Raw genomic sequence first — 92,475 nt, 5'->3', positions numbered from 1 at the left:
TCACCAATATGATTGGAATTTAAATCAAGTAGAGTAAGGTTTGTAAGATTACCATCAGCTAAAGCTTTTGCTCCTTCGTCACCAATATGACAATTTTCGAGAGAAAGTTCTGTGATATTTTTATTCTCTTGCAAAAAACTTATCAGTTGATTGATATCTACCCTTACATTAGTTAAAAATAATTTATTTTCTTTAACATACTCACTAAAATTCATTTTTACCTTGCCAATATAATCTAATTAATATTTTAATGAAAATTGCAGCAATTGTCAACTTTATTAATATACTAACCAAGCTATATTATAGTTTGCAGAAAATACTAGGTGTTTTAGTACCACAATGAATTGAATTATTGACTCTTCCTAAAATTACAAAAAAGGTCATATATTTGTGAGAACACGTTGCGTAAAAATAAGGTTATAAAAATAGAAGATTTAAATTATTTCCATGAGCTTAGGTAACACAGTTCGTATGTAGATATGGATGAAATGGGCTAATGTAGCTAGTTTTAGCGTATAGTTAAATTGTTATATTAAAAAGTTCATATGGTACACATGGTAGACCATAAGATTCCAAAGAAACTATTTCTTACGTTCCTTGGTTTTGAGTGCTAGAAATGGTTAGATTATTTAATTTATTGATAATATATGTTGTTAAATTAATAATAATTCATCCAAGGATAGAAAGAAAATCTGAGGCAAATTTATAGTAAAAATAGATCTTTTTTTCTGTTAATAAAGAAATTCCTTTAATGTTCTATGTGTAATTTTTGTAGTCCCAATCTTTGAAATAAATAATTGTCTTGTTCAGGCACTGGATTTTGAGCTGTAAGTAGCTTTTCACCGTAAAAAATCGAATTAGCACCTGCAAGGAAACACAGTGCTTGCAATTCATCTGACATTTTTTCTCGTCCAGCTGATAAACGTACATAGGATTTTGGCATCATAATTCTGGCTATTGCGATAGTACGAACAAAATCAAACGGATCAACGTCAGCCACATTCTCAAGTGGAGTGCCAGGAATTTTTATCAGCATATTAATTGGTACTGATTCTGGAGGCTCATCCAAGTTAGCAAGAAGAACCAACATTTTTATTCGATCTTCATTAGTTTCACCCATTCCAAGGATACCACCACAACAGACCTTAATTCCAGATGCGCGTACGTGTTCTAATGTCTTTAAGCGATCTTGGAGAGTACGCGTAGTTATGATTTTATTATAATATTCTTCAGATGTATCAATATTATGGTTGTAAAAATCTAAGCCAGCTTCCTTTAGCATATTAGCTTGATAATCTTTTAATAACCCAAGAGTCACACACGTTTCAAGGCCCAACTTCTTCACTTCCCTAATCATCTCGCAAACAATTTTTAAATCTTGACCACGTGGACCACGCCAAGCTGCACCCATACAGAAACGAGTACTTCCAGCCTCTTTTGCACATTTTGCTGCTTCAATTACCTCAGCAATTTCTAACAAAGGCTTTTTCTGCAAACCAGTGTTATAGTGTGCTGACTGAGGACAGTAAGAACAATTTTCTGGGCAGCTACCTGTCTTAATACTTAAAAGCGTACTAATTTGCACTTCACTAGGATTAAACTGTTTCCTATGTTCTGTTTGTGCTGTATAAATTAGTTCAGAAAACGGAAGATTAAAGATTTTGTCTGCCTTGGCAAAAGTCCATTCTTCTGTCATGATTTAAACTCCTTCTTAAATAAGTAGATTGTGTACAAACTATATGATGAGTATTGTAATATATTACAAAATAAAGGAAAGTATCGAGAGCTTATATTAAACCCAAGCAAAAGTTTTATCGATTTCTCCACCAACGATTATCTTGGCCTAAGTCAATCAGAAGTACTGTTTGATGCAGCAAAGCTCTCTGGAGCGGAGTTTGGAGTAGGATCCACTGGTTCTCGGTTGCTTTCAGGTAATAAAAAAATATTTGAAGACCTTGAGGGGAGGATTGCCCAAGATAAAGGAACTGAGTCAGCTCTTATCTTTAATTCAGGTTTTCAGGCCAATATAACGGTTCTTGCAAGCTTATTAGATCAAGCAGTGTTGGGTAATAAACCTATTGTCTTTTTTGATAAATTAAATCATGCAAGTTTATATCAAGCTGTATTTTTAAGCCATGCTGAGCTTGTACGTTATCGACATAATGATATGGATCACTTAAGTAATTTACTTACAAAATTCAAAAATGACTTAAGGTCGAAGTTCATTGTTACTGAAACAATTTTCGGTATGGACGGAGATATTGTATCGATAGAGGAAATTTTTGCTCTGAGCAAAGAACATGAGGCTTTTCTATATTTGGATGAAGCACATGCAACAGGTATTATTGGTCATAATGGGTATGGCTTATCTACCAACATTGACCTTCAGGAAATTCCACATCTAGTCTTAGGTACTTTTAGTAAAGCTTTAGGGTGTTTTGGTGCGTATGTTGCTTGTTCCAATGTTATAAAGAATTATCTAATCAATAGATGCTCAGGGTTTATCTACTCGACCTCTCTTTCTCCAATGATAATTGGCGCAGCAGCCAGAAGTTGGGATTTAGTACAACATCTTACTGATCAACGTCAGGCTTTATTCTTTAAGGCTACAAATTTGAGAAACAATCTGCAAGATCTTGGATTTAACACAGGTGATTCAGTTACACACATTATGCCAATAATTCTAGGTGATGAGGATATTGTAATGAGTGCAAAAGAAAAGCTTTTGAAACAAGGGTTGGTTGTTTCTGCTATACGCCCACCTACTGTTCCTCCTGGAACATCAAGATTACGTATTGCACTCAATGTGAATCATACTGAAAGTAACCTAGACTGTTTAGTGCATGTTCTTCAGCAAATATGAACCTTGTATTTTGTCACGGTTGGGGATTTGATTATAAGTTTTTTCAACCTCTTATAAATAAATATTTCTCTAAAATTCCTTACTATTGTTTAGATCTTGGTTATTTTGGAAAAGAAAACCTAAACTTACCAGAAGATGGTGCACTTATTGGCATTGGACATTCTCTTGGACTAATAAAACTAGCTTCTTTAAATGTAAAGTTTAATGGACTTATCGGTGTACAAGCTTTTGTCAACTTTTTAGGATTTGATTTACAATTACAGAAAAAACGCGAGTTAGAGTTGAAAACGATGATACAGCATTTTCAAATAGATCCAATAAATACCCTGATATCCTTTTACAAAAGTTGTGGTGTTAATTTGATAGACTATAACTCTTTTAATTGTCTGAATAAAGCAAAATTAATGCAAGATTTAGAACTATTGACCATGGTACATCAGTTGCCGCATACACCACTATTAGTATTAGGTGCAATGAATGATATAGTTGTACCACAAAAACTTATCTATGATAATTTCAATAAAGATGTTAAAGTCGTTATGCACAACAAGGGTTGCCATAGTCTAGGTCTATGTGAATGTCATTTTGTATATGAACAAATTATAAGTTTTTTTTATGGAATTAAGAAAGAGGTGTATACAGGATAATTTTAGTAGAGCAAGCTCATTTTATGATAATGTGGCTTTTGTTCAAAAAGAATGTGCTACAAAACTGGTAAATCTATTAAAAAGTTGTTTTCCTGAATTTTATCCACAATCTATTTTAGATTTGGGTACAGGTACAGGCTACATTCCAGAAATTTTGTTTAGTTTTTTTCCACAAAGCAAATTTACTTTAAACGATATATCTCCTGATATGCTAGAAAAAACAAGAGAAAAATTAGCAGGGTATAAGGAGGTTGAATTCATTCTAGGTGATATGGAAATATTAGACTTCGGTTTTCAAGACCTTATCATTTCAAATCTAGCACTTCAATGGGTAAGAAATTTAAAAAAGATGATAAAGAATTCATACAATAATTCAGGTATTTTTGTTTTTTCATGTTTACTGGATGGTACGTTTAATGAATGGTCCAGGATTTTTACGAAATATTTACTACCTGTACCAACTTATCGTTACCCATCTAAGCAGGAATTGGAAAATTATCTACTTTACCTAAAACCAAAAAAATATTTTTTCAGTTCACAAGAATTTACACTGTGTTTTCCAAGTGCAAGTGAATTTATCAGGTATCTTAAAAATTTAGGAGCAAATCAAGGTAGCCAGAAAATTTTTCTACCTGATCTGAAGAGGATAGTTAAGAGCTATACAGACAAGATTGACATCACTTATGAAGTATTTTTTGGAGTTTTAAGTAGATGCAGATCTTTGTAACAGGAACAGATACTGATGTTGGCAAGACTATTATAAGCAGTTGGCTCTGCCTACACACTGGGTATTCGTATTTCAAACCCATCCAAACTGGAAGTATTCTAGGTACAGACAGTCATCAAGTAAGTAATTTGACTAACACAAATGTTTATAAAGAAAGTTTTGTTTATAAAGAACCTCTATCTCCTCACTTGGTGTCATCGCTGAAAAATGAAAGCATTGACATTAATGAGATTAATTTACCCAAGGCACATAATTTAATTATAGAAGGTGCCGGAGGAGTTTTAGTGCCAATCAATAAAACCACACTAATGATCGATTTAATCAAAAAACTCGCCATTCCAACAATTTTAGTTGCAAGGTCTACACTTGGCACAATTAATCACACATTGCTTAGTTTAGAAGCATTACGTGCCAGAAATATTCCTATTGTAGGAGTGATTTTAAATGGACTACCTAGTCAAGATAATCTGGAAGCAATAGAATTTTATGGTAGGTTACAGGTTTTAGCATCAGTACCGAAACTGCAAAAAGTTGATAGAGAATGTCTAATGCAAATACCACTCTCAAATCAATTAAAAGCTATCTTGGAACAATGAATTTAAGCGAACGTGACAGACAAATCATATGGCATCCTTTTACGCAAGAGAAAGTAGCCAAACTTCCAATTGCAATTAAGAAAGCTCATGGGTCATATCTTTATGATGAGAATAATAAACCATACCTAGATTTGATTTCCAGTTGGTGGGTAAATCTGCACGGTCACGCTCATCCCAAGATCGCTCAGGCTATATATGAGCAAAGCATGACTTTGGAACATGTAATTTTTGCAGGATTTACCCATGAACCTGCAGTAACGCTTTGCGAAAAGTTGCAAACTTTATTACCAGATAAATTATCCAGATTTTTCTTCTCAGACAATGGTTCTACTGCTGTTGAGGTAGCACTAAAAATGGCCTATCAGTACTGGTATAATCAGGGTGATTGTGAAAAAACTACTTTCCTGAGTTTTGAAGGTGGGTATCATGGAGATACATTTGGTGCGATGAGTGTAGGTGCTAAGTCTGGTTTTCACGATACATTTTCAAATCTATTATTTTCTGTTTTAACAATACCTTTCCCAGAAACCTGGGATGAAGATGAAGAAATAAAAAACAAAGAGAGACACTCTCTGGAAGTGTTGGAAGGTCACTTGTCTGCTAGTTCTCATAAAATTGCCGCATTAATTCTAGAGCCTTTAGTGCAAGGAGCAGGTGGAATGAGGATGTGCTGTCCAGAGTTTGTTAGAAAAGTTGTCAATTTAGTACGCCAGCATGGAATTTTGATAATTTGTGATGAAGTTATGACCGGCTTTGGACGCACTGGCACTTGTTTTGCTTTCGAACAAACTCAAATTATACCTGATTTTTTATGTATCTCCAAAGGATTAACAGGAGGTTTTCTCCCACTTGCTCTCACCGTTACTACCGAAGAAGTCTACTCAGCATTTTTAAATGAACATTTTACTAAAGCGTTCGCTCATGGTCACTCCTACACTGCCAATCCATTAGGTTGTGCAGCCGCAATTGCTTCTTTAGACTTATTAGTTAAGCCTGATACCATCGAGTCAATTAAGAGGATTCATAGTATACATAAAAAGGAATTAGTTGAAGCTTGTGAGAGTGTCAAGCATACACGTGTTACTGGTACAATAGCAGCTTTTGATGTTCATGATGCACAAACACTAAAGATAAAATTTTTAGAGCAAGGACTTTTAATTAGACCTCTTGGCAATTCAGTTTATTTATTACCACCCTATTCAATAAGTACTCCAGAGCTTGAAGAAGCTTATAACAAGATCAGAAATATTATTAGGATTTTTTCATAGTGACTTTACCAGACCATATATTTCGAAAGTAAAAGCTCCTTACGCTAACTAGATTTATTAATAAATAAAACTATGTTGCTTGCTTTTTTAGTAAAATATACTACTTAACTGATCATTATGTATAATCGCTCTATATTTTAAATAGAACAAAATGGTTCTGTCGCATCTATAAAGCGAAGTCAGTTTCATTTGTAGGAAAATAGAAAAGAAGTAATATAATCATCTTTAAAAAAGCAAAGATGTTGCGTATTAGTCCAAAATTATTGCCCTATTTCAAAGGATTTAGCTTTTCAGCAGATGTTATCAGTATACATGAAGTGTCGATTTTCTTTGAGCTATCGAGATTTGGAAGAAATGATGAGTATAAGAGGAGCGAAAATTGATCATGCTACGCTACAAAGGTGGATTTGTGCCACTGATAGATGAAGAGGTGAGGAAAAGGAAGAAGCAGGTTGGCAGTAGCTGGGGTTCTGTCGCATCTATAAATTGTAGTACAAGAAGATTGTAAAAACTGGAATTATGAGAGTTATAGAGCCATTAACATAGCAAAATTTTCAAAAGTAGAACCATTATCATTAGCTTTAATAATTTGTCTTTTTTGAATCATACGAATATTTTCTATGCCTGTGATGGTAATCTTTGCAGAATGGAAGCTTTTAAACCCAAGCATTAGTTTTATTAATTTTTTGATAAATCTATCAACAATATTATTTAGATATCTTACTTGAAAAACCGTGATTCTATAAGGTTCAGGAATTTCCGTATTCAAGTCATCAAGAGCAGCAATATTACTGCCGCTTTTATCAATTACTACTTTCTCAGGAAGATTATTCCTTCTAAAGGCTTTACGAAAGAATGCAAGTGCTGCAGACTTGTCTCTACGAGTACACAGCAGAAAGTCTACAGTATTGCCGAGACTATCTAGTGCTCTGTATAGATAAACCCATTTACCGTTTAATTTTATGTAGGTCTCGTCCATTCTCCAGCTACTGCCAACCTGCTTCTTCCTTTTCCTCACCTCTTCATCTATCAGTGGCACAAATCCACCTTTGTAGCGTAGCATGATCAATTTTCGCTCCTCTTATACTCATCATTTCTTCCAAATCTCGATAGCTCAAAGAAAATCGACACTTCATGTATACTGATAACATCTGCTGAAAAGCTAAATCCTTTGAAATAGGGCAATAATTTTGGACTAATACGCAACATCTTTGCTTTTTTAAAGATGATTATATTACTTCTTTTCTATTTTCCTACAAATGAAACTGACTTCGCTTTATAGATGCGACAGAACCAACAATTATCATTACTTCTCCCATACAACATTCAATGATCCATCAAAGTGCTGGTCTAAGGATTAATTGTTCTTGCTCTATACTAGTATCTTCAAGTTGAGAGGAAGTAATACCTATACCAGCCATAGAAAATGACATAAGAGCCATCACATAAGTAAATAATCCAAATGTAAATAGAAATGAAGTAAAATAAGCTCGATTAGGTTGTATAACACACTGTAGTAGAAAAATTGGGGCAGCAAGTATTGAAACTGTTAATCCAATATACATAACCGGGAACATACAAGTTCTGCTTGAAGATAAAGCTTTTGTACATAAACTTCTTATACGAGGAGAATCTTCTCTGAATAATAATTCTTTCTCCTTTTGATGTATCCGTCCAGTTATTATCCCCAGGGTTAAGTAAGCCACTAACCCAGCGATGGACATGAATAAAGAGGTACTATTATCACTCCCATATAAAGACTGTGCTACACAGATGGCGATACTAAATAACGATAATACTGCTAATGGCAACATTATAAAAATTAGTGATTTAAACAAAATAGCATTTTTACTGTAAAAATTATTCTTAAACTTTGCTTGAGAATTTTTAACAGCAGCTTCCAGTTTTACTAACATTTTATTATTTAGTCTTTTTTTTTCTTCACACCCTACACTATCAAGTCTGACAATCAATCCTAAAAATGTCATTAGACTTCCACTATACTCTACAGGTTGATGTATATAACCTTTTAATTCATCAATAATTACCAAAGCTTCCTTCATCATCTCCTCTTCTTCTTTTTCGTCAGCAATAGTAGGAGCAATGACAATTATCTCAACCAAACTATTTTGTAATTCATTTAATTTCATAACTCCAGATAAGAACATGTAACAACGTTGTATTGAGGACATTACATCACCCCTTACATTATACTAATTGAAATTATATATTCAAGTTACTTTTGTGAATATTTTATTATTTTAGTGTCCCCCTTCGGGGATTGTCTCGCCTTGAGGCGAAGGACAAGTTACAATAGTCGCGTATGCGACGTTATGGGTATAATGCACACCCTAAGTACGATATGAAAGTACACTTGGTATGGATTCCCAAATATCGCAAAAGGGTGCTAATAGGCCAAATTGCTATTAGAGTTAGGGAGCTGCTAAGGCAGGTTACTATGGAAAATGAGATCCAAATTATCTCAGGTAAAGTTGCAGTAGATCATATTCATATGTTCATATCATATAAACCACAGCAAAGTGTTAGTAAAATTGTACAACTTTTGAAAGGAACAAGTTAAAGGTTGCTGATGCAAGATTTTGCAAGTCTAAGGAAGCAATTTTGGGGTAGACACCTTTGGGCACGTGGATATTTAGCCGTAAGTTCTGGTACAATTACAGATGAGGTGATACAGGAGTACATATCTATCCAGGAAGGCGAGCCACTTCATGACAATGATCAATTTCAAATTGATTGAAATTTAACCCTTCACCTTGTAGGTGATGGTTGTTGAGTTTGTACGTTAGTGATAGCAAATCCGTTTCCGTTAACCCACTTCATTCCAGCAATCGGTACAACTCTTATTTCACTTGGTATTATGAGTAAGGATGGGCTTGTCTCGATACTTGGGGTGTTAGAGGTTGTCCGGAAACTAGTAAAAGGCTATGATATTTGAAATTTTAGTATGGGGTAAAGATGAGAAAAAAGTATCCAACAGATCTAAGTGAAAGGGAGTGGGCACAAATAGAGAAGTACTTCAGAGTATCATACAAAAAAGGAGGAAGACCGCCAAAATATAGTAAAAGAAAAATGTTAGAGGGAATTTTCTATGTATTGCGTACAGGGTGCCAATGGCGGTATTTACCAAATGATTTTCCGCTATGGAAGACTGTATATGAGCAGTTTAGGGTGTACCGTAGAGACACAAAGAATGCTTAAAAAAAATGAGCAAACTAAGTGCAAAGCTGCACAATAGATGAGGGTGGGCCCCTTGAAGTCGGTTTGCAAGAATAGGCTTCAAACAGCCATAAGCTGCTGTGGTAAAGAGCTATGGTAGTGAGCGTTATGGAAAAGGTGCAATTATGCATCATGTGTAAAATAGAGAGGCGAATGAAAATGAACCACTGATGAAGTGTCGAAATTCCAAAGACGACGTCAAAACCATGGGCTCCTGAATCTCTTGGGATAAACCTATCAGGAACTTGTTTACTGGATAGGTGGCGTCCGGCATAGAGGTGGCGTGAACCTATTTTAGGCTATTGTGTGGAACTGCGGGAACCTGTCGTTTCGATGATAAGGAAGAAGTCCAAAGAGCCGATCTCTGAGGATGAGAGTACCGATGCGAAAAACAGGGGCGGATTAGCTCATAGTAGTGAAGAAGTTTCTGTAATGGAAATGGAGCGAAGGAGCTGAGTTATTTAGTTTTAATTATTTTGTCAACCGTAATGGGAGGAATTAATGAATAAAACAAAGTCTTTTGATATACCGAAACAACTTATTTGGAGAGCTTATAAACAAGTATCGAAAAATAAAGGTGCTGCAGGTGTAGATGAGGTTTCGATAACAAAGTTTGAGGAAAATCTAAAAGATAATCTATACAAACTATGGAATCGGATGTCATCCGGAAGTTATTTTCCAGAGCCAGTAAAAGCTGTAGCAATACCGAAGGATACGGGAGAAGGACAAAGAATTTTAGGTGTTCCTTCAGTATTCGACAGGATAGGGCAAACGGCAGCTTCTATGTATCTTGAGCCGCTAGTAGAGCCAAAATTCCACGAGGATTCATATGGTTATAGACCGAATAAATCTGCACTGGATGCGGTAAATACAGCACGCAAGAGATGCTGGAGGTACGATTGGACGATAGATCTTGATATATCTGGATTTTTCGACAATCTGGATCACGAATTAGTTTTGCAAGCTATCAAGAAATATACAAACTGCAAATGGGTCATACTGTATGTTGAGAGGTGGATGAAAGCCCCTATTCAACAAGCAGATGGCACTAGGGAAGTGAGGAATAAGGGAGTTCCGCAAGGAGGTTCAGTTAGCCCAATCATCTCTAATATATTCATGCATCATGTGTTTGATATATGGATGAAAAAGAACTACCCGACAGTACCATTTGAGAGGTATGTGGATGATGCGATAGTGCACTGCAGAACTAAGAGACAGGCAGAATTTATGAAAGTAATGATCGAAGAAAGATTGGCTAAGTGTAAATTGAGGTTACATCCCGAAAAGACACAGATAGTGTACTGTAAGGATGGTAATAGGAGAGATGAGTTTCCTACACAAAACTTTGATTTCTTGGGCTATACCTTTAGAGCTAGAGGAGCAAAGAGCAAAATAGGAGAATATTTTGTTGGATTTCTACCTGCAATTAGCAATAAGGCCAAGAAAAAGATCACTCAAACCATAAGGTCATGGAAAATACATAGATTTACAGGAAAGAAGTTGGAGGAAATATCAAAGGAAGTAAATCCAATAGTCAGAGGCTGGTGTCAGTATTATGGCAGGGTTTACCAAACGGAGATGTATACATCTCTCAGAAATATAGAGAGATACCTCATAAGATGGGTCAGAACCAAATATAAGAAACTTCGAGATCATGGAAGACTAGCAAAGCAATTTCTAGGAAAAGTGAGAAAGAGGTCTCCAAATATTTTCTATCATTGGACACTTGGGTTAGGATCAAAGGGCTAAATAATGGGAGCTGTATAAACCGAGAGGTTTCCGTACAGTTCTGCGAGAGACTGGTGGGGAAGTTCCGCTGGTCTACTCTCCACAAGTAGTAAGCTAAACGTCCGTGTGGTTATTGGTATTATCAAGATATTCTCTAATCTTCTTTAAATCTTCCCAAGCTAAACGTTTTTGTGCTGGTTGACGAAGCAGATATGCTGGATGAAATATAGCAGCTGTAGTAATTGAATGAGATAAATATTGGTTAGTATACGTATGAAACCTGCCACGCAAGTTCGATATAGTTTTTGTGTTATCAAGAAGGCTATAACATGCAATTCCTCCGACAAAAATCAGAATTTGCGGTAAAACAAGAGCAATGTGCTTCTCAACAAATGGTCTGCACATATCAAGCTCTAGGTCAGTTGGTTTTCTATTACCTGGTGGACGCCAAAACACCGCGTTGCTTATATACACCTTAGTGCGGTCCAGACTAATTGCAGCGAGCATCTTATCGAGCAGTATTCCGCTTGCACCACAAAATGGTATGCCTTTAAGGTCTTCATTTGCTCCTGGTGCTTCACCAACAAGCATGATTTTTGCATTCGGATTACCATCAGAAAAAACAGTATTAGTTGCAGTTTTTTTTATTTCACAACCCTCAAATGACTTAACTGCACTTCTTAGTTCGTCTACACTACTACATTCACTTGCAAGCTTCCTTGCTTCAATTATCCAGTCACTTGGAAACATGGCTTTTTTCTGCTCGATGACAGAAGATTGTGCAGCTCTCTCATTTTCCATTTTTTTTTCCTCTTCACTTTCAGTTAGTGTGCAATCAACTCCCACTTCATGATAGAACTTCAACAATTCTAGATCTTCATTGCTCATAGTGCCTCTTAACCTTTTGTGCTTTTTTCATAGCCAAATCATACTTCGACCTAGATAAATGTCTAATGTATAATATACCATTTAAGTGATCCAATTCATGCTGGATACACCTTGCAAGCCAACCACTAGCTTTTAGCTTCTGTTCTTCGTTATTTAAGTTTTTATATTTTACAGTTAAATATTTTGGACGCTTGATTTCATGGCTTTGCTCTGGAATTGAAAGACATCCTTCACTCATAATCACTTGTTCATCAGATAATTCCTTAATTTCAGGGTTAATCATACAAAACTTGCCAACTGAGTCATACCCTGCTAGCTCATCTCCAGCCTTTTCTGTCTGAACGTCCATGACAAAAATTCTCTTCAGCACTCCAACTTGTACTGCAGCAAGACCAAGACCTTCTGCATCGTACATAGTTTCAAACATGTCGTTTACTAATTCTTTAATTTTATCGGTTATATCTGTTACTTCACTGGCGCGTGTAGTTAATCTTTCGTCAGGGGCAATTACAATTGGTAACTTAGACATAAAAATTGTAATTCTGTGTTTTATTTTTCTTTTTGTCTAGGTATATTAAAATGTTGCTACATTTATGATAGAAATATAAATTCATTCAGGGAAGCTACAATTTAAATGGAATCGCATCATAAGGTCAACCAATGTACTCTGCAGTAATAACAAAACCAAAGCAGAATGTTTTTGCTGTTTTAGACGTGGGTACAACAAAAATTATCTGTCTCATTGTTAAAATCAATAGCAATTTTAGCTATAAAATAATAGGAGTGGGTTATAAAAGTGCAGAAGGTATAAATGGTGGATCAATAACTGACGCAAAGCATGCAAGTTACTCTATTTCCTCAACTGTAGGTTTAGCTGAACAAGTATCAGAAGAGACTATAGACCAGATATATGTGAATGTGGCTGGATGTGGGATTTCGTCTTTTAACGTACATAACGAAATAATTGCAGCTAATCACGAAATTTTAGACCGAGATATAAAACGTGTAGTCTTTCAGACATTTGAGAAATATATCGAAGAAAATGTTATAATTCACAATATACCACTTAAATATCACTTAGATGATATGACTGACATAAAGGAGGTCAGTGGATTATATGGAAAAAGATTGTCTGCTGATGTTAATGTTGTCACTGCTTCGCGTCCAGCTCTTACCAACATTGAAAATTGCATAACTAATAATAGTGGGATAAGTATGGCTGGTTGTGTTGCTTCTGCATATTCTGCAGGTCTTGCTTGTCTAAGTGAAGATGAAAAAGAGCTAGGAACTGCCGTTGTTGACATAGGAGGTGGATGCACTGCAATTGGAATTTTTAAGAGAGGAAAGCTTGTGTACACAAGCAGCATTCCAATTGGTGGCATTCACATCACCCGAGATATAGCTTATGGACTATGCACAAGTATAGAGCATGCTGAACGCATAAAAATACTATACGGTAGCACTATTGTAACTTCAATAGATGAGAATGAATGTATTGCAGTGCAAAGTAATGAAAGCGATGAACCAACTCAAGTGTTTAAGTCTGAACTTGTTAACATCATAAGACCAAGGATTGAGGAAATACTTGAACTGATAAGAGAACAATTTCAAGAACAGAAAGATCCAATTAATAAAGTAGTGATCACAGGTGGAACCAGTCAACTCACAAGCATGAAAGAAATTGCAAGCTATATATTCAACAAACAAGTCCGTATCGGATGCCCTGAGTCTTGTAGCGGTCTTGATGGCGAATACGACAAAAATCCTGTATTTTCTGCTGCTTTAGGCTCTATAAAGCTAATAGTTGACACCTTTTATAGAAATAATTTTGGAATGCTCGGTCAAGATGGTAAAATAAGTAAATTGTACCATTGGGTTAAATCGAAAGTTACGGTTTAGATTTCTGTTTTACTTCTTGTAGCTCAAATGACTTGATCTAGGAGCTTATTTTTATAGTATTATTACACTGATGTATTCATAAGAGAAGCAGAAAATTACAATAAAACGTAAGAAACATGAACATAACTATACATTCACAGGAAGATTTTGACTTTATGCGTAAAGCTGGCAGGCTTGCAGCTGAAACCCTTGATTTTATTGCACCGTACGTCAAGGTAGGTGTTACAACCAATGAGATAAATGATTTATGTCACGATTTTATAATCAATGCAGGTGCAATTCCAGCACCACTGAATTATAAGGGATATCCTAAATCAATTTGCACTTCAAAAAATGCTGTTGTGTGTCATGGTATTCCTGATGATAAACCTCTTAAAGATGGAGATATTTTAAATATTGACGTTACAGTGATTTTAAATGGCTGGTATGGTGATACAAGTCGCATGTTTTGGACTGGTAAACCCTCAATAAAAGCAAAGCGTTTGTGTAATGCTGCCTACAATGCGCTAATGGAAGCGATAAAACAAGTTAAGCCCGGCAATAAGTTAAATGAAATAGGATTTGCTATAGAAAAATATATTGAAGATTTTGGATATTCTATCGTACGCAATTATTGTGGACATGGCATAGGAAAGGTTTTTCATGCTCCACCAAATGTTGTACATTTTTATGATGAAGGTGAGGATCTTATCTTAAAAGAAGGCATGTTTTTTACGGTAGAACCAATGATCAATGCTGGAAAACATGAAACTCTGCTCAGCAAGCTAGATGGCTGGACAGTGACAACACGTGATCTTTCACTTTCTGCACAGTTTGAGCATACGCTTGGAGTCACAAAAGATGGAGTTGAAATATTTACACTATCACCTAAAAATTGGCATTTTCCACCTTATGATTAGATTTTTTTAAACACTTGAAAAAATCTAACTCTTAACTTGTGATATAGCAACTAACCCAATTAGTGCACAGAAAATCATGTAAAAACTTGCTAAAGTTCCTTGTCCTGTAACTTTGATAATAGTTGTGCATATAAATGGTGCAAGACCACCAAAAAATCCCGAGGCTATATTTCTTGATAAACCAAATCCACTGTATCGTACCTTTGTTGGGAATAATTCGCACATAAACGCGCTAACAGGACCAAGAGAAGCAGCTATTGGGATTATAAAAAGAACGTGCGCCATTATGGTGAGACCACTTAGTATCATTGAAAAAACTGGATAACTTACTATTATAAAAGTCACAAATGCAAATTTCATAACTTTTTCTCTCCCTATCTTATCAGAAAGTATTGCAAATAGTATGGTCAATACTCCAAGCGCAATCTGATTCAATATTTCTACTGTGTGATTAAAGTGAGTGTTTATTGTTGATGCAAGTAGATTAAAAAACACTAAATATATGTAAAGAGATGCATTCTCAACTATGTCAACTCCAATTGATATTAGAAAAGGTTTTTTATAGCCATTTAACAGTTCTTTTAACGGTAGTTCATGTGGCTTTTCCTGCTTTTTATATTCTGGGCTTTCATCGAGTATATATCTCATATATATACTGATTAATCCTATTACAAAACTGAAAATAAAAGGCAATCTCCATCCCCAAGATTCAAAATCGGATACTTTTTTGCATATAAGCACCACTATAAGACTTAATATTGAGCCAAGAATTGCGCTCAATACTTCAATACTGCCAAAGAATCCTCTTTTATTTTTAGGAGCATGCTCTATTAAAAATGGGGCATTTCCTGCCTCTCCTCCAAGAGATATACCCTGCAGTAATCTTAAACATACTACCAGTACTGATGCGAGTACCCCAATGTTCTGATACCCTGGAACAAATGCAATCAGTACGGTTGATAGAGTCATCAATATGATAGAGAGAAATAGAGCAATCCTTCTTCCATATTTATCGCCAATGTGGCCAAATATAGCAGCACCAATTGGTCTTATTAAGAAACCCACTGCAAACACTCCAAAAGCTTTAAGTATGCTGACTAATTTGTCGTCTGATGGAAAAAACACATCTCCGATTATGCTTATTAGATGGCTGAAAAGCATGTGATCATACCACAACAAAGTGTTACAAATTAAACTTGATAGTATTACTTTTGTTATTTGTTGCACAAAATCTTCCGTAATTTGTTTGATATTATAGTAATATTACTTACTTTTTCAAACGTGAATTATGTAAATGTTATATTAATAATATTATCTTATTAAATTTTTATATCGTTGATTGTATTTAAATATTCTTATACTATACCTATATATTTCCATATATTTTTTGGCGAGAAAGTTATTTTAATTTAAGTGCACAAAGTCTCTTGATATGACACATATTCCAGTTTTGTTAAAAGAGATGCTACTGCAATTGTCACCACAAAGTGGTGGTATATATGTGGATGCCACGTTTGGAGCTGGAGGATATAGCAAAGCAATATTGGAATCCGCTGATTGCAAAGTGTATGCAATTGATAGGGATGAAACAGTTACCAAATTTTATGATGATCTGAACGTTAAATACCCTGATAGAATAAATCTATTTATTGAGAAATTTAGTAATATTAAAAGTATACTGAATAAATCCCCTGTCATCCCAGTACTTGATACTGGGATCCAGAAGAAAAATAACTGGATTCCAGCGTCACGCGCTGGAATGACATCAAATGGAGTGGACGGAATAGTTTTCGACGTTGGAGTTTCATCTATGCAGCTTGATAATGGAGATAGAGGATTCTCATTTCTACGTGATGGCCCACTTAACATGAGCATGGATAACTATTCTCATATGAATGCTTCGACATTTGTTAACGCTTTACGTGAAGAAGAGATTGCGAACACTATATATAATTATGGGGGTGAGCGTCATTCTCGTAAAATCGCAAGAGCGATAGTAAATGCGCGGAAGAAGAAAATTATCAAAACTACATTTGAACTTGCGGATATTGTACGTTCTGTGGTGTTTCGTGGAAAAAGCAAGATTGACCCTGCAACTAGAACATTTCAGGCAATCAGAATATGGGTAAATGATGAGCTAGGAGAGCTTGAAAAGGGTATTAAAGCTGCATCTGAGATTTTAAGTGAGAACGGCAAATTAATTGTAGTTACTTTTCATTCTTTAGAAGATCGTATAGTCAAAACTGTTTTTAAAGATTTATGTGAACCAGGATCTACTAAAACATTCTCCCTTTTAAATAAAAAAGTGATCAAAGCAAGTTCAGAAGAAATAAATGTAAATCCACGCGCGCGTTCAGCAAAACTCAGAGCTATACAGAGGTTGTCATGAGGACCTTTCGTGCCATTTCAATAATTATGCTTTTTTAGTATTGCTTTAATATAGTTATGCAAGAGGCCTAATTTTAAATAGCTAACGTAAAAAATTGCTTCCATATATTTTAAATCTGATTATAATTACAGTTAGAGATATTTTAAGAGCTCAAAATCTATCTTTGTCTGCAGACTTTTTCTATTAAACAATCAAATTCATTAAAAATGTAGTGTGTCTTCTTCAGTGTATACACATATACTTAATCTCTGTCGTATGTGCACTGCATTTTTTTCTAATCTTTTTTACACAGGAGGATTTTATGTCCAGAATTCCAGATACTTGACCTTTACTTTAGCTAAAAACCATAGGCGCCTATGGCTAATTAAAATAAAAATTTTTCTAATATATAGAAAAATTACTGTTTACTGAAAACGGGGCAAGAAAGCTGCTAATGTTACAGAATTTTAGGTAAATGTTGTTTGCTTGACGTATGAGCGTGCTCTCCTTACTTCAAGAACTCTTTAATATATGCTTAACCACTTAAGTCCTTTCAAGATATGTTCTTAGATTTAAGCTTTTAGGTAAACACACTACAATAAAATTTACTTTAGTATAAAATTATTTGCATAAGATTTTGGCACCCTTTTAAAATCTTTTGGCATTTCAATTATGTATTTTGTGTTATGTTTTTTTGCATAAGATACTGCTTTTCCAAGAGAATCAAACTTTAGTACAATCTGTTTTTTTGGGTCTTTTGAGCCAACCCAACCCATCAAAGGTTCAATATAGTAAGAACAAGGCTCAATTTTTAGGTGCCAGAATTTTGTATTACCTAAACCAGATTGTGTTGCAGTTTTTGTTGGCTTATAAATCTTAAAAACTACTTGATCGTTAATACTCATAGCTCTTACTAAGTAATCTTAAGTATATATCTAAATAAATTCTTTCACAAAGAATTAGTGTGAAAGAATGAAGTTTGAAATAAATATTTTTATGTTATATTATTTACATTAAAAGGATTAGCTGAATAGGAGTAATCGATGGCACAGCAAGACATGGTAACAATTAATGCAGAATTACGTGATGTAAAAAAAAAGAAAGAGATACAGGCTCTTAGGGAAAAGGGAAGTATACCTGCAGTTATATATGGTAAAGGGCATGATAACGTAAATTTGACACTATCTGCAAAGGAATTTACTAAGCAATATAAATCAGGTGCTCTTTCTGCACATTTAATAGAATTGAATATTTCAGAGAAAAAAGAATATGCTCTTGTTCGTGATATTCAATGGCATGTAGTAAAAGACACTGTGCAACATGTTGATTTTCAGTTTGTTGATAAAGGTAGTGAAATTAAAATAGATATACCTTTATCATTCATCAATGAAAGTAAATCACCAGGAATCAAATTAGGTGGAGTGCTTAATGTTTTGTGTCGTTCTATTACTGTCAAATGCTCTCCTGAGAAAATACCTCAAGTCATAGAAATTGATTTGTCTGGCAAAATGATTGGTCAGTCTATACATATCAATGATGTAAAATTGCCAGAAGGTGTTAAATTTGTAGCTCATGAGGAAACCATTGTAACAATCTCTGCTGCTGATAGTGATGTTGAAGAGCCTCAAACAAAAACAGAGGAGTAGTGCATTTAATAGCTGGGCTTGGTAATCCTGGTAGTAAATATGAATTAACTCACCATAATATTGGCTTCATAGTTATTGATGCAATTTGCAAGTATTGGAATTTTCAGTCATTTTCTAAGAAAGCCGATTACTTGATAACCTCCAGCATGATTAATAATAATAAAGTCATATTGATAAAACCTTATTCGTTTATGAATAATTCAGGTATTCCTATTGCAAAAATAAAAAATTTTTACAAATTATCGCTAGATAATATTATTGTCTTACATGATGATGCTGACTTGAAATTTGGAAGAATAAAAGTAAAAAAGGGCGGTAGCTCAGCCGGACATAATGGACTTAAGTCTATAGATAGCCTTATTGGTAATGATTATTGGCGTTTGAGATTTGGAGTAGGTAGGCCTGAAGATCAGAAAAGCTTAGCAGACTATGTATTATCAAAATTTTCAAATTTTGATAATGTTATCCTCTTAGTGGAAAAGATAGCAAAAAATATACACCTGATGCTACAAGGAGATAACACAGCTTTTATAAGCTCAGTTGGAAGTGTATAGCAAGCGAATACTGCCCAATACAAGCATCTATAGCTAACCGAAGTAAGATTTGCCCAAACACTGAAAGACAAAATCAATAGCCGAATTAATATTGGCTTGGCAGCACTTTTCTTATGACATGCTTAATGGCAAACCAGAACTTCTCAATCGGATTTAAATCTGGCGAGTATGGAGGCAAGAACAAAATTTTACACCCAATATTTTCTATCAAATTTTTCGTCCTTGCAGATTTATGAAAGCTTGCTTTATCGAGAACAATAGTCTGTCCAGGTTTTAATATAGGAACAAGTATATTTTCTACATAAGCATCAAAAATCTCGCTGTTGCAGTAGCCTTCAGGAAGCTTTAACTTTTCCTTCATTTAGTGCTCCAATTATTCTTACCCTCTTTCTTTTAAACCCTGGACAAATAACCTCTTACCTTTTTGAGACCACCCATATTCATAAAATCTGTTATCTTCTACTCCATACTCATCTATGAATATCAAGTTTTCTTTTTCTATTCCTTCTATTTTTTTATGAACTCCTTGGGTTTCTCTTCATTCCTTTCCTGATAAAGAAAAGTTTTTTTTATATGTATAGCTTACTTTTTTAAGATAATTGTAGACTGTATCTTTGCACATGTTGCCAAATTTTTCAATTATTTTTTCAACCGTAATATCTCGGTTTTCATTCAGAAATTTGACAAAGCTATCTAAGTCTTTAATTTTATGACTATGTCCCTTTTGATAGTCTGAAGACGGTTTTATACTTCCTCTTTCTTCTCTTCTTTTCCTCCACTAGTATATAGTTTTCTATCAATTTTTAACATCTTGCTTACTTCTTCCACAAGACCTACTGGGAAACAGTATGGAACTAAATTCAGCGTGAGTTAGGTCAATAGCAGGATCAATTAAAACTCGTGTTTGAGATTTACCAGATCAGCAATTATGTTAAATCTCATGTTGTATTTCTTCTGAAAATTGCGATAGGTATGTGACATGATTTTAAAAACCTTAATTTCATGAATTTTATGCTCCACTCTCATTCTAAATGATGTCAGCTTTCGATTGTGCTCTTTTTGATCATCGGTCAGCGATTTTTTTCGATACCTTTTATATGGAATTACAACGTTACTCTGCAATTTTTTCCACCCCTGATACCCATAATCAACATACTTGATATTCTCTTTTGACAACATTTTTTCCTGTTTTCGTATCTTAAAATCATGAATTCGACCTCTGTGTGACTTTGACACTGATAGAATTTGCCCATCTTCTTTTATAACAATTTCTGTTTTTATTGTATTTACTCTTTTCTTTCCGGAATAAGACAATTTTCTTTTCTTCCTATCTTTTGATCGTTGTATTGGTTGTTCTGTAACATCTGCTAATATTTTCAAAATTCTTTCTGGCGTCATAGTTCTATCCTTTTTTATTAAAGCTAATAGAGATGTTTAAAGGTCAAGCTTTTTCCTAGTAGCGGTCTGGAAAGCTCTAATACTGAACATACTTATTTAAATAGGTAAAGAGTTATTTAGAAAAAAATTGGAGAAATGTTCAAGGAAGTTCATTGGTAAAATGCAGAGGTTTAATTATAGCTTTGTAGTTTAGATTCTGGTTAAAGATTTTTATTTTAGCAGTTAAATCAAAGTCAGATCTAATTAGAGAGAGGATCTTCTTATCTCTTCTTTACCTTCATTTTCATTTCTAACAATTTTTTTTCCACTTAATATGTCTTTTATTTCATCTCCTGTTAAAGTTTCAAACTCCAGTAGATTTTCAGCAATGAGCTCCAAGTCTTTCCTACGCTTGGTTAAAATATCTTTTGCTTTTTCATAGCAAGAAAATACAACTTTCTTTATTTCCTCATCTATAAGTCTTAACGTATCTTCAGAAATTGTCTCAGAATCATGTGTGATTTGTTCACGATTGTGATATATTGGCCCTATTTTGTCGCTCATTCCCCATTTTGTCACCATAGCACGTGATAAATCTGATGCTAGTTTTATATCTGAAGATGCGCCGCTTGTGACTTTATCATAGCCAAAAATTAGCTCTTCTGCCACACGTCCACCCATTGCAACAGTTATATCTGCTAGCATCTTTTCTCTTGTGAGGGACACTCTATCTGTTTCTGGTAGTCTCATAACTAAACCAAGTGCTCTACCACGTGGAATAATTGTTGCTTTGTGTATAGGATCAGAAGCAGGCATATTAACTGCAACTACTGCATGACCAGCTTCATGGTAAGCAGTAAGCTTTTTTTCTTCTTCTGTAATGACTAAGGACCTTCTTTCCATGCCCATCATCACTTTATCACGTGCATACTCAAAATCATCCATGGTAACAATTTTCTTATTTCTTCTTGCAGCAATAAGCGCAGACTCATTCACTAAATTTGCTAGATCAGCCCCTGAAAAACCTGGCGTTCCCCTAGCAACTGTTTTTACGTTTACATCTGGTGCTATCGATATTTTCTTTATATGCGTATTTAATATTCTCTCACGCCCATTTATATCAGGTAAAGAAATAGTAATCTGTCGGTCAAAACGACCAGGTCTAAGTAGTGCTGGATCTAGGACGTCTGGACGGTTAGTTGCAGCAACTATTATCACACCTTCATTAGACTCGAAACCATCCATCTCAACCAGTAACTGGTTTAATGTTTGTTCCCTTTCGTCGTTACCGCCACCAAGACCGATGCCGCGATGCCTACCCACCGCATCTATTTCATCTATGAAAATTATACAAGGAGCATTTTTCTTGCCTTGATCAAACATATCCCGGACACGGCTTGCACCAACACCGACAAACATTTCAACGAAATCAGATCCAGAAATACTAAAAAAAGGTACATTAGCTTCACCTGCAATTGCACGAGCAAGTAGAGTTTTACCAGTTCCAGGGGAACCAATTAAAAGACATCCTTTTGGTATCTTCCCACCTAACACTTGAAATTTTTGCCTTTGTTTAAGAAAATCAACAATTTCAACCAATTCTTCTTTTGCTTCATCAATCCCAGCAACATCATCAAATGTCACTTTTTTTCCAGTAGTCATAAGCCTAGCTTTTGATTTGCCAAAGCTTATAGTTCTATTACCTCCTGCTTGCATTTGTTTAAAAAGGAAAAGCAATAAACCGATAAAGATAAGCGTCGGAACCCATTGAATAAGTAATCCACCAATTATACCTATTGCAGAGTCTCCAATTGAAAAGGAGAACTTCACTTTCCTATCATGCAAACTTTTTATTAAGTCACTATATATAACACCACTTGAGTTAAAGGCTGACCCATCCCTAAACTTCCCTTCGATGCTTTGGTTTCTTATTGTAATATTTTCTATATCATTATCTTCTAGTCTAGTTAAAAATTCTGAAAAAGGTATGGTTGTTTTACTCTTACCTATACTTCCGCTAAATTGAATATAAGCAACTGAAGTAAGAACAATAATCACTAACCAGATCAATAAGCCTTCTAAAAATTTTTTCATTTACATTTCTAATTAAATACTAATCAAGCTTACCAAATTTTGTTTTATCGTGCTATTAATAATGAATCGAACCTTATCATCATCGGTATTTTTTCCGTTATAATTTATATCAGGATAAGCAAACATCTTTCCATCTTTTAGGACTACAGGTAAAGAGTAAAAAACTTCAGGGCAGCAGTTGTAATCTTTTAGAAATTCAGGAATTTTTTGTGTTTTCTTTAGCGGAGCAATAGTTACTGAACACTTCTGATTGCTAAGTATTGTACAGCCAAATCTATTGTCCCATGTAATGGGTTCGCACATAGGCAAATTTACAGTAATTTCTTGTATCTTTGACGATTCTCTAATTATTAAGATATTTTCTCCATATTTTCTTATTTTGCACCCAGAAAGTGTACAGTTAACATTACTACCCTTTTGCAATATTTTATTAAATATTACGATAAGGCTGTTGTACCTTAGTTTATAATGTTTGCTGGCAATTGCCATTATAGAGTAAAGAAGAAGCCTCAAGGCTATTTCCTCTGGCAATTGATAAAATTCACTTAGTTTAATTTCAATATAACCAAAATCATGAACATTAACACAATCATCAAATGCAAGGCGTGTGTAATGCATTAACGCTTTTGCGGCTCTTTTCATATGAAGTGCTGTAAGGCATATTCGCTCTGTTAGAACATCTTGATTATCACTTGCTTTAAGCAAGTTACGGTATAGAGTTCGCCTGTATTTTAAGTCATAATTGCTTCTATCTTCGATCCATCTTAACTGATGAAGCTTAGCATACCTTTCTATTTCACTACGACTAAAATTTAACAACGGCCTAAATATATAAACACCATTTAAGAAAGATTTGTAATCCATTGATGATAATCCATCTACTCCACTACCCCGCTCTAATCTCAACAAGAACGTTTCTGCTTGATCATTTTTGTGGTGAGCAACAAATAAATATTTAACATTATTATTTTTACACCATTTTGTTAATAAGTTATACCGTGCTTTTCGTGCCTGCAACTGAATATTGCCTTTAATATTTTTCTTCTCCCAATTTAACATGAACGATTCCTTTGCCCCAAGTTCTTTTGCATAGCTTACAGCAAAATCAGCTTCTTTTTGAGACTCTGAACGTAACCCATGATTTACTGTTAATGCTATAGGAAGTGAAAGCTTGTTTTTTTTTGCCAAGTTAGTCATTAAGTGCAGTAAGACTATACTATCTACACCACCTGATACTGCAACTGCGATTTGATTATGGAAAGCAAAGCTATTAGCTATATTTTGAAATAATAACTCTAATTTCATTATGTTTCTTGATCGCCAGATAGTCTCTACGTCATACAGCGACTTATTTGTGGTATATCGCCGCTAACAAGCCAGAATTGCTCTCTCTTGTCATCCCAGTGCTTGACACTGGGACCCAGGTTTTAATGCAAGAAACTACTTCTTTATCCCAGAAAATGAAAATTCCACTCTACGATTTTTAGCATGGTCTTTTTCGTACTTAGAATTTTTAGAATCATCTTTTACGTCAACCAAAGGCTCAGTTTCACCTTTAGAAGCAGTTTTGATTCTATTTTCTAGATAAGGCGTACAGCTGACCATAAACTTTTTACCTGCATCTGCTCTTCTAGCACCTAATGCAAGATTATATTCATGAGAACCACGATTATCAGTATGACCAGTTAAAGTAACCTTTGCGTCAGGATTATTTTGTAACACTTCCATCACGTCAAGTAATACATCTGCACTCACTTCACCGATACTAGATTCATCATAACCAAAGAAAACTCTTTTATCACCTATCTGCTTAACAACAGCATTCATTTTATTTGTCGTATTTACTCCTTTTTTAGGGCAAGAACTTACACCAGTAAGAAGCAAACAAAAACAACACATTATAATCAGTCTACTCCACATTACTAAACCTCCATAAATTTAAAATACAGTGTGTAATTTTAATTCTAGTACTAATAATTCCTCTATACTAGAATAGAGTCAAGGAAAATAAAATACTAAATGTTTTTTTTACAATCTTACAATTAACTTTCTGATAAGATGCTCAGTTCTTAGCAATGAGGTACAATAAAACAATAAAATACAATTTTTTATTGTACTTTAAGCAAATATACTTTTAACTTTATTATTAATCTATTACGATATTAAGCAGATGTTTCAAAGCAATGATAAAAATGGAATCTTATAAGTTTTTAGAGGAAGTATTAGATAAGGTAAGGAATATCGAAAACATACTAGAACTAGTAAGTAAAAGCCAATTGAATGTAGAGGACAAAGTTGAACAAATGTGTCTTCTAAGGGAAATCAAACATGAAATTATCTCTCATAATGCAATAAAAGAATCATTAGCAAATGCTCTTAGCAACAAGAAGAGTGCGAACACTCAGCAGCTAAAGTTAATAGAGAAAATACATAAAAGCAATAGTGCTATTCCTGTTGATTTAGTAAAATCTTTGCTCAAAGCTAAGATTGAATGCCAAAACTTACGGAAGCTAGCTAATTCTGAAATCAGTAATTTAGAAAAGCTGAAAGAACGCTTTGCTGATCTAATCAAACTTGCTCGTGAAGTAGCTTCTATAAAATCGCAGCAATTAAAGTGCTCAAAATATGACTCACTGCTTGCTGATTATGACTCTAACATCACAGAAAAGAATATAAACGAAATATTTCCTAAATTAGGCAAATTTTTTAGTGAAAATGTAGAGAAAGTAATTCAAAAGCAGAAGAAGGATAAGGTTACTAATATACAAAAAGTTACGGTTCAGAGACAGATTGAACTTAGTTCCTTATTCTTACAGCAAATGAGTGTTACACCAAATGAGATTTCCATTTCTTATTACGATCCTATCGATTCAGATGAATCTGACCTTTGTTATGGTTTATTTTTACTTTTACGGCATACTGGTCATGCAATTCATCAAAAATGTTTAGCGCAAAATTCTATAAAGAGCTCAATTACTAAACATATTATGTATGAAACTCAAGGATTATTCATGGCAAGGATCATTGGAACATCCAGAGAATTTATTGAGTTCATTCAACCACACATAAAGGAGAAACTTTCTACAAAAGGCAAAATTAATAGTAGCGTTGAAAATTTGTATTTGATTTTCAATAAAGTAAACCTTTCATCTTTTTTGAAGAATGCAGATGAATTTAGTTTGTTGGCTCACATTATGCTAAGAACTAAATTAGAACAAGATTTAATAAATGGTACGTTAGAAGTTAAAGATCTACACGATAAATGGTTGGAAGGTATGAAGCATTACAAGATTTCAATAAAAGCTAAAAATGAGCTAGACACTTATTTTCAAGATGAGTATTGGATAAGTGGTGTTATAGGCTACTTTCCTATAAAAGTCATAGCGTTAATCGCTGCTGTGCAGTTTTTTTCTTTCATTAAGAAAAATCATTACGAATTTTTAGATTCTATAGTAAAAGGAGATTTCAGTTTACTTATCAATTGGTTCTCTAAAAATGTATATAGTGCAAAGTATGGCTTTTTGGAACAGCTAAAAAAGGTAACAGGTAGGGATTTAGATATTGAGTGCTACACTAATTACTTATCTGAAAAGTATAATTTGTCTCAATAAATGTTTTTCTTGAGTTGTGTATGAGTTTTGTTCAGAATTTAATCAGAAATTTTTTTACTTTCAAAGGTTTATTTGCTAGCGATATTGCTATAGATCTTGGTACTGCAAATACTTTAGTTTATCAGAAAAGTCAGGGGATAGTGCTTGATGAACCCTCAGTTGTAGCAAGAGTAAAAGAAAAAGGAAGTTACGTTCCTTATGCTTTTGGCAAAAAAGCTAAGATGATGCTCGGAAAAACACCTGGAGAAATAGAAGCGATAAGGCCCTTGAAAGACGGAGTTATTGCTGACTTTAAAAGCGCGGAAGAAATGTTAAAATATTTCATACGCAGCGCAAACACAAGATTCACTGTTAATAAACCTAGTATTATCATATGTGTTCCATCTGGATCTACCCCAGTTGAAAGGCGTGCTATACAAGATGCAGCAGAAAGTGCTGGTGCAAATGAAGTATTTTTGATTGAAGAACCAATGGCTGCAGCAATCGGAGCTGGGCTCCCGGTTACTGAACCTGAAGGTTCTATGATCGTTGATATAGGAGGCGGTACAACTGAAGTTGCAATTATTTCTTTAGGTGGAATTGTTTATTCACGTTCTGCCAGAGTAGGTGGTGATATTATGGATGAGGCAATAAAGTCATACATTCGTGAAAATCATAAGTTATTGATTGGCGAAACAACTGCTGAAAAAATTAAGAAAAACGTCGGTTCAGCCAGTCTGCCAGTTGAAAACAACAAAGAGGGAATGATAATTAAAGGCAGGGATTTAGTGAGTGGTATGCCAAAAGAAATGCTTTTATCAGAATATCAAGTTGCAGAGAGCCTAATAGAGCCTGTACATCAGATAATTTCTGCTATTAGAACTGCACTGGAGAGCACTCCACCTGAACTTTCTTCTGATATAGTTGATAGAGGAATAATTTTATCTGGTGGAGGTGGATTATTGCGCAACTTGAGTAAAGTTATTAGTGAAACAACAAAATTACCAGTTCGTGTTGCAGATGATCCACTTTGTTGTGTTGCCCTGGGTAGCGGAAAAGTACTTGAAAACATGGACTATTTTGGCCATGTTTTATTCAAGCAAGATTAAATTGTTTTTGAAGGCAGTTTATCGAATTGTTTTGATGGAATTATGTAATATAAATGAGATCCCAGTGTCACGCACCAAGTAATTTAAAGGCAGCAGGAAGGGGTGTCATCCCAGCGCTTGACACTGGAACTTGACTACAAATAAGTATGCTGTTTCGATGAAATTGTGTAATAGAAACTGGATTCCAGTGCTTGACACCAAGTTTGTGTTTATAAATTATATGCTAAAAGAATTTGAAATTGAACCTTTATTAAAAGATAAAGCTCCGCATCAAACTAAGGCTATTGTTGCAATGTCCGGGGGAGTTGATAGCTCCGTTGCTGCAGCACTGCTGTATAATCTTGGGTACGAAGTGATAGGTGTGACTCTTCAGCTATATGGCACTGATGGCAATGCTAATGCAAGAAAAGGTGCATGCTGCGCTGGACAAGATATTTATGACGCCAAACGCGTAGCTGAAAGTGTTGGCTTTCCTCATTATATTTTAAATTACGAAGAAACATTTAAAAAGGAAGTAATAGAAGATTTTGCGAATACTTACATGCGTGGGGAAACCCCCATACCATGTGTAAGATGTAACCAAACAGTAAAATTCCGTGATCTATTGCAAGTCACAAAAAATCTTGGTGCGGATGTGCTCGTAACAGGACATTACGTAAGAAGATTAGAAGAAAATGGTGAGGTAAAGTTGTGCAGAAGTATTGATAAAAGTAAAGATCAAAGTTATTTTTTGTTTGCTACAACTGAGGAGCAGTTAAAGCTTTTGCGATTTCCACTAGGTGGGTTTTATAAAAGTGATATAAGAAAATTAGCAAAGTATTTTGGCTTACAAATTTCTGAAAAGCCAGACAGTCAAGATATATGCTTTGTTTCTCAAAGCTATACTAAGACAATAGCTAAATTAGCTCCACAATCTGTACAGAAAGGTAAAATAGTAGATATTCATGGAAAAGTGTTAGGTGAACACAGTGGCATAGTAAATTTTACAGTAGGGCAAAGAAAAGGCCTCTGCATTGCACACAGTGAGCCTCTTTATGTAGTAAGAATTAATACAGAAAATAATGAGGTTATAGTAGGTCCGATCAATGCGCTAATGCAAAAAAGGATATTGGTCAAAGAGTTAAATTGGCTAGAGCAACCAAAAGAAGGGATGGAAGTCACTGTGAAGCTCAGGTCATCACATGCAGGAAGCTTAGCAACAATACATTCAACTGACGAAAAAAACAAAGCCTGTGTAATTTTAAACGACGATTACTTTGGCATCAGTCCAGGTCAAGCCTGTGTAGCGTATAAAGATGAGCAAGTAATTGGCGGTGGATGGATATGCTCTTAACTAAAGGGCTTAATTCTTTGATACAGAGTGTAAACGTACAATAATATTTATTGCTATTTTGCCATGTATCCCTTATACTATAAAGTAGAACATTATAGGTTTTAGCAATGGTTAAGGAAGTTGAAGAACTAATAAAAATTGTTGGTAAAGGCAATTTATTAGAGGCCTTGTTTATTTTTTTAGGCAATTTTCAACATGCTAACTCAACTGGTGAAATAGACCATAGAAACCATATTGGTTTGTCTTCATTCGTTAGAAAAAAAGAGGAATCATTAGATAAATATTTTAACTTACAATTTAGTCTACAAGGGTTGTTCTTAATTTATACTCAAGCTTATAAAATTTTAAGCGGAAGTAATAATCTGAGCACTCAAGATATCATAGATGAAATATATAAAGTTATTAAGGAGTCTGAGTTAGGTAAAGACATACACGAAATAGTAGATGGAAGAAAATTAGATTTACTTAACGTTTTGGCAAATCCAAAGAGAGAATCAATATTTAAAACAGCAGAAGATTTTGAAAATAAGGTGCTTATTGATGTTAGAAGGTTGTTAAGTGAAGAAAATGCATTAAACGAATATGATAGAGAATTTACCTTAAATAAATGCATTATTAACTTCTATTATTCTATTCACAACATAAAAGTAGATAAAGATATAGCATTGTTCTTTTCTTTAGGTAGTCATTATAAAAAACTTTCGTCATCTAACAAAACAGTAAAAAGAGAAGTATTAGAGATATGTGAAGATCCATTAATAGAGGGCTATATAATGCTCTTAGCTGACTCACTACACAAGATCGAGCTATCAAGTAGAGATAAATATACAGTCGACTATGAGAATGTGGATTGGCAAGAGAAGAAACAATCGAAAGTGAATGGATTAATATATCCTATAAATAAAAAAAACACCCTAGAGCGATTGTTAAACAACCAAAATAGTGATGAATTTGAACAATTAGTAACAAGCTCTGAGAATATACACTACTTAGTGCCACAAAAAGAAAAAGATCGTAAAAACACGTCCTATAAATTAGCTTTAGGCATGTTTATATTGTCTGTTGGATTATATACTGCTGATTATTTCTTTATGGAGCAAAAGTTATTCAACTCAATAACAAATATTTTGCCACAAAATAATCTCATCAATTTCATAGTTGCTGCAGTACTTACTATCGTAATAGTATATGCTTTATTTCAACTACTAAAATCACCTCAAGAACCGCCACATTCAGCAGTCAATGGTGCAATTATTAATGATCTTACAAATGGTCCTACACAGTCCAGGCGTTCATGAATCTCTACTTATAAATGATAAATGTAGTACTCTTAAAGCGTATGCTATATAATATCTTCTCTTGAATAACGAGGTAATCCATGGATTTAAGTAAAATAACAGCGGGACCAAATGCGGTGAATGTGGTAATTGAAATAGGCGCAAATGCTGAACCCGTAAAGTATGAATTTAATAAAGAGCTTGGGTTGTTACAAGTTGACAGATTTTTGTCTACCTCAATGACTTATCCTTGCAATTATGGGTTTATACCAAATACCTGCGCAGGTGATGGTGACCCTGCGGATGTTTTGGTGCTAACTCAATTTCCTTTAGCGTCTGGAGTTTTGATATCAGTGCGTCCAGTAGGTGCATTACTTACCAAAGACGAGAAAGGAGAGGATGAAAAAATATTAGCCGTACCTATCTCTAGTGTTGATAGCTATTATGACAATATAAACAACTATTCTGACCTACCTAAAAGCTTACTAGATAAAATAGCTCATTTCTTTTCTCATTATAAAGATTTAGAAAAGGGAAAAACGGTGACAGTTGGAGAATGGGCTGATGTAGAAGAAGCAAAAAAAATCATTGAAAAAAGTAGAAATTAGTTTGCGTTGATTTAGCCTTAAATTATAGTTATTCGGAAAAATATTGTTGTTTTTAATGGGTAAATATTGGTATCCGTTCAGGATAGCGGTAAGGTAGTATAACCATAGAGTAAAAGTGAGTTTACAACAAATGGTGTCATCCCAGTGCTTGACACTGGGATCCAGTCCTTTCGCACAAAAAACGTTGTAAAGTAACTTAGTTGGATCCCAGTGTCAGCTACTCTGATGACAAGAAAGGGAGTACAGGTTTCAATATTTGCATGCATCTGAACAGATACAAATATTGCAATTAAAAGCATTAGACAGGCAGTAAAGGTCTTGATATTATAGTAATAATTTGGAAGGGTGGCCGAGCGGCTGAAGGCGGCGGTTTGCTAAACCGTTATACGATTGAAAAGTCGTATCGAGGGTTCGAATCCCTCTCCTTCCGTATATTATTGTTTAGGTATTCATTACAGTAATTTTACCCTCTTTTTAAATTATTAAAAAGTTAGCTAGCGTTTATTCAGTATTTATTATAGAATTAGTTATTAGCTAAATAATTTTATATGCATAAAATACTAATTTTGATATTAATAATGCTGCCGCTTAGGTTACTTGCAACTGAGATTGAAATTGTTGCAGATGTAAATGGTGAGCCAATTTCAAATTTAGATATCGAAAGACGTATAAACTTCATAAATTCATTGCTTGGCACTCAGAAGATTAATCAAAAAGAGGTAAAATCTCAAATTCTAAGACAGTTAATAGACGAAATTATCATTGTCAGCGAAGCACAGAAGATGAATATAGAATTGAGTAACGAGGAGTTAAATAATGCTGTCACGTTATTCTTAACTCAAAGTTTAAAACTTAAGGCTGATGAAGTTGATCAATACGTAAAAAAGCATAATATAGATCTCAATACCCTAAAAAAACAAGTAAAGTGTCAGCTACTGTGGAACAAGATTATTGAAGTAGGAGTTGTACCGCTTATTAATATCAGCGATCAAGAAGTGGATGATGCAAGAAAGCAAAAAGAGAAGTCTGATTACCTTATTACGTTTCAGGAGTTCATAATTCCCGATCAGAAGATAGCTGAAGACTTAGTAAAAAAATTACGTACCAGTAATAATCCAGAATCTTCAATAAAGATGCGCAAAGCAACAGTTAATTTAAGTCAGCTAAAAGGTACTCTCAAGGACGTTTTGGAAAGATTAGAAATCAGTGATGTAGCAGGTCCGGTTAGTTTAAGCGAAGGTTACTCTGTTATAAAAGTCATAGATAAGGTACAGCTCGATCATACACTGCTGAAAAGTACTTTAAAACTGAAACAGGTTGTAGTTGAAGGTTCAGAAAGTTTACTCTCTAATTTTAAGGAGCAAAAGGTCAGTTGTTTAAATTTTGAAAAGTTAGCAGATGATTTCAAGTTGCCAAGCGTAAAAGAGTTTGAAATAAAAATGCGAAATTTAAATCCTGATTTACAGATTTTATTTAGTAAAACAAATATGAATGAAATAGTAGAATTAAGAGAAAATAGCACTGCAAAGTTGATGATGTTATGTGATATCAAAAATAATGCAATGGATATAGAAGCAATCAAACAGGAAATGTATCAACAAAAGATTATGATACAAAGCAACCTGTTATTGGATAATATGCGTAAAAATGCAGCTGTTAGTTATCAGTTTAATTGAAGTTAGAGAGGTTTTCTACTCCATAAAAAGTTTATGAAGAATATAATGCTCATTGGCGGTGGAGTTGGAAATGCAGTGTTATTTTCGATAGGCAAAGCTTGTCTTGAAAACAATCATAAGGTTTTATATTTCGCTGGCTATAAGAAATTAAGTGATGTATTTAAACGAGCACTGATAGAACGTGCATCAAACGTGACAGTTTGGGCATGTGAAGAAAGATTGATAGAAACAAGCAGAGAACAGGATAAATCCTTTCATGGTAATATAGTTGATGCAATAATCTCATATCAGCAAGGAAAGTTAGGTAAAATTACTATTAGTTTAAACACTATAGATAAAATCATCACTATTGGTTCTGATAAAATGATGAAAGCTATAAATGAAGCTAGAAAAACAATTTTAAAACCATACCTAAAACCAAATCACGTAGCAATATCATCTGTTAACTCTCCTATGCAGTGCATGATGAAAGAAATCTGCGCTCAATGTATTCAGCAACACATAAATAAGGAAACAGGAGAAATAAGTTTTGTTTATAGTTGCAGTAATCAAGACCAGGATATGGAGCTTGTTGACTTTGATTTTTTAAGTGAGCGCTTGAAGCAAAATAGTTTACAAGAAAAGCTCACTGCAAAATGGATAGAACATGTTCAAAGACACTAAACAGCACAAAGAGGAACTAAGGAAGCAATATAGAACCATAAGAAAAGATATTGATGAAAGTTATTCTAATTATGCAGCAAATTCTCTTATTAATCTTTTTAGTCAAAACTTAAGTTGCGTTAAAGGTAAAACAATAGCAGCGTACATTCCAACAGACGGAGAAATTAATGTTGTGCCTTTGATGCATCGTTTGCTTGATTTAGACTATAAAATAGCAATTCCTAATAAAAATAAGTTATTAAAATTTGAGGAATGGAATAAAGCAGATGAAGATATAATCCCCGATACAATCATTACTCCTGTTATTGCTTTTGATGATCATTTTAATAGGTTAGGTTTTGGCGGTGGTTGGTATGATACAATGATAAAAAAATTACGGCCACTTGGAAAAATATTTATAGGTGTAGCCTATGAGAAGCAATATTGTAAAAATTTACCTGTGGAAAAACACGATCAAAAATTGGATATTATAATTACTGAGATGTGTGTTAGATTAAAAATGGAAAAGTAGGGATCTATTCGGGAACGTTTAAAAAAGGATAGGCATCAAGTTAAGGAAATAAAGGTATGAAGAAGATAGGATAAGAAGATATAAAATTCTCTCGGGTATATTTTAGTGAGAGAACTAATGATGAATAAAATAACTTGCTTATCAAATCACCTCAACAAATTTTTCAATGAAATGGCAAATAATTGAAACAGAAAAGGAAAAGAAAATTGAGTAATTGATGATTCATAAAAGCTATAATTTTGGGTAATATAGGGGTTACAAACTGAATCATAGATACAATGTGCCAATTATTAAATGAAGAATCTGTGATAATAACGAAACAGGGTTTAGATTTCAGGTTTACTAAAGAAGCAGTAGAATTTATGAAAAGAATGTACAATGGCTTTATTTTAAAATACCCTGCAAATTGATTGTAGAATCTTGCAGCAATTTAAAAGCATTGGATAGTAGCTTTGCCTAAGAACCTGTTAAGAATCTTGGAGAGATGAGGTAAAATAGGCATAGATTTAAGAAAGAGGTATATCTATGCAAAACAAGTGATATAAGTCGAAAGCAATTTGAAAAAATCAGAGCAATTTTAGAAAATAGCAGAAAAAGAACAAAACCAAGAAAACTTGACTTATATCATGTGTTTTATGGACTGCTATACGTCCTAAAAAGTGGCTGCCAGTAGACCAAAGAACTTTCCAAGGTATATATTACTATTTTCAAGCTTGGAATAAAAAGAATGGAGAGGAATCAAGTTTACTAGTTAAAAAAAATTAGTTGGAGAGCAACAATGGTCGAAAAGAGAAAACCAGTTTCTGTATAATTGATGCCCAAAGTGTTAAAAATACAGATACCGCTGAAAGTAAAGGCTATGATGCTGGTAAAAAGATTTCAGGCATAAAACGCCATATTGCAGTTGATACGCAGGGTTTACCACATGCAATTTATGTAACAACAGCAGACACAACTGATCGCAGCAGTGCTATGAAAATGGTTGAAAGTGCGCAAGAAAATCTCTCTGAGGTCAAAAATGTACTTGTTGATGCAGGTTACACCGGAGAAAAATTTGCAACTCAAATAAAAGATATTATCGGTGCAACTGTTGAGGTTATAAAGCGCAGTGAGTTATATTCTTTTGTTGTGCTTCCAAAGAGATGGGTTGTCGAACGCTCTTTCGCTTGGTTAGAAAAATGTAGACGATTGTGGAAAAATTGTGAGCGTAAACTTAATACTAGCCTACAGATGATTGTTCTCTCCTTCGTTTCTCTCCTAATTACGAAGATTTTAAACAGGTTCTTATAGCGCTTTAGTCCCACCTATAGTAGTAAGATTATCTACTTATTATTGTATGGGAATTTACCAATTATTAAGATAATCAGTGTAGTAAAAACATATTCTAATAGTATGGAAAAATAAAATGATACCTGAACAATCTATAAAAAATGGCGTTATAAATTTACATAATTTTCGTAACAACACAATAGGTGAGCTTATCGATTGTTTAAAAACAAGAGACGATATCAAAGAATTTGCTTTTGAAGATGATGATACTGATCATAGTATACAATCTATACAATATAGAAAAGGTAGAAATATTAGTAATAATATGAAACTTAGGTGTATAGGTGTAGGAATTGGTTTAGTTGCTGGTCTAGTTGCAGGATGTTGTTTAGGGCAAGAAACTTTAGCTCTTATTGGCGGTTCTGGTGTAGTGTTGATTGCATTTGCTATAGTTGGTGCATTGATTGGAGCTGGAGCGGGCTATGTCGTAGGTAAATGCCTTGACAAAATTAAGGTTACAAATATGCAAGGAGAAAGAAGTTGTTAAAGGTTCGTGTTATATTCTGAATTTCTTTCAATACTTAAAGATTTACAATCAGAGCAAACTACCTGGCCACGTGGAACTGATTTCAGCTCATCAGTTGAAACTTTACTTGAGCAGAATATGCATTTTATTTTATCACTTGGGGCGAGTGAGTGATCAACAGCAATTCTATCATCAAAAACAAAACACTCGCCTTCCCAATTACCACTTTTATTACCAGTTTTTTCAAGGTAGGAAAGAATACCGCCTTTAAGATGGTAAACATCTTTAAATCCAAGGCTTTTCATATATGCTGTAGATTTCTCACATCTGATTCCACCAGTACAGTACATACCTACTTTCAGGTCTTTACTCTCAGAAAATGACTCTGCCCACTGAGGAAAATCGCGAAAACGCTGAGTGTGTGGATTAATTGCATTTTTAAACTTGCCTAGTTTTACTTCGTATTCATTTCGTGTGTCTATCACTAAAACATCAGGTTGAGAGATAAAATCATCCCAATAATCTGGATCAATGTACTGACCTCTAATGGAAGTATCGAGATTACTTACACCAAGATTCACAATTTCTCTTTTTAATCTTACTTTCATCTTACTAAATGGTTGATATTCTGCTGCACTCTCTTTCCATGTAAGGTCCCTTAGTCTATAATCAGAACGTAAAAAATCAAATATTTTATCAATCGCGGTTCTTTTACCAGATACAGTTGCATTAATACCCTCTTCTGCAAGGAGTATAGTACCCTTTAATTCGACATTATCGCATGCAACTTTTATTTCATCTTTCATGTCATAATAATTAGAGAGTTTTACAAAATGATAGAAAGTTGCAATGACAAAACTCATAATTAATTAGTTTATCGATTTAAAACATAATATATAAAATTATGAAGATATTCAATAGGACGGCTGTTAATTACTGGATATCTTTAGTTTTTGCATATAACATTTTAATATCAAATATAGATTCAAGTTAATGTTTCTGAGAGTATTTAAAAATATATTCTTGTTTTTAGTAAGTGTATTATTTGTCTGCCCTATACTATCGTTAATATCGATTCTATTTACAGAATCAGCAAACTCTGGATGGGTAATTAGTAGACTTTTTCCTGAATATATACTCAATACGTTAATTTTGATGGTAGGAGTAGGGTTAATATCCTTTATATTTGGAGTAATTCCAGCTTGGCTTACTACATTTTTTTCGTTTCCCGGAAGTAGAATTTTTGAGATTGCCTTATTCTTTCCGATATCAATTCCTGGATATATAGTATCGTTTGTTTATGTAAATACGCTAGAGTTTTCAGGTCCGATTCAGAGCTTGTTAAGAGATACTTTTCAATTGGGCAAAGGTGACTATTGGTTTCCCGAGATCAAATCCCTAGGTGGTGGAATATTAGTAATGGGATTTAGTCTATATCCATACGTTTATATGTTGGTCCGCTCAAGTCTAAAGAGCGTTAGTAACTCAGTCACTATTGCATCAACACTTGGGTTCTCCTCATTACAGAGTCTGTTTTCTGTCATCATACCCTCCATACGTCCATCAATTATAGCTGGGTTATCCTTGGTACTAATGGAAGTAATTACAGATTTCGGCACACCACAGTTTCTTGCTATCGATACTTTCACGACGGGAATATACCGTACTTGGTTTTTACTGCATGACAAATATTCAACTACTGTTTTGGCAGTTGCAGAACTGATTTTCGTTGCAACACTAATAGTTATCGAAAAAAAACTACAAAAAAGAGAAATATCTTACTCTTCAATCAATACTAATGCAGATTATCACAATAAACGTAGTATAAACGGTTCTATATCGTTGATCTTTTCTTATCTTATGTGTTTATTGCCGATATTAATAGGCTTTATTTTACCAATGATTCCACTTATATATTGGAGCATAGAGAAAGGCTTTTTCATATACGAAGCAAGATTTTATAATATAATAACAAACAGTATTAGTTTATCGTTTATTACCGCGCTAATCTCGATCAGCATTGCAATAATTATTGGATATACAGCACGTAAAAATAAAGTAATAAGCAATATAGTACGTCTCATTTCTCTTGGATATGCAATTCCAAATGCAATTATTGCAATTAGCATAATAATGTTTTTAAGCAGAATATCTTCTTTCATTACTCAATATATTGTAGAAATTAGCTTGGTAGGAACTATTGGCGCATTAGTTTACTCATATTTATTTCGTTTTTTTGCTATATCTTTCAAAGCAATAGAGTCGGGACTCAAAAAAACACCAAATGAAATTGAATGGACTTCATATACTATGGGTCATGGGCCTATTTCCACGTGCCTGAATATTCATATTCCCCTTATCAAGAAAAGCATACTATCGGGATTTCTGCTCGTGTTTATGGATACGGTAAAAGAACTCACGGCAACACTAATTATCAGACCATTTAATTTTGAAACTATATCAACTAGAGTATATGAACTTGTCAGCGATGAGCGTTACAGAGAAGCTGCCCCATTTTCGTTAATGATAGTTATTATAGGTTTAACCTCTACAATAATCTTATTCACACTTGATGATAAGAATCAAAAATAAACTATTTTGCATCTGTTCAGCAGAGTAACAAAATAAGATAGACGAAAAAAGACAACTATAGAAGCAAATGGTCAGTGCTTTCGTGTTTATCAACTTAGTTGGATCTCAGTATCAGCTACTCGGATGACATTATGGAAGCTCAAATGACAAAGCAAGAAGCACTGGTTTCAGATGCACTTAAACAAATACACTATCTTGATGATCAATGAGGTCTAGTGTTAACGTATGGACTATCTAAGGAAAAGGGTGGTACCATAACATCAAAGGTTTTTATGCTCTCTTCGTTCAGAAATTCATATTTACCCTGCATTATTCCTGATGGTGTATTTAAGTATGTTCCACTTGTATATTTGAATACCTCTCCAGATTTTATTACAGGTTGTTCTCCAATAACACCAACTCCGGCAATTTCATTTATTTTTCCCTTATGATCTATTATTTGCCAATAGCGACTTAATAATTGAATGGTTGATGAGCTTTTGTTTTTTATCTTAACATTATACATCCATACGTAACAATTTTCATAAGGAATGGATTGCTCTTCAATGTAAATTGGCAAAACTGTAACTTCGACAGAATTAGTAATAAGTGTGTATTTCATGGTCATCGTAAAGTGTTCATGATAAAAGTTTAACACACTTCAATTATACACTTTTTTCATAGATTTTCCAAGCATATTATCGTACTCTAACTAGGAAATATTAATCTACATGATGAACAAAACAGATCCACTGGATAAAAAAGTGATAGGAATAATAGGAAGTGGGCAATTAGGTAAAATGACTGCTATCGCTGCAATAAAACTTGGGCACAAAACGCATATTTTTGCCAGTACTAAAAACGATCCAGCTTGTTCTGTTGCTGATGATTTAACAATAGCAGACTTCTGTGATAAGAGGGCACTTGAATCTTTTGCACAGAGTGTGGATTTAGTCACTATTGAGTCTGAAAATATTCCATGTAGTGCAATTGATATTGTGTCGCAGCATACAGATTTTTATCCAGGTAAAAAGGCGTTACACATTTCGCAAAATAGGCTGAGAGAGAAAGATTTTATTAGAGATTTAAGCATAAAAACTGCTGATTACAAAAGTATACAAAATTATAATCAGCTACTAGAAAGTAGTGAAACTTTTAGCTATCCAGTGAGGCTAAAAACAACAGAAATGGGTTATGATGGAAAAGGACAATATGTGATTGAAAATGATTCTGAACTGAAGCAATTTGCTTCCTTCGATTGGAATAAAGAGTACATTCTTGAAGCAAGTGTTGATTTACTGAAAGAGGTTTCAATAGTCGTTGCAAGAGATAAAAACGGTAAAGTAGCTTTTTTTACTATAGCAGAGAATCACCACGTTGACGGAATACTTAATACTTCAATAGCACCAGCTAAAATAGATAATAAATTAGCCCAAGAGGTACAAAAAACTGCAGAGAAAATAGCAACTGCACTTGATGTAGTAGGAATTCTAGCTATTGAATTTTTCATCACTCAAAATCATGAATTACTAGTTAATGAACTGGCCCCAAGACCCCACAATTCTTGCCACTGGAGCTTGGATGCATGCAACGTTAGTCAATTCGAGCAGCTAGTTAGGATAATATGCGGTCTATCTGTGCAGGAAGTAGTATTACGCTTTCCTTGCATGACAAAAAATATAATAGGTAATGATATATATAATTCTCACAAATATTTGAGCAACGAAAAAGCTAGTTTAACCATATATGGGAAAAAAGAGGTTAGGGACAAGCGTAAAATGGGACATGTCAATATAGATTTAAGTTATTGAGCTATAAATGCTCTTTGATCAAGATCTCCAAGATCTGCACTATATTTAGTGCTGCACCTTTGCGTAGATTATCAGCTACTATCCACATATTTAATCCGTGTTTAACGGTATCGTCTTGTCTAATACGCGATATGTATACGGCATCCTCTTGCACAACATCAACCTGAGTCATATATCCACCATCTTCGCGCTTATCTTGCACTAAAACTCCATCGTCTTCACTGAGCATTTCACGAGCTTCTTCTTCAGTTATATGCTGATCAAATTCTACATTTACTGCTATAGCATGACCAACAAGAACAGGTACTCGGACACAAGTTGCAGTTACTTTTATATCCTCTTCTAAAATTTTTTTTGCCTCCTCTTGCATTTTCCACTCCTCTTTTGTAGAACCATCTTCCATGAACTCTCCTATATGAGGAATGCAATTAAATGCTATTTGCTTAGGAAATATTTCAGGTTTTTTAGCTTCATTCATAAAGATTTTTTTTGTCTGATTGTAAAGCTCATCCATTGCTGCTTTACCTACACCAGAAGTTGATTGATAAGTTGAAGCAACGATTCTCTTTATTTTTGCTTTTTGGTGTAATAAATGTAATGCCAGCAACATTTGTATTGTAGTACAATTTGGATTAGATATTATGTTATGGTTTTTATACTCCGTAATTTTATCTTTGTTGATCTCTGGAATAACTAGTGGCACGCCTTCTTTCATCCTAAAATGAGAGGTATTATCTACGACAATACATCCAGCTTCAGTTGCAATCGGTACGTATCTCTCGGAAACATGAGACCCAGCACAGAAAATTGCTATATTAATTCCAACAAAATCGTAGTTCTCAAGGTCTAAGACAGTTAATTCTTCATCGCCGAAACTTACCTTTTTTCCCTCTGATTTTTTTGATGCAAAAGCAACAACAGAATCTATTGAAATTTTTCCTTCGTCTTGAAACTCGGCAAGCGCGCTTAATACCTCACGCCCTACTCTTCCTGTTGCTCCAATAACTGCAATCTTACATCCCATATAAATAAACCTTTGATTTTAAAGCTATATTATATTTTTACTGATAAAATTTACAATTACTTTAATATTTTTACCTTGCAATTAACCATAATTTAGTTATAATTATAAGATACTAGTAATATTGCATGGTAGAATGAAATGAGTAAAAAACATGATGACACTAAGGTCAAATCTGTAGTATCTGCATTTCAAAAGCCTGAAAAAGTCAATAGATTAGAGATTCAAGATGTTCTTTCGAAAAAAAGCAAGCCAGCGATAAATTTTGATGATAAAAAGTATGGTGTAAAAATTCCTAAGACAGATCAGTATCTATCAAATAAAAAGCAAGAACCTTTCAGACTAAAGGATTTTTTAAGTTCAATACCAATAATAGGAAGATTTTTAGTGAAAATTTTCACGCCTGAAAAAGAAGAGTATAAAAAACTGCAATCGCAAATAGGTCTTTCTAATAAAGCAAAAAATGAGATCTACATAGATAATAAACGAACAGAAGAAGTAGGTAGCAAACTTGAGAATGGTAATATTGAACAAGTAGATAAAGAGAAAAAAAACCTTGGCCCATAAATATTAACCATTTAAAGTGCATCTCTCACTACTCAATTTGTTGCACAGAAGTCTTGCAGTACCACAATAAATAAATGGGTATGCCACTTGCAGTAAACAGGCTCGAAATCAGCAGAGTACCTACAGGGGTTTGTAATATCACCCAACAACAAAAGGTTGTTGCTATGCTACCAATTAAAAGCTTATAACAACTCCTCTCCTTTATAATAACCTTTAGAAAGGCAAAACAGCACGCAAGATAAACGAACAAAAATGAAATTACAGAAAAGTCAATAATCGACGTAATCTGCTGGGCAAAATTGTTGTTTGAAGTGAGAATTAGTAAAATTGCAGTTCCAATTGAACTAACTGTTATTCCCCAAAAAGGAGAGCCATGCTTGTTCCTTTTAGCAAAGAATTTTGGCATTAGTCTATCTTCTGCAAGACCAAAAGCAACTTGTCCACTAGATAAAACCCAAGCGTTTAGACTGCCAACACAAAAAATGAATGCAACTATAGAAACAATTAAATGCCAATTACCAGAAAACATAATTTTTATCGCATCAACATATGGTGCTCTTGAACTTGCTAAATTGTTGCCATTGATCAATCCCATAATCGCAAAATTGTTGATAAAATATATAACAGCAACACAAACTGTGCCAAGCACCACAGCTTTTGGTATAGTTTTAGCTGGATTATCAACAGACCCTGCAGGTGCTGTTGCCAATTCAAGTCCAATAAAACACCATAAAGTAAGGAGTGTAGAGCGGGCAAGAATTTGCGATGTTGTAAGACTTAATATTTCTTCACTTATGATAAAATTATTTCTATCGAAAAAAAACAACGCTGCTACAGGTATTGCAAGCAATACAGCAACCTTCACAACCGTGAGCAGAAACTCAACGTGCCCTGCAGTAGCTATTCCCCTTAAATTTATTAATGTAATGATTGTAAATAACAACAGCTCTAAAAATAAACGCATACTTTTGATATCTTCATGGAAAAATGGTGTAAGATAGCCAACACCCACAACTATTAAAGCTGTTGTACTAACCCATGAGATTACCCAATATGTCCAACCAACAAAGAACGCTGCAGCAGGACCAAAAGTATGTTTCACATAAACGTGAGGACCTCCTGTTTCTGGAAACTTTGCACATAGCGTAGCAAAAACTAGCGCAAGAGACACAGCACCAGCTCCTGATATCATCCAGCTTATAAGGCTATAAGCGCCATATGGAGCAAGGCTAATTGGAAGCATGAAAACCCCAGAGCCGATCTGACTGCTGATTACTAAAGCAAAAATAGCCCAAAACCCTATTTTATTTGACACAATACCTCTTAATTCTATTAATGTAAGCCAGTAGTATAGCTTAAGAATTTTAGCAAATAAAAAATTTAAGTTAAGTTTTTAGTTTATGATACCAAAGTAGATAAATAAGCGTGCCGCTTAAAGGGAATAGGCTTGATATTAACAATGTTTTTATAGAAGTCTCGTATACTATCCAGCAGCAAAAAAGTACAGCCACGCCTCCAATTAAAGATTTGCAGTATTTTTTTTCTTGAATGATAACCTTAAGAAAAGCAAGGCTACATGATAAGTAGATAAACAAAAATGACACTACAGAGATATCAATTATTGAAGTTACTTGCTCAGCAAAACTTTTGTTTGACGTTAGGATAAGTAAAACTAACACCCCCAAAGTACTTAGTATTATTCCCCATAATGGAGCATCATGCTTATTTTTTTTGCCAAAAAATTGCGGCATTAACTTGTCTTTTGCAAGGCCTAAGGTGACCTGTCCATCAGCTAAAAACCAAGCATTTAAATTACTTACAGAAACGATAAAGGCAACAACAGAAATAATTAAATGCCAATTACCTAGAAACATAATTTTTATCGCATCAACATATGGTGCTTTTGAACTAGCTAGGTCATTACCACTTATCAATCCCATAATTGAAAGACTATTGATGAAATATATCACAGCAACACAGACTGTTCCAAGCACTATAGCCCTTGGTATTGTTTTAGAGGGATTATTGACAGATCCTGCAGGTGCCGTTGCTGATTCAAGCCCAATAAAACACCATAAAGTAAGGAGCGTAGAACGAGCAAGAGTTTGCGATATTGTAAAGTTTGATACTTCCTCACTTACAATAAAATTATTTCTATCAAAGAAAAATAGCCCTGCTATGGGTATTGCAAGAAGTGCGATAATTTTAACAATGGTCAGAAGAAGCTCAACATACCCAGCAGTAGTTACCCCTCTTAAGTTTATTAGCATGATAGCTAAAATTAATGTTATTTCTAAAAGCAAACGTATATCTTGTATATCATTATGAAAAAGCGGAGCTAAATAACCGATACTTGCAATTGTCACAGCTGTTGAACTAACCCATGAGCTTAGCCAATAAGTCCAGCCAACAAAAAAAGCTGCTGTAGAGCCAAAGGCATGTTTCACATAAATATGAGGACCACCCGTTTCTGGAAATTTTGCACACAATGCAGCAAAAACTAAAGCAAGAGATATAGCGCCAAATCCTGATATCACCCAGCTTATGAGGCTATAAGCGCCATAAGGTGCAAGGCTAATTGGGAGCATAAAAATTCCAGAGCCAATTTGGCTACTAATCACCAAGGCAAAAATAGCAAAAAAGCCTATTTTATTTGACACGAAAATGTTTAATTTTTATCTGAATAATTAACAATATAGTTGAAGCTCAGAAATTTCAATTGATCTTTTTAATTTGCATTTTTTTAATTTAAGCATATAATTAAAAGTATATTAATAAATTATTTAAGAGTTAGCATGAAGTTAGCATGAATCCAAGGTTAAAAGTTTTTTTGATTAATTGTAGTTTTATTTTATTCTTATGTTTTATTTGTTATTATTTAAGTCTTTTCATTAACTATATCCTTGATCCAATTTTAGTTCGTCCTTGTAGTGAATTAATTGGTAATCTTTATACCTACTTATCTACAAGTACCTCTAGTCCTACATTAGCGTTCTTTGCTACAGGTTTTATTGTTATCGCTGCACTTATTTGCCTGAAGAAAATGCTCCTGCCTTTGCAAGAGAAAATCACAAACAACTATAACTCATTTAAATATGACAACATTGATAGTAATAACATGTTATTTGAGATTTATAATGATCCGACAATAAAACTAAAGGACAAAATCTTATTTTTCAATATACAGTTAATATATTATCTACAGCTTCCATTTTTGTACGTTGCATCAAAAATATCAGCTCTACGTAGAGTTTTTATATTCAATTTTGGTTTATTATTGTTAAATTATACACTGCTAATTCCAGTAGCATTTCTTGAGTTAATAAAGTATCCATTGATAAAGCTCTTCTCGCCTCTGGGTTTAAGTGTAAAGCAAATGAGCTTTTTGTTTAATATAAGTGATGTGGGTGCTGATAGACAGAGTGTCCATACGAGTAGTTTTCAGCATAGCATTCTACAATGCGCTCAAGATTTAAAGCAGAAATTTGGGAATCAATCAAATGTACTCAATAAAGACTTTGAAGATTACATAAATAATTCAGATGAGTTGACAGGGAATCAAAAAGAACAATTAAAACTTTATCTTAACTTTAATGGTTCCAATGGAGCAACTTATAGAGAATCAAGAACTGAATTAACGCTAACACAAGCTGCAAACTTAGTTTTAGCTGCAGGCAAGAATCAAAAGTTAGATGTAGATTTACTAAAATGCATGTTACTCATGCGTTTACAAGAAGGAAATGGTGCATGTTATCTTGGAATGTTTAATCGTATTATTTATTCGCTTAGTTACCTTGAAGTAAAAAATAACTTTAAAGTTGAGGTAAATGCTCAAGTATACGAAAGAATGCCAAGCATCACGGAAGAGTTTCTCAACCATTGTGAAAGTAAAAAGATGAAGATTTTAAAGGATAATTTTGACAATTTCTACTCTGAGAATGATATGGATCTTGAAGTAAAAGATAGTATGGGTAAGTTGATGGAAGAGGCAAAGCAATTTGTCTTTAATAAGCTGTATGTTGATTACTATAACAGATATGGCCAAGAGGTTGGAAGAGCTCCTATAAAGCAGAAATTGAAAGAACTAATTACAGATGAGGATATCAAGGAAGCAGTAAGTGCTGTAATAGATAATATAGAAATCCCTGAAAAACCATCTACTTATCTTGAAAAGATGAAAGCATTTTTTGCAGGGCATACAAGATTCTCTGCTGCTTAGAGCTCTGAGACTTACCTAAGCTTTGGTTGTGAGTTAGGCGTGAAGCTAAGGGTGTTTATGGTTAACTCACAGCAAGCCAAGCAGCAGTAACCTGGCAGCACTTCTAATTTTTCCTTATTGATTTGTAGCAGATTCTTTGTTAAAGTCCATGATTATGAAAAGAAACTTAAAATCTCATCAGTATACTTTGATGGATGAGTATTGAATATGATAATACTGATAACAAATGATGACGGCTTTGAAAGTGAAGGAATAAGATTACTAAAAGAGATTGCACATAGTTTTGCATCAGAAATATGGATAGTGGCACCAGATACTGATAGGAGTGGAGCTGCAAGATCTCTTGATTATCCAGTGAAGCAATCTATTAAAATAAATCGGCATAGTGAAAGAGAGTTTAGTGTATCTGGTACTCCCGCAGATTGTGTCATTATCGCGTTAAATAAAATTATGAATAAAAAACCAGACTTAATATTATCCGGAGTAAATATTGGATCAAATGTCGGAGATGATATTTGTTATTCAGGAACAATTGGTGCTGCAATGGAAGGCGCTGCAAGATCTATACCTTCTATTGCACTAAGCCAAGCTTATCATAATGAAATAAACTGGCACAATACAAAGATTTTTGCACCAAAGATTATCGAAAAGCTAGTTAAAGTTAGTTGGCCTAAAAATATAGTAATGAGTATAAATTTTCCTGCTACAGAAAAAGTGAAAGGGGTCGAATTTGCTGAACAAGGTGAATATAACATTGATGGTGATTTAACTTTTACTGAAAACTTGAGTGGATTTTTGAACTTAAATTGGTCTCGAGAACACTCAGGTAGTGGTAGTATAAATAAAATTAAAGAAGGATTTATTACTATTACACCAATAAAGTTAGATTTTACAGATTATGATACATTGAACGATATGAAAAATTCTTGTGCAGACGAATTTTCTTCTATAGCTAACACTCCTATTGCTCTTGATTAGATATTTTCTACTATTTTATCACGAGTGATTACTTTTTCTTCACCCGTATCCATGTTTTTAATTTTTAAAGTTTTACTGCTTAGCTCTTCATCACCAAAGATTAATACAACTTTTGCATTTGCTTGATTTGCTTTTTTCATTCGGGTTTTAAGCGTTCCACTATGTTCATGAATTACATACAAGCCATTTCTGCGCAACTCATTTGCAAGTGTGAGAGCATATTCTTCAGCCTCTCTACCAATTGGAATTAGGTAAATGGGTCTCTCTTTTTTTGCAGAATAATCAATTAATTCCATTATACGCTCAATACCTCCTGCAAATCCTATTGCTGGAGTGTGTTTTCCACCTACTGAAGATACTAGATTATCGTATCTTCCACCGGCAAAAACTGCTCCTTGTGCACCTAAATCTTCTGTGACAAATTCAAATACTGTGTGACAATAATAGTCTAGACCTCGAACTAATTTGCTATTTACAGTGTAAGGTATGCCAAGAGCTTGCAGTCCATTTAACACCTGGTCAAAGAAATATGAAGATTCTTTTGTATAATAATCACTGATTTTTGGTGCGTCAGAGATTATTTCTTTATCTGTCTTATCCTTAGAGTCTAATATTCTGAGTGGGTTTTTAATCAATCTATTTTGACTATCTTCTGATAGGTCATTTTGAAACTTTTTTAAATACGATATCAAAGCTTCTCTATACTTACTTGTTGTTTCACTCTCACCCAAAGAGTTGATTTCCAGTCTTACATTCTCATTGATGCCAAATTCAGTTAACAAATGCTGAGCGAGTGATATCAATTCAATATCAGCTTTTGGATTTTCTATACCAAAAACCTCAAAATTTATCTGATGAAATTGTCTTTGTCGTCCTTTTTGTGGTCTTTCATAGCGAAATGCAGGTCCTGTTGAGAATAATTTTACTGGTGTTTGCAGTTTTTTTTCAATAAGTAGCCTGACAATCGCTGCTGTGAATTCAGGACGTAGAGTTATGCTCTTTCCTCCTTTATCAATAAAAGTATACATCTCTTTATTTATGATATCTGAACTATTACCTAAAGTCTTTGTAAAGACTTCTGTGTATTCAAATATCGGAGTTTGAACAGGTAAAAAGCCGTATAAACTTGAGATTCTATTTGCTGTTTGCTCTATGTATTTAAATTTATACCATTCATCAAACAGAAGATCTTTCGTTCCTTTAACTGTTTGATTAGTCATAGCATAGTCTCTATACCTGAAACTTCTGGTATGTGATAGCTTAGCATATTCTGCACTCCTTGTTTTAAGGTAATTACAGCACTTGGGCACCCAGAGCAAGCTCCTTGCAGTTCAACGTAAACTATTCCGTCTTTATAGCCACGGAACTTGATATCACCACCATCTTGAGCAACTGCAGGTTTAATATAACTTTCCATCAATTCTTTTATTCTATTTACAATTTCTATATCATTTTCATTAAAGAATTCTTCCTCTAGCATTTTATTATCACTTACTCCTTCTTTATCAAATGCTTTTCCACCAGAAGTAAAGTGATCCATAATTGTAGTTAAAATTTCCACCTTTACTATATCCCAATTCATTCTATCTGATTTTGTTACTGAAATAAAATCATGACCAAAAAATACTCTTACAACATGTTCTATTTGAAAAAGATTTACTGCTAGTTTGGAGTTCTTTATTTCATCTGCATTTGAAAAATCAGCTGTTTCTCCTTCGCTCAGAATTTCAAAACCAGGAAGAAATTTCAGCGTGTTTGGGTTTGGTGTTTCTTCAATCTGGATAAACATGTTATTTACCATGACAATTATAATTGTTACTATTTAATCATAAAATGATAAAAAAATATACATGTCATTCATCTTCTTCCTTTTTTTGATATTCACAATAATCACGTTTGTTTTACCTAGCGTTGTTGTATTTTTTCTCTTTTTGGCAAAGAGAAATAACATAAGTTTTATGATGAACTCTATATTAAGTAAGTTTTTGAACGAATTTAACAGCAGTAAAAGTTACACCAAAAATTACACTGGTGATAATATGTCCAAAGATGAAGCATTAAAAATACTGGGGCTGAATTCCGAGGCAAGCCAAAATGAAATCAATAAGGCATACCAAAATTTAATGAAACTGGTCCATCCAGACAAGGGAGGATCGGAATATTTTGCACAAAAGTTAAACGCAGCACGTGATAGATTGCTGAAGACCTAATTTTTAACTATTGAAATTTTTCTCTGTAAATTTTGCTTGCACATATTAAGTTGCATGATACAAAGCCGGAAACATTATTCTTTAGGAGGTATTTGATGAAAAAACTTGAGAGATTGAGAAAGAATTTATTTGCGGCTATAGATGAGCTTAATATTAAGAAAGTTAAAAGATATGTTAAAAAGGCAAGATATATAAATAAAGAAAAAGAGATTATTAATGGTAAAAAAGATGGTATGGCATCTATACATCTTGCTGTTTATAGAGATAGCTTAGAGATAGTGAAGTTTTTGCTTAAAAATAATGCTAATATTAATATTGTTAGTGATGGATGTCTTGTTCCTTACTCGCACGTTACTGCCATGAATAGCAAAAAAAAATAAAAGAAATGATATATCATTGTACTAGTAGTACCAATTCCCAAGTAATGCAAGGTTTTACGGCTTTACACTTAGCCTTTTTTTATTGTCGATTAGATATCGCTAATTTTCTGCTCAATAATAAAGCTATTGATCTTAATATTAGCAGTGCAAATGGCAAAATAGCATTTGAGGTTATTCCAGGTTATGAAAGTCTTTGCAGTGATGGCTGTGACATAAAAAAAATATTCTTAGCTGTATTAAGATTTCATAAAAATAATTGTACAGAACTATTACTTTCTGCTAGAACAAATACTAAGGTAGAACTAAAAGCTGGTGATGCCACAGATGCAGCAAGTAGTACAGCGAATCCTTTTTTAGCCTCCACCAGAGCAAATACTAAGATAGGATTGGAAGCTGGTGATACTCCAGATCTAACAAACAGCGCAGTAAAACCTTCTTTTTTTATCAATAGTATATTTAGTTGGGTAACCACTACCACCATCAGTGGCTTATTCAGCAGTGCTCCTGCTTTACCTTCTGCACAGCAATCTGTTGACCACTTAGATGGTAGCCCAATTGGTTCTTCACAAGTTGATTTTAATGGAACAGTTCTACTAACTGATGTAATGATCAGAAAGTTCACAGGGAAAAAATAAGCCCACTAGAAGATTCACTTCTCACAATAGAAGAAATTAGAGAAAGAAAGCTTAACACTATAGAAAAAAACTTCGAGACAGCACTGAGTAAGTGTGAAAAACTTTATCAATGTCCTGAAAGTTCATTAAGTAATTTAACGATATCTAAAGGTATGCATCAAAAGTCCCTCTAAATCAGTTAAAATAAGCACTCTAATTAGAGTGCTTATTATCCCTTATTTCCTTTTCTAAAGCATATTGCTTTTTATCAAGAACCAAAAATTTTGAATAAAGAAGCTCAGCATGTCTTGTACGAAAATTAAAATGATAGATTGTTGGAAGACCTAATTTTTAATTATTGAAATTTTTCTGTAAATTTCACTTGCACATACTAAATTGTGTGATACAAAGTCGGGAGCATTCTCTTTTAGGAGGTACTTAATGAACGAGATACAAGAACATATACAGATTGAGATCTTTATAGATGAGTTATTTGTTGCTATAGAGGAGCATAGTCTTCTAAAAGCTAACATATGTATCAAAGGTGCAGTGAACATGAATTTAAAAAGTAGGGTTTTTACTGGTGAAAGATACGGTATGAAACCTATAAGTTTTGCTGTGAAAGAAAATAGCTTCAATATATTGAGGTTTTTGCTTAATAACGGTGCCAATGTTAATGCTGCTAGTAGTGAAAGTTTGAGAGTTGCATTGCACGTCGCTGCTGAATATGGCAGAGAAGATGCAGGACAGCTTCTACTTAGTCGTTATGCTCAGATCAATTTGCAAGATATAACTGGTAAGGTGCCTTTGTACTTAGCGTCTTTCCATTGCCAAGTGGCAATGGTGGAACTTCTTATCAAGCATGATGCTAATGTTTATATAAGAGATGCAGGTGGTAGAATACCACTAGATGTTGTTGGAGATGATCCAAAATCTATATGTACTAGTAATACAAGGCAAAAAATAATATCTACATTAAAATGTGCTGATAAAGAAGTTAATTGTCAGACATTAGCTTCTAGAGCAAATCCTAAGGTAATAGAAGCTAGTAATCACTCTAGCTATCATAATAGTACAAGTGTGTTAAGCGGTGCAGTAAAACCTTCTTCTTTTATTAATAGTATATTTAATTGGGTAACCACTGCTACATTCAGTAGCTTATTCAGGAGTGTTCCTGCTTCACCTCCTGCACAGCAATCTGTTGACCACCTAGATGGTGGCCCTATTGGTTCTTCACGAGTTGATTGTAATGGAACAATTCTGCTAATTGCTGTAGCAATAAGTAAGTTTACAGGAAAAAAATACTCAAGCCCACTAGAAGATTCACTTCTCACAATAGAAGAAATTAGAGAAAGAAAGCTTAACACTATAGAAAAAAACTTCGAGACAGCACTGAGTAAGTGTGAAAAACTTTATCAATGTCCTGGAAATTCACTAAGCAACTTAACAATATCTAAAAGCATGCATCAAAAATTTCTTTAAAATAGGCACTCAAATTTCAGTGCTTATTTTCGTATACTCCTCTTTAAGTTTAAGCTCTTATATGTTGGGAATAAGCTGCTACGAAATTTAAGTAAATTAAGGAGGCTTATGGTATTTTGTACAAAAACTAAATGTAGCACGTGATGAAATAACAATCTTTTACGTTGTAAATTTTTTTTAATTTTACATATAAACTTTACTAGCATATGCCCAAATTATGTGGTATAAAGGTAAAAATTTTATCCTTTAGGAGGGGTTATGGTTACAAAAACAGAAGTTGAAAAATGGAGAGATGGGCTACGTTCTGCAGTAAAGGAACGTGATTTTCAAAAAGCTGAGGAGTATATTAGAGAAGGAAAGACACATACTACTAACGTTATTAACTCTAAAGATAGAAATGGTAACTCACCCTTATCGATTGCTGTTAGTAAACAAGATTTAGAAATGATGGGTTTTTTAATTGAGAATGGCGCAGATGTTAATATTGAGGACTTTTTTCGTGTGCCTCCTATATACTATGCTGTTACAAAGGGCACCACAGAAATGATAGAGCTTCTAATCGATAAAAAGGCTAGCATTAGTGGTTATTTTTCATATGCTGGTGAAAAACGCACTCTTGTAGGCTGGGCTATAGATGAAAATAGTCCGGAAAAAGTTGAGGTCTTACTTAAACATGGTGCTAGCCCAAATGGCAAATTTGATCTTCTTGCTTATTCACAAAATTCATGCCTACATGCTGCTATTGAAAAAAACTACTCAAGAATAGTTGAGCTTCTTATTGAATATCGTGCTGATGTCAATGTTAAAAACGAACAGGGGCAAACACCTATATATTTAGCTATTAGATCAAAACGCCCTGAAATGATAAAATTGTTATACGGTAATGGTGCTGATATTGATAATGTTAAAGATATAAGGAACGAGACACCATCAGATTATGTTAAGTTATTTTATCCAGGTAAAACGATAAAAGAAATTGCTGCAGAGGCAGAGAGTGCCAATGTAAACTCAGAAGATATTACTCCTGCACCAAGTAGTGCAGTAAAACCTTCCTCTTTTATTAATAGTATATTTAGTGGGATAACTACTACCATCAGTAGCTTGTTCAGCAGTGCTCCTGCCTTACCTCCTGCACAGCAATCTGTTGATCACTTGGCTGTTAGCCCTATTGGTTCTTCACAAATTGACTGTAATGGAACAGTTCTCCTAACTGCTATAGCAATAAGTAAATTCACAGGGGAAAGATATTCAATGCCACTGGATGATTCACTTTTAACGATAAGACAGGTTAAAGAAAGAAAACTTAATTCTCTAGAAAGAGATGTCAAGATGGCACTTAGCAAGTGTGACAAACTTTATCAGTATCCTGAAAGCTCACTGAGCAACTTCACAATATCTAAAGGTGTATGTCATCAAAAGTCCCTCTAAATCAGTTAAAACAAGCACTCAAGTCTGAGTGCTTGTTTTCGTGAAATCTATTATTTAAATTAAACTTTTTATTGTGCGTTGTAGGTAAGTTGTTACAATAAAATGAGTTAAGATGAAAAAACTTTAAGTTATGGAAGATGATAGCAAGAAAGAAATAACAGAAGAAAAAGGTATATTAGGTTGGATAGAGTATAGACTGCCTATATTTTCTTTTCTAAAACATACTGCTTCTTATCAAGTACCAAAAAATTTAAATTATGCTTGGAACTTTGGTTCTTTAGCTGGTATAGCGCTGATTTTACAAATAATAACAGGTATATTTCTTGCCATGCACTACACTCCGCATGTTGATCATGCATTTAATAGTGTGGAGCGTATAATGCGTGACGTAAGTTATGGATGGCTGATACGTTATACTCATGCTGTTGGGGCGTCACTCTTCTTTATGGTGGTCTATGTTCATATCATGCGTGGATTATATTACGGATCTTATAAGAGACCGCGAGAAATGGTATGGTTTATTGGCATATTTATATTTTTTGCAATGATGGCAACTGCCTTTATGGGATATGTTCTTCCATGGGGACAAATGAGCTTTTGGGGTGCAACAGTTATAACTAACTTATTTTCAGCCATACCTTTAATTGGCAATAAAATAGTTATATGGTTGTGGGGTGGTTTTTCCGTTGATAACCCAACGCTCAATCGTTTTTTTGCACTTCATTATCTTCTTCCTTTCATTATTATTGCTTTAGCTATGTTGCATGTTGTTGCTCTGCATAGATTTGGCTCTAATAACCCAAGTGGAATAGAAGTCAGGTCAGGTAAGGACACTATTCCTTTTTACCCTTATTATATAGCAAAGGACTGCATAACTTTTGGTTTATTTTTTATAATTTTGTTTGGATTTGTTTTTTATGCCCCTAATTATCTTGGGCATCCTGATAATTATATAGAAGCTGATCCTATGGTAACTCCAGTACACATAGTACCAGAGTGGTATTTCCTACCTTTTTATGCAATGTTGCGCTCAATTCCAAATAAGCTTATTGGTGTACTTACCATGTTTGGATCTATTTTAGTTTGGTTTCTTTTGCCTTGGCTTGATAAATCAAAAGTTAAAAGTGGTGCTTATCGCCCATTATTTAAGAAATTTTTTTTGGTTTTTGCAATAAATTTTGCATTTCTTGCTTGGCTTGGGGGGCAGGAAGTTAAAGAGCCTTACATTACTTTAAGTAGACTTTCAACTCTTTATTATTTTTCATATTTTATGATAATTTTACCTTTACTTAGTAAGTATGAGAAACCAAAAAGATTACCAAAAACAATAAGCGATTCCGTTCCGGAGATGAAGTGATGCTGTTGGTTAAAGTTGCTGTATTTTGTATATTATTTCTCACTAATTCTTTATCTGCAGAGGAGTTTAAACCTTTACCAAATAAGAAAATCGACTGGAGTTTTGATGGAATTACTGGATCTTTCGATAGAGAGTCAATTCAGCGTGGCTATAAAGTATACAAGGAAGTCTGTGCTGCTTGCCATTCAATGAATAGAATAGCGTTTCGTAATTTGCAAGATGTTGGTTTTTCTGAAGAGGATGTAAAACAAATTGCAGCCTCTTATCAAGTGAAAGATGGTCCAAATGATTTGGGTGAAATGTTTGATAGGCCGGGAGTGTCTTCGGATTATTTTATTGCACCTTTTGATACAAAAGAAGCAGCTGCAGCAAGTAATAATGGTGCAATTCCACCAGACTTATCATTAATTGTCAAAGCGAGACATGATGGTGCAAATTATGTCTATTCACTACTAATTGGTTATCAAAATGGTGAACATGATGAGAACGGTTTATATTTTAATCCATATTTTTCAACAGGTAGGTTAGCTATGGCCCCACCGCTTTCTGAAGGAATGGTAGAATATGATGGTGCAAGGCAAGCCACAGTTGAAAATATGGCATATGATGTGGTAAATTTCTTACAATGGGCAGCAGAGCCAGAACTGGAGCGCCGACATAAACTTGGGCTAAAAATAGTGACATATTTTATAATTTTGACGGTGTTTTTTGTTCTTACTAACAATAGAGTTTGGAGTAAACTCTATAAAAAGGGAAAATAGAATTTCATTTACGCTCGTTTTTATACCTTACTCAGAATATCATGTGTATTATGTAATGATAAATATATTATGAAAGTATAGGGATTATGGCATTTCAAATAGTTACAAATTTTCAGCCAGCTGGGGATCAACCACAAGCAATAGATAGTTTAGTTGAAGGACTAAATAACAAAAAAAGAGATCAGGTTTTGCTTGGAGTTACTGGCTCTGGAAAAACTTTCACTATGGCAAATGTTATTGCAAGAACAAACAGGCCTGCGTTAATTATGGCGCATAATAAAACTTTAGCGGCACAGCTTTACGAGGAGATGAGAGGATTTTTCCCCCACAATGCTGTTGGATACTTCATTTCTTATTATGATTATTATCAGCCTGAGGCTTATTCACCACAAACTGACACTTATATTGAAAAAGACTCTTTAATAAATGAAAGAATTGATATGCTACGCTATTCTGCTATATGCTCTCTTTTGGAGCGTAGGGACACGATTGTAGTTGCAAGTGTTTCTTGTATATATGGTCTTGGTTCGCCTGAGAGCTATCTCAGCATGACCTTGACTTTAAGTGCTGGAGATAAGATTCATGTTAATGACTTTCTGAATAATTTAGTTAATCTCCAATATAAACGTTCTGATGTCAGATTTGAGCGAGGATATTTCAGAGTGCGCGGCGATATTATTGATATATTTCCTGCCTATTATGAAAATAAAGCTTGGCGTTTATCATTGTTTGGTGATGAAATAGAAGAAATTTCTGAGATTGATGCCATGAACGGCAATATTATCAGACGCATAGATAAAGTCACCATTTTTCCAAATAGCTATTACGCTACATCACGTGAGACTCTTTTGCAAGCAGTTCAACTGATTAAAAAAGAACTACATGAACGCCTGGATTATTACTATTCACAGAACAAAATTGTTGAAGCAAAACGCCTTGAGCAGCGTACTAATTTTGATATTGAAATGATGATGGCAACGGGAGTGTGTAAAGGTATTGAAAATTATTCGCGTTATCTTTATGGAATGAAAGCCGGAGATCCACCGCCTACATTGTTTGAGTATTTACCTAAAGATGTAATTTTATTTGTTGATGAAAGCCATGTAACCGTTCCCCAGATAGGTGCAATGTATAGCGGTAATGAAGCACGTAAAAAGAAATTGATAGATTATGGGTTTAGGCTACCTTCTGCTTTTGATAACCGTCCATTAAAATTGGAAGAGTGGGAGGCAATACGGCCCCAGACTATTTACGTTTCGGCTACTCCAGGAAAATATGAGTTAGAAAAGACTAACCACGCATTCATAGAGCAAGTTATCCGCCCAACAGGACTGACAGATCCCATCTGCACCATAAAACCAACAGAGAGTCAGGTTGATGATGTGATTCACGAGGCGCAAGTAACAATAAAAAAAGGATTTTGTATTCTAATTACCACATTGACAAAAAAAATGGCTGAAAAGCTAGCTGAGCATATGAGTGAGCTCAGTATGAAAGTAACTTACCTACACTCAGATATTGGTGCACTGGAAAGAATTGAAATTATATGCAAATTAAGATCTAAAGAAATAGATGTTCTTGTTGGCGTTAACTTGTTGCGGGAAGGTCTTGATATTCCCGAGTGTGGGCTGGTTGCAATTTTAGATGCTGACAAAGAAGGGTTTTTACGATCAGAGACTTCGCTCATTCAAACGATAGGTCGTGCTGCACGCAATGTTGAAGGCAGAGTAATTTTATATGCAGACAAAATTACTAATTCTATGGATCGTGCACTGAAAGAAACTGAAAGGAGAAGAAAGAAACAGACAGAGCATAATACACTGAATAATATTGTACCAAAAACTATAATAAAGCCTATATCAAATACTTTACAGGAAAAAGTGGTAGTTGAGAATTTTAGTAAGAATGATCTAAATAGTTTGAAAAAGCAAATGTTGAAGCATGCTGAAAATTTAGAGTTTGAAGAGGCGGCAAAAATAAAAGGTATTATTGAAAAATTTAATAACAGACCCGTTACATAACTAGAAAAAAGATAAATGATTAATAGTTAAGCTGACTTTGATTTACCAAAGATTTGAAAAACTATTATCTCAGAACATATCTTGAAAGGACTTAAGTGGTTAAATATTAAAGAGTTCTTGAAGTAAGGAGAGCACACTATACGTCAAGTTTACCTAAAATTCTGTAACATTAGCAGCTTTCTTGCCCCGTTTTCAGTAAACAGTGATTTTGTAATTCTTCTATATATTAGAAAAGTTTTTATTTTAATTAGCGTTAAACTATAGGCGCCTATTGTTTTTTAGCTAAAGTAAAGATCAAGTATCTGGAATTCTGGACATAAAATCCCCCTGTGTAAAAAAGATTAGAAAAAAGTGCAGCACACATACAACAGATATGCACTAAAGAAGATACGCTACGCTTTTTGATTAAAAATTTGACTGAACAGTCTGCAGACAAAGATAGATTTTGAGCTCTTAAAATATCTCTAACTGTGATTATAATCAGATTTAAAATATATGGAAGCAATTTTTTACGTTAATATTTTAAATTAGGCCTCTTGCATAACTATATTAAAGGTTAGCACCAGCAATTACTCCTCATTATATATTTTATCGCATTAATAATTGTTATGTTTTTGCTCTCCCTATTGCTCCTTGTGCAACATTTAGCCTTGTAACTTATATCACTTGTTACCCTCCTATTTCTTGCTTTATTCTTTTTTTTCCTTTCAAAACAGGTTCTGAGTGGCAAAACATAGGTCCACTTTAATGTGTATTAAACAAGATTTTATAACTCTAATTGTCTTTGCTTGTGCTGTTCAACTGTGATATCAACCATTACATTCAATGGAAGATGATCTGAAGGGTATCTCTCTTGTTGGAATTATATCATCTTTACCCATGCCTTTCACCGTACGCTGTATACTCCTTTATAACAGGGGATAAAAAGCAAAAATCTATTCTTTTTTTGAGATCATATACAGATTCTAACAATTAAAATCTCACAACAAATTTGTTGTTTCATAGCTTTTATATAATCTATAATTGCAACTGTTTTAACAGTAATCAGCGCCTAAAAAGGGGGTGATTCTCAATGAATTACTTATAAAATAAACTTATGAAAAGTAGAGCTTGGTTCATTTGGCTGATCAGCAACTTAATTGTTATATTCAGCAATATGCAAATAATCTACACCTTTATAAGTGTGGATCTTGAAAAAGAACTTGGGATCACGATTGCGCAAGTTGCACTGGTTAATTCAGCATATACTTGGACTTTTGCTATCTCACAATTTTTTAGTGGGGCAATGTTTAATGTTTTTTCCAGCAAAAAAATTTATTTTCTCTCATTATCGATTATGATCTTTGGGTTTTTTATCCTTATTAGTAGTGACAGTTTTGTCCATCTAATTTTATCTCAATTCTTGATTGCAATTGGAGCATCATTTGGTTTTGTTGGAGCTGCTCATATAAGTAGCACATATTTTCCCATTACCCAATTTGGACTGATGTTCTCACTAGTGCAGACAATTTCAAGTCTTTCAGCTTTGATGATTCAAATGTTGTTCTCTAGCTTCCTTGCTGAAGGTATGGATTGGAAGAATTTGATTGTATACGTAATATTATTTGGCGTATCGATATTTGTACTTATGTTTTTTTATCCGAAAGGACTTTCAAAAAAAAGTTTGGAAAAATGCACAATAAAAAGCTCTATAAAAACAGTAATATGTTCTATACTAACGGTGCTAAAATTAAGAGATATCTGGATAACTTCAGTAGTAGGTGCTATTACTTTTGGAACATTTTTAGCGCTTAATATGCTGTGGGCACCAAGGTTACTAAGCAACTTAGAACTAAATACAATGGAGTTAGGTGTGGCAACTGCAATATTGTGGCTTGGTCTTGCAGTTGGTGCTCCAATTGCAGATTTAATCTCAAATCTATTTAAAAATAGAAGGCACGTAATCTCTGCTTTTGCCATATTGCAAGGTATTTCAGTTATTATTTTACTATACGGCAATTTAACAGTTCATATTATATACTTTTGTATGTTAATGTTTGGTTTTTTTGCAGGCGGACATATGCTTAATTTTACTGTTGGCAGTGAGATTGTTGAGCAGAAGTATATTAGCACATCATCATCCATTATCAATGGATTTATGTTTGTTATGAGTGGAATTTTAGTGTCAATTTTAGCACTTTTTTCAGATCATCAAATGGCGATTTTCACAATATTTGCAATGTTAACATTTGCTAGTATTTTTAATTATGCTACAAAAGAAACATACTATAAAAATAAAGTAGCTGAATCTTGAGTCGACTGTTATATTATATTAACATACTATAATAAATTATGACAACAAAAGACACAACAGTAACTAAGGCAACAATAGCTGAATGTATAAACCAGAAAATTGGATTATCGAAAGAAGACTCTATTGCAATAATAGATGATATATTGGATGAGATAAAAACGAGCTTAGCAAAGGATGGGATAGTAAAAATATCTTCATTTGGAACATTTTTGGTTAAAAACAAGAAAGAAAGACCAGGAAATATACCAAAGACATTGGAAAGGGTAGTAATTCAAGCGAGAAAATCAATTTCTTTTAGACCTTCAAAAATGATGAAGAAATTAATAAATAACCGATGAATAAGGAAAAATTATTTTACACAATTGGAGAAGTAGCTGAAGAACTACATTTGGAGCAGCATGTTTTAAGATTCTGGGAAAGTCAATTCCATCAAATTAAACCCATAAAACGGAAGGGAAGAAGACTATATGATCATAAGTGTATAGAGGCAATAAAGAAAATAAAATATATGCTATATGAAAAAGGATATACAATAAAAGGAGTACAAAAGGAATTTGGTAACGATGTAGGAATTGACCATTATTCAAGAAATTTGTTGCAAGAACTTACCGATTTAAGAGACTATTTGACTGATAAAATAAATGAAGAAAGTAATAAATAGACGGAAAACACTATAAAGTTTCGTGAAAGTTGATATATCTAGAGATAAGTTTATGTGTCGTATAGCCTTGTTCTTTATATTATCAGCAATACTGATAAGCTGTGGCCTGCAAAAGCCTGCACCTGTACTACTTAAAGGCGAAGAATTTTATGGAAAAAGAGACCTAGAGTACACAAGGGAGTATCATTTGATTAAAGAAAATGTTGATTCTTCGCTGCAAAAAAAAAGTAGAAAAGCCTTCGTAGATAAGGTATATAACAATAATGCACAAAGCATGTGTAAATTTGTAATACCGGTTAAAGGTGCAGTTATCTCTTCTGATAAAATATGTCAAGATGGCATAAAAATTACTGCTCAAAGTGGAACAAAGGTTATTGCTTCTGCACCTGGCAAAGTAATATACGTAGGCAAAGGCCTGAGGTGGTACGGAAATTTAATTATAGTGGAACATAAAGATAATTACATGACTATGTACTCCTACTTAAAAAACATACAAGTTGAAATTGGTGATAAAGTAAAACAAGGTCAAGTAATTGGATCTGCAGGTAAATCAAGCACACAAGATAAAGATCCGCAGATGTGTTTCACAATACGGCATAATGGTCAAGTAGTCGATCCTTTAATACATATAAACTGTGATTGAATTTATGAAATATGATTTTAAAAACGTTGAAAAATTCTACCAAAATAAGTGGGATTTTTCTGTAAGCAAAAATAGTAAAAAGAAGAAATGTTACGTGTTGGAAATGTTTCCATATCCATCTGGTAAGATTCATATGGGGCACCTGCGTAACTATGCAATAGGAGATGTTATAGCACGTTACAAGAGAGCTCGTGGATTTGAGGTTTTGCATCCAATTGGCTGGGATGCGTTTGGATTACCAGCTGAAAATGCAGCAAGGGACAATAACATTAACCCTGCAGCATGGACACAAGATAATATAGATAATATGCGCGCGCAGCTAAAATCTATAGGTCTTTCATACAATTGGGATCGTGAGCTCTCCACATGCGCGCCTGATTATTACAAACACGAACAGAAATTTTTTCTGGATTTTTTAAAGCATGGTCTTGCCTATCGAAAAGAGTCGTGGGTTAATTGGGATCCAGTGGACCAAACAGTGCTTGCAAATGAGCAGGTAGTTGATGGAAAAGGGTGGCGATCAGGTGCAGTTGTTGAAAAACGTAAGTTATCTCAGTGGTTTTTAAAGATTACTGATTTTGCTGAAGATTTGCTTCATTGTTTGCAAAGTTTAAAAAATTGGCCAGAAAAAGTCAAAACTATGCAAGAGCGCTGGATAGGAAAATCTGAAGGGGCAACTATAGATTTTGAAATAGTTGGCCTGAATAAGAAATTAAAGATTTTTACAACTTCTCCTCATACTTTATTTGGAGCTTCTTTTCTTGCAGTAGCAGCAGAGCACCCTATTGTACAAGACCTTAAGGACGAAGACATACAAGGCTTTATCAACAGTGTGAAGGCAAAGGGGGAGAATGATGAAAAAATCGGGATTTACACAAGATTAAATGTCAAACATCCATTTCTTGATAAAGAGTTGCCACTGTACATAGCGAATTTTGTGTTGATGGAGTATGGAGAAGGTGCGATTTTTGGTTGCCCTGCACATGATCAGCGTGATTTTGAATTTGCACAGAAGTATGGTTTACCGATTATTCCTGTAGTTTGTGAAGAGACCAAAGAGATCTTAAAAGAACCGTACTTCGGTGATGGAGTGATGTTCAATTCTGAATTCTTAAACGGACTAATGATTAATGAGGCAAAGGAAGTAATCATTAAAAAGCTTGAAGAAAAAGGAATAAGCAAAAAAACAGTAAACTACCGTTTGCATGATTGGGGAATTTCAAGGCAACGTTATTGGGGATGTCCTATACCTGTTATATATTGTAAAGATTGTGGAATTGTTCCAGTTCCAGAAAAAGACCTCCCTGTTGTTCTACCAACGGATGTAGAATTTACAAGTGGTGGTAATCCCCTGGACAAGCACCCAACCTGGAAATTTGTTGATTGTCCAAAGTGCGGAAAGCAAGCAGAACGTGAAACTGATACATTTGACACTTTTTTTGAATCTTCTTGGTATTTTGCTGCATTTTGCAGTGAAAATAAATCGATTAATAAAGATACTTGTAATCGTTTTATGCCTGTTGATTATTACATAGGTGGAATAGAACATGCAATTCTACATTTGCTTTACTCAAGGTTTTTCTGCCGTGCTTTAACTAAATGTGGCTATTTTGACATTAAAGAGCCTTTCTCTACTTTAATCACTCAAGGAATGGTCTGTCATGTAACTTATAAAGATGAGAATGGCAAATGGCTCTTTCCCGAAGAAGCAAAAGAGTTGATTGCGAAGGGTACTAAGATCCAAGTTGGAAAAGTCGAAAAGATGAGCAAGTCGAAAAAGAACACAGTTGACCCAAACTTTATCATAGAAAAATACGGTGCTGATACTGCTCGTTTGTTTGTATTATCTGACACTCCTCCGGAAAAAGATATGGAATGGTCTGATGATGGAGTGGAAGGTTGTTTTCGCTACATAAATAAATTGTGGCGTATGGTAGTGCAACTTAGGCCCGTAAACATACACTATGATAATGAAAACATTGTAGGTAAACTCCTAGAGTACAGAAAAAAAATCCATAAACTATTGCAAGGACTTACAGATGACTTGGAAAACTGCAGATTAAACTGTGTGGTAGCAAAGTTTCGTGAAATGACAAATTTAATAGCTGAAATAGACGTAAAAACTGGAAAATCTCTTATTGATGAAGGTATATGCATACTAATCAGAGTAATTGAGCCATTCATGCCACACCTGGCTGAAAATTTATGGCAAGAAATAGGAGGCGAAGGTATGCTATATCTAAAGCCTTGGCCAAAAGCTGATGAATCACTACTAATTGATAATATGGTGACTGTAGCAGTGCAGATCAATGGAAAGTTACGTGCGACCATTGAAGTGGCAACTGATTTACCTCAAGAAAAATTGAAGAAAATAGCAACAGATTCTGTATCTAACAAAATCGATCAAAGCAAAATTCGCACTATATATGCTGTACCAAATAAGATAGTAAACATAGTTATATAAAAATTTTGAGTAGCATGTCGCTAATTTCGTAGGTATTCTTTTTTTAATATGAAATTATATCTTTTTTAATATAAATGATATATACTTGTGCATTATATATTTTTTTGTATGGGTAGTTATATGAAAATAAAAGGATTGTGTGTTTTAGCTGTTTTGCTCACTTCATCTCTAGCAGGTGCAGCTAGTAATAAAGTAGCTAGTAATAGTGCAAAAGAGCAGTATTACGCAGGTTTAAACTTTGGTGGTGGATGGGGTACCGGATTAAAAATAAAACCTGGCTTAGTTTTTGGTTATAATTATGATAAAAGCTCTAAGTTTGAACTTGAGATTCTCACCGACGTAAGTGATATGTTTGGAGGTAAAGTTGTAGGTGAAGGTGGAAGATTAACACAAGAAGATAAAGTAAAGAAAATGGGAGCTAGTTTATTAGCAAATTACCGTTATTATCCTGACGTTGACATTGATCCTGTGAAACTATATGTCAGTGGAGGTTTAGGAGGACATCTACAAGTATATCCTTTTGAGATTGTTGGCGCTGAAACACTAGATAAAATACTGGGTGCTATTTCGTACAAACTGAAGGTTGGTGTTGATTATGAAATTGCTCCACAGATAGTTGGTACAGCTGCTTTAACCGTAGGCGGGCAACTGAGTGGTCTAAAAGCAAAACAAATGCCAGATGCAATGCTGGAAGTAGGAGTACGCTATAATTTTTAATGCTGGATAACATTGAGTACATTTTTAATGTTTAGGTGTAACCACAAGCAATGCTCAAAACTTGCTGCTAGCATGTTTGAACACTTATTCCAGTCTGTTTTAAGGAAGTAATGTGTATGAATTATATGAGAACGATGAAAGTGTTCGCTGTGTTGATTGCTTTAGCAAGTACAGCTAGTAATGGTACAAGTGAGTTAGAGGATCAGTACAAAGATCGGTATGAAGACCAGTACAAAGATCATTATGAAGATCAACATAAAGATCATTATGAAGATCAATACGAAGATCGATATGAAGACCAGTACGAAGATCATTACTATGTAGGTTTAAACTTTGGGACTCGATGGGGTGAAAGCTTTAAATTGAACCCTAACGTTGTCTTTGGTTATCATCATAACAAAAATTCTAAGTTTGAACTTGAGGTTCTTGCTGACATAAGTGATATAACTGATAAAGCAAAAAGAAAAGTAGGAGCTAGTTTATTGGCAAATTACCTTTACTATCCTGATCTTGAAATTGATCCTATTAAATTATATGTTAGTATAGGAATGGGTGGATATATTCGAATATTACCATCTTTTGGTCTTGGTAATGCAGATACATCTCAAAATGAAACACTAGATAAAATACTGAGTGCTATTTCCTATAAAGTAAAGTTAGGTGTTGATTGTGAAATTATTCCGCAGATAGTTGGCACAGTTGCTATTGCTGCAAGTGGTCAATTAAGTGGCTTTAAACCACCGATGAAAAAACCAGATGCAATCATAGAAATAGGTATACGTTATAATTTTTAAGCTATGAACACTTTGAATCCTTATACACAGTTGTATGCTCGGTGCTATATATGTGCTATTTGCAAAGGTATTCTGTTTATGCTAACATTAAGCTAAACCTTAAGCAATAAAATCAGAAGGATCAACTTCCCGCTGTAAGCAAGCAGCAACTACAGTGTTTATCATAAGAAATGCTATTGTCATCGGGCCAACTCCACCAGGCACTGGAGTAATAGCTTTGACTTTTTCTTTTACTCCCTCAAAGTCAACATCACCCACAAGCTTACTTTGACTTCCTATGTTAATGCTATTTATGCCAACATCAATCACTATTGCACCTTTTTTTATCCAATCTGGTTGAACAAAATTTGGCTTTCCAACTGCTGCAACTACTATATCCGCCTTAGAGCAATAATCAGCTAAATCCCTACTTTGTGAATGCAAGATGGTAACAGTGCAATTTTCTTGCAACAATAGGTGAAACATTGGCTTACCCACAATATTTGATCTGCCAATGATTACCGCATTTTTACCGGACAGATTATTTTCAACTGACTTAATTAAATGCAAAGAACCTTTGGGAGTACAAGGTATCAGACAATTTTTTTCACGTTTAACTAACCTGCCAACATTTTCATCATGAAAGCCATCTACATCTTTTTCAACACTTACTGTATTAATTATTCTGCTTGCACTGATGTGCTTTGGTAAAGGTAACTGCACTAAAATTCCATGCACAGATGAATCTTCATTTAATGTATTAACTTTTTCAATCAATTCGTCTTCTGAGATACTATCAGGCAAAACAATAGTTTCAGAACTTATGCCTATTGATTCTGCTTTTTTTTGTTTATTACGAACATAGACCTGACTTGCTGGATTGCTACCTACGAGGATTACTTTTAAGCAAGGAAAAACATTATACTCTTTCTTTAAAATATCAATTTTTTTTGATAGCTCCTCACAGAGATCATTTGCTATTTTTTTACCGTTAATAATAATTGACATTTCCTTGCCACTCCTTGAAGTCAGGTAATGCAATATCAAATAAATTCAATGCTTTACCAACAGAATGATTTACAATATCATCCAAAGATTTTGGTTTAATGTAAAAAGCAGGCATCGACGGAGCAATAATTGCTCCCATCTCCGTTAGTTTTAACATATTTCGGAGATGTCCAAGATGTAGTGGAGATTCTCGCACCATAAGAACTAATTTTCTTCTTTCTTTTAGAGTTACATCTGCAGCCCTTGTTAATAGATTGGAGGTTACTCCCGATGCTATTTCAGACATTGTTTTCATAGAACATGGAGCAATAACCATCCCTGAGGTTTTAAATGAGCCGCTTGCTATTTTTTCTCCTATTTTTTCTTCAGAATAGTAAAAGTCTGCAAGTGATGTAATATCTTCAAGTTTTTCTTTAATCTCATGAGCTATAGTTATTTTTCCAGCACTGCTGATCACTAAATGAGTTTCATGATTGGTATTTTTTAGTGCCTCTAGAATCCGTACACCGTAAATAGAACCAGATGCTCCACTTATTCCAATTACAATCCTACTATTCACCTTCGTAATTCATTCCCAATGCACGTTTGTAGGTATCAAGTAATATTTCCTGTTCCTCCCTGTCATCATCATCCATCTTTCTTAGCCTAATAATCTGTTTCATCACTTTTATATCCCAGCCTTCATCTGCAGCTTTTACATATACATCACGAATGTGATCTTGCACATCCCTCTTTTCTTGTTCAAGTTTTTCGATTCTCTCTATATAGCTCTTCAAATCTTTAGCTGTTATTTTTACTGTATCTTCCATAGAACCCAACTAATTAATTGCTACTACAGTATTATCAGTTTTTACTTGTACTTCAATCATAGTAATAATATTTTTATCTTTTTTTAAAATCTTAAAGTAAAAACCGTACATGGAAAACTCTTCATTTTCTTCAGGAATGCGCTCTATCTCGTTTACAATCATACCTGCTAGAGTTGTAGCTTCTTCATCAGGAAGATCCCAATGTAACTGTCTATTAATATCCCTAATAGTAGATTTTCCTTCTATGTGATACATATTATCGGATATCTTTTTTATAAAATTGTCTGTGATCAAATCATGTTCATCCGCAATTTCTCCAACTATTTCTTCCAGTATATCCTCAAGAGTTACAATTCCCTGCAACGCTCCATACTCATCAATAACAAATGCAAGGTGTTTCCTATTTTTACGAAAGTTGTGAAGTTGCACACTAAGCGGTGTACTTTCTGGTATAAACCAAGGCTTTGACATAACTTGGGTAATATCTATTTTATCACCCTTTTCACGTAAGGCATTTATTAGATTTTTTACGTGAACCACTCCGACAACGTTATCTGGTTCTTTTTGCCATAAAGGTACCCTACTATGACTACTAGTCAAAATCTCTTTTATTAACTCTTCTTTGTTTCGATCTATATCAAGAGAAAATAAGTTTCTCCTGTGGGTAATAATTTGCGATATCTCCGTCTCAGCCAAATCAAGTATACTACTTAGCATATCTAAATCCTGTTGTAACATAGTTCCTTCACTGCGATGAAGAGTAATCATATTACGCATCGCATCTGCTGCAGATATTACCTCCCTATTCTTATGAAGCCCACATAACTTCAGAATGAGATTGACAATAAACTGAATACCTAATGTCAATGGAGAAAGAATCTTGACAAAAAACAGCATAAAATAAGCAGAAAGTAATGTAAATTTTTCAGGATTTTGCATGGCGTAAGTTTTTGGCAAAACTTCACAAAATAGCAAAATACAAAACGTCATCATGAATGTTGAAAGAAAGATGCCTTCACTTTCAAAAAAATGTATAAATATTGCTGTAAATAAAGCGGAACAAGTAATGTTAATAATTGTATTGCATAGTAATATTGTTCCTATTGTCAATTCTTTTGTATTTAACAAGCGGTCTATTATCTTGGCTTTTTTGTTACCTTCTAGCTTTAGTTTATTCACTCGGGATCGGCTAATTGAGGTTAACCCTATTTCTGCTCCTGAGAATAAAAACGATAAAATCAACAAGAAGAAAATTGCTGACAATACTGAAATCAATAACCAATCCATTAAAGTATGACGTTATTGCGATATAGAAACAGAGTTGATTTTATATGTTGTAAGAAGCATTTGCAAGTCTATATATCTTTAATATAAAAAAATAAATCATGAAATATATCACACACTGCATTCACATGCATATTCTCAACAACAAGTGGAGGAGTTATTCTTATTACCCTATTATTTAAAATTTTAGTCATTATTAAGCCTTTGTCAAGAGATTGTTTAACAATTTTATCAGCCAAAGGTACTCTAAGCTCTATCCCTATCAATAAACCCTCCCCACGAACTTCTGAAACGATCTTCGGAAATTCTTCAGTCAAAGGCAACAACTTTTCTTTTAGATATTTACTGACCTTCTTAACATGGTCAAAAAAGCCTTCCTTTAGCATTACGTCGAGTACTGCATTACCAACAGTCATAGCAAGTGGATTACCTCCATAAGTTGACCCATGAGTTCCTGGAGTGATTGCTTCTGCTATATAACCTTTTACTAAACATGCAGCCAGAGGAAATCCATTACCCATAGCCTTCGCACAAGTGAGCATATCAGGTTCAACTCCTATATTTTGATAGTAAAATAGAGAGCCAATCCTTCCATATCCGCATTGCACTTCATCAAAGCACAAAATTATTCCTTGAGCTTTTGTTATCTCTCTTACTTTTTTAAGATACTCTACGTCCAATGGATGTACTCCTCCTTCACTTTGTATGGGCTCTAAAAATATGGCAGCTGTTTCGCTATTGATTTTCTTTTCTAATGCTTCAATGTTATTTCTTGGAACTTTATCAAAACCAGAAAGGAGTGGAGCAAAACCTTCGCGTGATTTTTCATTTCCCCCAGCGGAAATTGCAGCAATACTGCGGCCATGAAACCCTCCTTCAATTGTAATGATGTGACTGCGCTTTTCTTGTCCATTTAAGTAGAAATAGCGGCGAATAAATTTAATTGCAGCTTCTGTTGCTTCAAGTCCACTTGAGCAGAAAAAAACTTTATCGGCAAAGGTAAGTTCTGTTAAACGCTGAGCAAGCCTTTCCTGCTGGGGAATAGTAAAAATATTAGAGCAGTGCCACAATGAATCGAGTTGCTCCTTCAGTTTATCTGTAATGTATGGATGACAATGCCCTAGAGAGATTGTAGAAATTCCTGCAGCAAAGTCTAAATATTTTTTACCATCCTTGTCGAAGAGATATACTCCTTCTCCTCTAACTATAGAAGCTTCAGATCTATTATAAGCGTTAACAACATGATCCATTTTAAATATTATCTATAGTGCATGAAAAAGCTTTCCCTTAATATTGCGTAAACTAAAAATTGGGCTAATATTCCACAGCTCAACATAAAATTCAGAAATTTAATATGTAAAAAAGTAAAACTACACCAATTCACATTCAGCAAAAAAGAAAGCTATTTCTCTATGAGCATTCTCTAGACTATCAGAACCATGCACTCTATTTTCACTAATATCATTAGCAAAATCACCCCTAATTGTGCCTTTATCTGCCTGTTTTGGATCTGTAGCACCCATGATTTGTCTGTATTTACTGACTGCATTTTCACCAATTAAAACTTGAACTATCACAGACCCAGAAGTCATAAATTCCACCAACTCTTCAAAAAAAGGCCTATCCTTATGAATTTCATAAAACAGCTCTGCTTGTTTTTTTGTCAACAGCATCATTCTTTGTGCTATAATTTTTAGTCCAGATTTTTCAATGTAAGAATTTACATTACCTGTAATATTATTTTTTACTGCATCAGGTTTTAATATCGAAAGTGTCCTCTCAATTGCCATATCATTTCCTTATATTAAGATCGTATATTTACTTTATTGAGAATTTTTGTTCCATCAAAGAGATTTTTTATTTATAGTCAAAAATAAATCATTAAGAAGGTATTGTATGGGTGCGTGTTATCATAACAAAAATAATAGATACATTGATCCTGCTATTAAACAACCAGTTAAATTTGCATCTACTACTGAAAAATTGATCAACAACTTAAAGTCATCAATTTTTTGCGGAACAAAAGGGTTTTTAACTTTCAGCTTGGCTCTTTTGAGTTATTTGGAGCATAGCTCACACCATAATACAAAATTAAAAGAAGGTGCTGCCTTTGCAATGAAAAGGAACATCATTCCATTTGGTGAAATGATTGCCATACCGCTGTTTATTTGTTTCGTGTTACCAGCTATGGTAGGTAATACAAGTCTTGTGGAGTGTGCACTTACATGTGCTGCATTGATGGTTGCAACATGTTTTATTGTAAGAACCTTTCACTTGCGTGAAAAGTTATTGAAAAAAATGACTAATAATGAAAATTATACCGAGAAACAAATAGAGCAGGAATTTAAGAAAGACATTATAAAATTTCCTATCTTTGATAAAAACAGACAGCATATTGAGTATAATTCTCCTAATCCAGGACAACTAATGAATGAAAGTCCTCCCTCTCTCTTTGTTAGGGTTTTACTTTTTCCCCTTCCCCTTACGATTTTTCTGAAGGCTCTACAAAGCTGCATAATGATATCTTTGGCTGCTGTTGAACTTTTTGAAGCAGTGCCAAGTTTTTGTGTTGATGTGGTTTTTGATAGAAACTTTGTATCTACACAGAGTAACGTGAAGAGATCTGGCCATCTATTGTATGCTAGTGTGAGAAATTTAGTGCCTGTAACTAAACTTGATGAGTGTGTAGCTGATTTTATAGGCAAACCTGAAGCAAGGTGTTGTCAGTGAAGAAGGCAGTAATCTTATTTAACCTAGGCGGACCTGATTCACTGAGTGCAGTACGTCCTTTCTTGTTTAATCTATTTTATGATAGAAGAATAGTCAATCTACCCAATCCTTTCCGCTTTCTTTTAGCAAAGTTTATCTCCAAAAGGCGAGAAAGTACTGCACAAGGAATATATGAGTACATTGGAGGTAAATCGCCAATTTTAAGTAATACAAAAGCACAAGCTGATGCTTTAGAACTAAAATTAAATGAAGATGGAAATCATGTGTATAAAGTATTCATCTGTATGCGTTATTGGCATCCATTTGTTGATGAAGTTGTTAAAAGCGTAAAGCAATTCGACCCTGACGAAATCATTCTGTTACCACTATATCCGCAATATTCAACCACCACAACTCTATCATCCATCGAAAATTGGCAGAAAAATGCTAAAAGGTATGGCTTAAAATGCAATACAAAAATAATTAACCATTATTATGACAATCAAGACTTTATTGAAGCTCATGTTAATCTGACGTCTAAATATTATAAATTAGCTAGCAAAATCAGTAAGCCAAGGGTCTTATTCTCAGCCCACAGCTTACCTGTACGCGTAATCAAAAAAGGTGACCCTTACGCTTTACAGATAGAAAAAACAGTAAAATTAATAATAAAAAAATTGAATATTAAAGACCTTGATTGGGTAATATGTTATCAGAGTAAGGTTGGCCCTGTAAAATGGTTGGAGCCTAGCACTGAAAGTGAGCTATCACGCGCAAGAACCGACAATATACCTGTAGTTTTATCACCTATATCTTTTGTTTCTGAGCATTCTGAAACACTGGTTGAACTTGATATAGAGTATAAAGCAATTATCAAAGACGGATATTACTTTCGCGTACCAACTCTCAGTACTGATCTCTTATTTATCAAGTGCTTGGCCGATTTATGTTTAGATCACCCTCAAAGTACTGATTTATAGCACTTTTCTTTTTAGATTTTTATAGTATAATATTAAAAATTTATTATCTACTTATGCCAAAAGGTAAACCAAATACATTTATACAAACTATACATGATGTTCATAATCATGATATTAGAAAGATGTATTGTATTGCAATAGGTTTAACAGGCATATTGTGTAAAATTTCATTGCAATTTTGTTGCGATTTTATTGACAACAACAGATCAAATATTTGCACTGTATTAGATATTTCTAAGTTCATAAAACTACCAACATCAATAATACTTACTCTTCATTTTGGTCTCAATTTAGCTGGATATAAATCTAAAAAACTTCAGAATGGTAAAGAGGAAAATGAACCTGAAAAACCAATACAGGTGATAGGTAACTCAGCCTTCTTGGCAAACTGTGTCATAGGAATATTGATGCAGACGAAAATCATTCATTTCCTAGCTGGGAACAATAAAGATATAATAAGTTATATTAGCTTAACATCAGCAGTTCTATTTCTATTTTCAGAATGCATAAACTGTTATTATACATGGAAGAAGTATCTAAATAATAAGGATTCTGAAAAGTCTGCTCAATATGGTAAAGACGTTATTTTTAGCACATTCGCTGTGTCATTGGGCTTGTTAAGCTTCATCTTAAAAAGAATGGAAATTTCAACCATACCAATAGATTTGGGTGGTGGTATAATCTATAATTTCAACTTAACTGTTACGGTTAGCTTGATACTAAGTATAGCATATCTAGTATCAAACATCGATAAGTTTGTCAATCAACCTAATAATGGTACTGATCCTTCTACTGGACTTGATGAAGCTCACCATGCTCATCACAATAGCACTACTGTGGAAGTAGATTAGAGATGAAAAGACCTGATTTCCACTGCCAATGCTAGCACTGCTAATTTACTAACAATATTCCAAAGTGGCAGAGTTTTATTCCCTTGGCTGATGTCATAAAATTCACAGTCAGTGGAATTCAAGCTAGAATATGTATCTTTTCTGCTATTGCATCGATATAAGTAGCACGCAGGCGTATTTCCTATATAGTATATCAGAGGTTCTGCAGGACTGCACTTAAATACATCGATGGTTGGTACGCCTTCTTGTATAATAACGCTACTTACTTCTATACCTTCCTTTACCTTTTTCATCTTACTGCGCTTTTTCTTGTTGAGGTTTAATATTTCTTCACCACTTGTCACTGTTATGATACCCATTCCGTATGTGCCATTGCTTGCTTTGATAAAAACGTAAGGTTGTGTTTTTATTTTATATTCCTGATATTTACTTTGTATTAGAGACAATACTTGATCAACTTTAACCGCTATTGTTTTTAGTGATGAATCATCATTAAAATCTACTCTATTGCAGCTTTCTGTAAGTGCAGAAATAAGCCATGGGTCTATTTTAAATTCGCCACAAAATTCGAATGCTAATTCTTGGTAAATCTTAAAATATTGAAATTTTTGTCTACTATGCCAACCATATAACGGGCTTGGTATTATCTCTTGTTTTACATTTTTGAGAATATCAGGAATGTGGCTTGTCATGTCTCGATTCAGTATAATAACATCGGGTACAAATCCTGAAGCTGTCTTTAGTAAAGAATTTTCCTTCACAATAGTCTCGTATAATTCTATTAAATTATATGCTTCATTGTGAAAGAGACCGATTTTAGTTTCAAAATCTGCAAGTTGCAGTATTTTTTCTATGGCAAATACATTTTCTATATACATTTTATTTCGTGTATAATTCTCTGGTATTATAAGAGCCTTCTTATATTGTTTTGTTTCGAAGTAGCTTTTTATCAACTTTGCTGCTGTTACTCTCGATAAATCGCTCAGATTATTGAAACCTGCAGGAAATAAATTAGCGTCTACTGGAGCGATTTTGCATCCTGAATTCCTAAGATCTATGGAGCTATAAAATGGCAATGTAAAACTATTAAATTTTGTTTCGAACCAATTATTTATATCTTTTTCCAAATTTGGATGAATTATGTTTTGCATCTACACTTTAAATGTTATAAGAAAAGTACTATATTATAAGTTATAATCTTAATATAATATAAGGAATTAAAATAACAAAAAAATGATTCATCATGACAGCAGTAAAATGTATGGTACTACTATACTGTCAATTAGAAGAGACAAAAATGTAGTAGTAATAGGTGATGGGCAAGTCTCGCTAGGCCATACCGTTATAAAATCTGGAGCAAAAAAAGTTAGGCGTCTTTCTGGTGATTCCGTAATTGCTGGTTTTGCTGGAGCAACCGCTGATGCATTTACTCTCTTCGAAAGGCTAGAATCTAAACTTGATAAGCATCCAGGACAGTTAATGAGGGCATGTGTTGAACTTGCAAAAGATTGGAGAATGGATAAATACCTGAGAAAATTGGAAGCTATGATGATTGTGGCAGACAAATCCATTTCATTAGTCATCACAGGAACGGGTGATGTTCTTGAACCTGAAGATGGCATTGCAGCCATTGGTTCTGGAGGAAATTTTGCTTTATCTGCAGCAAAGGCTTTGATTGACGTCAAAGGGATATCAATAGAGGAGATTGCAAAAAAAGCTATGAAAATAGCCGCTGATATATGTGTTTATACAAACCACAATGTAATTATTGAAAAAATAGAGGAGTAATATGTCAAGAACTTTGTGTACCAATTCTTCTGGTCAACCTTTAGTGGGTCAGTCTGATAATAATGATGACTGCAATAAAAAAAATGGCCTCTATGAAAATGAAGGTACAGAAAGTAGCAGCATCCAAAACTCACAAGCTTTATTGGATGATCTACCACCACAGAAGATAGTTAAAGAATTGGATAGATTTATAATTGGGCAGGATGACGCAAAGCGCGCTGTTGCTATTGCGCTCAGAAACCGTTGGCGTCGAAATAAAGTCCCACTTCCACTACGTGAAGAAATTATACCTAAGAATATACTCATGATAGGCCATACTGGAGTTGGTAAAACTGAAATAGCTCGCCGTTTAGCAAAGCTTGCTGGTGCACCTTTTATAAAAATTGAAGCAACGAAATTTACCGAAATAGGATATGTTGGGCGTGATGTTGACTCGATAATACGTGATTTAGTTGATGCAGCAATAGTTTTAGTTAAGGAAAAAGCACGTAAAGCCTTAACTAAAAAAGCTTTAGGTTTGGCTGAAAAGATAATAGTCAACTCCATGGTTGGTGAAGATGCAACCGAGGAAAGCAAAAAAGTTTTCAGAGAAAGACTGAGAAATAAGGAATTTGAAGATGGAGAAGTTTCTATTAACGTCAGGGAGAGCAAGGGTATGCTACCCACTTTTGATATACCTGGCATGCCAGGTGGGCAAATTGGTGTGATGAACGTAACAGAAATCGTGGGCAAGATGTTTAATGGGAGCAAAAAAACAAAAACTATTACAGTTAAAGTGAAAGAAGCACGTGAAATATTGATTAATGAAGAAAGCGAAAGGTTAATGGATGAAGACAAGATAATCAAAGAAGCGATTGATCTTGTTAGCAATGAAGGCATAGTGTTTTTAGATGAAATAGATAAAATTGCAGCACGTACAGAAATAAAAGGTGAAGTCAACAGAGAAGGAGTGCAGCGCGATCTGTTACCATTACTTGAGGGAACAACTGTTTCAACTAAGTATGGACCCGTAAAAACAGACTATATATTATTTATTGCATCTGGTGCTTTTCATTTATCTAAGCCATCTGATCTTTTACCAGAATTACAGGGTAGATTGCCAATTAGAGTGGAACTTAAGGCGCTTACTCAAGAGGATCTAATAAAAATATTAAAGGAACCAGAATCTAGTTTGTTAAAACAGTATATAGCGTTAATGAAAACGGAAAATGTAACACTTGAGTTTACTGATGATGGTATAGAGACTATAGCTGAAATAGCATTTACAGTTAATAGAGAAGTGGAAAATATAGGTGCAAGAAGACTTCATACTGTCATGGAGAAGCTTTTGGATGAAATAAGTTTTATCGCTTCTGAAAAAAATAGTGAAAAATTTGTTATAGATAGCAAATATGTAAGAGATAAACTAGAGTCAATTTCAAAACAGCTTGATTTATCTAAATTTATACTTTAGAGGAAGCCTGCTTTAAGTAATATAGAGCATTCAAGAGGTTTTATTTTTTCTTACTTCGTAATTCTTTAAGCTATTTTTCAATAGTAGAATTCAAGCTTAAATCAATTATTGAGATATTTTCTTCATCAAAATCTATTTCTTTTATTAATATACCAGTTAAAAGATCAGGTGGAGAAAGAACTGTTCTTTTATTACCAGCCCTCATTCCCACAACTCCAAGTTCTATAGCAAGTGGTATTTTTTTGTCACCAACCTTAAACTGCACTATTTGATCTTTGATTATATACTCACCATTATGTCTCTTTATGCTATATTGAACTGATATCTCATCGCCACATTTTACTCGCTTTCCAGTTTTGTTAATTAAGTCATTAAAAATCATCAGGTTATTTACTGAATCGGGATATTTATCTTTTACTTCAATCAGTTTGATGTAATAAGAGTTAAAACTCATTTTGTTGTCATCAGCAGCAATAGTAACTACACGCTCTCCGCCTTCTTTCATACCTATTACCCCTAAACTCACTTCTTTTAAGTAATCCTGACCTATTTTCAAATTGACATCAGTCGGAAGTAGCGTTGCTAGGTTGTTGGAGACTTTGTACATTTGTAGCAGAACTTCTTGGCCACAGAAAACTTTACTGCCACTACCTTCAGTAATTTCATAAAAGTTTATCATCTCTTCTTCTTTTTGCTGTGTTATTTCTTCTAAATATTCTGCTAACCCATGCTTTTCAATATAACGATCAAGAGCTGATTCAAGTATCGGCCTGACCAAATAACTTGCTATCATCTGTGTCAAACCACCATGTGTAGAATTTATTTCGTAAAGCTTTTCCCTTTTCTCTGGTTTATCTTTGTTTATATAAACAATCGTAATTATAAAAGCAGAAGCTAAAGTGAGAATCATTACTACAGAGATAAACATTTGTAATATAATTTTTCTAACCATCTTTTTTTACTTGATTCAATAAATCATATAAGTCACTAGTATTCCCTGAAAGCGTGCTTAAATTATCTGAGGCCTGTTTAAAGAGACTATCTATATAGTTTTCCATTTCATTTTTTCCAAGCACGGACATTAAATTGTTTGTTTTATCTTGCTCATAATCTTCGATATCATCCTTGGCTTGAAAAATAAGCCCTAGATTTATTCCATATTTATATAATGCTTCCCGCTCCTTGTCTGTAGCGCCTCCTATTATAGCCCCTATTTCACATGAAGCTGCAAATAGTTTTGCAGTTTTCATCAAATGAATTTCTTTTATTTTGTCAAAATCTGCACCTATATCTAAAATCTGCCCTCCCACCATTCCCTTCATTCCTATTGCTTGAGAGAGCACTTTTATGATCTCACAATTTAACAAAGATAATACCTCAAAAGCCAGGGTAAGTAATGCATCTCCGGCCAGTACTGCTGTTGCTTCACCAAATTTTTTGTGGCAGCTTGGCTGGCCTCTGCGGGTGTCACTGTTATCCATACATGGCAGATCATCGTGAATGAGAGAGTAAGCATGAATAAATTCAATTGCTGCTGCTGCTGTTATTGCTTTTTCAACCTTTATGTTGAATATCGCCGAAGATGCTATAACTAAAAAAGAACGTATATGTTTTCCAGGAGCAAGAAGCACATAACGCATAGCTGATATAAGTCTATTCTCGCTATTTTCAGGTAAGAGCTTATTCACTTCTACAACAAGCAAATTTTTTGTTGTTTCGTCTAGCATTTTTAAATTTATTAACTATCGAGTGCTAAGAGATAGGAAGTTTTTAATAGTTTATATAATCATAAAAGCTATTGCAAACATCAAAATTTCTTATAACATCAGAGAATAGGTTATTTTTTAGTAAGAAATGAGCGAATTGGCAAAAACCACTAGGGAAGATATAGAAGGAAAAGTAAAGAAGATTATACTAGAGCACATCAGTAAGGATGTAGAGAAATTTGGTAATTCTTCAAAGCTGTCAGATCATGGCACAGATAGTTTAGATGCAGTTGAAATAATCATGGCAGTTGAAGAAGAGTTTGGTATAGAGATTCCTGATGAAGATGCGCAAAAAATGGAAACTATGGAACAGATAGTTGAATATATAGTAAACAAAGTAAACAATTGATATTGAATGAGCAGAAGAGTAGTAGTTACCGGTGTTGGCTTAATTACTCCACTAGCAGCAGATGTTAATAACACCTGGTCAAAGCTGAAAGAAGGTAAATCTGGCATCAAAGCAATCAATACAGATAGGTTCGATTCTTCTGATCTTGCTTGCAGAGTTGCAGGGCAAGTTCCAATTCAATCTGATGATATTGAGAACTATTTCAATCCATTAGATTATATTTCTGAGAAAGATCTAAAAAGAACAGATCGCTTTATTCACTACGGCTTTGCAGCTGCTGTTCAGGCAGTAGAAGATTCACTAATTTTGGAAAATAAAAATATTAATAAAGAGCGAATAGGTGTAGCTATTGGTTCTGGTATAGGTGGTCTTCCGTCAATTCAGGAAAATGTAATTACCATGCAGGAGAAGGGTCCTAGACGTGTTAGCCCATTTTTTGTTCCTGCAAGTCTAATAAATTTGATATCTGGTCATATTTCTATTAAATACGAATTTATAGGTCCAAATGACTCAGCGGTAACTGCATGTGCAACAGGTGCGCATGCGATTATAAATTCAGCAAGAGCTATAAAACTCGGTGAAGCTGACATTATGATTGCAGGCGGAGCAGAAAGTGCGTTATGCAGAGTTGGAATTGCAGGTTTTGCATCGATGAAGGCGCTATCAACTAAATTCAATGATAAGCCTGAAGAGGCCTCAAGGCCATGGGACGAAGAACGCGATGGATTTGTCATGGGCGAAGGGGCAGGTATATTAGTTCTGGAAGAATATGAACATGCAAAAAAAAGGGAAGCAAAAATATATGCAGAACTCACTGGATATGGACTCACAGGAGATGCGCACCACATCACAGCACCACATCCAGAAGGAAGAGGCGCACTTAAGGCAATGGAACTTGCTTTAAGGAGTGCACAAGTAAGCCCAAGTCAAATTGGGTATATCAATGCACATGGAACTTCAACAACACTTGGGGATAAAGTTGAAGTAATAGCAATGAAGCAGTTATTCGGTGACTATGCCTATAAAATACCTGTTTCCTCGACTAAATCTTCTATAGGACATTTACTTGGTGCCGCAGGAAGTGTTGAAGCAATATTTAGTATCCTTGCATTAAACAATGGAATTGTTCCACCAACTTTAAACCTACACAAACCTTCAGAAGGGTGTGATTTAAATTTTGTACCACTTAAAGCTCAAGAGCATAAAATTCAATATGCGCTTTCTAATTCATTTGGTTTTGGTGGTACCAATGCGTCTCTCATCTTTGGAAAGGTGTAGTTAATTATGCTATTTTGAATCGACTACGAAAATGTTATTCGAGTAGCTGAAACTGGAATCCAGTTAAATTGGTCAGCATAAAAGTAATGTTGAAATATAATATTTTGATGATGAAGAAATGGATCCCAGTGTCAGCTACTTGAATGACAGAAGAAGAAAAAGCAAAATTTTGCCTTTTACCGCTAACCTATTATACTTACTTGATAAGTTCTATCGCTTGATTAAATGCATAAAATATTAGTAAGAAGTAACCATAAGCCCTTGATTGGAAAAATCAAGATTAATGGTTCAAAGAATGCCGTCTTGCCAATAATGGCGGCAAGCTTGTTTAGTAATTCTTCAATAACTTTGCATAACGTACCTGATTTAATTGACGTGCATTTGATGTCTGAGCTGCTTAAGAGTCTTGGTGCAGAAGTAAATTTTATATGCAATAAAGACTATAAAGCAAATCATACTTTGGAAATTGACTGTAGCAATATCAATAACCATTTAATATCACATGAAATTGCAAGCAGACTGCGAGCATCTCTTTTAATGCTAGGTCCAATGCTCAGCAGATTTGGTAGAGTTTCAACAGTATTTCCTGGTGGATGTAATATTGGAAAACGTCCTGTTGACATTCATATCAAGGCACTTGAAGCAATGGGAGCTAAAATTGAAATTGATAGCTGTAATATAACTGCAACAACAAAGGGGAAATTGCAAGGCAAAGAAATAACATTTGAAAAAGTGAGTGTTGGTGCAACAGAAAATATAATAATGGCAGCAACACTTGCAGAGGGAGTAACAATAATAAACAATGCTGCAATCGAGCCGGAAGTTCTTGATTTAATAGAGTTTCTGAAGAGTATGGGTGCCAATATTGAAGTTAATAACACAAAAATCACAATAGAAGGTGTTGAAGCATTAAATGGGTGTGAGCATAAAATAATACCAGATCGCATAGAGGCCGGTACTTATGCTTTGGCTGCTGTCATTACCGGCGGCGAGCTAAAGTTAGAAGGAGTAAATTTGTCTGATATGGAATGTATTGCAAATGAATTGAAGACTATAGGAGCCGGAGTTGAGTTATGTGACGATGGTATTATTATTTCTAGAAAAAATGGCTCTATTAAATCTACTCACGTTACAACAAATCCATATCCCGACTTTCCCAGCGATATGCAACCACAACTAATGTCTGCTATATGCATTGCAGATGGAATATCAATCATTAAAGAGAACGTTTTTGAAAGTAGATTTGCACATGCAAATGAGCTAAGAAAATTAGGTGCTAATATCAGCATCGAAAAAAATAAAGCTACTATAAGTGGAATAAAGAGCTTATCTGGAGCTAATCTATATGCTAATGACTTAAGATCAACGGCAGCTTTGGTGCTTGCTTCTTTGTTGGCTAAAGGAGAAACTACAATAAATAACTCACATCATTTATGGAGAGGATATGAGGCCATGGATGAAAAACTCAATTCATGTGGGGCTGATATCTCTGTTTCATCTTGAGAATATATTATGAATGAGACAACTAAGCGAACTACAGTAAAAGAGATAGATGAAATTCTATACGAAGAACATAAGGTGTTAGATCATGGATTTATTCGAGTGATTGATTATATGGGCTCTGATAGCGCCATAGTTCAAGCTGCTCGCGTTTCTTATGGAAAAGGAACGAAAAAGATAAATCAAGATGAAGCGCTTATAAAATATTTGATGAGAAATCATCATACAACTCCATTTGAAATGTGTGAAATTAAGTTTCACGTGAAACTTCCAATTTTTATTGCAAGACAGTGGATAAGACATAGAACTGCAAATGTGAATGAATATTCCGGAAGGTATTCGATACTTGATAATGAATTTTATATACCAGAACAGGTTGCAAAACAATCTGATAATAATAAACAAGGCAGCGGTGAAGCTTTTGACTCAAGTACTTCAAAAGAAATAATAGATTCTCTAACAAAGGATTCTAATTTAGTATATTCTCATTATGAGAAATTTATTGAGCAGGGCCTTGCAAGAGAAATTGCCCGAACTAATCTAACACTTAATTACTATACCCAATTTTATTGGAAAATAGATTTACACAACCTTTTTCACTTTTTAAGGCTTAGAGCTGATAAGCACGCCCAATATGAAATTAGAGTCTATGCAGAAATTATGTTGGACATAGTGAAGAAATGGGTTCCGCTGGCCTATAATGCTTTTGTTGAATATTCCCTAAAATCAGCCTGCATTTCAAAAACTGGTCTTGAAATAATTCGCAAGCTAATTAAAGGAGAAAATATTACTAGAGAAGAAAGTGGCATTGGTAAAAGAGAATGGGATGAGCTGATGTCTATACTTTGTACATAACCAAAAAGATCAAGTTATGTCCGTTCACAGACTTGCAGGTGTGAGCAACAATTTATTCATACCTTTATCAACTAATATATCAATTATTTTTGAATTTGTTCTTTCTGTTGTTTCATAAAGCTTTTCGGCTTTCTTTAACATTAGTGTTGCATTTCTAAGCATAATATAAACTTGGCAATAATCTGCAAAATTTTCAATATACATATCATATGAATAACGGTTTACAGCAAGTTCCATTACCCTACAAACTTCCTCTAATGTAAAATTGGCAGCTCCTGTATCAGGACAAAAGCCAACCACTCCTTTATTAGAATCAAAAAATATGTATTTATCATTCTCTGCTTTATACACCAACATAGAATGTCCAGCACCCTTGACATCTGCTCTATTATAAGTAAAACAAAAAGAACTAAATTCTAAGTAGCATCCTATTTCCACATTATTTAAGACATGTTTGATTTGTTCTTGGTTAGTATCTATCCATACTTTTGTTGAAAATAAATCATCATATGACTGCTCATATATTGTCTCATCAGAATAAAATGGATCTCCTTCTCGCTTTTTAATGCTCTGAACATCAAGAATAGGTAAGAATTGCGATAAAAACTGCATCATCAATAACTTAATCGTTTGTTCTTTTCTTCCATCAATATAATTCATAAAATCTTGTTCAGATATAATATTATCAGACTCGAGGAATTGAACAAAATCTTGCCTGTTCTCTAATTTTAGAAAAGTAATAAAGTAATTTAGTGAGTGACATAACCCTCTTTCGAGAGAAAAACCTAAAATTTCTTCAAATCTATCTTTTAATTGTACAATTTTAGATATACTATCTGACATAAAAGTATTCAAATTAAATTGAATGGCTTTTTCACTTTCAAATAATTTATTATATTGTTCTTCAGCGGATAAATCTGGTGCTTTATATACATATCTAGCATTTTCTCTACGTATACCTTCTATATCTTCAACGATACCGCGTTCTATATTTTTACTGATAGCAATTTCGTGATTCCTTGTATTAGTAAATAGGTTTAAAAATTCTACAATTTGCTGCTTTGAAAGTGTTTTTTCAATTTCTCCATCTTTAGTTTTAGAAAATACTCTAATTTTAGCGTTTTTCTTGTCAGTATAGACTTTTAATACAATAGATTCAGCAATGCGATTAACATATTTTGGCATATTGATTATTAAGATATTAACTATATATCTTAATAATAGAATAATTTATACCATCAGTCAATTAATATATTAATAATAATACTTATTATACAAATTCATCATTTTTGTAGAACATCTCATTAAAATCATTCAAAATCTTGATCTTCAATGAGATGTCATGCCAGCAGAAGGAAACGCTGGAACGTTTATTTTTGAAAGTAAATTGCATAGCAGATGATGTTATTCCAGTGCTTGACACTGGAATCCAACCTTTCTATATCTCATTGAAGACGTTGTTTCCAGTATAATGTTTCCTATGATTAATTTGCGCTCGTGAACAATCTGGATGCCAGTGTCTGGGCACTGGCATGACATCTTCCTTTTAAAACTCTAGTGGTCAAGCGCACAACTGTTGCAATTTGTAGGCAATTTTAGTAGTAGATGGTCAGCACTTGATGCTGGAATCTAGTAAAAAAAAGCCAGTGTCAAGCACTGGGATGACAGGAGAAGATTTCATTCCTTATATCAATTAATTCTCATCCACCTTTTATGTTACATAAACTCATCACTTTTATAGAACATCTCATTAAAATCATTCAAAATTCCAAAATCTTGATTTTTAATAAATAGATGCCCATCTGCAATATAGGACTCAGCAAGAGTAAATGGTTCATCATGATGCTGTGATGCTGGCCTAACAATTTCATTGTACAAAACCATTACTTGCTCATAATTGTATCCACTACCATCATGATATTTACCACGTATAGTGTCATAAAAATTTCTTACATCATCATACGTAACTTGCAGTTCTACCTTATATTTCCCTATTTCAACAGCCTCACCCACTTTGATTTTTAAAGGATGTTGTGATTCTTCTTTCACATTATCTATAACAATTGTTTCCTCTTGCTTCTCTTCGTCTCCTATTAGCGACCTTTTATTCCTTTCTTCACTTGCAGGTTGATCTGCTGGCATTTGGTCTATATCGTTAGATTCTTCCTCTTGCGTAGTAATTTTTTTGAGATAGCTAAGCATATCCTTTCCAGCTTTTTCCCAAGTTGCAGCTTCTTTTGAAAGCTCACGATAATAAGAATCATTATCGCCTTTGCTATCTATTACATCTCTTGCTAGTCCTTTCTCTTCTGCCCATAACTCAGCATGTTCAACAAGTGTCCTGCCATCTTTGCCTACAACGTCAACGTCAGCTTTGTTTTTTATTAGATATTCTATTGTATCTAACTTTCCATGCCTCACTGCATGAACTAAAGGTGTCCAACCATCATTATCCTGAGCATTAATATTCGCACCTTTTTCAACTAACTGCTCTATCATCTTCTTATTCCCAAGATCAACAGCAAGATGCAAAGGTGTTAAGCCGTAGCTATCCTGAATATCAATATCCGCATTATGCTCTATGAGATATTTAACTACTTCCATATTTTTCATGTACATGGCAAAATGTAGTGGAGATTTACCAGAGCTAATATCACGGGTATCAACATCTATACCACGATCTATTAAGTATTTAGCAATTTCCGTATGTTTTAGCTCAATTGCATAGTGCAGCAGTGTTTGAGCTGACGTGTTTTTGATACCAAGATCTGCGCCATGCTCAATTAAACTCTTAACTATTTCCGCATTCCCTAGCTTAATAGCAGCAAGTAACGGAAAAGTATAATAACTTTTACTATTAGGATCTGCGTTATGATCTAATAGATACTTCACTATTTCTGTATTACCTGAATAAATAGCACTGTATAATGGCGTTTTGGAATAAGCATCTTGAATATTAGGATTTGCACCACGATCTATTAAGTATTTAGCTATCTCTATATTTCCAGACTCAATAGCATAGTGTAAAGGTGTCTTATAATACACATATTTAGTATTAGTTTTCTGATAATAATTGTCATGAACATTAAGATTTGCTCCATGATCAATAAGATATTTTGCTACTTCCGTATTTCCTGACTGAATGGCATAATGTAGTGGCGTTTGTCCATTATGGTCTCTTGTATCAGTATATGAATTGTGTTTTAGTAGCATTGCTACTTTGCTTAAATCTCCCAATGAAGCAGCAAAATGTAAACTCGTCGCACCTGTTACCTTATTTATCTCGTTTACTTTTCCTATAGTGTTTTCTACATTATTGTCATCAATATTCACCTTTAAGAAAGGCTGTTTATTATACTTCATAACTTTTGTTGTAACAGCTTTTCCTTGTTCGTCTTCACTCACTTTTTTAGCAGGTTGCATAGAATCTTCTCTACTGACACTTGATTTAGATTCTATCTTGGTTTTATCACCACTTACATTATGTACTGGACTATAACCATACAGACCCTTGCCAGCACTTTGTTGGCTTGTTGAATTTTCAACACTGTTAGATTTAACAACATTATATTCCATATGTTGTTCACCATTCAGCTCAGCCTTGACCCACTGTTTAAACTCCTGAGTATAACCTTTTAGCTCAGCCAAAAAATCTTCAAATAATTTATTACCTTTAGACCCATTCGTACCAGATTTAGAAAGGCTCTTGAGCAAATTATCAATCATATCTGGGTATTTATCTTCAAGAAATTTGATCACTTGTTCAGCATCTGAGTGATAATGTTCACCTTTATTGCTTATAATATTATTGCGCAGTATCTCATCTGGTTTGAGATCTTTATTTCTTATTGCAATCAAGGCCTCTTTATCTCCATGGTCATTGACATGCTGACCATCTTCCAAACTTGCCATATAGTTAGCAATTCCTTCATGCATAGCCTTAGACAAAACTTCACCTGTACCATAATAGGAATTAATGATAGTTAAGGCGTGCCCCAATTCGTGTTTTAAAGTTTTACACGAGTCATCAAATTGGTCTTGTAGATAAAAATAAACATGAACTTCTGAGCCACGCCCTTGAACTGTTAAGCCAGAAGCACCTTTATAGTTAACGTTCAACTCCTTAAGATAATTTTCGTAGTCACTCTTTGTATTAAATACGAAAACATTAACTTTATTTGGTATGTTGTGCCAAGGCTGAGAATTATTAATGCCAAATGCTGAATCAAAATCTTTTATAGTACTCTCGATGGCATTTTTTACACTACTCAATTTGCTCTGAGTTAATTCATCATCATCATGTTTTATGTTTATTTGAAGCTTGTGTTCGCCGAAAGTCATAACTTCACTATCTGGCACAAGATCTGCTACAATTTTATTGCCACTTTTTACATCCATCCACTGCTTAAATTCTTTTTCAACTTCTGAGTTATTCAAAAGATGCTTGAATTTTGATATCGCTTCTACTCTATTGAAGGACATCTCAGTAAGTAATTGCTTTATGAATTGAGGATGTTTTTCTTGTAGGAATGTCACTAAGCAATCTGACATTCTATAGTCATTAGACATACTTGCTATTTTATACGGTGTATCATGACCAGATTCCTGCATTTTATTGTATGCTTCTTTTGTATAATGCATATCGCGAGTGCTTTCTTTTTTAGCTGCATCATAGCTCCACATGAAAAGCTTCATACCGGTACGTAAAACTTCAGGTACTGTATCCATATTACCGGTAGAGTACTCAAGAAATGCATCGCTCATTTTTTCCATTAAAATTTTAGATTTTGCACAAAGTAAGCCATTTACATCTCCAACAATAAAAGTCTTTGCTATCGTGCCGTCAGCTTCGTGTGCTCTTACTGTTCCACCATCCCATAATTCTCTATGGTCCTTACCATCTGAAAGTTCCTTGATGTGAGCTTTGTAATCATCGTAATTTTTCAGCACATAAAGCTGCAATTTTACTGGACCAGAATGAACGCTTTTTTGTGAATAGAAATTATCAGACCAGGCTCCGTAAGCATCTTTTACAGTTTGTTTTATATACTCAGGGGTATAACTAGCTAATCCCCCATATTTTACTTCTATTGTAAGCTGATCGTTTATTACTATACTTTCTTTATTTGGAAATAATTTTTTAATCAAAGTTTGTGATTTATCATATTCAGAATTTGTTTTAAATTTCATATCCACCTCTTAAAAATTTTCACTATAAATAAGTCTTGAGAAAAATGCGTTAACTGTAGATTCAGCCTTTACCTTGTTTTTACACAACTGCTTAGATAGTTGATCATCGCGAAAAAGCAGATTCTTAGTATCGAGATATTTAGCATAGTTGCCAGAAGGTATTGAGTAGAAACCGCTTTCAAGTTCAAGATAAGAGCTGCTATTCAGAACAAAAAATAAATCGCTCTGGTCAAGCAGTATGTCATAACCAGAGCTCGTGCAATGTAAGTATTCATTGCCTTCATACTCTGCTATGTAGTACTTACTTGCATCAAGATCACCATTAAGCTGTAAAATTGCCGCTGAACGTCCATTCCCAATACTATGGCCTTTTATTACTTTAAGTACTTTAATCTCATCATTTCCTATGAGTTCTCTTAACTTTTCATTCTTTTGATTTAATTCTTCCTCTGCTTTTCTTCTGTCTTCTTCTAATTTTGTTTCTTTTTCGACAAGCTCATTTCGTATTTGCAAAAACATATCTTGAATGGTTAAGCCATTTAGAAAGTAATCCAATACAATTGACACAAACGGCTGCAATTCACCGTTATCTTCGAAGCTCTTTTCCTGCTTTTTATCATATTGATTAGGGTTATAGATTGCATAGAGAGGATAAAAACCATAATTCACCTCATCGAATGATAACTCTATCGAAAATCCGCTCTGATCAAGTGGAAGTTTAGTAGCTAAATATCTACCATTATTATCTCTGACATACAGCTCATTTATACCATAGTGCCCACTATATTTGTTGTAATAAATATAAAAATTCTCAGGATTAAGATTAAAGTAATCATCTAATTTGTTAAGTTTACCGAGCTTTTCACATAGAAGACACTTGCTCTTATCTGTAAGTTTGATGCGTGTAGAGAAGTAACACCGATCTATTCGGTCACCTTTTTCTATTTCAAAATCTAGGACTATTTTATCGCTAAACATACAGAATTTCCTCACATTTCCAGTATTTATGATTATAAATTGTGTACTATGAAAAAAGCATTAAGGCTTCTTTATGTATCTAAAAACAGCGCTAACTTATGACAAGAATAGTTGACGTATTACTACCACTTCCAATTGATCAGCTATTTTCATATGCAGTTGAGGAAGATACTGAAGTTTCAATTGGAGATTACGTAGTGGTGCCGTTTGGCAGAAAGCGTTTGATTGGAATAGTTTGGAGAGAAAGTAGCAAAAGCGATCGAGAATTAAAATTTATTGAGCAAAAGATCGATTTGCCGAGGATCAGACCAAAACTGATCGAATTTGCAGAGTGGGTTGCACAGTATAATGTAATACCTATCGGTATGCTTGCCAAAGTAATAATGGGAGGAGTATTAAAGGTAAATCAAATAGATAAGTTAGTTTGCACTAAGCAAAAGCAAGAAATAAGTGAAATAGATTACCAATTAAGCCCTGAGCAGCAGGTAGCTCGAGATAAAATAATAAGTAATTTGAATGAGTATTCAGTAACTTTACTTGACGGTGAAACCGGGTCTGGAAAAACGGAAGTTTATCTCTCTGTAATTTCACAGTTGATTAAGAATCATAGTATTTACGAACATTGTGATTTGGGTCTACGAGTAAGGTGTCATCCCAGTCTGGGATCCAGTTTTTCATATAATCTCATCACAAATGTTTATTTTAATTTAAGACCAATACCCAACTTAGAATCAAAATTCCTGGATTCCAGTGTCAAGCACTGGAATGACACCTTTGCATTTAAGGCAAAACCCTCTGTAACATTTAGCATACTGCTTTTGCCATGTACTGGAATGACACCATTTGCTATGCAATTTACTTTCAAAAATAAACGTTATGTCATTCCAGCGTTCAATACACAACTAGACGAATGTTACAATATAAGAGTAATTTTTACCAAAAAGGATGTCATCCCAGTGCCTCGACACTGGGATCCAGAAAACTTAATTTCAAATCAGTACACTAAGCAGTTGTACGATAAAGACTGGATTCCAGTGTCAAGCACTGGAATGACATCATCTACTACTAAAACTACCTGCAAATGTTCAAACACCAAAAGGTTACACACTGGAATGACACCAGAAGAGGGTAATGCACAAGTGCTAATCCTCTTGCCTGAAATTGTCCTAACTTCACAATTGGTAAATCGCGTTCGCAGTCAGACATCTGGAAATATAGCTGAGTGGCATTCAGGACTTACTCCTAAAGCTCGCCGAAATAATTGGCTCAATATAGCAAATGGAAGTGCACAGATCATTATTGGAGCACGGTCAGCACTTTTTTTACCTTATAAAAACCTAAAATTAATCATCATTGATGAAGAGCATGACTCATCCTTTAAACAAGAACAGGGGATTATATATAATGCTCGAGATATGGCCATTATCTTAGCCAAGCTCGAAAATATTTCGATTATTTTATCATCCGCTACTCCGCTGCTTGAAACAATTTATCATGTTAAAAAAGGGAATTACAACCATGTAAAGCTAACCGAACGATTCGGTGGTGCAGAGTTGCCGCACATAAAAGTAGTGAATAATAAACAATGGATTTCAAATGAGCTTTTCGAAGGGATAAAACAAACCATAGAGAAAAAACAGCAAGTTATGCTCTTTCTAAACCGCAGGGGGTATGCGCAACTTGCAGTTTGTAAAAAATGTGGATATAAAATTTCCTGCTCAAATTGCACTGTATGGCTTACGTACCACAAGAAAAAGAATGTCCTTTTATGCCATCACTGTTCTTATCAATTAAAACTTCCAGAAAAGTGTTCTAATTGTCAAAGTCAGCAGTCATTATCCCTTTGTGGTATAGGAATTGAGAGGTTACTTGAAGAAATAGTAAAATTAATACCAAACGCAAAGACTGCGATTATTAGCAGCGACCAGAAGTCGCTTGGTAGCGTAATTGACTCAGTGCTCAAAGAAGAAGTGAATATTATAATCGGTACACAAGTGATTGCTAAAGGGCATAATTTCCCTAAGTTAACTTTGGTTGGAGTGATAAACGCAGATTTAGGCCTTGAAAATTCTGACCTCAGGGCAGCAGAAAAGACGTATCAATTATTGCATCAAGTTGCGGGTAGATCTGGGAGGTTCAACGAAAAAGGAACGGTAATAGTGCAAACTAATAATCCTGAAAGTTTGATAATAAAAGCATTGCAGCAGCAAAAAAGGGATTTGTTTTATGAAATTGAACTTGAGTCAAGACGCAAAGCTAAAATGCCCCCATTTAGTAGGCTAATAGCGCTTATAGTTTGTGGTAAGGATCAATTTGCAACGCAGAAAGCAGCAAATGAGATAACAAACTTTTTGCATAATCAATTTTCAACTACCTCTCAGCACTTGACATTGAAAGAATTTGAAATTTTTGGCCCATCACCAGCAGCAATAAATTTTTTAAACAATAAATATCGTTATAGAGTGTTACTAAAAATATACAATAACCATAGTCTATTCATAAAGAAAAAGCTGAAACATTGCTGTAACTTGAGTTCAAATATTGAAGTAACAATAGATGTTGACCCTGTGAGTTTTTTTTGATGTTATTTGAATTTATTTGACACTTGTAGGAATTGCTAATAAGTTGTATTAATTTTTTAATTAAAAATTTGACTTTTATTAGAATTTATTATATTATTAGTATAATAATAGGTAGATAATATGACTGCTTTACTTCAAATCATTAATAATCCAGACAAGAATTATGATAAAAAAGTTATAGAATTGCAAAACTATCTTAAGGATAATAGCGAAATTGTGATTAACAAGGAGTTATTCACACTGACTCTTTTAGATAGAGCCCCTATAAATGGAGATTTTATCAATAAGGAAGGAGGAAAGATAGTATACCCTATATTGCACCACTGTATTGAACACGGTAGTGCAATATCTGAGAAAAAAGAGAAATTATCATTTCAAGACGTGATGAAGATTTTAGATGAAACTGTGAATAGGTTTATTACTCCTCAGTATTTCTACAAATTGATAAATTTTCAAGATCAAAGTAGTAAAAATACATTATTACACCAAGCTGTTATAAGTAATAACACTGAGGCAATAGAAGCCCTTTTAAAATATGGTGCAAATCCTTTGATAAAGAATGAAGAAGACAAAATTCCATTAGATTTAGCTCATGGAGATACAAAAAAAGTACTCATCGAATGTATGAAAGACCAAGCTCAATCGAAAAAAGAAAGTGCTAGATGTAATAGTTTGATTGGTATCATACCTGGTGTTTTTCTTGGTGTTGGTGGTGCTTTAATACCTTCAATGACTATTATATTATGCGCACTCGCAGTATCTGCTCTTGTTGCTGGAATAGCAGTTGGAGTAGCTATATATTTCTTGAGTCAGGACTATAAGCAGGCTAAAGCTATAGAAGAAACTGTTAACCCTCAGTCGTCTCTTGTCAATCATGCAGAAGCTTCTGAAATCGTAGGTAATACCAGAAGTTAAATAATAACTGTGTGTTTTTTACATTAGATCTGTTGCACAATCAGGTGTCATCCCAGTGCTTGACACTGGGATCCAATAAGAAAATCTAGATTCCAGCGTCATGCGCTGGAATGACATCAACTTTCGAATTCCAGTTATGCAAGCATCGAACAGACAAAATCTGTCAAATCAGAAAGAAACACACAAATTAAGTTTTTAGTAATTTTCAAGTATAGTTATAGAGGGAGCGCCTCTGCAGTTATGATCGACATTTTCAATGGTGCCTAAGTGCCCGTATGCAAGCATGGTCTTGGAAGGAACGGTCAAATCATTGATGGAGTCATTTAGACTACCTCGGTTAGGAGATTGTACTATCAACCGTTCCAAGCTGAAGCGTTTCCCTGTAACAAATTATATGTAGGAGTTACCATGAAAAAAGCAAAAAGTAAATTAGAAATAGTGAATCCTAATGCAGCAGGAATAGACATTGGTTCAGCTGTACACTATGTGTGTGTACCTGAAGGAGGAGATGAACAACGCGTTCAGAAATTTGGCTGCTTTACTGAAGACCTTCATAACTTAGCACAGTGGTTGAAAAAGTGTAAAGTTACAACAGTAGCTATGGAATCAACAGGAGTATACTGGATTCCTTTATTTCAAATACTTGAGTCATATAAATTCGAGGTAAGATTGGTAAATGCACGGCATGTAAAGAATGTACCTGGTAGGAAGTCTGACGTTCAAGATTGCCAATGGCTCCAACAACTGCATAGCTACGGACTGCTTCATGGATCGTTTAGGGTGTACCGTAGAGACACAAAGAATGCTTAAAAAAAATGAGCAAACTAAGTGCAAAGCTGCACAATAGATGAGGGTGGGCCCCTTGAAGTCGGTTTGCAAGAATAGGCTTCAAACAGCCATAAGCTGCTGTGGTAAAGAGCTATGGTAGTGAGCGTTATGGAAAAGGTGCAATTATGCATCATGTGTAAAATAGAGAGGCGAATGAAAATGAACCACTGATGAAGTGTCGAAATTCCAAAGACGACGTCAAAACCATGGGCTCCTGAATCTCTTGGGATAAACCTATCAGGAACTTGTTTACTGGATAGGTGGCGTCCGGCATAGAGGTGGCGTGAACCTATTTTAGGCTATTGTGTGGAACTGCGGGAACCTGTCGTTTCGATGATAAGGAAGAAGTCCAAAGAGCCGATCTCTGAGGATGAGAGTACCGATGCGAAAAACAGGGGCGGATTAGCTCATAGTAGTGAAGAAGTTTCTGTAATGGAAATGGAGCGAAGGAGCTGAGTTATTTAGTTTTAATTATTTTGTCAACCGTAATGGGAGGAATTAATGAATAAAACAAAGTCTTTTGATATACCGAAACAACTTATTTGGAGAGCTTATAAACAAGTATCGAAAAATAAAGGTGCTGCAGGTGTAGATGAGGTTTCGATAACAAAGTTTGAGGAAAATCTAAAAGATAATCTATACAAACTATGGAATCGGATGTCATCCGGAAGTTATTTTCCAGAGCCAGTAAAAGCTGTAGCAATACCGAAGGATACGGGAGAAGGACAAAGAATTTTAGGTGTTCCTTCAGTATTCGACAGGATAGGGCAAACGGCAGCTTCTATGTATCTTGAGCCGCTAGTAGAGCCAAAATTCCACGAGGATTCATATGGTTATAGACCGAATAAATCTGCACTGGATGCGGTAAATACAGCACGCAAGAGATGCTGGAGGTACGATTGGACGATAGATCTTGATATATCTGGATTTTTCGACAATCTGGATCACGAATTAGTTTTGCAAGCTATCAAGAAATATACAAACTGCAAATGGGTCATACTGTATGTTGAGAGGTGGATGAAAGCCCC

At 34.2% G+C, this 92,475-nt stretch carries 82 protein-coding genes, 1 tRNA gene and 10 pseudogenes; 59 read left to right on the top strand and 34 right to left on the bottom strand.

The genetic code is table 11. From position 1 onward, the window contains the following. The coding region (locus BWZ41_RS07205) for a leucine-rich repeat domain-containing protein (protein ID WP_277750563.1) at positions 1-215 on the bottom strand (215 nt) is incomplete at its 3' end. 533 nt (positions 216-748) lie between these two features. Then, positions 749-1,699, bottom strand: a complete 951-nt coding sequence (gene bioB, locus BWZ41_RS07200) for a biotin synthase BioB (RefSeq protein WP_206663886.1) — start codon at positions 1,697-1,699, stop codon at positions 749-751. Between the two features lie 27 nt (positions 1,700-1,726). Between bioB and BWZ41_RS07195 the strand changes: the two genes are divergently transcribed. The 6 genes and pseudogenes from BWZ41_RS07195 to BWZ41_RS07170 all read left to right on the top strand — a co-directional run. Continuing rightward, a complete protein-coding gene (locus tag BWZ41_RS07195; RefSeq protein WP_143689920.1) occupies positions 1,727-2,863 on the top strand; it encodes an aminotransferase class I/II-fold pyridoxal phosphate-dependent enzyme in 1,137 nt (378 codons plus the stop codon). Further along, positions 2,860-3,510 (top strand): hypothetical protein, encoded by a 651-nt coding sequence (locus BWZ41_RS07190; RefSeq protein ID WP_143689919.1) that lies wholly within the window; start codon positions 2,860-2,862, stop codon positions 3,508-3,510. Before BWZ41_RS07195 ends, BWZ41_RS07190 begins: the two co-directional genes overlap by 4 nt. Further along, positions 3,479-4,237, top strand: coding sequence for a methyltransferase domain-containing protein (locus BWZ41_RS07185; RefSeq protein ID WP_143689918.1), 759 nt, complete (start codon positions 3,479-3,481; stop codon positions 4,235-4,237). Before BWZ41_RS07190 ends, BWZ41_RS07185 begins: the two co-directional genes overlap by 32 nt. Continuing rightward, a complete protein-coding gene (gene bioD / locus BWZ41_RS07180; RefSeq protein ID WP_143689917.1) occupies positions 4,222-4,833 on the top strand; it encodes a dethiobiotin synthase in 612 nt (203 codons plus the stop codon). Before BWZ41_RS07185 ends, bioD begins: the two co-directional genes overlap by 16 nt. Continuing rightward, positions 4,779-6,101, top strand: coding sequence for an adenosylmethionine--8-amino-7-oxononanoate transaminase (bioA, locus tag BWZ41_RS07175; RefSeq protein ID WP_241653966.1), 1,323 nt, complete (start codon positions 4,779-4,781; stop codon positions 6,099-6,101). The genes bioD and bioA overlap by 55 nt, the downstream gene beginning before the upstream one ends. 239 nt (positions 6,102-6,340) lie before the next feature. Beyond that, positions 6,341-6,567 (top strand): annotated as a pseudogene (locus BWZ41_RS07170) (IS6 family transposase); the annotation flags it as partial. A 60-nt stretch (positions 6,568-6,627) separates the two neighbouring features. Here BWZ41_RS07170 and BWZ41_RS07165 read toward each other — a convergent pair. Both BWZ41_RS07165 and BWZ41_RS07160 read right to left on the bottom strand, forming a co-directional pair. Continuing rightward, positions 6,628-7,310 (bottom strand): annotated as a pseudogene (locus BWZ41_RS07165) (IS6 family transposase). A gap of 128 nt (positions 7,311-7,438) precedes the next feature. Beyond that, the gene (locus tag BWZ41_RS07160) at positions 7,439-8,251 is read right to left on the bottom strand and encodes a hypothetical protein (protein ID WP_143689915.1); all 813 of its coding nucleotides are present in this window, start codon (positions 8,249-8,251) and stop codon (positions 7,439-7,441) included. 173 nt (positions 8,252-8,424) lie between these two features. On the opposite strand from BWZ41_RS07160, the pseudogene tnpA reads away from it, so the two are divergent. From tnpA to ltrA, 4 genes and pseudogenes are all read left to right on the top strand, one after another. Then, a pseudogene (gene tnpA, locus BWZ41_RS07155) lies at positions 8,425-8,859 on the top strand (IS200/IS605 family transposase). A gap of 36 nt (positions 8,860-8,895) precedes the next feature. After that, positions 8,896-9,018, top strand: a pseudogene (locus BWZ41_RS08315) (exopolysaccharide biosynthesis protein); the annotation flags it as partial. A 59-nt stretch (positions 9,019-9,077) separates the two neighbouring features. Beyond that, a pseudogene (locus tag BWZ41_RS07145) lies at positions 9,078-9,302 on the top strand (transposase); the annotation flags it as partial. Between the two features lie 537 nt (positions 9,303-9,839). Further along, the gene (gene ltrA, locus BWZ41_RS07140) at positions 9,840-11,087 is read left to right on the top strand and encodes a group II intron reverse transcriptase/maturase (protein ID WP_143689914.1); all 1,248 of its coding nucleotides are present in this window, start codon (positions 9,840-9,842) and stop codon (positions 11,085-11,087) included. Between the two features lie 93 nt (positions 11,088-11,180). Here the strand turns inward: ltrA and BWZ41_RS07135 are convergent, their stop codons facing one another. Together BWZ41_RS07135 and def are read right to left on the bottom strand one after the other, a co-directional pair. Continuing rightward, positions 11,181-11,954, bottom strand: coding sequence for a uracil-DNA glycosylase (locus tag BWZ41_RS07135; RefSeq protein ID WP_143689913.1), 774 nt, complete (start codon positions 11,952-11,954; stop codon positions 11,181-11,183). Continuing rightward, positions 11,944-12,483 carry a peptide deformylase gene (gene def, locus BWZ41_RS07130; protein ID WP_143689912.1) on the bottom strand — a complete coding sequence of 180 codons (540 nt, stop codon included), beginning with the start codon at positions 12,481-12,483 and terminating at the stop codon, positions 11,944-11,946. Before def ends, BWZ41_RS07135 begins: the two co-directional genes overlap by 11 nt. A gap of 131 nt (positions 12,484-12,614) precedes the next feature. Between def and ftsA the strand changes: the two genes are divergently transcribed. Next, entirely contained in the window at positions 12,615-13,853 is a 1,239-nt protein-coding gene (ftsA, locus tag BWZ41_RS07125; protein WP_143689911.1) for a cell division protein FtsA, read from the top strand. Between the two features lie 116 nt (positions 13,854-13,969). Next, positions 13,970-14,752 carry a type I methionyl aminopeptidase gene (gene map / locus BWZ41_RS07120; RefSeq protein ID WP_006013469.1) on the top strand — a complete coding sequence of 261 codons (783 nt, stop codon included), beginning with the start codon at positions 13,970-13,972 and terminating at the stop codon, positions 14,750-14,752. 24 nt (positions 14,753-14,776) lie between these two features. Here map and BWZ41_RS07115 read toward each other — a convergent pair whose 3' ends face one another. Further along, the gene (locus BWZ41_RS07115; RefSeq protein ID WP_143689910.1) at positions 14,777-15,979 is read right to left on the bottom strand and encodes an MFS transporter; all 1,203 of its coding nucleotides are present in this window, start codon (positions 15,977-15,979) and stop codon (positions 14,777-14,779) included. Between the two features lie 205 nt (positions 15,980-16,184). Between BWZ41_RS07115 and rsmH the strand changes: the two genes are divergently transcribed. Continuing rightward, on the top strand, positions 16,185-17,141 hold the full coding sequence (gene rsmH / locus BWZ41_RS07110) for a 16S rRNA (cytosine(1402)-N(4))-methyltransferase RsmH (protein WP_143689909.1): 957 nt from the start codon (positions 16,185-16,187) through the stop codon (positions 17,139-17,141). A gap of 584 nt (positions 17,142-17,725) precedes the next feature. Here rsmH and BWZ41_RS07100 read toward each other — a convergent pair. After that, positions 17,726-18,025, bottom strand: a complete 300-nt coding sequence (locus tag BWZ41_RS07100) for an NADH dehydrogenase ubiquinone Fe-S protein 4 (RefSeq protein WP_143689908.1) — start codon at positions 18,023-18,025, stop codon at positions 17,726-17,728. A gap of 138 nt (positions 18,026-18,163) precedes the next feature. Here BWZ41_RS07100 and BWZ41_RS07095 point away from each other — a divergent pair, with 138 nt between their 5' ends. After that, positions 18,164-18,766, top strand: a complete 603-nt coding sequence (locus BWZ41_RS07095; protein WP_143689907.1) for a 50S ribosomal protein L25/general stress protein Ctc — start codon at positions 18,164-18,166, stop codon at positions 18,764-18,766. Next, on the top strand, positions 18,766-19,320 hold the full coding sequence (pth, locus tag BWZ41_RS07090; protein WP_143689906.1) for an aminoacyl-tRNA hydrolase: 555 nt from the start codon (positions 18,766-18,768) through the stop codon (positions 19,318-19,320). Before BWZ41_RS07095 ends, pth begins: the two co-directional genes overlap by 1 nt. A gap of 85 nt (positions 19,321-19,405) precedes the next feature. Here the strand turns inward: pth and BWZ41_RS07085 are convergent, their stop codons facing one another. The 5 genes and pseudogenes from BWZ41_RS07085 to BWZ41_RS07060 all read right to left on the bottom strand — a co-directional run bounded on the left by BWZ41_RS07085 (position 19,406) and on the right by BWZ41_RS07060 (position 24,711). Next, complete coding sequence (locus BWZ41_RS07085; RefSeq protein WP_143689905.1) at positions 19,406-19,681, bottom strand: transposase; 276 nt, start codon at positions 19,679-19,681, stop codon at positions 19,406-19,408. A gap of 530 nt (positions 19,682-20,211) precedes the next feature. Next, a pseudogene (locus BWZ41_RS07075) lies at positions 20,212-20,736 on the bottom strand (transposase family protein); the annotation flags it as partial. A gap of 225 nt (positions 20,737-20,961) precedes the next feature. Then, positions 20,962-22,791, bottom strand: coding sequence for an ATP-dependent zinc metalloprotease FtsH (gene ftsH, locus BWZ41_RS07070; RefSeq protein ID WP_143689904.1), 1,830 nt, complete (start codon positions 22,789-22,791; stop codon positions 20,962-20,964). Between the two features lie 12 nt (positions 22,792-22,803). Next, complete coding sequence (gene tilS, locus BWZ41_RS07065) at positions 22,804-24,096, bottom strand: tRNA lysidine(34) synthetase TilS (protein WP_143689903.1); 1,293 nt, start codon at positions 24,094-24,096, stop codon at positions 22,804-22,806. Positions 24,097-24,231: 135 nt separating this feature from the next. After that, on the bottom strand, positions 24,232-24,711 hold the full coding sequence (locus tag BWZ41_RS07060; RefSeq protein ID WP_143689902.1) for an OmpA family protein: 480 nt from the start codon (positions 24,709-24,711) through the stop codon (positions 24,232-24,234). A 272-nt stretch (positions 24,712-24,983) separates the two neighbouring features. Here BWZ41_RS07060 and BWZ41_RS07055 point away from each other — a divergent pair, with 272 nt between their 5' ends. The 5 genes from BWZ41_RS07055 to ppa all read left to right on the top strand — a co-directional run bounded on the left by BWZ41_RS07055 (position 24,984) and on the right by ppa (position 30,708). Then, positions 24,984-26,402, top strand: coding sequence for a gluzincin family metallopeptidase (locus tag BWZ41_RS07055; protein ID WP_143689958.1), 1,419 nt, complete (start codon positions 24,984-24,986; stop codon positions 26,400-26,402). Between the two features lie 20 nt (positions 26,403-26,422). Then, positions 26,423-27,490 (top strand): rod shape-determining protein, encoded by a 1,068-nt coding sequence (locus tag BWZ41_RS07050; RefSeq protein WP_007302210.1) that lies wholly within the window; start codon positions 26,423-26,425, stop codon positions 27,488-27,490. Positions 27,491-27,710: 220 nt separating this feature from the next. After that, the gene (gene mnmA, locus BWZ41_RS07045) at positions 27,711-28,823 is read left to right on the top strand and encodes a tRNA 2-thiouridine(34) synthase MnmA (protein WP_143689901.1); all 1,113 of its coding nucleotides are present in this window, start codon (positions 27,711-27,713) and stop codon (positions 28,821-28,823) included. 107 nt (positions 28,824-28,930) lie between these two features. Further along, entirely contained in the window at positions 28,931-30,121 is a 1,191-nt protein-coding gene (locus tag BWZ41_RS07040; RefSeq protein WP_143689900.1) for a WD1261 family protein, read from the top strand. Between the two features lie 80 nt (positions 30,122-30,201). Next, entirely contained in the window at positions 30,202-30,708 is a 507-nt protein-coding gene (gene ppa / locus BWZ41_RS07035; RefSeq protein ID WP_127463874.1) for an inorganic diphosphatase, read from the top strand. Between the two features lie 77 nt (positions 30,709-30,785). Here ppa and BWZ41_RS07705 read toward each other — a convergent pair whose 3' ends face one another. Next, the gene (locus tag BWZ41_RS07705; protein ID WP_143689899.1) at positions 30,786-30,974 is read right to left on the bottom strand and encodes a hypothetical protein; all 189 of its coding nucleotides are present in this window, start codon (positions 30,972-30,974) and stop codon (positions 30,786-30,788) included. A gap of 73 nt (positions 30,975-31,047) precedes the next feature. Here BWZ41_RS07705 and BWZ41_RS07025 point away from each other — a divergent pair. The 7 genes and pseudogenes from BWZ41_RS07025 to BWZ41_RS07000 all read left to right on the top strand — a co-directional run bounded on the left by BWZ41_RS07025 (position 31,048) and on the right by BWZ41_RS07000 (position 35,374). Then, positions 31,048-31,138, top strand: a tRNA-Ser gene (locus tag BWZ41_RS07025). Between the two features lie 118 nt (positions 31,139-31,256). Beyond that, entirely contained in the window at positions 31,257-32,384 is a 1,128-nt protein-coding gene (locus tag BWZ41_RS07020) for a SurA N-terminal domain-containing protein (RefSeq protein WP_143689898.1), read from the top strand. Between the two features lie 33 nt (positions 32,385-32,417). Then, a complete protein-coding gene (locus tag BWZ41_RS07015; RefSeq protein WP_017532354.1) occupies positions 32,418-33,047 on the top strand; it encodes a ferredoxin reductase domain-containing protein in 630 nt (209 codons plus the stop codon). Further along, positions 33,031-33,558, top strand: a complete 528-nt coding sequence (locus tag BWZ41_RS07010) for a 5-formyltetrahydrofolate cyclo-ligase (RefSeq protein ID WP_063630762.1) — start codon at positions 33,031-33,033, stop codon at positions 33,556-33,558. The genes BWZ41_RS07015 and BWZ41_RS07010 overlap by 17 nt, the downstream gene beginning before the upstream one ends. A gap of 120 nt (positions 33,559-33,678) precedes the next feature. Continuing rightward, a pseudogene (locus BWZ41_RS08210) lies at positions 33,679-33,999 on the top strand (IS4 family transposase); the annotation flags it as partial. Positions 34,000-34,099: 100 nt separating this feature from the next. Continuing rightward, positions 34,100-34,848 (top strand): annotated as a pseudogene (locus BWZ41_RS07005) (IS5 family transposase). Positions 34,849-34,963: 115 nt separating this feature from the next. Then, the gene (locus tag BWZ41_RS07000) at positions 34,964-35,374 is read left to right on the top strand and encodes a glycine zipper 2TM domain-containing protein (protein ID WP_143689897.1); all 411 of its coding nucleotides are present in this window, start codon (positions 34,964-34,966) and stop codon (positions 35,372-35,374) included. Here the strand turns inward: BWZ41_RS07000 and trhO are convergent. After that, a complete protein-coding gene (gene trhO, locus BWZ41_RS06995) occupies positions 35,371-36,216 on the bottom strand; it encodes an oxygen-dependent tRNA uridine(34) hydroxylase TrhO (protein ID WP_143689896.1) in 846 nt (281 codons plus the stop codon). The two genes, BWZ41_RS07000 and trhO, sit on opposite strands and share 4 nt — an antisense overlap. A gap of 130 nt (positions 36,217-36,346) precedes the next feature. On the opposite strand from trhO, the gene BWZ41_RS06990 reads away from it, so the two are divergent. Further along, the gene (locus BWZ41_RS06990) at positions 36,347-37,945 is read left to right on the top strand and encodes an ABC transporter permease (RefSeq protein WP_143689895.1); all 1,599 of its coding nucleotides are present in this window, start codon (positions 36,347-36,349) and stop codon (positions 37,943-37,945) included. A gap of 202 nt (positions 37,946-38,147) precedes the next feature. Here BWZ41_RS06990 and apaG read toward each other — a convergent pair whose 3' ends face one another. After that, the gene (apaG, locus tag BWZ41_RS06985) at positions 38,148-38,552 is read right to left on the bottom strand and encodes a Co2+/Mg2+ efflux protein ApaG (RefSeq protein WP_012481895.1); all 405 of its coding nucleotides are present in this window, start codon (positions 38,550-38,552) and stop codon (positions 38,148-38,150) included. Positions 38,553-38,658: 106 nt separating this feature from the next. Here apaG and BWZ41_RS06980 point away from each other — a divergent pair, with 106 nt between their 5' ends. Then, positions 38,659-39,735, top strand: coding sequence for a 5-(carboxyamino)imidazole ribonucleotide synthase (locus BWZ41_RS06980; RefSeq protein WP_143689957.1), 1,077 nt, complete (start codon positions 38,659-38,661; stop codon positions 39,733-39,735). 1 nt (position 39,736) lies between these two features. Here BWZ41_RS06980 and BWZ41_RS06975 read toward each other — a convergent pair whose 3' ends face one another. Continuing rightward, positions 39,737-40,759 (bottom strand): aspartate-semialdehyde dehydrogenase, encoded by a 1,023-nt coding sequence (locus BWZ41_RS06975; protein ID WP_143689894.1) that lies wholly within the window; start codon positions 40,757-40,759, stop codon positions 39,737-39,739. 138 nt (positions 40,760-40,897) lie between these two features. On the opposite strand from BWZ41_RS06975, the gene BWZ41_RS06970 reads away from it, so the two are divergent. Beyond that, a complete protein-coding gene (locus BWZ41_RS06970; protein ID WP_017532207.1) occupies positions 40,898-41,323 on the top strand; it encodes a hypothetical protein in 426 nt (141 codons plus the stop codon). A gap of 28 nt (positions 41,324-41,351) precedes the next feature. On the opposite strand, the gene BWZ41_RS06965 is transcribed toward BWZ41_RS06970, so the two are convergent. Continuing rightward, positions 41,352-42,638 (bottom strand): APC family permease, encoded by a 1,287-nt coding sequence (locus BWZ41_RS06965; RefSeq protein ID WP_143689893.1) that lies wholly within the window; start codon positions 42,636-42,638, stop codon positions 41,352-41,354. A gap of 70 nt (positions 42,639-42,708) precedes the next feature. Beyond that, entirely contained in the window at positions 42,709-43,983 is a 1,275-nt protein-coding gene (locus BWZ41_RS06960) for an APC family permease (protein WP_143689892.1), read from the bottom strand. Between the two features lie 146 nt (positions 43,984-44,129). On the opposite strand from BWZ41_RS06960, the gene BWZ41_RS06955 reads away from it, so the two are divergent. Next, positions 44,130-45,542 carry a hypothetical protein gene (locus BWZ41_RS06955; protein ID WP_143689891.1) on the top strand — a complete coding sequence of 471 codons (1,413 nt, stop codon included), beginning with the start codon at positions 44,130-44,132 and terminating at the stop codon, positions 45,540-45,542. Positions 45,543-45,749: 207 nt separating this feature from the next. Further along, positions 45,750-46,520, top strand: coding sequence for a 5'/3'-nucleotidase SurE (gene surE, locus BWZ41_RS06950; RefSeq protein WP_006015109.1), 771 nt, complete (start codon positions 45,750-45,752; stop codon positions 46,518-46,520). Here the strand turns inward: surE and hisS are convergent. Both hisS and BWZ41_RS06940 read right to left on the bottom strand, forming a co-directional pair. Next, positions 46,517-47,740: a histidine--tRNA ligase gene (hisS, locus tag BWZ41_RS06945; RefSeq protein ID WP_143689890.1), complete on the bottom strand. Its 1,224-nt coding sequence runs from the start codon at positions 47,738-47,740 to the stop codon at positions 46,517-46,519. The two genes, surE and hisS, sit on opposite strands and share 4 nt — an antisense overlap. Beyond that, positions 47,737-48,309 (bottom strand): NifU family protein, encoded by a 573-nt coding sequence (locus BWZ41_RS06940; protein ID WP_143689889.1) that lies wholly within the window; start codon positions 48,307-48,309, stop codon positions 47,737-47,739. The genes hisS and BWZ41_RS06940 overlap by 4 nt, the downstream gene beginning before the upstream one ends. A gap of 169 nt (positions 48,310-48,478) precedes the next feature. Between BWZ41_RS06940 and BWZ41_RS06935 the strand changes: the two genes are divergently transcribed. The 14 genes and pseudogenes from BWZ41_RS06935 (at position 48,479) to BWZ41_RS06865 (ending at position 64,345) form a co-directional block, all read left to right on the top strand. Then, positions 48,479-48,730, top strand: a complete 252-nt coding sequence (locus tag BWZ41_RS06935) for a DnaJ domain-containing protein (RefSeq protein WP_236607909.1) — start codon at positions 48,479-48,481, stop codon at positions 48,728-48,730. 95 nt (positions 48,731-48,825) lie between these two features. Further along, positions 48,826-49,918 (top strand): annotated as a pseudogene (locus BWZ41_RS06930) (ankyrin repeat domain-containing protein). A gap of 247 nt (positions 49,919-50,165) precedes the next feature. Further along, entirely contained in the window at positions 50,166-51,206 is a 1,041-nt protein-coding gene (locus tag BWZ41_RS06925) for an ankyrin repeat domain-containing protein (protein WP_143689888.1), read from the top strand. 258 nt (positions 51,207-51,464) lie between these two features. After that, a complete protein-coding gene (locus BWZ41_RS06920) occupies positions 51,465-52,634 on the top strand; it encodes an ankyrin repeat domain-containing protein (protein WP_143689887.1) in 1,170 nt (389 codons plus the stop codon). A gap of 130 nt (positions 52,635-52,764) precedes the next feature. Then, the gene (locus BWZ41_RS06915; protein ID WP_143689886.1) at positions 52,765-53,991 is read left to right on the top strand and encodes a cytochrome b; all 1,227 of its coding nucleotides are present in this window, start codon (positions 52,765-52,767) and stop codon (positions 53,989-53,991) included. Beyond that, a complete protein-coding gene (locus tag BWZ41_RS06910; protein ID WP_143689956.1) occupies positions 53,991-54,752 on the top strand; it encodes a cytochrome c1 in 762 nt (253 codons plus the stop codon). Before BWZ41_RS06915 ends, BWZ41_RS06910 begins: the two co-directional genes overlap by 1 nt. A gap of 86 nt (positions 54,753-54,838) precedes the next feature. Further along, entirely contained in the window at positions 54,839-56,773 is a 1,935-nt protein-coding gene (gene uvrB, locus BWZ41_RS06905) for an excinuclease ABC subunit UvrB (RefSeq protein ID WP_006015133.1), read from the top strand. A gap of 1,096 nt (positions 56,774-57,869) precedes the next feature. Beyond that, a complete protein-coding gene (locus BWZ41_RS06895) occupies positions 57,870-59,066 on the top strand; it encodes an MFS transporter (RefSeq protein WP_143689885.1) in 1,197 nt (398 codons plus the stop codon). Between the two features lie 38 nt (positions 59,067-59,104). Beyond that, positions 59,105-59,404 (top strand): integration host factor subunit alpha, encoded by a 300-nt coding sequence (locus BWZ41_RS06890; RefSeq protein WP_063630779.1) that lies wholly within the window; start codon positions 59,105-59,107, stop codon positions 59,402-59,404. Further along, a complete protein-coding gene (locus BWZ41_RS06885; protein ID WP_063630780.1) occupies positions 59,401-59,727 on the top strand; it encodes a MerR family transcriptional regulator in 327 nt (108 codons plus the stop codon). The genes BWZ41_RS06890 and BWZ41_RS06885 overlap by 4 nt, the downstream gene beginning before the upstream one ends. 52 nt (positions 59,728-59,779) lie before the next feature. Continuing rightward, complete coding sequence (locus tag BWZ41_RS06880) at positions 59,780-60,370, top strand: murein hydrolase activator EnvC family protein (protein WP_143689955.1); 591 nt, start codon at positions 59,780-59,782, stop codon at positions 60,368-60,370. A 4-nt stretch (positions 60,371-60,374) separates the two neighbouring features. Then, complete coding sequence (leuS, locus tag BWZ41_RS06875; protein ID WP_143689884.1) at positions 60,375-62,834, top strand: leucine--tRNA ligase; 2,460 nt, start codon at positions 60,375-60,377, stop codon at positions 62,832-62,834. 108 nt (positions 62,835-62,942) lie between these two features. Then, positions 62,943-63,551 carry a hypothetical protein gene (locus tag BWZ41_RS06870; RefSeq protein ID WP_241653964.1) on the top strand — a complete coding sequence of 203 codons (609 nt, stop codon included), beginning with the start codon at positions 62,943-62,945 and terminating at the stop codon, positions 63,549-63,551. A gap of 110 nt (positions 63,552-63,661) precedes the next feature. Then, a complete protein-coding gene (locus BWZ41_RS06865) occupies positions 63,662-64,345 on the top strand; it encodes a cell envelope biogenesis protein OmpA (protein ID WP_143689882.1) in 684 nt (227 codons plus the stop codon). A 99-nt stretch (positions 64,346-64,444) separates the two neighbouring features. Here the strand turns inward: BWZ41_RS06865 and folD are convergent, their stop codons facing one another. The 6 genes from folD to ndk form a co-directional block, all read right to left on the bottom strand. After that, positions 64,445-65,332, bottom strand: coding sequence for a bifunctional methylenetetrahydrofolate dehydrogenase/methenyltetrahydrofolate cyclohydrolase FolD (folD, locus tag BWZ41_RS06860; RefSeq protein WP_143689881.1), 888 nt, complete (start codon positions 65,330-65,332; stop codon positions 64,445-64,447). After that, positions 65,316-65,891: a UbiX family flavin prenyltransferase gene (locus tag BWZ41_RS06855; protein WP_017532227.1), complete on the bottom strand. Its 576-nt coding sequence runs from the start codon at positions 65,889-65,891 to the stop codon at positions 65,316-65,318. The genes folD and BWZ41_RS06855 overlap by 17 nt, the downstream gene beginning before the upstream one ends. After that, complete coding sequence (locus tag BWZ41_RS06850; RefSeq protein WP_143689880.1) at positions 65,884-66,141, bottom strand: DUF2312 domain-containing protein; 258 nt, start codon at positions 66,139-66,141, stop codon at positions 65,884-65,886. Before BWZ41_RS06850 ends, BWZ41_RS06855 begins: the two co-directional genes overlap by 8 nt. A 9-nt stretch (positions 66,142-66,150) precedes the next feature. After that, complete coding sequence (locus tag BWZ41_RS06845) at positions 66,151-67,428, bottom strand: HlyC/CorC family transporter (protein ID WP_143689879.1); 1,278 nt, start codon at positions 67,426-67,428, stop codon at positions 66,151-66,153. Between the two features lie 68 nt (positions 67,429-67,496). Next, entirely contained in the window at positions 67,497-68,675 is a 1,179-nt protein-coding gene (locus tag BWZ41_RS06840) for an aspartate aminotransferase family protein (protein WP_143689878.1), read from the bottom strand. A 120-nt stretch (positions 68,676-68,795) separates the two neighbouring features. Continuing rightward, positions 68,796-69,215 carry a nucleoside-diphosphate kinase gene (gene ndk, locus BWZ41_RS06835; RefSeq protein ID WP_143689877.1) on the bottom strand — a complete coding sequence of 140 codons (420 nt, stop codon included), beginning with the start codon at positions 69,213-69,215 and terminating at the stop codon, positions 68,796-68,798. A 106-nt stretch (positions 69,216-69,321) separates the two neighbouring features. On the opposite strand from ndk, the gene BWZ41_RS06830 reads away from it, so the two are divergent. The 3 genes from BWZ41_RS06830 to BWZ41_RS06820 are packed head-to-tail and all read left to right on the top strand — an operon-like array spanning position 69,322 to position 71,965. Next, on the top strand, positions 69,322-70,155 hold the full coding sequence (locus tag BWZ41_RS06830; RefSeq protein ID WP_241653963.1) for a hypothetical protein: 834 nt from the start codon (positions 69,322-69,324) through the stop codon (positions 70,153-70,155). Continuing rightward, positions 70,152-71,114, top strand: a complete 963-nt coding sequence (gene hemH / locus BWZ41_RS06825) for a ferrochelatase (RefSeq protein ID WP_143689876.1) — start codon at positions 70,152-70,154, stop codon at positions 71,112-71,114. Before BWZ41_RS06830 ends, hemH begins: the two co-directional genes overlap by 4 nt. A 53-nt stretch (positions 71,115-71,167) precedes the next feature. After that, on the top strand, positions 71,168-71,965 hold the full coding sequence (locus BWZ41_RS06820; RefSeq protein ID WP_143689875.1) for a hypothetical protein: 798 nt from the start codon (positions 71,168-71,170) through the stop codon (positions 71,963-71,965). On the opposite strand, the gene gshA is transcribed toward BWZ41_RS06820, so the two are convergent. Next, entirely contained in the window at positions 71,962-73,116 is a 1,155-nt protein-coding gene (gene gshA, locus BWZ41_RS06815) for a glutamate--cysteine ligase (RefSeq protein ID WP_143689874.1), read from the bottom strand. The two genes, BWZ41_RS06820 and gshA, sit on opposite strands and share 4 nt — an antisense overlap. An 82-nt stretch (positions 73,117-73,198) precedes the next feature. Between gshA and hslV the strand changes: the two genes are divergently transcribed. Together hslV and hslU are read left to right on the top strand one after the other, a co-directional pair. After that, complete coding sequence (gene hslV / locus BWZ41_RS06810) at positions 73,199-73,753, top strand: ATP-dependent protease subunit HslV (protein ID WP_006014611.1); 555 nt, start codon at positions 73,199-73,201, stop codon at positions 73,751-73,753. Position 73,754: 1 nt separating this feature from the next. Continuing rightward, positions 73,755-75,206 (top strand): ATP-dependent protease ATPase subunit HslU, encoded by a 1,452-nt coding sequence (gene hslU, locus BWZ41_RS06805; protein WP_143689873.1) that lies wholly within the window; start codon positions 73,755-73,757, stop codon positions 75,204-75,206. Between the two features lie 70 nt (positions 75,207-75,276). Here the strand turns inward: hslU and BWZ41_RS06800 are convergent, their stop codons facing one another. After that, positions 75,277-76,158 carry an FKBP-type peptidyl-prolyl cis-trans isomerase gene (locus BWZ41_RS06800; RefSeq protein WP_143689872.1) on the bottom strand — a complete coding sequence of 294 codons (882 nt, stop codon included), beginning with the start codon at positions 76,156-76,158 and terminating at the stop codon, positions 75,277-75,279. Next, complete coding sequence (locus BWZ41_RS06795; RefSeq protein WP_143689871.1) at positions 76,151-76,933, bottom strand: polyprenyl synthetase family protein; 783 nt, start codon at positions 76,931-76,933, stop codon at positions 76,151-76,153. Before BWZ41_RS06795 ends, BWZ41_RS06800 begins: the two co-directional genes overlap by 8 nt. A gap of 127 nt (positions 76,934-77,060) precedes the next feature. Here BWZ41_RS06795 and acpP point away from each other — a divergent pair, with 127 nt between their 5' ends. From acpP to thyX, 4 genes are all read left to right on the top strand, one after another. Beyond that, positions 77,061-77,321 (top strand): acyl carrier protein, encoded by a 261-nt coding sequence (gene acpP / locus BWZ41_RS06790; protein WP_143689870.1) that lies wholly within the window; start codon positions 77,061-77,063, stop codon positions 77,319-77,321. Between the two features lie 6 nt (positions 77,322-77,327). Then, positions 77,328-78,599, top strand: a complete 1,272-nt coding sequence (gene fabF, locus BWZ41_RS06785) for a beta-ketoacyl-ACP synthase II (protein WP_143689869.1) — start codon at positions 77,328-77,330, stop codon at positions 78,597-78,599. A gap of 225 nt (positions 78,600-78,824) precedes the next feature. Further along, a complete protein-coding gene (gene murA, locus BWZ41_RS06780) occupies positions 78,825-80,102 on the top strand; it encodes a UDP-N-acetylglucosamine 1-carboxyvinyltransferase (RefSeq protein ID WP_143689868.1) in 1,278 nt (425 codons plus the stop codon). Between the two features lie 9 nt (positions 80,103-80,111). Next, positions 80,112-80,954, top strand: coding sequence for an FAD-dependent thymidylate synthase (gene thyX, locus BWZ41_RS06775; RefSeq protein WP_143689867.1), 843 nt, complete (start codon positions 80,112-80,114; stop codon positions 80,952-80,954). A gap of 24 nt (positions 80,955-80,978) precedes the next feature. On the opposite strand, the gene BWZ41_RS06770 is transcribed toward thyX, so the two are convergent. The 4 genes from BWZ41_RS06770 to BWZ41_RS06760 all read right to left on the bottom strand — a co-directional run bounded on the left by BWZ41_RS06770 (position 80,979) and on the right by BWZ41_RS06760 (position 87,122). Further along, positions 80,979-82,139, bottom strand: a complete 1,161-nt coding sequence (locus tag BWZ41_RS06770) for a hypothetical protein (protein WP_143689866.1) — start codon at positions 82,137-82,139, stop codon at positions 80,979-80,981. Positions 82,140-82,224: 85 nt separating this feature from the next. After that, positions 82,225-82,377, bottom strand: a complete 153-nt coding sequence (locus tag BWZ41_RS07700; RefSeq protein WP_206663885.1) for a hypothetical protein — start codon at positions 82,375-82,377, stop codon at positions 82,225-82,227. Between the two features lie 293 nt (positions 82,378-82,670). Next, positions 82,671-86,144 (bottom strand): ankyrin repeat domain-containing protein, encoded by a 3,474-nt coding sequence (locus tag BWZ41_RS06765; protein WP_143689865.1) that lies wholly within the window; start codon positions 86,142-86,144, stop codon positions 82,671-82,673. 9 nt (positions 86,145-86,153) lie between these two features. Then, positions 86,154-87,122: a hypothetical protein gene (locus BWZ41_RS06760; protein ID WP_143689864.1), complete on the bottom strand. Its 969-nt coding sequence runs from the start codon at positions 87,120-87,122 to the stop codon at positions 86,154-86,156. 98 nt (positions 87,123-87,220) lie between these two features. Here BWZ41_RS06760 and priA point away from each other — a divergent pair, with 98 nt between their 5' ends. The 4 genes and pseudogenes from priA to BWZ41_RS06740 all read left to right on the top strand — a co-directional run. Continuing rightward, positions 87,221-89,704, top strand: a complete 2,484-nt coding sequence (gene priA, locus BWZ41_RS06755) for a replication restart helicase PriA (protein WP_143689863.1) — start codon at positions 87,221-87,223, stop codon at positions 89,702-89,704. Between the two features lie 120 nt (positions 89,705-89,824). Beyond that, complete coding sequence (locus tag BWZ41_RS06750) at positions 89,825-90,619, top strand: ankyrin repeat domain-containing protein (RefSeq protein ID WP_143689862.1); 795 nt, start codon at positions 89,825-89,827, stop codon at positions 90,617-90,619. Between the two features lie 408 nt (positions 90,620-91,027). Continuing rightward, positions 91,028-91,399 (top strand): annotated as a pseudogene (locus tag BWZ41_RS06745) (IS110 family transposase); the annotation flags it as partial. A gap of 549 nt (positions 91,400-91,948) precedes the next feature. Further along, positions 91,949-92,475, top strand: a 527-nt coding sequence (locus tag BWZ41_RS06740) for a reverse transcriptase domain-containing protein (RefSeq protein ID WP_241653962.1), incomplete at its 3' end; no start/stop codon positions are given.

The organism is Wolbachia endosymbiont of Nilaparvata lugens, from assembly GCF_007115045.1.
In the GTDB taxonomy this organism is placed as follows: Bacteria; Pseudomonadota; Alphaproteobacteria; order Rickettsiales; family Anaplasmataceae; genus Wolbachia.
This window is presented reverse-complemented; position numbering and strand designations above follow the sequence as displayed.

Excerpts from the sequence above, each read along its gene's own strand:
- BWZ41_RS07190 (WP_143689919.1), top strand. The coding sequence starts at position 2,860 with ATGAACCTTGTATTTTGTCACGGTTGGGGATTTGATTATAAGTTTTTT.
- BWZ41_RS07185 (WP_143689918.1), top strand. The coding sequence starts at position 3,479 with ATGGAATTAAGAAAGAGGTGTATACAGGATAATTTTAGTAGAGCAAGC.
- bioD (WP_143689917.1), top strand. The coding sequence starts at position 4,222 with ATGCAGATCTTTGTAACAGGAACAGATACTGATGTTGGCAAGACTATT.
- bioA (WP_241653966.1), top strand. The coding sequence starts at position 4,779 with ATGTCTAATGCAAATACCACTCTCAAATCAATTAAAAGCTATCTTGGA.
- BWZ41_RS07160 (WP_143689915.1), bottom strand. The coding sequence starts at position 8,251 with ATGAAATTAAATGAATTACAAAATAGTTTGGTTGAGATAATTGTCATT.
- ltrA (WP_143689914.1), top strand. The coding sequence starts at position 9,840 with ATGAATAAAACAAAGTCTTTTGATATACCGAAACAACTTATTTGGAGA.
- BWZ41_RS07135 (WP_143689913.1), bottom strand. The coding sequence starts at position 11,954 with ATGAGCAATGAAGATCTAGAATTGTTGAAGTTCTATCATGAAGTGGGA.
- def (WP_143689912.1), bottom strand. The coding sequence starts at position 12,483 with ATGTCTAAGTTACCAATTGTAATTGCCCCTGACGAAAGATTAACTACA.
- ftsA (WP_143689911.1), top strand. The coding sequence starts at position 12,615 with ATGTACTCTGCAGTAATAACAAAACCAAAGCAGAATGTTTTTGCTGTT.
- map (WP_006013469.1), top strand. The coding sequence starts at position 13,970 with ATGAACATAACTATACATTCACAGGAAGATTTTGACTTTATGCGTAAA.
- rsmH (WP_143689909.1), top strand. The coding sequence starts at position 16,185 with ATGACACATATTCCAGTTTTGTTAAAAGAGATGCTACTGCAATTGTCA.
- BWZ41_RS07100 (WP_143689908.1), bottom strand. The coding sequence starts at position 18,025 with ATGAGTATTAACGATCAAGTAGTTTTTAAGATTTATAAGCCAACAAAA.
- BWZ41_RS07095 (WP_143689907.1), top strand. The coding sequence starts at position 18,164 with ATGGCACAGCAAGACATGGTAACAATTAATGCAGAATTACGTGATGTA.
- BWZ41_RS07085 (WP_143689905.1), bottom strand. The coding sequence starts at position 19,681 with ATGAAGGAAAAGTTAAAGCTTCCTGAAGGCTACTGCAACAGCGAGATT.
- ftsH (WP_143689904.1), bottom strand. The coding sequence starts at position 22,791 with ATGAAAAAATTTTTAGAAGGCTTATTGATCTGGTTAGTGATTATTGTT.
- tilS (WP_143689903.1), bottom strand. The coding sequence starts at position 24,096 with ATGAAATTAGAGTTATTATTTCAAAATATAGCTAATAGCTTTGCTTTC.
- BWZ41_RS07060 (WP_143689902.1), bottom strand. The coding sequence starts at position 24,711 with ATGTGGAGTAGACTGATTATAATGTGTTGTTTTTGTTTGCTTCTTACT.
- BWZ41_RS07055 (WP_143689958.1), top strand. The coding sequence starts at position 24,984 with ATGGAATCTTATAAGTTTTTAGAGGAAGTATTAGATAAGGTAAGGAAT.
- BWZ41_RS07050 (WP_007302210.1), top strand. The coding sequence starts at position 26,423 with ATGAGTTTTGTTCAGAATTTAATCAGAAATTTTTTTACTTTCAAAGGT.
- mnmA (WP_143689901.1), top strand. The coding sequence starts at position 27,711 with ATGCTAAAAGAATTTGAAATTGAACCTTTATTAAAAGATAAAGCTCCG.
- BWZ41_RS07040 (WP_143689900.1), top strand. The coding sequence starts at position 28,931 with ATGGTTAAGGAAGTTGAAGAACTAATAAAAATTGTTGGTAAAGGCAAT.
- ppa (WP_127463874.1), top strand. The coding sequence starts at position 30,202 with ATGGATTTAAGTAAAATAACAGCGGGACCAAATGCGGTGAATGTGGTA.
- BWZ41_RS07705 (WP_143689899.1), bottom strand. The coding sequence starts at position 30,974 with ATGCATGCAAATATTGAAACCTGTACTCCCTTTCTTGTCATCAGAGTA.
- BWZ41_RS07020 (WP_143689898.1), top strand. The coding sequence starts at position 31,257 with ATGCATAAAATACTAATTTTGATATTAATAATGCTGCCGCTTAGGTTA.
- BWZ41_RS07015 (WP_017532354.1), top strand. The coding sequence starts at position 32,418 with ATGAAGAATATAATGCTCATTGGCGGTGGAGTTGGAAATGCAGTGTTA.
- BWZ41_RS07010 (WP_063630762.1), top strand. The coding sequence starts at position 33,031 with ATGTTCAAAGACACTAAACAGCACAAAGAGGAACTAAGGAAGCAATAT.
- BWZ41_RS07000 (WP_143689897.1), top strand. The coding sequence starts at position 34,964 with ATGATACCTGAACAATCTATAAAAAATGGCGTTATAAATTTACATAAT.
- trhO (WP_143689896.1), bottom strand. The coding sequence starts at position 36,216 with ATGAGTTTTGTCATTGCAACTTTCTATCATTTTGTAAAACTCTCTAAT.
- BWZ41_RS06990 (WP_143689895.1), top strand. The coding sequence starts at position 36,347 with ATGTTTCTGAGAGTATTTAAAAATATATTCTTGTTTTTAGTAAGTGTA.
- apaG (WP_012481895.1), bottom strand. The coding sequence starts at position 38,552 with ATGACCATGAAATACACACTTATTACTAATTCTGTCGAAGTTACAGTT.
- BWZ41_RS06980 (WP_143689957.1), top strand. The coding sequence starts at position 38,659 with ATGAACAAAACAGATCCACTGGATAAAAAAGTGATAGGAATAATAGGA.
- BWZ41_RS06975 (WP_143689894.1), bottom strand. The coding sequence starts at position 40,759 with ATGGGATGTAAGATTGCAGTTATTGGAGCAACAGGAAGAGTAGGGCGT.
- BWZ41_RS06970 (WP_017532207.1), top strand. The coding sequence starts at position 40,898 with ATGAGTAAAAAACATGATGACACTAAGGTCAAATCTGTAGTATCTGCA.
- BWZ41_RS06955 (WP_143689891.1), top strand. The coding sequence starts at position 44,130 with ATGAATCCAAGGTTAAAAGTTTTTTTGATTAATTGTAGTTTTATTTTA.
- surE (WP_006015109.1), top strand. The coding sequence starts at position 45,750 with ATGATAATACTGATAACAAATGATGACGGCTTTGAAAGTGAAGGAATA.
- hisS (WP_143689890.1), bottom strand. The coding sequence starts at position 47,740 with ATGACTAATCAAACAGTTAAAGGAACGAAAGATCTTCTGTTTGATGAA.
- BWZ41_RS06940 (WP_143689889.1), bottom strand. The coding sequence starts at position 48,309 with ATGTTTATCCAGATTGAAGAAACACCAAACCCAAACACGCTGAAATTT.
- BWZ41_RS06935 (WP_236607909.1), top strand. The coding sequence starts at position 48,479 with ATGATGAACTCTATATTAAGTAAGTTTTTGAACGAATTTAACAGCAGT.
- BWZ41_RS06925 (WP_143689888.1), top strand. The coding sequence starts at position 50,166 with ATGAACGAGATACAAGAACATATACAGATTGAGATCTTTATAGATGAG.
- BWZ41_RS06920 (WP_143689887.1), top strand. The coding sequence starts at position 51,465 with ATGGTTACAAAAACAGAAGTTGAAAAATGGAGAGATGGGCTACGTTCT.
- BWZ41_RS06915 (WP_143689886.1), top strand. The coding sequence starts at position 52,765 with ATGGAAGATGATAGCAAGAAAGAAATAACAGAAGAAAAAGGTATATTA.
- BWZ41_RS06910 (WP_143689956.1), top strand. The coding sequence starts at position 53,991 with ATGCTGTTGGTTAAAGTTGCTGTATTTTGTATATTATTTCTCACTAAT.
- uvrB (WP_006015133.1), top strand. The coding sequence starts at position 54,839 with ATGGCATTTCAAATAGTTACAAATTTTCAGCCAGCTGGGGATCAACCA.
- BWZ41_RS06895 (WP_143689885.1), top strand. The coding sequence starts at position 57,870 with ATGAAAAGTAGAGCTTGGTTCATTTGGCTGATCAGCAACTTAATTGTT.
- BWZ41_RS06890 (WP_063630779.1), top strand. The coding sequence starts at position 59,105 with ATGACAACAAAAGACACAACAGTAACTAAGGCAACAATAGCTGAATGT.
- BWZ41_RS06885 (WP_063630780.1), top strand. The coding sequence starts at position 59,401 with ATGAATAAGGAAAAATTATTTTACACAATTGGAGAAGTAGCTGAAGAA.
- BWZ41_RS06880 (WP_143689955.1), top strand. The coding sequence starts at position 59,780 with ATGTGTCGTATAGCCTTGTTCTTTATATTATCAGCAATACTGATAAGC.
- leuS (WP_143689884.1), top strand. The coding sequence starts at position 60,375 with ATGAAATATGATTTTAAAAACGTTGAAAAATTCTACCAAAATAAGTGG.
- BWZ41_RS06870 (WP_241653964.1), top strand. The coding sequence starts at position 62,943 with ATGGGTAGTTATATGAAAATAAAAGGATTGTGTGTTTTAGCTGTTTTG.
- BWZ41_RS06865 (WP_143689882.1), top strand. The coding sequence starts at position 63,662 with ATGTGTATGAATTATATGAGAACGATGAAAGTGTTCGCTGTGTTGATT.
- folD (WP_143689881.1), bottom strand. The coding sequence starts at position 65,332 with ATGTCAATTATTATTAACGGTAAAAAAATAGCAAATGATCTCTGTGAG.
- BWZ41_RS06850 (WP_143689880.1), bottom strand. The coding sequence starts at position 66,141 with ATGGAAGATACAGTAAAAATAACAGCTAAAGATTTGAAGAGCTATATA.
- BWZ41_RS06845 (WP_143689879.1), bottom strand. The coding sequence starts at position 67,428 with ATGGATTGGTTATTGATTTCAGTATTGTCAGCAATTTTCTTCTTGTTG.
- BWZ41_RS06840 (WP_143689878.1), bottom strand. The coding sequence starts at position 68,675 with ATGGATCATGTTGTTAACGCTTATAATAGATCTGAAGCTTCTATAGTT.
- ndk (WP_143689877.1), bottom strand. The coding sequence starts at position 69,215 with ATGGCAATTGAGAGGACACTTTCGATATTAAAACCTGATGCAGTAAAA.
- BWZ41_RS06830 (WP_241653963.1), top strand. The coding sequence starts at position 69,322 with ATGGGTGCGTGTTATCATAACAAAAATAATAGATACATTGATCCTGCT.
- BWZ41_RS06820 (WP_143689875.1), top strand. The coding sequence starts at position 71,168 with ATGCCAAAAGGTAAACCAAATACATTTATACAAACTATACATGATGTT.
- gshA (WP_143689874.1), bottom strand. The coding sequence starts at position 73,116 with ATGCAAAACATAATTCATCCAAATTTGGAAAAAGATATAAATAATTGG.
- hslV (WP_006014611.1), top strand. The coding sequence starts at position 73,199 with ATGATTCATCATGACAGCAGTAAAATGTATGGTACTACTATACTGTCA.
- hslU (WP_143689873.1), top strand. The coding sequence starts at position 73,755 with ATGTCAAGAACTTTGTGTACCAATTCTTCTGGTCAACCTTTAGTGGGT.
- BWZ41_RS06800 (WP_143689872.1), bottom strand. The coding sequence starts at position 76,158 with ATGGTTAGAAAAATTATATTACAAATGTTTATCTCTGTAGTAATGATT.
- BWZ41_RS06795 (WP_143689871.1), bottom strand. The coding sequence starts at position 76,933 with ATGCTAGACGAAACAACAAAAAATTTGCTTGTTGTAGAAGTGAATAAG.
- acpP (WP_143689870.1), top strand. The coding sequence starts at position 77,061 with ATGAGCGAATTGGCAAAAACCACTAGGGAAGATATAGAAGGAAAAGTA.
- fabF (WP_143689869.1), top strand. The coding sequence starts at position 77,328 with ATGAGCAGAAGAGTAGTAGTTACCGGTGTTGGCTTAATTACTCCACTA.
- murA (WP_143689868.1), top strand. The coding sequence starts at position 78,825 with ATGCATAAAATATTAGTAAGAAGTAACCATAAGCCCTTGATTGGAAAA.
- thyX (WP_143689867.1), top strand. The coding sequence starts at position 80,112 with ATGAATGAGACAACTAAGCGAACTACAGTAAAAGAGATAGATGAAATT.
- BWZ41_RS06770 (WP_143689866.1), bottom strand. The coding sequence starts at position 82,139 with ATGCCAAAATATGTTAATCGCATTGCTGAATCTATTGTATTAAAAGTC.
- BWZ41_RS06765 (WP_143689865.1), bottom strand. The coding sequence starts at position 86,144 with ATGAAATTTAAAACAAATTCTGAATATGATAAATCACAAACTTTGATT.
- BWZ41_RS06760 (WP_143689864.1), bottom strand. The coding sequence starts at position 87,122 with ATGTTTAGCGATAAAATAGTCCTAGATTTTGAAATAGAAAAAGGTGAC.
- priA (WP_143689863.1), top strand. The coding sequence starts at position 87,221 with ATGACAAGAATAGTTGACGTATTACTACCACTTCCAATTGATCAGCTA.
- BWZ41_RS06750 (WP_143689862.1), top strand. The coding sequence starts at position 89,825 with ATGACTGCTTTACTTCAAATCATTAATAATCCAGACAAGAATTATGAT.